This is a genomic window from Agrobacterium sp. GD03872, from assembly GCF_029840625.1.
Lineage (GTDB): Bacteria > Pseudomonadota > Alphaproteobacteria > Rhizobiales > Rhizobiaceae > Agrobacterium > Agrobacterium fabrum_A.
Window position 1 is genome coordinate 620,830 of sequence record NZ_JAOCCY010000002.1, and the last position, 103,216, is coordinate 724,045.

The 103,216-nt window shown below is 60.7% G+C and carries 92 protein-coding genes, 1 tRNA gene and 1 pseudogene (1 of these 94 cut by a window edge); 60 read left to right on the top strand and 34 right to left on the bottom strand.

All coding sequences use genetic code 11. The annotated features are described in order from the left end of the window. The 9 genes from flhA to N5D22_RS07055 all read left to right on the top strand — a co-directional run. Positions 1 to 807 carry the 3' end of a flagellar biosynthesis protein FlhA gene (flhA, locus tag N5D22_RS07015; protein WP_279654952.1) on the top strand. The gene continues 1,281 nt to the left of window position 1, outside the view, so the window shows 807 of its 2,088 coding nt (coding positions 1,282–2,088); the start codon falls outside the window, past its left edge; its stop codon occupies positions 805 to 807. Beyond that, complete coding sequence (gene fliR / locus N5D22_RS07020) at positions 804 to 1,559, top strand: flagellar biosynthetic protein FliR (RefSeq protein ID WP_279654953.1); 756 nt, start codon at positions 804 to 806, stop codon at positions 1,557 to 1,559. The genes flhA and fliR overlap by 4 nt, the downstream gene beginning before the upstream one ends. 15 nt (positions 1,560 to 1,574) lie before the next feature. Next, positions 1,575 to 1,994 carry a hypothetical protein gene (locus tag N5D22_RS07025; protein WP_279654954.1) on the top strand — a complete coding sequence of 140 codons (420 nt, stop codon included), beginning with the start codon at positions 1,575 to 1,577 and terminating at the stop codon, positions 1,992 to 1,994. 113 nt (positions 1,995 to 2,107) lie between these two features. Next, complete coding sequence (locus N5D22_RS07030) at positions 2,108 to 2,665, top strand: rod-binding protein (protein WP_279654955.1); 558 nt, start codon at positions 2,108 to 2,110, stop codon at positions 2,663 to 2,665. Between the two features lie 29 nt (positions 2,666 to 2,694). Next, on the top strand, positions 2,695 to 3,063 hold the full coding sequence (locus tag N5D22_RS07035; RefSeq protein ID WP_026363659.1) for a hypothetical protein: 369 nt from the start codon (positions 2,695 to 2,697) through the stop codon (positions 3,061 to 3,063). Continuing rightward, positions 3,063 to 3,611, top strand: a complete 549-nt coding sequence (locus tag N5D22_RS07040; RefSeq protein ID WP_279654956.1) for a flagellar basal body-associated FliL family protein — start codon at positions 3,063 to 3,065, stop codon at positions 3,609 to 3,611. The genes N5D22_RS07035 and N5D22_RS07040 overlap by 1 nt, the downstream gene beginning before the upstream one ends. A gap of 191 nt (positions 3,612 to 3,802) precedes the next feature. Beyond that, the gene (locus N5D22_RS07045) at positions 3,803 to 4,477 is read left to right on the top strand and encodes a WecB/TagA/CpsF family glycosyltransferase (RefSeq protein ID WP_279654957.1); all 675 of its coding nucleotides are present in this window, start codon (positions 3,803 to 3,805) and stop codon (positions 4,475 to 4,477) included. Positions 4,478 to 4,591: 114 nt separating this feature from the next. Further along, complete coding sequence (locus N5D22_RS07050) at positions 4,592 to 6,367, top strand: GumC family protein (RefSeq protein ID WP_279654958.1); 1,776 nt, start codon at positions 4,592 to 4,594, stop codon at positions 6,365 to 6,367. Between the two features lie 77 nt (positions 6,368 to 6,444). Continuing rightward, a complete protein-coding gene (locus N5D22_RS07055; RefSeq protein WP_279654959.1) occupies positions 6,445 to 7,344 on the top strand; it encodes a bifunctional methylenetetrahydrofolate dehydrogenase/methenyltetrahydrofolate cyclohydrolase in 900 nt (299 codons plus the stop codon). Between the two features lie 18 nt (positions 7,345 to 7,362). Here the strand turns inward: N5D22_RS07055 and N5D22_RS07060 are convergent, their stop codons facing one another. Further along, the gene (locus tag N5D22_RS07060) at positions 7,363 to 8,388 is read right to left on the bottom strand and encodes a LacI family DNA-binding transcriptional regulator (RefSeq protein WP_279654960.1); all 1,026 of its coding nucleotides are present in this window, start codon (positions 8,386 to 8,388) and stop codon (positions 7,363 to 7,365) included. A 275-nt stretch (positions 8,389 to 8,663) separates the two neighbouring features. Here N5D22_RS07060 and N5D22_RS07065 point away from each other — a divergent pair, with 275 nt between their 5' ends. From N5D22_RS07065 to N5D22_RS07100, 8 genes are all read left to right on the top strand, one after another. Further along, complete coding sequence (locus N5D22_RS07065; protein ID WP_279654961.1) at positions 8,664 to 10,025, top strand: ABC transporter substrate-binding protein; 1,362 nt, start codon at positions 8,664 to 8,666, stop codon at positions 10,023 to 10,025. A 105-nt stretch (positions 10,026 to 10,130) separates the two neighbouring features. Next, the gene (locus N5D22_RS07070; RefSeq protein ID WP_279654962.1) at positions 10,131 to 11,144 is read left to right on the top strand and encodes a sugar ABC transporter permease; all 1,014 of its coding nucleotides are present in this window, start codon (positions 10,131 to 10,133) and stop codon (positions 11,142 to 11,144) included. A gap of 1 nt (position 11,145) precedes the next feature. After that, positions 11,146 to 12,306, top strand: a complete 1,161-nt coding sequence (locus N5D22_RS07075) for a carbohydrate ABC transporter permease (protein WP_279654963.1) — start codon at positions 11,146 to 11,148, stop codon at positions 12,304 to 12,306. Positions 12,307 to 12,343: 37 nt separating this feature from the next. Continuing rightward, on the top strand, positions 12,344 to 13,999 hold the full coding sequence (locus N5D22_RS07080) for an alpha-glucosidase family protein (RefSeq protein WP_279654964.1): 1,656 nt from the start codon (positions 12,344 to 12,346) through the stop codon (positions 13,997 to 13,999). Positions 14,000 to 14,019: 20 nt separating this feature from the next. Further along, positions 14,020 to 15,108 (top strand): sn-glycerol-3-phosphate ABC transporter ATP-binding protein UgpC, encoded by a 1,089-nt coding sequence (gene ugpC / locus N5D22_RS07085; RefSeq protein WP_279654965.1) that lies wholly within the window; start codon positions 14,020 to 14,022, stop codon positions 15,106 to 15,108. Between the two features lie 240 nt (positions 15,109 to 15,348). Next, on the top strand, positions 15,349 to 15,705 hold the full coding sequence (locus N5D22_RS07090; protein WP_279654966.1) for a hypothetical protein: 357 nt from the start codon (positions 15,349 to 15,351) through the stop codon (positions 15,703 to 15,705). A 128-nt stretch (positions 15,706 to 15,833) separates the two neighbouring features. After that, positions 15,834 to 16,097, top strand: coding sequence for a type II toxin-antitoxin system ParD family antitoxin (locus N5D22_RS07095; RefSeq protein WP_279654967.1), 264 nt, complete (start codon positions 15,834 to 15,836; stop codon positions 16,095 to 16,097). Continuing rightward, positions 16,094 to 16,393: a type II toxin-antitoxin system RelE/ParE family toxin gene (locus N5D22_RS07100; protein ID WP_220319285.1), complete on the top strand. Its 300-nt coding sequence runs from the start codon at positions 16,094 to 16,096 to the stop codon at positions 16,391 to 16,393. The genes N5D22_RS07095 and N5D22_RS07100 overlap by 4 nt, the downstream gene beginning before the upstream one ends. 100 nt (positions 16,394 to 16,493) lie before the next feature. Here the strand turns inward: N5D22_RS07100 and N5D22_RS07105 are convergent, their stop codons facing one another. From N5D22_RS07105 to N5D22_RS07130, 6 genes are all read right to left on the bottom strand, one after another. After that, the gene (locus N5D22_RS07105; RefSeq protein WP_279654968.1) at positions 16,494 to 17,858 is read right to left on the bottom strand and encodes a metallophosphoesterase; all 1,365 of its coding nucleotides are present in this window, start codon (positions 17,856 to 17,858) and stop codon (positions 16,494 to 16,496) included. A gap of 219 nt (positions 17,859 to 18,077) precedes the next feature. Further along, positions 18,078 to 19,898, bottom strand: a complete 1,821-nt coding sequence (edd, locus tag N5D22_RS07110) for a phosphogluconate dehydratase (RefSeq protein ID WP_279654969.1) — start codon at positions 19,896 to 19,898, stop codon at positions 18,078 to 18,080. 125 nt (positions 19,899 to 20,023) lie between these two features. Further along, entirely contained in the window at positions 20,024 to 20,722 is a 699-nt protein-coding gene (gene pgl / locus N5D22_RS07115) for a 6-phosphogluconolactonase (protein WP_279654970.1), read from the bottom strand. Between the two features lie 10 nt (positions 20,723 to 20,732). Continuing rightward, a complete protein-coding gene (gene zwf / locus N5D22_RS07120) occupies positions 20,733 to 22,208 on the bottom strand; it encodes a glucose-6-phosphate dehydrogenase (RefSeq protein ID WP_279654971.1) in 1,476 nt (491 codons plus the stop codon). Between the two features lie 137 nt (positions 22,209 to 22,345). Further along, a complete protein-coding gene (locus tag N5D22_RS07125; protein ID WP_279654972.1) occupies positions 22,346 to 23,632 on the bottom strand; it encodes an FAD-binding oxidoreductase in 1,287 nt (428 codons plus the stop codon). Between the two features lie 12 nt (positions 23,633 to 23,644). Then, positions 23,645 to 25,081 (bottom strand): glutamine synthetase family protein, encoded by a 1,437-nt coding sequence (locus N5D22_RS07130; RefSeq protein ID WP_035260676.1) that lies wholly within the window; start codon positions 25,079 to 25,081, stop codon positions 23,645 to 23,647. A 123-nt stretch (positions 25,082 to 25,204) separates the two neighbouring features. Here N5D22_RS07130 and N5D22_RS07135 point away from each other — a divergent pair, with 123 nt between their 5' ends. The 4 genes from N5D22_RS07135 (at position 25,205) to N5D22_RS07150 (ending at position 28,270) form a co-directional block, all read left to right on the top strand. Continuing rightward, on the top strand, positions 25,205 to 26,389 hold the full coding sequence (locus N5D22_RS07135) for an NAD(P)/FAD-dependent oxidoreductase (RefSeq protein ID WP_279654973.1): 1,185 nt from the start codon (positions 25,205 to 25,207) through the stop codon (positions 26,387 to 26,389). A 155-nt stretch (positions 26,390 to 26,544) separates the two neighbouring features. Next, entirely contained in the window at positions 26,545 to 26,679 is a 135-nt protein-coding gene (locus tag N5D22_RS07140; RefSeq protein ID WP_279654974.1) for a hypothetical protein, read from the top strand. Between the two features lie 253 nt (positions 26,680 to 26,932). Then, the gene (locus tag N5D22_RS07145; RefSeq protein ID WP_279654975.1) at positions 26,933 to 27,805 is read left to right on the top strand and encodes a LysR family transcriptional regulator; all 873 of its coding nucleotides are present in this window, start codon (positions 26,933 to 26,935) and stop codon (positions 27,803 to 27,805) included. 111 nt (positions 27,806 to 27,916) lie between these two features. Further along, positions 27,917 to 28,270, top strand: coding sequence for a hypothetical protein (locus tag N5D22_RS07150; protein ID WP_279654976.1), 354 nt, complete (start codon positions 27,917 to 27,919; stop codon positions 28,268 to 28,270). Between the two features lie 75 nt (positions 28,271 to 28,345). Here the strand turns inward: N5D22_RS07150 and N5D22_RS07155 are convergent, their stop codons facing one another. Then, positions 28,346 to 28,603 (bottom strand): hypothetical protein, encoded by a 258-nt coding sequence (locus N5D22_RS07155; RefSeq protein WP_004432604.1) that lies wholly within the window; start codon positions 28,601 to 28,603, stop codon positions 28,346 to 28,348. A gap of 84 nt (positions 28,604 to 28,687) precedes the next feature. Then, positions 28,688 to 29,977 carry an isocitrate lyase gene (gene aceA / locus N5D22_RS07160; RefSeq protein WP_279654977.1) on the bottom strand — a complete coding sequence of 430 codons (1,290 nt, stop codon included), beginning with the start codon at positions 29,975 to 29,977 and terminating at the stop codon, positions 28,688 to 28,690. Positions 29,978 to 30,233: 256 nt separating this feature from the next. Here aceA and N5D22_RS07165 point away from each other — a divergent pair, with 256 nt between their 5' ends. The 5 genes from N5D22_RS07165 (at position 30,234) to N5D22_RS07185 (ending at position 35,929) form a co-directional block, all read left to right on the top strand. Continuing rightward, entirely contained in the window at positions 30,234 to 31,649 is a 1,416-nt protein-coding gene (locus N5D22_RS07165; protein ID WP_279654978.1) for a helix-turn-helix domain-containing protein, read from the top strand. Positions 31,650 to 31,801: 152 nt separating this feature from the next. Further along, positions 31,802 to 32,899, top strand: a complete 1,098-nt coding sequence (locus tag N5D22_RS07170; RefSeq protein WP_279654979.1) for a polyamine ABC transporter substrate-binding protein — start codon at positions 31,802 to 31,804, stop codon at positions 32,897 to 32,899. A 135-nt stretch (positions 32,900 to 33,034) separates the two neighbouring features. Next, positions 33,035 to 34,192, top strand: a complete 1,158-nt coding sequence (locus N5D22_RS07175) for an ABC transporter ATP-binding protein (RefSeq protein WP_279654980.1) — start codon at positions 33,035 to 33,037, stop codon at positions 34,190 to 34,192. Positions 34,193 to 34,203: 11 nt separating this feature from the next. Beyond that, positions 34,204 to 35,112: an ABC transporter permease subunit gene (locus N5D22_RS07180; RefSeq protein WP_279654981.1), complete on the top strand. Its 909-nt coding sequence runs from the start codon at positions 34,204 to 34,206 to the stop codon at positions 35,110 to 35,112. Between the two features lie 4 nt (positions 35,113 to 35,116). Next, complete coding sequence (locus tag N5D22_RS07185; protein ID WP_279654982.1) at positions 35,117 to 35,929, top strand: ABC transporter permease subunit; 813 nt, start codon at positions 35,117 to 35,119, stop codon at positions 35,927 to 35,929. Between the two features lie 310 nt (positions 35,930 to 36,239). Here N5D22_RS07185 and N5D22_RS07190 read toward each other — a convergent pair whose 3' ends face one another. Beyond that, on the bottom strand, positions 36,240 to 37,904 hold the full coding sequence (locus N5D22_RS07190) for an iron ABC transporter permease (RefSeq protein WP_279654983.1): 1,665 nt from the start codon (positions 37,902 to 37,904) through the stop codon (positions 36,240 to 36,242). 78 nt (positions 37,905 to 37,982) lie between these two features. Continuing rightward, positions 37,983 to 41,672, bottom strand: a complete 3,690-nt coding sequence (locus N5D22_RS07195) for an ATP-binding protein (RefSeq protein ID WP_279654984.1) — start codon at positions 41,670 to 41,672, stop codon at positions 37,983 to 37,985. A 317-nt stretch (positions 41,673 to 41,989) separates the two neighbouring features. Between N5D22_RS07195 and N5D22_RS07200 the strand changes: the two genes are divergently transcribed. The 3 genes from N5D22_RS07200 to N5D22_RS07210 all read left to right on the top strand — a co-directional run bounded on the left by N5D22_RS07200 (position 41,990) and on the right by N5D22_RS07210 (position 44,701). Next, a tRNA-His gene (locus N5D22_RS07200) sits at positions 41,990 to 42,066 on the top strand. 266 nt (positions 42,067 to 42,332) lie between these two features. After that, positions 42,333 to 43,964, top strand: a complete 1,632-nt coding sequence (locus tag N5D22_RS07205; RefSeq protein ID WP_279654985.1) for a Ppx/GppA phosphatase family protein — start codon at positions 42,333 to 42,335, stop codon at positions 43,962 to 43,964. Further along, positions 43,961 to 44,701: an RlmE family RNA methyltransferase gene (locus N5D22_RS07210; RefSeq protein ID WP_279654986.1), complete on the top strand. Its 741-nt coding sequence runs from the start codon at positions 43,961 to 43,963 to the stop codon at positions 44,699 to 44,701. The genes N5D22_RS07205 and N5D22_RS07210 overlap by 4 nt, the downstream gene beginning before the upstream one ends. Here N5D22_RS07210 and N5D22_RS07215 read toward each other — a convergent pair whose 3' ends face one another. Continuing rightward, positions 44,702 to 46,099, bottom strand: a complete 1,398-nt coding sequence (locus N5D22_RS07215; protein WP_279655051.1) for an MDR family MFS transporter — start codon at positions 46,097 to 46,099, stop codon at positions 44,702 to 44,704. A gap of 208 nt (positions 46,100 to 46,307) precedes the next feature. Between N5D22_RS07215 and N5D22_RS07220 the strand changes: the two genes are divergently transcribed. The 5 genes from N5D22_RS07220 (at position 46,308) to N5D22_RS07240 (ending at position 51,686) form a co-directional block, all read left to right on the top strand. Then, positions 46,308 to 47,309, top strand: a complete 1,002-nt coding sequence (locus N5D22_RS07220; RefSeq protein ID WP_279654987.1) for an MBL fold metallo-hydrolase — start codon at positions 46,308 to 46,310, stop codon at positions 47,307 to 47,309. A gap of 179 nt (positions 47,310 to 47,488) precedes the next feature. After that, positions 47,489 to 48,994 carry an IMP dehydrogenase gene (gene guaB, locus N5D22_RS07225; RefSeq protein ID WP_065654415.1) on the top strand — a complete coding sequence of 502 codons (1,506 nt, stop codon included), beginning with the start codon at positions 47,489 to 47,491 and terminating at the stop codon, positions 48,992 to 48,994. 112 nt (positions 48,995 to 49,106) lie between these two features. After that, positions 49,107 to 49,508 carry an MAPEG family protein gene (locus tag N5D22_RS07230; protein ID WP_279655052.1) on the top strand — a complete coding sequence of 134 codons (402 nt, stop codon included), beginning with the start codon at positions 49,107 to 49,109 and terminating at the stop codon, positions 49,506 to 49,508. 149 nt (positions 49,509 to 49,657) lie between these two features. Continuing rightward, a complete protein-coding gene (adhP, locus tag N5D22_RS07235) occupies positions 49,658 to 50,686 on the top strand; it encodes an alcohol dehydrogenase AdhP (protein ID WP_004432721.1) in 1,029 nt (342 codons plus the stop codon). A 124-nt stretch (positions 50,687 to 50,810) separates the two neighbouring features. After that, positions 50,811 to 51,686: a dienelactone hydrolase family protein gene (locus tag N5D22_RS07240; protein WP_279654989.1), complete on the top strand. Its 876-nt coding sequence runs from the start codon at positions 50,811 to 50,813 to the stop codon at positions 51,684 to 51,686. A 235-nt stretch (positions 51,687 to 51,921) separates the two neighbouring features. On the opposite strand, the gene moaB is transcribed toward N5D22_RS07240, so the two are convergent. The 4 genes from moaB to N5D22_RS07260 form a co-directional block, all read right to left on the bottom strand. Continuing rightward, entirely contained in the window at positions 51,922 to 52,467 is a 546-nt protein-coding gene (gene moaB, locus N5D22_RS07245) for a molybdenum cofactor biosynthesis protein B (RefSeq protein ID WP_059760674.1), read from the bottom strand. Positions 52,468 to 52,575: 108 nt separating this feature from the next. Further along, complete coding sequence (locus N5D22_RS07250; RefSeq protein WP_279654990.1) at positions 52,576 to 53,460, bottom strand: 4-(cytidine 5'-diphospho)-2-C-methyl-D-erythritol kinase; 885 nt, start codon at positions 53,458 to 53,460, stop codon at positions 52,576 to 52,578. A 6-nt stretch (positions 53,461 to 53,466) separates the two neighbouring features. Next, positions 53,467 to 55,314 (bottom strand): tetratricopeptide repeat protein, encoded by a 1,848-nt coding sequence (locus tag N5D22_RS07255; RefSeq protein WP_279654991.1) that lies wholly within the window; start codon positions 55,312 to 55,314, stop codon positions 53,467 to 53,469. 189 nt (positions 55,315 to 55,503) lie between these two features. Further along, a complete protein-coding gene (locus N5D22_RS07260; protein WP_063949834.1) occupies positions 55,504 to 56,520 on the bottom strand; it encodes a polyprenyl synthetase family protein in 1,017 nt (338 codons plus the stop codon). Positions 56,521 to 56,631: 111 nt separating this feature from the next. On the opposite strand from N5D22_RS07260, the gene N5D22_RS07265 reads away from it, so the two are divergent. From N5D22_RS07265 to glyS, 11 genes are all read left to right on the top strand, one after another. Next, positions 56,632 to 56,862 (top strand): DUF2007 domain-containing protein, encoded by a 231-nt coding sequence (locus N5D22_RS07265; protein WP_003503261.1) that lies wholly within the window; start codon positions 56,632 to 56,634, stop codon positions 56,860 to 56,862. 6 nt (positions 56,863 to 56,868) lie between these two features. Further along, on the top strand, positions 56,869 to 57,669 hold the full coding sequence (locus N5D22_RS07270; RefSeq protein WP_279654993.1) for a tRNA1(Val) (adenine(37)-N6)-methyltransferase: 801 nt from the start codon (positions 56,869 to 56,871) through the stop codon (positions 57,667 to 57,669). Between the two features lie 91 nt (positions 57,670 to 57,760). Then, positions 57,761 to 58,627, top strand: coding sequence for a S49 family peptidase (locus tag N5D22_RS07275; protein ID WP_279654994.1), 867 nt, complete (start codon positions 57,761 to 57,763; stop codon positions 58,625 to 58,627). 20 nt (positions 58,628 to 58,647) lie between these two features. Beyond that, a complete protein-coding gene (locus tag N5D22_RS07280; protein ID WP_003503256.1) occupies positions 58,648 to 58,842 on the top strand; it encodes a membrane protein in 195 nt (64 codons plus the stop codon). A 52-nt stretch (positions 58,843 to 58,894) separates the two neighbouring features. Continuing rightward, positions 58,895 to 59,125, top strand: a complete 231-nt coding sequence (locus N5D22_RS07285; protein WP_279654995.1) for an AbrB/MazE/SpoVT family DNA-binding domain-containing protein — start codon at positions 58,895 to 58,897, stop codon at positions 59,123 to 59,125. After that, positions 59,122 to 59,538, top strand: a complete 417-nt coding sequence (locus N5D22_RS07290; protein WP_279654996.1) for a PIN domain-containing protein — start codon at positions 59,122 to 59,124, stop codon at positions 59,536 to 59,538. The genes N5D22_RS07285 and N5D22_RS07290 overlap by 4 nt, the downstream gene beginning before the upstream one ends. 80 nt (positions 59,539 to 59,618) lie before the next feature. Continuing rightward, on the top strand, positions 59,619 to 60,581 hold the full coding sequence (locus N5D22_RS07295; protein WP_035218800.1) for a glycine--tRNA ligase subunit alpha: 963 nt from the start codon (positions 59,619 to 59,621) through the stop codon (positions 60,579 to 60,581). Positions 60,582 to 60,659: 78 nt separating this feature from the next. Continuing rightward, positions 60,660 to 61,211, top strand: coding sequence for a LemA family protein (locus tag N5D22_RS07300; protein WP_080852634.1), 552 nt, complete (start codon positions 60,660 to 60,662; stop codon positions 61,209 to 61,211). Between the two features lie 87 nt (positions 61,212 to 61,298). After that, entirely contained in the window at positions 61,299 to 62,576 is a 1,278-nt protein-coding gene (locus N5D22_RS07305; protein WP_279654997.1) for a 3-phosphoshikimate 1-carboxyvinyltransferase, read from the top strand. 21 nt (positions 62,577 to 62,597) lie between these two features. Further along, entirely contained in the window at positions 62,598 to 64,535 is a 1,938-nt protein-coding gene (locus N5D22_RS07310) for a DUF2207 domain-containing protein (protein WP_279654998.1), read from the top strand. 125 nt (positions 64,536 to 64,660) lie between these two features. Next, a complete protein-coding gene (glyS, locus tag N5D22_RS07315) occupies positions 64,661 to 66,814 on the top strand; it encodes a glycine--tRNA ligase subunit beta (protein ID WP_279654999.1) in 2,154 nt (717 codons plus the stop codon). A gap of 31 nt (positions 66,815 to 66,845) precedes the next feature. Here the strand turns inward: glyS and N5D22_RS07320 are convergent. Then, positions 66,846 to 67,012: pseudogene (locus N5D22_RS07320) on the bottom strand (riboflavin biosynthesis protein RibD); the annotation flags it as partial. A 43-nt stretch (positions 67,013 to 67,055) separates the two neighbouring features. Here N5D22_RS07320 and N5D22_RS07325 point away from each other — a divergent pair. After that, positions 67,056 to 67,541 carry a DUF523 domain-containing protein gene (locus tag N5D22_RS07325; protein WP_279655000.1) on the top strand — a complete coding sequence of 162 codons (486 nt, stop codon included), beginning with the start codon at positions 67,056 to 67,058 and terminating at the stop codon, positions 67,539 to 67,541. A gap of 222 nt (positions 67,542 to 67,763) precedes the next feature. On the opposite strand, the gene N5D22_RS07330 is transcribed toward N5D22_RS07325, so the two are convergent. From N5D22_RS07330 to purD, 3 genes are all read right to left on the bottom strand, one after another. After that, entirely contained in the window at positions 67,764 to 69,587 is a 1,824-nt protein-coding gene (locus tag N5D22_RS07330; RefSeq protein ID WP_279655001.1) for a methyl-accepting chemotaxis protein, read from the bottom strand. Positions 69,588 to 69,913: 326 nt separating this feature from the next. Then, entirely contained in the window at positions 69,914 to 70,423 is a 510-nt protein-coding gene (locus N5D22_RS07335) for a plant virulence effector HPE1-like domain-containing protein (RefSeq protein WP_279655002.1), read from the bottom strand. 157 nt (positions 70,424 to 70,580) lie between these two features. Beyond that, positions 70,581 to 71,852: a phosphoribosylamine--glycine ligase gene (gene purD / locus N5D22_RS07340; RefSeq protein ID WP_279655003.1), complete on the bottom strand. Its 1,272-nt coding sequence runs from the start codon at positions 71,850 to 71,852 to the stop codon at positions 70,581 to 70,583. Between the two features lie 213 nt (positions 71,853 to 72,065). On the opposite strand from purD, the gene N5D22_RS07345 reads away from it, so the two are divergent. The 3 genes from N5D22_RS07345 (at position 72,066) to N5D22_RS07355 (ending at position 76,893) form a co-directional block, all read left to right on the top strand. Next, positions 72,066 to 74,384, top strand: a complete 2,319-nt coding sequence (locus N5D22_RS07345; RefSeq protein ID WP_279655005.1) for a Tex family protein — start codon at positions 72,066 to 72,068, stop codon at positions 74,382 to 74,384. Positions 74,385 to 74,552: 168 nt separating this feature from the next. Next, complete coding sequence (locus N5D22_RS07350; RefSeq protein WP_279655006.1) at positions 74,553 to 75,809, top strand: cyclopropane-fatty-acyl-phospholipid synthase; 1,257 nt, start codon at positions 74,553 to 74,555, stop codon at positions 75,807 to 75,809. A 283-nt stretch (positions 75,810 to 76,092) separates the two neighbouring features. After that, complete coding sequence (locus N5D22_RS07355) at positions 76,093 to 76,893, top strand: MipA/OmpV family protein (RefSeq protein WP_279655007.1); 801 nt, start codon at positions 76,093 to 76,095, stop codon at positions 76,891 to 76,893. On the opposite strand, the gene N5D22_RS07360 is transcribed toward N5D22_RS07355, so the two are convergent. Then, positions 76,874 to 77,122 carry a hypothetical protein gene (locus N5D22_RS07360; RefSeq protein WP_279655008.1) on the bottom strand — a complete coding sequence of 83 codons (249 nt, stop codon included), beginning with the start codon at positions 77,120 to 77,122 and terminating at the stop codon, positions 76,874 to 76,876. The genes N5D22_RS07355 and N5D22_RS07360 overlap by 20 nt on opposite strands. A 34-nt stretch (positions 77,123 to 77,156) precedes the next feature. Between N5D22_RS07360 and ubiA the strand changes: the two genes are divergently transcribed. Then, entirely contained in the window at positions 77,157 to 78,110 is a 954-nt protein-coding gene (gene ubiA, locus N5D22_RS07365) for a 4-hydroxybenzoate octaprenyltransferase (RefSeq protein ID WP_279655009.1), read from the top strand. A gap of 75 nt (positions 78,111 to 78,185) precedes the next feature. On the opposite strand, the gene N5D22_RS07370 is transcribed toward ubiA, so the two are convergent. After that, positions 78,186 to 78,752, bottom strand: coding sequence for a DUF6101 family protein (locus tag N5D22_RS07370; protein WP_003503226.1), 567 nt, complete (start codon positions 78,750 to 78,752; stop codon positions 78,186 to 78,188). Between the two features lie 368 nt (positions 78,753 to 79,120). Between N5D22_RS07370 and N5D22_RS07375 the strand changes: the two genes are divergently transcribed. Further along, on the top strand, positions 79,121 to 81,562 hold the full coding sequence (locus N5D22_RS07375; protein ID WP_279655010.1) for a DUF1217 domain-containing protein: 2,442 nt from the start codon (positions 79,121 to 79,123) through the stop codon (positions 81,560 to 81,562). Between the two features lie 51 nt (positions 81,563 to 81,613). On the opposite strand, the gene N5D22_RS07380 is transcribed toward N5D22_RS07375, so the two are convergent. Next, on the bottom strand, positions 81,614 to 82,564 hold the full coding sequence (locus N5D22_RS07380) for a LysR substrate-binding domain-containing protein (protein WP_279655011.1): 951 nt from the start codon (positions 82,562 to 82,564) through the stop codon (positions 81,614 to 81,616). 204 nt (positions 82,565 to 82,768) lie between these two features. On the opposite strand from N5D22_RS07380, the gene N5D22_RS07385 reads away from it, so the two are divergent. Then, entirely contained in the window at positions 82,769 to 83,059 is a 291-nt protein-coding gene (locus N5D22_RS07385; protein ID WP_279655012.1) for a DUF1127 domain-containing protein, read from the top strand. 173 nt (positions 83,060 to 83,232) lie between these two features. On the opposite strand, the gene N5D22_RS07390 is transcribed toward N5D22_RS07385, so the two are convergent. The 7 genes from N5D22_RS07390 to N5D22_RS07420 all read right to left on the bottom strand — a co-directional run bounded on the left by N5D22_RS07390 (position 83,233) and on the right by N5D22_RS07420 (position 90,847). Continuing rightward, positions 83,233 to 84,606: a glutamate--cysteine ligase gene (locus N5D22_RS07390; RefSeq protein ID WP_279655013.1), complete on the bottom strand. Its 1,374-nt coding sequence runs from the start codon at positions 84,604 to 84,606 to the stop codon at positions 83,233 to 83,235. Between the two features lie 117 nt (positions 84,607 to 84,723). Further along, complete coding sequence (locus N5D22_RS07395; RefSeq protein WP_279655014.1) at positions 84,724 to 85,461, bottom strand: 16S rRNA (uracil(1498)-N(3))-methyltransferase; 738 nt, start codon at positions 85,459 to 85,461, stop codon at positions 84,724 to 84,726. A gap of 13 nt (positions 85,462 to 85,474) precedes the next feature. After that, positions 85,475 to 86,980 carry an inorganic phosphate transporter gene (locus tag N5D22_RS07400; protein ID WP_279655015.1) on the bottom strand — a complete coding sequence of 502 codons (1,506 nt, stop codon included), beginning with the start codon at positions 86,978 to 86,980 and terminating at the stop codon, positions 85,475 to 85,477. Between the two features lie 161 nt (positions 86,981 to 87,141). Further along, positions 87,142 to 87,582, bottom strand: a complete 441-nt coding sequence (locus tag N5D22_RS07405) for an NUDIX hydrolase (protein ID WP_279655016.1) — start codon at positions 87,580 to 87,582, stop codon at positions 87,142 to 87,144. 298 nt (positions 87,583 to 87,880) lie between these two features. Next, positions 87,881 to 88,627: an HAD-IIB family hydrolase gene (locus N5D22_RS07410; protein ID WP_279655017.1), complete on the bottom strand. Its 747-nt coding sequence runs from the start codon at positions 88,625 to 88,627 to the stop codon at positions 87,881 to 87,883. Further along, positions 88,624 to 89,970, bottom strand: coding sequence for a glycosyltransferase family 1 protein (locus N5D22_RS07415; RefSeq protein WP_162144093.1), 1,347 nt, complete (start codon positions 89,968 to 89,970; stop codon positions 88,624 to 88,626). Before N5D22_RS07415 ends, N5D22_RS07410 begins: the two co-directional genes overlap by 4 nt. A 103-nt stretch (positions 89,971 to 90,073) precedes the next feature. Continuing rightward, complete coding sequence (locus N5D22_RS07420) at positions 90,074 to 90,847, bottom strand: FadR/GntR family transcriptional regulator (RefSeq protein WP_279655018.1); 774 nt, start codon at positions 90,845 to 90,847, stop codon at positions 90,074 to 90,076. Between N5D22_RS07420 and N5D22_RS07425 the strand changes: the two genes are divergently transcribed. Together N5D22_RS07425 and N5D22_RS07430 are read left to right on the top strand one after the other, a co-directional pair. After that, positions 90,822 to 91,157: a hypothetical protein gene (locus tag N5D22_RS07425; protein ID WP_279655019.1), complete on the top strand. Its 336-nt coding sequence runs from the start codon at positions 90,822 to 90,824 to the stop codon at positions 91,155 to 91,157. The genes N5D22_RS07420 and N5D22_RS07425 overlap by 26 nt on opposite strands. After that, positions 91,144 to 92,418: a DUF3422 family protein gene (locus N5D22_RS07430; RefSeq protein ID WP_279655020.1), complete on the top strand. Its 1,275-nt coding sequence runs from the start codon at positions 91,144 to 91,146 to the stop codon at positions 92,416 to 92,418. Before N5D22_RS07425 ends, N5D22_RS07430 begins: the two co-directional genes overlap by 14 nt. Positions 92,419 to 92,564: 146 nt before the next feature. Here the strand turns inward: N5D22_RS07430 and N5D22_RS07435 are convergent, their stop codons facing one another. Beyond that, a complete protein-coding gene (locus N5D22_RS07435) occupies positions 92,565 to 93,464 on the bottom strand; it encodes a LysR family transcriptional regulator (protein ID WP_020812657.1) in 900 nt (299 codons plus the stop codon). A 110-nt stretch (positions 93,465 to 93,574) separates the two neighbouring features. Here N5D22_RS07435 and N5D22_RS07440 point away from each other — a divergent pair, with 110 nt between their 5' ends. The 3 genes from N5D22_RS07440 (at position 93,575) to glcF (ending at position 97,772) form a co-directional block, all read left to right on the top strand. Then, positions 93,575 to 95,008 carry an FAD-linked oxidase C-terminal domain-containing protein gene (locus N5D22_RS07440; RefSeq protein ID WP_279655021.1) on the top strand — a complete coding sequence of 478 codons (1,434 nt, stop codon included), beginning with the start codon at positions 93,575 to 93,577 and terminating at the stop codon, positions 95,006 to 95,008. Between the two features lie 244 nt (positions 95,009 to 95,252). Next, positions 95,253 to 96,467, top strand: coding sequence for a glycolate oxidase subunit GlcE (gene glcE, locus N5D22_RS07445; RefSeq protein ID WP_279655023.1), 1,215 nt, complete (start codon positions 95,253 to 95,255; stop codon positions 96,465 to 96,467). Positions 96,468 to 96,470: 3 nt separating this feature from the next. Next, complete coding sequence (gene glcF, locus N5D22_RS07450; RefSeq protein ID WP_279655024.1) at positions 96,471 to 97,772, top strand: glycolate oxidase subunit GlcF; 1,302 nt, start codon at positions 96,471 to 96,473, stop codon at positions 97,770 to 97,772. 210 nt (positions 97,773 to 97,982) lie between these two features. Here the strand turns inward: glcF and N5D22_RS07455 are convergent, their stop codons facing one another. Continuing rightward, entirely contained in the window at positions 97,983 to 98,642 is a 660-nt protein-coding gene (locus tag N5D22_RS07455) for an outer membrane beta-barrel protein (RefSeq protein ID WP_279655025.1), read from the bottom strand. A gap of 263 nt (positions 98,643 to 98,905) precedes the next feature. Next, positions 98,906 to 99,682: a L,D-transpeptidase gene (locus N5D22_RS07460; protein WP_279655026.1), complete on the bottom strand. Its 777-nt coding sequence runs from the start codon at positions 99,680 to 99,682 to the stop codon at positions 98,906 to 98,908. Positions 99,683 to 99,918: 236 nt separating this feature from the next. On the opposite strand from N5D22_RS07460, the gene N5D22_RS07465 reads away from it, so the two are divergent. Together N5D22_RS07465 and N5D22_RS07470 are read left to right on the top strand one after the other, a co-directional pair. Further along, on the top strand, positions 99,919 to 100,548 hold the full coding sequence (locus tag N5D22_RS07465) for a DNA-3-methyladenine glycosylase I (RefSeq protein WP_279655027.1): 630 nt from the start codon (positions 99,919 to 99,921) through the stop codon (positions 100,546 to 100,548). After that, positions 100,545 to 100,988, top strand: a complete 444-nt coding sequence (locus N5D22_RS07470) for a hypothetical protein (RefSeq protein ID WP_279655028.1) — start codon at positions 100,545 to 100,547, stop codon at positions 100,986 to 100,988. Before N5D22_RS07465 ends, N5D22_RS07470 begins: the two co-directional genes overlap by 4 nt. 16 nt (positions 100,989 to 101,004) lie before the next feature. Here N5D22_RS07470 and N5D22_RS07475 read toward each other — a convergent pair whose 3' ends face one another. Continuing rightward, entirely contained in the window at positions 101,005 to 102,048 is a 1,044-nt protein-coding gene (locus N5D22_RS07475) for a YeiH family protein (protein ID WP_279655029.1), read from the bottom strand. Positions 102,049 to 102,129: 81 nt separating this feature from the next. Between N5D22_RS07475 and N5D22_RS07480 the strand changes: the two genes are divergently transcribed. Next, positions 102,130 to 103,047 carry a LysR family transcriptional regulator gene (locus tag N5D22_RS07480; protein WP_279655030.1) on the top strand — a complete coding sequence of 306 codons (918 nt, stop codon included), beginning with the start codon at positions 102,130 to 102,132 and terminating at the stop codon, positions 103,045 to 103,047. Positions 103,048 to 103,216: the final 169 nt, after the last annotated feature.

Consider the following 103,216-nt stretch of genomic DNA (forward strand, 5'->3'; position numbering starts at 1 on the left):
TCCAGCAACCTGCGCGTCGGCGATGTTCTCGTCGTGACGGGGGCAGGGCGCAAGCCAAGCATCCCGGGCGATGAAATCCGCGAACCCGCTTTCGGCATGCCAGCCGTTTCGATCCTCGAAACCTTCACCGAGGATCTGAAGCGTGAGGGCTTCCATCCGATCGACAATGTTTCGGTGGTGCTGACGCATCTGAGCGAGGTCATCCGCAACAACCTGCCGCAGCTTCTGTCCTACAAGGACGTCAAGATCCTCATCGACAGGCTCGATCCTGAATACAAGAAACTGGCCGACGAGATTTGTTCGTCGCACATGTCCTATTCCGGCCTGCAGGCGGTGCTGAAACTGCTGCTCGCCGAGCGCGTATCGATCCGCAACCTGCATCTCATTCTCGAGGCGGTGGCCGAACTCGCGCCGCATGTGCGCAAGACGGAACAGATCGTCGAACATGTGCGGGTGCGCATGTCGCAGCAGCTTTGCGGCGATCTGGCCGACAATGGCGTGTTGCGCGTGCTCCGCCTTGGCAACAAGTGGGACATGGTCTTCCATCAGGCGCTCAAGCGCGACCAGAAGGGCGAAATCGTCGAATTCGACATCGATCCCCGCCATCTCGAGGAGTTTTCCGAGCAGGCGTCAAAAGTTATCCGTGAATTCATGGACCGCGGCCTGCCCTTTGTCCTTGTAACCTCGCCGGAAACGCGGTCCTATGTGCGCATGATTATCGAGCGACTCTTTGCGACCCTGCCGGTTCTCTCGCATGTGGAACTTGCCAAGGGTCTCGAGATCAAGATTCTGGGCGCCATTTCATGATAACCGACCCGCAAGGGACAATTATCGCATTGTTCCTTGCCATCTGCCGCATCGGCGCCTGTTTCATGACCATGCCGGGCTTTTCCAGCTCACGCATTTCACCGCAGATCCGCATGCTGCTCTGCGTCGCCGTGTCCATGGCGCTTCTGCCGGTCCTGTGGGACACGATCTATCCGAAGGTTTCCGGCGCCAGCCAGGCTGCGGTCGTCGGCCTCATCTTCACCGAACTCCTTATCGGCGCGATGTATGGGCTGATCGCGCGGTTCTACACGCTCGGTTTCCAGTTCACCGGCGCGCTGATCGGCGCTTCCATCGGCCTCAGTGCGCCGGGCGGTGCCGATCCCATCGAAGACGTGCAGGAAAACCAGATCGCCAACTTCATCACCTTCGGTGGCCTGCTGGTGCTGTTCATGCTGGATTTTCACCATATCGTCCTGAAAGCGCTGGTGGATTCCTATACCGCCATGCCGGTCGGAGCGCTCATCAGCGGACAGAAGATGCTGATTACGCTCACCGATACGCTCAGGGCCTCCTTCTCGATCATGCTGCGGCTGGCAAGCCCCTTCGTGATTTATGGTCTGATGTTCAACGTCGCGGTTGGCCTCATCAACAAGCTGGCGCCGCAGATTCCGGTGTTTTTCATATCGACGCCTTTCATTCTGGCAGGCGGTCTTTTCATGCTCTACCTGTCGGTCGCGGCCCTCATCCGGCAATTCGTGGATGGTTTCGGCCCGGTCTTTATCGGCTTTTGATCGGGAGAAAACGCCATGGCTTCGGACAAGCGCTCGGAAAAGCTCAAACGCCTGGTAACGGTGCAGCGGCACATGGAAAAAATGGCCGAGGTGGAACTGGCCGACACCACCCGCACCCGCACCGAAGTGGCGCAATCCATGGAAAACGTGCTGGAAGCCATGAGTTCCATGGAGCCGGTGCACCAGACATTCTCCAGGCACTATTCGGACCGCTACGGCCGTCTCGTCGTTCAGGACCGCCAGCTCGCCGGCATGCAGCAATTGCAGGAAAACAAGGTGTTGAAGGAAAAGACCAAGGCCGACAGGCTGGAGGACAGGATGCACGTCGCCCGCGATCTCGAGGATCGCGAGGCGGATGATAATGCAATCTATGATTTGTTGGAAATTACGAATGCGTCCCACACACCAGCCTCCAGCAAGGTTGGCGATCCATAGTCTATCCCATTGTTGCATCGCGGGTGTTTTGAAGACGCCTCCGGCGATGTTTCTTGATTGAGCGAACGCGCCGGTTTTGGTCCGGCACGTTCGTCAGCTCGGGAGATCGGGACGTGGCGATATCGATTATAAGCGATCTGGTGATGGATGTGGTTCGTGCGGCGGACCCCCAGGAAGTTCAGGTCGCCCAGGAAAAACTGAAGGCGAACAAGGCGGCCTTTGCCGCGACCAGCCTCGCCGATGCCGGCAAGGGTTTTGGCGCCGCCGTCGATATGCTGGATGGCGCCTCCTCGAAGGCCGGTCTTGGCGACACCAATATTCGCTCGGCCCGCACCGAAATTCCGGAAACATACCGCAAATATGAAGCCTCCGTGCTCCAGACCTTCGTCGCCAACATGCTGCCGAAAGACAGCGAGGAGGTTTACGGCAAGGGTAATGCCGGCGAAATCTGGAAGAGCATGATGGCGGAACAGTTTGCCGACACGATTTCCAGAAATGGCGGCGTCGGCATTGCCGAACAGGCATACAAGGATGCGTTGCGGAAAGCCGAAAGCAAAGGCATCACCGACGTATCGATGAATGAAAAAGACCACAATGCTGCAATTCGGATGGTGGCGGAGTTCGAGCGGCAGGTCCTCGGCGTTTCCAATGATAAAACGGACGAGGCTTGATAATGAAAAACCCTAACGAGGAGACAAGCATGGACCTTATGTCGAACGACCACCGTATCCAATCCGTTCTCGGCCGCCTTGAGATGATCATCGACAACGAGAACGACAATATCGGTAAGGACCCGCAGTTCGACTTCAAGGTCTCCAACGCCCATAAGAGCCGTTGCCTCTATGAGCTGACGATGCTGTTCCGCGATACGCCGCGTGAGGAAATCGCTGCCGGTTACATGGAGCAGGTCAAGGGCATCAAGTCCAAGCTCGCAACCAATGCCAGCCGTGTCGAGGCGCATCTGAATGCGGTTCGCGCTGTCGCGGATCTGCTCAAGAACGCGATCCAGGAGGCCGATACGGACGGCACCTATTCGCAGGAACAGTTCATGTACGGCGCAGCCTCCTGATGTTGAAGCTTCTTCTCACCGGCGTCTGGGTTTGCGCCGTCACGCTCGGCGCGGTGTATTTCTCCGTCCAGATGGCGACGGCGCCCGCGCCGGATGAGGCGGGGGCGAAAAAGGCCAATCTGCAACTGGTCAAGGGTGAAAGCATCACAATCCCTGTCATCAATGACGGCGGGGTGAACGGCTATTTCCTCAGCCGGATTTCGCTGCGTGTCGACAAGGCCAAGATGGCGAAGATCGAGCTGCCGGCAACGCAGCTGATGACCGATGAACTGTTCACGCTGCTCGCCGGCTCTTCCATGGTCAATATCGCCAATATTTCCACCTTCGATCCCGAAGCCTTCAAGCAGCGCATCCGCGAGGGGCTGAACAAGCGGCTCGATGACGAGGTGGTCGAGGACGTGCTGATCGAACAGCTCGATTACCTGTCGAAGGCCGACATTCGCGAGCAGAACGGCAATGGCACACCCCGCTCGGTCAAGCTCGTCGAGGGCGAGAAGGCCGAGAAGGCCGAGGCTGGAAAAGAAGCGGCGGCAGCGCCAGGCGGCTGACGGCGAGACCTTTGGCGGGCACGGACCTGTGTCGCCTTTCTGGTTAATCATCCCTTGCCCTGTCCGTGAGCATTCGAGAGATTGCTTTCAAGCTAAATTCAACCTGCACCTGTATAACAAATCCATCAACCACCGTCCCGCAGGCCATGCGTCGGATCGGTGGCGACGGGATTGGTTTTTGGGGGTCGGCAATGAGTTTCGCGTCAGGTCTCGCGCGGCGGGAATCGCAACGGAATATCCACGGACTGCGCGTCTGTGATCTCGATTGGAACGCGGCGCTGGAATTGGTCAGCGGCAGGGCTTCGGCCGGTGAAGGGCACACGATGCTCTCCTTTCTCACCATCGAGAAGGCAAAGCTCTCACTCAGGGATGGCGCTTACCGGCAGATTCTGGAAAGCTGCCTGCTTCTGCCGCAGGGCGAGAAGATGAAAGCGGCGGCGCGCAGAGAACATGGTGAGCCTCTGCCCGTCGTCATCGATGGCGTCGCCTTCGTCATGGCGCTTCTGACCTATATGGCCGTGCCGAAACGGATCGGTGTTGCGGGAGACGATACGGCGCAGATCGGCGACGTTCTCGCCAGGCTGCGCGCGCATGCGCCCTGGCACGACTTCGTCATGCTGAACAGGGATGCATCCGGTGTTAAGGTGGATGTTCTCCTGGCGGGAATGTTGAAGGAAAATCAGGAGACATGGCTGCATCGCACCGTCAGCCGCGAGGATGCGCGCGTCACCATCGCAGTCGGCCCGCTGTTCAAGGTGCTGTCGTTGGAAGTGGCCGGCATGCCGGAAATCTTCCGCAAGCTGCATATGAGCTGGCTTTACAGCCTTTGCGCGGAACCCTGGCATATCGCGCTCGGCAAGAGCTGAGGCGGGTCTCGCAGGCCCCGCGTTAACCATTTGTTTGCCACGATCCTTTAACCTCTCGTAAGGTTTTGACAGTTGCCCATCGCGGGCGGCACCGAGGGCGGCAGACGGCTTCAGATGGTTGATGACAATCCGGATATGATGGCGGTACGCCCTGACGGGGACGATATCGCCGCGCCCGTATCGCAGTGGCGCAGGCATTGTCTGCGGCTTCTGACGGCCGGCTGCATCGCGGCCGCCACCGTTACCGGCGCTGCCCTCCCGCTTCTCATCGTCGATTCCGGCTTTCGCGGTTATGTTTCGCAGGCCCGGATCGAGGTCACCCAGACGGCTTATGACGCCCCCGATGCAGCCCGCTTTCTGGCGATGGCGCGACGCACCCTGCTTTCCCCATCCGGGCTCGACCGGGTGACCGCCGATCTCAAGCTGAAACCCGCCGATATGGTCGGCGTCCGCAATCAGGGCGAGTTGGGCCTGCTTTTTGATCTTTTGACCGGTGCGGATGCACGTGCGCTCTCCCCGCGTGAGGCGCTGAACGGCGCCGTGGGCGAGGCGATCCGGCTGGAGCTGACCCCGGATGAAAATACGCTGATCGTGACCGGCAAGGCCGCGACGCCCGAAACCGCCATGCGTCTGACGGACTATCTGTCGATGCGGGTCATGGCGGATGGCAAGGCCGGCACCATGACACCCGCCATGCGCGAGATGGAGAGGGCGCGGACAAGGCTGGACGAGACGGAAGCGGCGCTGAACGGTTTCCAGATGCGCCACGGCGATGCCGTGATGTCGGAGGCCCAGCAGCTCGAGCAGCAATTGCGTGACGTCAACGACAGTCTGGCGCGGATCAACCAGCAGCAGCAGTCGCTTCAGGCTGACCTTACGGCGGCTTTGGCCCTGAAGCCGAACGACGTGTTTTCCAGGCCTCTCCCGGTCGGCATGGCGTTTTCGGCGCTGGAGGATGTCAGGCAGAAACAGGCGAGTGCCAGCATGGCGCTTTCCGCCGTCTCGGTGGATTACGGCCCGAAACATCCGCGCCGCATCGCCGCGCAGAACGCCGTGGATGCCGCGCAGGCACTTGCCGCTCCCGCATTGCGCCAGGTGGTCGAAGGTCTGCGGGCGGATGAAAAGCGGGTCGCCCAGGAACTCGCCGCGGCCAATAGCGAGCAAAAGACATATCTCGACCGTCTGAACAGCCTTGGTGTTGCCCCCGGTGAATTTTCCAGACTGCAAAGTGAGCTGGAAACGGCACGAAACACCTATCTGGAAGCGAGCGAACGCCGGGATCTGTCCGTCTCCGCAACGCCTGCCATCGAAACCCGCCTGACGAAAAAGGCCGCACCGGGAGAATTGTCCCGCGACCGGACGCAGGCGGCCATCTTGGCGGGCGGCGGGGCGCTGATCGGCCTGCTTGGCAGCCTCTATCTCCTCAGTTACCATCGTCACGACGGCGAAGAGGAGGGCGCACCGGCCACCGAAAACGGCGAAGACATGGCGTCCTCCGTCGTAGCGCCGGAATTTTCGGAATTCGAGCCGATCGAGCCGGCCGTGTTCGACGATCTGCCGCCTCTCGCCGCTGCGGCGAATGTTGAGCAAGAAGAAGACAGCTTCGCCGACTATTACGGCGAGGCCGCAAATGACGCTGACGATGAGGCCGACGATATGCCGCTGGACGAGCGCGTGCGGCAGGTGCTGATGGGCAATCGCACCGTGAGAACTGCGGATTCTGCTCCGTCCGGGCTTCCGCCATTGCTGGCCGAGGCCCTCGCCGGGCGCTTCGATCATGCGGAGGCCGAAGCCGAGGAACTGATGGAATTGCGACGCGAATTGGCGTTCCTGAGAGAGCGTCTCGCAGATTACGCCGACCGTCGCGAGGACTACCGCAAAACGGCCTGAAAACGCCGCATTTTCGCTTGCATTCCTGCGAAGGGGGCACCATACGGAGCCTACGTAACCCAGCAGGAGCAGGACGCATGGCAGTTGTGATTGACGGGAAGGCGAAGGCGGCTTCGGTAACGGAGGCAGTCCGCAAATCGGCGGAAGCGCTCGAGGCGGAAAAGCGCGTGAAGCCCGGCCTTGCGGTTGTCATCGTCGGAAATGATCCGGCCAGCCACGCTTACGTGAACTCCAAAAGCAAGATGGCCAAGCAATGCGGCTTCAACTCCGTCCAGCACACGCTGCCGGAGGAAACGACGCAGGCCGATCTCCTGAAGCTGGTCCGCGAATTGAACGCCGATGCCTCCATCCACGGCATTCTGGTGCAGCTGCCGCTGCCGAAACACTTCAATTCCGATGAGATCATCCAGTCGATCCTGCCCGAGAAGGATGTGGATGGCCTGAGCGTGCTGAATGCCGGCAAGCTCGCGACCGGCGATCTCGCCACCGGCCTCATTTCCTGCACGCCCGCCGGCGCCATGCTTCTGGTGCGCGGCATTCATGGCGACGACCTTTCCGGTCTGAACGCCGTGGTCATCGGCCGCTCCAACCTGTTCGGCAAGCCCATGGGCCAGCTCCTGTTGAACGCCAACGCCACGGTGACGATGGCGCATTCACGCACGAAGGATCTCGCCGCGGTCTGCAAGACGGCGGATATTCTGGTGGCGGCGGTCGGTCGCGCGGCGATGGTTAAGGGCGACTGGGTGAAATCGGGCGCGACCGTCATCGATGTCGGCATCAATCGTATTCCCGCGCCGGAAAAGGGCGAGGGCAAGTCGAAGCTGGTGGGCGATGTCGCCTTTGATGAGGCAAGCGCCGTGGCTGCCGCCATCACGCCCGTCCCCGGCGGTGTCGGCCCGATGACGATCGCCATGCTGATGGCCAATACCGTCATCGCCGCCCATCGCGCGCTGGGTCTGGTTGCGCCGAAGTTCTAAGCGGTTGGAAACGGCCAGTTACGCTTTCGGCGCCGGCCCCGTCGAAGCGCGTACCACAAGTTCCGCCTTCCAGAGTTCCTGATAGGGTTCCGTCTGGTTGAGCTTGATGCGGTTGATCAGGCGCTGACCCACGCGCACCCCTGCGGCCCTGAGCGACGAGCGGGTGGTGGTGAGCGGCACGGAAAAATTATCGGGCTTCAGCAACGGCAGCACGTCGTCATGGGCGATCAGCGAAACATCCCTGCCAGGTTTTAATCCCCGCTGGTTGAGCGAGCGGATTGCCCCGAGCGCGAGCGCGGTACTGGCGCAGAGAATGGCGGTCGGCCTTTCCGGGCGTGAAAGCAGGGCTTCCATGCCGAGATAACCTTCCTCGTCGGTCATGCTGCTGTGCCGCTTATTGTCCGGGTGTAGGGAAAGGCCATCGGCCGCCAGCGCCTTTTCCACTCCGAGACAGCGCCGGTAGGTGAAGTCATAGCCTTCCGGGCCATTCAGCAGCCCGATCCGTGTATGGCCAAGCTGGAGAAGAAGCTGCGTCGCATCACGGAAGGCGCCCTCATTGTCCACATCGAGATAGGGATAATCTTCTGCCACGCCGACGGAACGGCCATGCACGAGGAAGGGCAGGGAGAGCGATTGCATCATGGCGATGCGTGGGTCGTTCTTCTTCATATAGGCGAGATAGATGCCGTCGACGCTGCCGCTTGCCGCCAGACCCCGCAGGGCTTCGCGCTCCTTTTCCGGCTCCGTCGGCATGATGACGAGATGAAAGCCGCTGCGCGACGCTTCCTCACCGAGGCCGCTCAGGAACTCGCCGAAATGCACATCCGAGCGGTGATGCTCGCCGATCGGCATGACAAGGCCGATGGAACCGACCTTGCCGGTTGCCAGCCGCTGGGCTGCGGCATTGGGGCGATAGCCCGTCTTTTCGGCGGCTTCCATGACGCGCCGGCGGGTCTCGGCGCTCACCTCCGGATAGCCGTTGAGCGCCCTGCTGATGGTCGTCTGCGAAATGCCCAGCAGCTGCGACAGCTGTTTCAGGTTCATGTCTCTCATTTCCTCCATGCGCGCGCCTCTGGAGCATGGCAAAGCCTCTCCTCAACTCCCAAAGCGCTTTAGATTTTTATCAGCCCAGACCGGATTTCTCAATCGAAAAGGATAGCCGCCTTCTTAAATAAATACGACTATTCGTAAGGAGCTGCAACGTTTCCGCAGAAAGAGCCTCTTGACTCCATCTTGATGACAATGAGATGAATAGGCAGCCAAAGCGCTTTGATTGAGAGGGGCGCTTTGAGCCTTTTATGTGATGGGAGGTAAATCACATGCGGAAGACTCTTTTGGCGACGGCTGCCGTCATGGCGTTGCTGTCCGGTGCGGCCTTTGCCGCCGACCTGAAATTCGCACCCGGCCAAGATGCCAAATTCAACTGGAAAAGCTATGAGGACTTCAAGGCGGCCCATGCCGACCTGAAAGGCCAGACGCTGACGATTTTCGGCCCCTGGCGTGGTGAGGATGAGGCGCTGTTCCAGTCGGTGCTTGCCTATTTCGCCGATGCGACCGGCGTGAATGTCCGTTATTCCTCGTCGGAAAATTACGAGCAGCAGATCGTCATCGATACGCAGGCGGGTTCGCCGCCCAATATCGCCATCCTGCCGCAACCCGGCCTTCTGGCCGATCTCGCCGCCAAGGGCTTCCTCGTGCCGCTCGGCGATGCGACCGCGAACTGGGTCAAGGAAAATTACGGCGCGGGCCAATCCTGGGTCGATCTCGGCAGCTACAAGGGCAAGGACGGCGCCAAGGCCTATTTCGCTTTCCCCTTCAAGGCGGACGTGAAGTCGCTCGTCTGGTACGTGCCGGAGAATTTCGAGGAAGCGGGCTATGAGGTTCCGCAGTCCATGGAGGACCTGTTCAAGCTCACGGACCAGATCGTCGCCGATGGCGGTACGCCCTGGTGCATCGGCCTCGGCTCTGGCGGCGCCACCGGCTGGCCGGCCACCGACTGGGTGGAAGACCTGATGCTGCGCACGCAGCCGCTCGACGTCTACCAGAAGTGGACGACCAACGAGGTGAAGTTCACCGATCCGGCCGTGGTCGAGGCGATCAACGAGTTCGGCAAATTCGCCAAGAACGAAAAATATGTCAGCGGCGGCGTTGCGGCCGTGGCCTCCACCGACTTCCGCGACAGCCCCAAGGGCCTCTTCGACATTCCGCCGAAGTGCTACCTGCACCATCAGGCGTCGTTCATTCCGTCCTTCTTCCCTGAGGGCACCAAGGTGGGGACGGATGCGGATTTCTTCTACATGCCGACTTATGCGTCCAAGCCTGATCTCGGCAAGCCGGTTCTCGGCGCCGGCACGCTCGTCACCATCACCAAGGAAGCGCCGGCCGCCAAGGCATTCGTCGAATTCCTGCAGACCCCCATCGCCCACGAGGTATGGATGGCGCAGTCCAGCTTCCTGACGCCCTATAAGGGCGTGAATGTCGACACCTATGCCAATGAGCAGATGAAGCGCCAGGGTGAAATCCTGACGACCGCGACAAGCTTCGGTTTCGATGGTTCCGACCTGATGCCCGGCAAGATCGGTGCCGGCGCGTTCTGGACCGGCATGATCGATTTCGTCGGCGGCAAGTCCGCCGATCAGGTCGGGAGCGATATCCAGAAGGCCTGGGACGGCCTGAAGTAAAGATATCGGATCAGGCCCGGCGGTTTGCTGCCGGGCCCTTACCAACGGCGCTGCCCCGACGACCGCATAAATCAGCGCGGCGCGGAGAGGATCAAGGGAGGGAACATGGCTCAACAACTCGTTTCGGCCATCGGCGTGATGGTGGCGGGGGTCTTTGCCTGCGCTGCTTATTACTGGCTATCCGATAAAGTGCTTCAGGCGATCTTTCCGGTCCGCTCGGGAGACGTGCTGCAGGCATCCCGCAACCTCAATCGCCGCGCGGCGGTCCGGCCCTGGCTGTTCATCGGCCCGGCTTTGATCCTTCTGCTGGTCTATCTGGTCTACCCCGTCATCGCCACGCTGATCCTGTCTTTCTATGACCGGACCGGCAGCGAAGTCGTCGGTCTCGCCAATTATCGCTGGGCGTTTTTCGATGCCGGTTTCCGGCAGTCGATCTTCAACAATATTCTCTGGCTCGCCGTCGTGCCGGCCGCCTGCACCTTCTTCGGCCTCGTCATCGCCGTCATGACCGATCGCATCTGGTGGGGCAACATCGCCAAATCCATCGTCTTCATGCCGATGGCGATTTCCTTCGTCGGCGCCTCCGTCATCTGGAAGTTCATCTATGAATACCGTGCCGAAGGGCAGGTGCAGATCGGCCTCTTGAACGCCATCGTCGAGTTTTTCGGCGGCAATCCCGAGGTCTGGATTTCCATGCCCTTCTGGAACAATTTCTTCCTGATGATCATCCTCATCTGGATCCAGACCGGTTTTGCCATGGTCATCCTGTCGGCAGCGCTGCGCGGCATCCCGGAAGAGACCATCGAAGCGGCCGTCATCGATGGCGCCAATGGCTGGCAGATCTTCTGGAAGATCATGGTTCCGCAGATCTGGGGCACCATCGCCGTCGTCTGGACGACGATCACCATCCTCGTGCTCAAGGTCTTCGATATCGTGCTGACCATGACCAACGGCCAATGGAACACTATGGTTCTCGCCAATCTCATGTTCGACTGGATGTTCCGCGGTGGCGGCGACAGCGGCCGAAGTGCTGTTATCGCGCTCATCATCATGGCGGCCGTCACCCCCATCATGGTCTGGAACATCCGCCAGGCGAACCGCGAGATGGAGGGCCGCTGAGATGAATATTTTCAAACGCCTTCGCCGCGTCGGCCTGCCGCGCCTCATCGTCCATGCCAGCGTTCTGGTCGTCGTGCTGCTCTGGCTCCTGCCAACACTCGGCATTCTCGTCAGCTCGCTGCGCGACAAGGACCAGATCACGGTCTCCGGCTGGTGGACGGCCTTCTCCAGTTCCGAACAGACCTCGGCGGTGCGCCTCGCCGATGCTTCCATGCAGAAGCAGGATGGCAGCCGCTATGTCATATCAGGCAATGTTTTCGAAAACGGGCAGGGCGGCAAGGTTGCGGCCTTTGGCGTTCGCGTACAGGAGCCCACGGCGTTCAAAGCCGGCGAGGCGGCCGATATCGGTGACGGCGAAACATTGCTCGTCAATACGGACGGTACCTATGAATACAGCAAGGCCTTGAGCTTTGAAGGCTCTCGCGGCAAACGCGTCTATATCTCCGTCGCGACGCCGCCCGTCTTCACGCTCGATAATTATCGCACGGTTCTGACCTCGGAAGGCATCGGCCAGTCCTTCGTCAACTCACTCACCGTCGCCGTGCCGGCAACCGTCATCCCGATCCTCATTGCCGCCTTCGCCGCTTATGCGCTGTCATGGATGAGCTTCTCCGGCCGCAATCTGCTGATTGCCATGGTGGTGGGCCTGATCGTCGTGCCGTTGCAGATGTCGCTGATCCCGCTTCTCAGGCTCTATAATGAAATCGGCACCATCTTCGGCGTGCCGTCCAAGACCTATGCCGGCATCTGGCTGGCGCACACCGCCTTCGGCCTGCCGCTCGCCATCTATCTGCTGCGCAACTATATTTCCGGCCTGCCGAAGGAGATCATCGAAAGCGCCCGCGTCGATGGCGCGAGCGATTTCGAAATCTTCGTCAAGATCATCCTGCCGCTCTCTTTCCCGGCGCTCGCTTCCTTCGCCATCTTCCAGTTCCTGTGGACCTGGAACGACCTGCTCGTCGCCATGGTCTTCCTCGGCACGCAGAAGGACGAGCTGGTGCTGACCGGGGCCTTGAATGCGCTGCTCGGTTCGCGCGGCGGCAACTGGGAAATCCTCACCGCCTCGGCCTTCGTCACCATCGTTGTGCCGCTCTGCGTCTTCTTCGCCCTTCAACGTTATCTCGTGCGTGGCCTGCTCGCAGGCTCCGTCAAGGGAGGCTGATCATTCCATGAACGCCCATACCAGACAGGACACTTCCATGACCGCTTCGGTGACTTCCGCTTTGACGCCCAACAAGGACTGGTGGCGCGGCGCTGTTATCTATCAGATTTACCCGCGCTCCTATCAGGACTCCAATGGCGACGGCATCGGCGACCTCAAGGGCATCACCGACCGGCTGGCGCATATCGCCAATCTGGGTGCCGACGCCATCTGGATTTCGCCCTTCTTCACCTCGCCGATGAAGGATTTCGGTTACGACGTCTCGAACTATGTCGATGTCGATCCGATGTTCGGCACACTTGCCGATTTCGACGGGCTGATCGCGGAGGCCCATCGCCTCGGCATCCGTGTCATGATCGATCTCGTCATGTCGCATACCTCGGACCAGCACCCGTGGTTCGTGGAAAGCCGCGCCAGCCGCAGCAATCCGAAATCGAACTGGTATGTCTGGTCGGACAGCAAGCCGGACGGCACGCCGCCCAATAACTGGCTGTCGATCTTCGGCGGTTCCGCCTGGCAGTGGGATCCGACCCGCATGCAATATTACATGCACAACTTCCTGACCTCGCAGCCGGACCTCAACCTGCATAATCCGGAAGTTCAGGAGGAGCTGCTTGATATCACCCGCTTCTGGCTGAAGCGCGGCGTCGATGGTTTCCGCCTCGATACCATCAACTTCTATTTCCACGACCTCGAGCTGCGCGACAACCCGGCGCTGGCGCCGGAGCGCCGCAATGCCTCCACCGCCCCGGCGGTCAATCCCTATAACTTCCAGGAGCATCTCTACGACAAGAACCGCCCGGAAAATATCGCCTTCCTGAAGCGCTTCCGTGCGGTGCTGGACGAGTTCCCTGACATCGCCGCCGTCGGCGAAGTGGGCGACAGCCAGCGCGGTCTCGAAATCGTCGGCGAATATACCTCCGGCGATGACAAGATGCAGATGTGCTACGCCTTCGAATTCCTCGCACCCGACGCGCTGACCCCGCAGCGCGTTGCCGATGTGCAGGCGGATTTTGCGAGAGCCGCCCCGGAAGGCTGGGCCTGCTGGGCTTTCTCCAACCATGATGTTGTGCGCCACGTCAGCCGCTGGGGCGAGCATGTCGAGGATAAGGACGCTTTCGCCAAGGTTCTATCGGCACTGCTTATGACGCAGCGCGGCTCCGTCTGCATCTATGAGGGCGAAGAACTCGGCCTTACCGAAGCCGATATCGCCTTTGAGGATTTGCAGGATCCATACGGCATCCAGTTCTGGCCGGAATTCAAGGGCCGCGACGGTTGCCGCACGCCGATGGTGTGGGATGCCGGACATGCGCAGGCGGGCTTCTCGACGTCGGAAAAGACGTGGCTGCCCATTCCGGCCGAGCACAAGCAGCGCGCCGTCAACGCCCAGCAGGGCAACGAGGCCTCGGTGCTGGAACATTACCGCCGTTTCCTGAGCTTCCGCAAAAAGCATCCCGCTTTTGCCAAGGGCGGCATCGAATTCCAGCCGGTTGAGGGCGAAGTGCTGAGCTACACCCGCACGCTCGGCAATGAAACCGTTCTGTGCCTCTTCAATCTGTCTGCAACGCCGGCAAAGGCGACGCTGCCGGAAGGGAACTGGGAGGTTCTCGAAGGCCACGGCTTTGCAGGCGGTCTTGAAGGCAGAAGCGTAGAACTTCCGGCATGGGGCGCATTCTTCGCCCGTTACGCCTGACAGATGAGGGAGGAACACCCATGACAAGTCTCGTTCTCAAGGATATCCGCAAATCATACGGGCAGGTGAAGGTCCTGCACGGCATCGATCTGCAGATCGAACAGGGCGAATTCATCGTTTTCGTCGGCCCCTCGGGCTGCGGAAAATCGACGCTGCTCCGCATGATCGCCGGTCTGGAGGAAATCACCGGTGGCGAGATGTATATTGACGGCCAGCTCGTCAATGAAATCCCGCCCTCGCGGCGGGGTATTGCCATGGTGTTCCAGTCCTATGCGCTTTATCCGCATATGACGGTTTACGACAACATGGCCTTCGGCATGAAGATCGCGAAAGAGAACAAGCAGGAGATCGACCGCCGCGTGCGCGCCGCCGCCGAAATCCTGCAACTGACGCAATATCTGGAGCGACTGCCCAAGGCGCTCTCCGGCGGCCAGCGCCAGCGTGTCGCCATCGGCCGCGCCATCTGCCGCAATCCCAAGGTCTTCCTGTTCGATGAGCCCTTGTCCAACCTCGATGCGGCGCTGCGTGTCGCCACCCGCATCGAGATTGCCAAGCTCAACGAGCAGATGGCCGATACGACGATGATCTACGTTACCCACGACCAGGTGGAGGCGATGACGCTGGCGGACCGTATCGTCGTTCTGAATGCCGGTCGTGTGGAGCAGGTGGGTGCGCCGCTCGAACTTTACGAAAGGCCGGCCAATCTCTTCGTGGCGCGCTTTATCGGCTCGCCGGCCATGAACATCATCGCCGCCAAGATTACCGGAACCGGCGAAAAGACCTCGATCGAACTTGCCGGCGGCAAGACGCTCGCCGTTTATGTTCCCACGCCCGCAACCGAAAAGGGCAAGGCGGCAAGCTTCGGTGTGCGGCCGGAAGATCTGAGCATCGTTACCGGTGACGACTATCTTTTCGAGGGGAAGGTCTCGATCGTCGAGGCGCTGGGTGAAGTGACCCTGCTTTATCTCGAAGCGCCCAAGGGGCAGGAGCCGATCATCGTCAAGGTGCCGGGCATCGTTTCCGTCGGCAAGGGTGAAACACTGCGTTTTGCCGCGCCGCAGGAAAAGCTCCATCTTTTCGATGCGGACGGCAAGACCTATCGTAAATAATTGCCATGAACACTGAAAAACATGCCCGGAGCATCGCTGTTCCGGGCAGTTTTGCGCGGTTTATACCCCTGTGGAAAAATCGCGGAAATGTCCCGCTTCCGGTCTGTTTAAGGCTGCGCTGATATGAATTGTTAAAGACTATGGCATAGTCTCGATCCATTGATTGAGCATGGGGGTCTCGGCGTGCAGAGCGGTGCGGGTGTCATCAGGAATCATTACCTGAGCAAGGAAGAATCCTTCATGTATGACCGCGAAAGCCGGTTTCGCATGGAAGATACCATGAACGCCGCTCGCATCGAATATACCGAAAAGGCCGTGATGCACATGGCGGCGCGGCGCTGCGACGTCATCCGCATCTCCCAGACCGAAGCGGTGCTGGCGCTGCTCACCAAATATAACCTGCCGCACCAGTTCTATCTCGATATTCCCGATGCCCGCATCACCAAGATCGGCTGTGTGATGTTGCGCGTCAACGCCAACAACACCATCCACGTCCGCTTCCTGCGCATGCTGACACAGAAGGAACTGGACCGCATTTTCGTGTTCAGCACGCATCCGGCGCATAAGGACCGGAAGCTCGATATCCGGTCGTTCTGAAGTCCTCTCGACCATTGACGAAAATGGTCTGACCGGTTGTTTTAACGGTTTGCGTTGTTGTGGCCGTCACCTGTCGTTGCTAACTATTATCATCGGATGGTATAGGTGGAGGCAGAGAGGATATCGGCATGGCAAGCAGTGCAAATCTCGGCCGTCACCTTGAAAGCTATGTTTCCGATCTTGTGAAGTCGGGACGCTACAACTCGCGCAGTGAAGTACTGCGGGAGGGCGTTCGGTTGGTTGAAGAGCGTGAAAAAAGGCTGGCGGCTCTCGATTTGGCGATTGCGCGCGGTATCGCCGATGCAGATGCCGGACGGACTACACCAGTAGACGATGTTGCCTCTCAACTTAGCGCCAAATACCGGAAGATGGCGGAAGAACGTGGACTGTGATCGTTGTTCTGACCAACGAAGCCAAGGCAGACCTGGAGCGTATCGGCGATTTTATTGCTGTCGATAATCCGCGGCGGGCGGAAACATTCATCGCCGAACTGCTGGACCGCTGTCTAAGACTGGCGGAAATGCCGCAAGCCTATCCCTTGGTACCCCGTTATGAGCAAAGCGGCATTCGCCGTCGTCCCTATGAAAACTATCTTGTTTTCTATCGCGTCACCCAAACGCGTGTGGAGATTTTGCACATTCTGAATGGTGCTCAGGATTACGAATCCATTCTCTTCCCGCAGTCCTAATTCGTGCCGTACCCTCAAATCGTGGCACAATTGCGCGGCAATGAATCAGTCGTCTGTGGAACAGTGAGGAGGACTGTCACCGCCTGCGGCATATGCGACCTTAAGAAAGCCCGCCCAGAACCGTCTGCTTCAGCTTCACATCGGGCACTTCGGTAAAGGTGAGGTCGCTGCGGCCGAAATAGGATTTCTGGTTGGTGGCGGACCAGTCGTTGCAGACCAGCCTGTAGCGCTCTTTCACGTCCGGCTTTTCCGGCATGGCGTAGAGATAGTCGCCGGTGCGCGCAGCAAGCGGAATGTCGCCATCCTGGTTGCATCGCTCAAGGATTCGGACAAGCGCCTCGCCATCCACTTCCGTCACCATTAGCTTGCCGTCGAAACGCAGCGAGGCGTTGAAATCGTAGCGACGAATATCACCTTCGGGCAGGCCAGCGCCGAAGGAGGTGTGGCCGACGAAGCCGACATCCGCGCCGGTTTTTGCGGCGATGAGCTGCGCCACGTGGCGGCCCGCCTCATCGACGGTCATTGCCTTCGCCGATTTACCGACGATTGCCTTTTCTTCGGCCGTGAGGTGCTTTTCGAGCGTCTGTTCGATCAGTGTCTTGAGAGCGGGGGAGGCGGGAGCGCCACTGTCTATGGCGACAGTCTCGACGGTCGGTGCCTTGCCGGGACCGGTGATCGTCGCGACCGTCATGGAGGTGCACCATGAACCGGTATGGACATAGCGGGTAGCGCCCTGTTCATGCACGAAGTTCAGATGGTCATGGCCGCCGACCAAGAGGGTGCCATCCGGCAGGAGCGGCAGTATATCGCGGTCGGCGACAACGCCGGCATGGCTGAGAACGATGTTGATCGCGCCCGATTTGACGATACCAGGGAGATTGGCCTTGGCCCATTCCACAGGCTGCGGAATGTCGAGCATCTCGCGCGTGGCCTTCGGATAGGTGTTGATCGCATTGGTGGCGAGGCCCGCCACGATGACCCGCTGTTCGCCGACGCTGACCGCGGCACTTGCGGGCGCATAGGTTTTGCCGCTGCGCTTGTCGATGATGTTGGAAAGCACGGTGATGCCGAGCGCGTGGGCGCGGCTGACGAAATTGGCAAGGTCGCTGTCGATATCGGGCTCATGATTGCCGATATTGATGACGGTGGGGGCAAGCTTGGCGAGCGCCGTGAGGAAGGTCCATTCGATTTCGCCGGCCGAACGTGTGGCCACCGCATTGCCGAGTTCGAAAAGATCGCCATTCAGCAAGATGATGTGCGGCGTCTTGTCGGCGGCGATCCGCGTTTCGATGGCCGAGAGAAGCTGGCCGATGCGCTCATAGGCCGAATGCAGGTCGGAGATGACGATTGCACGCAGCGCCACATCCTGCGCCATGACAGGTGTCGCCGCCGCCATCAGCGGCAGCATGGCGGTGCCCGCCATGAGCTTGAGCACATCGCGGCGTTTGCTTGAGAAAATCGTCATGTCCTGGCCCCATCATCCGAAACTGCGCCGTCGTCCCACGGCTGGCTGAGAAGGCCCTAAAGGGCGATCATCACAGCCGCATGACAAGTCTGACGTTTAAGAAATGGGAAATAAAGCGGTTTCTGCGCCCGATCTTTCGGGGCAAGCAAGTGTAGTCAGGCGATGCTGCAAAGTGGGGTTGAAAGGCGAGGGCCGCATCCGGCCTTCGCCTTTCAAAAATCAATGAAACAGGACGCTGGCGCCCTGATCGGCCGGACCGGCATTGCGGCGGAAGGGGGCGAAAAGCTCGCGGCCCATGCCCCATTCATTGCCGGAAAGATCGGCCCGCGCCGGTTCGCGTTTCGCCAGTTCGGCGGCGGAAACGAGCACTTCCAGCGTTCCCGAAATGGCGTCGAGACGGATGATGTCGCCATTGCGGATGAGCGAGATCGGGCCGCAGTCGGAGGCTTCCGGCGTGACATGGATGGCGGCCGGCACCTTGCCGGAAGCGCCGGACATGCGCCCGTCGGTCACCAGCGCCACCTTGAAACCGCGATCCTGCAGCACGCCGAGCGGCGGCGTCAGGCGGTGCAGTTCCGGCATGCCATTGGCCTTAGGTCCCTGGAAGCGGACGACGGCGATGAAGTCGCGGTTGAGCTTGCCGTCCTTGAACGCGTCCTGAAGCTCCTGCTGATCATGGAACACGATTGCCGGTGCTTCGATGATGTGGCGTTCCGGCTTGACGGCGGAAATCTTGATGACCGATTTGCCGAGATTGCCGGTCAGCATCTTCAGGCCGCCGGTCGGCTGGAACGGGGTCTCGATGCTGGAAAGCACCTTCGGGTCATGGCTTTGCTCGGGGGAGGGCTGGCGTACAACCGCGCCCTTCTCATCAAGCATGGCATCCACGGTGTAAGCATCGAGGCCCTGTCCGAAGACGGTGCGCACATCGTCATGCACGAAGCCCTGTTTCAGCAGCTGCTTGATGAGGAAGCCCATGCCGCCGGCGGCGTGGAAATGGTTCACATCGGCAAGACCGTTCGGGTAAACGCGGGCGAGCAGCGGCACGATGTCGGAAAGATCGGAAATATCCTGCCAGGTGAGGATGATGCCGGCGGCGCGCGCCATGGCGATCAGATGCATGGTGTGGTTGGTGGAACCGCCCGTCGCATGCAGGCCGACAACGCCGTTGACCACGGATCGTTCATCGATCATCTCACCCGCCGGCGTGAATTCATTGCCCTGGGCGGTAATCGCCAGCGCCCGCTTCGTTGCCTCGCGCGTCAGCGCATCGCGCAGCGGCGTGCCGGGATTGATGAAGGAGGAACCGGGCATATGGAAGCCCATGATTTCCATCAGCATCTGGTTGGAATTGGCGGTGCCGTAAAAGGTGCAGGTGCCGGGACCGTGATAGGATTTCGATTCCGCTTCCAGAAGCTCGGCGCGGCCGACCTTGCCTTCGGCATAAAGCTGGCGGATGCGCGATTTCTCATCATTCGGCAGGCCGGATGTCATCGGGCCGGCGGGAACGAAGACGGCGGGCAGATGGCCGAAGGCGAGGGCTGCGATGACGAGGCCGGGCACGATCTTGTCGCAGACGCCGAGATAGACGGCGGCGTCGAACATGTTGTGCGACAGGCCGATGCCGGCCGCCATGGCGATGGCGTCGCGGGAAAACAGCGAAAGTTCCATGCCGGGCTGGCCTTGCGTCACACCATCGCACATGGCGGGAACCGCGCCTGCCACCTGGGCTATGCCGCCCGCTTCTTTTGCCGCATCGCGGATGATCGCCGGGAAAGTCTCATAGGGCTGGTGCGCCGAGAGCATGTCGTTATAGGCGGTGATGATGCCGAGATTGGGGACCCGGTCGCCGGCAAGGATGTCCTTGTCGGCGGGGGAACAGACCGCAAATCCATGCGCGAGATTGCCGCAGGAAAGCACGGAACGGTGAACGCCTTTCGAGACCTGCAGCCGCAGCCGCTCGAGATAGGTCTCGCGGTAGGGCTTGGAACGTTCGACGATGCGGGCGGTGATGGCCTGAATGCGGGAATCGGCGGACATGGGCGTTCATCCTGTTCGTTGGTCGGCAACCGGCGTTCCGGGAGGTGAACGGCCGGTTGTCGTGTTTCAGTCTTCATGTCTTCGGGGCGCTTTTCGCCGGCCGCAGGTCGCGGCGGTGGCGTGGCTTAGGGCGCCCAGTATATATCCACAGGCGTTTCTGCCCGGTTCAGCACGGCGCGGATCGGCATTTCATCCTCATCCTCGCCCGACTGCGCCTTCTCCAGCGTCGCCTTCTTGGCAGCACCTTCGATATGGAGCACCAGAAAATCGGCATCGTGCAGGCTGGAGAAGTTGAAGGTCAACCGCTCCTCTCCCGCATTCTCCGCCGCCATGGTCAGGACGCCGCGCGGTTCATCAAGGTCCAGCGCTTCGTAGAGATTGTCTCCACCGGGGAAGAACGATGCCGTGTGGCCATCCGTTCCCATGCCGAGAATGACGACATCGAACGGGTCGCAGATCGCCTCGGTCTTGACGGTCGCAAGCGTCGCCGCATCCTCCGGCGAGGCCGCCGGCTGGAACAGCGGCACGAAATAAGCCGCCTTCGCCTTGTCCTGCAAAAGGTTCTCGGCAACGAGGCGGTGGTTCGAACGGTCGCTTTCCGGCGGCACGAAACGCTCATCCACCAGCGTCACGCTGATATTGGGCCAATCGAGATCGTGCTTGGAAAGCGCCTGAAAGAACAGCTTGGGCGTCGAACCGCCGGATACGGCAATGCTTGCCGCACCGCGATCCTTGGTTGCCGCATCAAGGCGTTTGGCAACCTCCGCCGAAAGAGCGGTTGCCAGTTCGGCGGCGGTGTCGAAGACGTGGATCGTTTCGCTCATCGCCGGGCCCTCAGTCGGCATCGTGCCAGGTGCGGCCGTCACGCTCGATCAGCGCAATCGAGCCGCTCGGACCCCAGGTGCCGGCGGTATAACCCTGCACACCCTGTCCCAGATCTTCCCAGCTCTTGAGAATGGGGTCGATCCAGTCCCATGCGGCCTCGACCTCGTCGCGGCGCATGAACAGCGTCTGGTTGGAGCGGATGGTGTCCATCAACAGCCGCTCATAGGCATCGGGGCTGCGCACGTTGAAGGCTTCGGCAAAGCTCATGTCGAGCGAGACCTGACGCAGCCGCATGCCGCCCGGGCCGGGGTCCTTGATGAGCAGAGACTGCTTGACGCCCTCATCCGGCTGCAGGCGAATGACCAGCTTGTTGGCCTCGATCTTGCCGGCCGCATCGTCGAAGATCGAATGCGGGATCTGCTTGAAGGTGACGACGATTTCCGAAACGCGGGTCGCGAGGCGTTTGCCGGTGCGGATGTAGAAGGGAACACCGGCCCAGCGCCAGTTGGCGATTTCAGCCTTGATGGCGACGAAGGTCTCGGTGTTGGAAACGCCGCCTTCCAGCTCTTCCAGATAACCCTTGACCGGGCCGCCAGCGGAAGCGCCGGCGCGGTACTGGCCGCGCACGGTCAGCTTTTCGACATTGCTGGTGTCGATCGGCTTCAGCGAGCGCAGGACCTTGAGCTTTTCGTCACGCACGGCTTCGGCATTCATGGATGCCGGCGGCTCCATGGCGACAAGGCAAAGCAGCTGCAGGATATGGTTCTGCACCATGTCGCGCAGCGCGCCGGCCTTGTCGTAATAACCGGCGCGGCCTTCAAGGCCGACCGCTTCGGCAACGGTGATCTGCACGTGGTCGATATGGGCGGAGTTCCACAGCGGCTCGTAAAGCGCATTGGCGAAACGCAGCGCCATCAGGTTCTGCACCGTCTCCTTGCCGAGATAGTGGTCGATGCGGAAGATCTGCTCTTCCTTGAAGACGTGGCCGATGGTGTCGTTCAGTTCCTGTGCGGAAGCCAGATCGCGGCCGATCGGCTTTTCAACGACGATGCGGGTCGAGCGGGTGATGAGCTTGTGCTCGCGGATCTTGTCGGCAATATCGCCGAAAATACCGGGTGCTACGGCCAGATAGAAGGCGCGCACGCGCTCCTTGCCCTCGTCCAGCAGCTTCTTCAGCACATCCCAGCCATTGTTGCCCTTGGCATCGACTGGCACGTAGAAAAGCCTGTTCAGGAAGATTGCAACCTGCGCATCGTCATATTCGCCGGCCTTCAGGTGCTCCTTCAGCGCGTCCTGCGCGAATTTGCGATATTCCTCATGGGTCATGACCGAGCGCGACGCACCGATGATGCGGGTCGGCTCCGTGAACTGGCCTTCGACCTGCCGGTGATAAAGGGCCGGCAGAAGCTTGCGCTCGGCAAGATCGCCCGTGCCGCCGAAAACGACACAATCAAAAGGTTCAACAGGAATGATCTGACTGCTCATATCGATTCTCTCGATCTTCAAGGGTTGGGGGCATCAATAATCTAATCGATTTAAAAATGCCAGACTCAGTTATGTGAAATTATGAATTTTGCTTCCGCCAACTCGTCCGCCGCCGGCAACAGTCTGTAAACATTGGCCTAAAACCTGTCTCGCAACGCGTACCAGGAAAGCGCCAGGAAAAGCAGCGGCGCGCGCAGCGACGCCCCGCCGGGGAAAGACGGCACCTTCAGCTGCGCGAAGGGCGCCAGCATGTCCTTTTTGCCGAGAACGAGATCGGCATAGAGCTTGCCGCAATAATTCGACAGCATCACCCCATGGCCGGAATAACCGCCGATGGAGGTGACGCCGGGCATGACCTCGCGCACGAAAACTTTGCGCGGCAGGGTAATGCCGACGGAGCCGCCCCAGGAATGGCTGATCTCTATATCTTTCAGCGCAGGATAGATTTCCGCGATCTGCCGGCGGATGTGGCTGGAAATATCGCGCGGCGTATCCGCCGTATAGGCTTCGCGCCCGCCGAACAGCAGCCGGTTATCCGCCGTCTTGCGGAAATAGCGCACCACGAACCGCGAATCCGCCACGGCCTCCCGGTCGGGAATAATGTCGGGAAACGCATCCAGCGGCACGGTGGCGCCGATGAAGGAACGGATCGGCATGATATGGGCGGCGGTCACCGGTTCCAGATTGCCGATATAGGCATTGGTGGCGATCAGCACGCGTGGCGCGGTGATCGTGCCGAAGGGCGTTTCGATGACGGTCTTGCCGCCCGCTTGCCGGATGGACTTGGCGGGGGTCATTTCATGAATGGCGGCGCCTGCCGCTTGCGCCGCCTTCGCCAGCCCGACGAGCAGCTTCAGCGGGTGAATGTGGCCGGTGCCGGTATCGCGCGTGCCGCCGAAATAATGGGTGGAACCGACGCGTTTGCGCGCCTCGCCACGCTCCATGTAGGAAATATACGGATAGCCGTAGCGATTGTTCATCGCATCGACGCTTCGGCGATAATCGTCCTCGTAAGCCGCCTTGTGCGCCACATAGAGCTGCCCGGGAAGATATTCCATGTCGATGCCGCGATTGACGGCGAAACCGCGCACGTAATTCTTGGCGTCCTCGGCAATGTCGAACAGCAGCTTCGATTGCTCGAAGCCGATCTCTTCTTCCATCTCGTCGGGGAAGGAACGCTGGCCGGTGCCGAATTGCCCGCCATTGCGGCCGGAAGCGCCGTCACCGAAACGATGCGCTTCGACGAGGGCGACGGAGACGCCGTTTTCGGCGAGGTTGCAGGCGGCCTGAAGACCGGTATAACCGCCGCCGATGATTGCGACATCAACCTCTTTTGACCCGTCGAGGGCAGGATAGTCCGGTCGCTCGCCGACGGTTGCCTGATACCAGGAAATTCCCGGCGCAATCGGGCTTTGCCATGTCATGCTCGTGGTCCCTCACACGTTGAGAAGCAGGAACTCGCGCTCCCAGGGGCTGATGACCTGCATGAAGGTCTCGAACTCCCCGCGTTTCAGGCCGGCATAAAGGCCCACGAATTCATGGCCGAACACCCGGTCGAACTGCTCTTCGCCTTCCAGCAGCGCCACGGCTTCCAGAAGACCGCGCGGCAATTCGATGGAACCCTCATTGGCGGTATCGGCGGTAGGTTCGGTCGGCTCGATATTGTTGACGATGCCGAGCCAGCCGCAGCCGAGCGAGGCGGCAAGCGCCAGATAGGGATTGGCGTCCGAACTCGGCAGGCGGTTTTCGACGCGCCGCGCCTGCGGACCGGAAATCGGCACGCGGAAGGCGGTCGTGCGGTTGTCGTAACCCCAGGCATTGTTGACCGGGCAGGCCATGTCGGGCGTCAGGCGACGATAGGAATTCACATAGGGCGCCAGCATGACAAGGGCGTTCGGAACATAACGCTGCATGCCGCCCACGAAGGAGAAGAATTCTTTCGAAGGGCTGCCGTCGGCATTGGAGAAGATATTGCGGCCGCTGTCGATTTCCACCACCGACTGGTGGATGTGCATGGCCGAACCCGGCTGGCCCTGCATGGGCTTGGCCATGAAAGTGGCGTAAATGCCATGCTTCAGCGCCGCTTCGCGGATGGTGCGCTTGAACAGGAACACCTGGTCGGCAAGCTCGATCGGGTCGCCATGGCGCAGGTTGATCTCAAGCTGCGCCGGGCCTTCCTCATGGATCAGCGTGTCGATCTCGAGACCCTGTTTTTCGGAGAAATGGTAGATGTCGTCGATCAGCTCGTCGAACTCGTTGATGCCGGCGATGGAATAGCTCTGCCCGCCGACGATGGAGCGGCCGGACCGGCCCTTCGGCGGATGCAGCGGATAGTCCGGGTCGTCATTCATGGCGACGAGGTAGAATTCAATTTCCGGCGCAACAACCGGCTTCCAGCCCTTTTCGGTATAGAGCGAAAGCACGTTCTTCAGCACGTTGCGCGGCGTGTAGGGCACGAAATTGCCTTCGGCGTCCACTACGTCGCAGATCACCTGCGCGGTCGGGTCCGTTTCCCAGGGCACCACGGAAAGGGTGGAAAGATCGGGCACCAGCTTCAGGTCGCTGTCGCGCGGCTCGTAACGGAAATTCGCGGTCTCGTCGGGATATTCGCCTGATATCGTATGGCGGTAGAGCGCGGATGGCAAAGCAAGCGAGGTATCGCCCGTGAACTTCGCCGTCGGCATCATCTTGCCGCGCGGAACGCCGGCAAGATCGGGCGTGATGCATTCTATGTCTTCGATCCCGCGCGCCCGCAGCCATTGCGCGGCTTCGCGCCAGGAGGAAACGCCACGGGGGGAGGAGAGGTCGAGGGGAGGTGTCTTTGCCATGGTTGCCTGTTTCTTCGGGCGGAGCATGGTTTTCTTGGCGGGCATGTATCACCGGGTCTGTGTTTCGACTGACGCCATCATAACCGTAGTTTGGCAATTGGCGAGGGGGAAAGCGCCATTGACAAGCGGCGGCACTTCGAAAAGAGGAAAGGAAACGGATCGGATGGAATGATGACAGAGAAATGTGACGTGCTGATTTTGGGGGCGGGCGCCGCCGGCATGATGTGCGCCATCCGCGCCGGCCAGCGCGGCCGCTCCGTCGTCATTCTCGACCATGCGAAGGCGCCGGGCGAAAAGATCCGCATCTCCGGCGGCGGCCGCTGCAACTTCACCAATATCCATGCCGGGCCGAAGAATTATCTCTCCGCCAACCCACATTTCGCCAAATCCGCGCTCGCCCGTTATACGCCGCGTGATTTCATCGCCCTTGTCGAAAAACACCGCATCGGCTGGCATGAAAAGACGCTCGGCCAGCTCTTCTGTGACGACAGCGCCAAGGACATCATCCGCATGCTGCTTGGCGAAATGCAGGCGGTGAATGCGAAGCTGCGGCTCGAAACGTCAGTTTCGGCCGTCACCCATGATGGAGCCCGTTTTCGCGTCACGACATCAGGCGGCGTCATCGAGGCGGAAAGCCTCATTGTGGCGACGGGTGGCAAGTCGATCCCGAAAATGGGCGCGACCGGTTTCGCCTACCAGATCGCCGAACAGTTCGGCCTCAAGCTCATCGAGACTCGTCCGGGCCTCGTGCCGCTGACGCTTGATCCCGCCTCGCTGGAAAAACTGAGCCCGCTTGCCGGCGTCGCGGTTCCGTCCGAGGTTTTCCATGGCAAGACCTCGTTTGAGGAAGCGCTGCTCTTTACGCATCGCGGTTTAAGCGGCCCTTCCATCCTGCAAATCTCATCCTACTGGCGCGAGGGTGATGTGGTCCGGCTGAAGCTCGAGCCGCATCGCGATATAGCCGCGCTGCTGAAGCAGGCGAAACAGAAGAACGGCCGCCAGTCGCCCCAGACGGCTCTGTCGGAAATCCTGCCGAAACGGCTCGCCCAGCACGTTGTCGAACAATCCGGCCTCAGCGGTCATCTGGCGGATATGTCCGACAAGGCTCTGGCGAAGCTGGCGGGCGAGGTGCAGGACTGGCAGATCAAGCCCGCCGGTTCGGAAGGTTATCGCACGGCGGAAGTCACGCTCGGCGGCGTTGATACGACCGGTCTCGATTCCCGCAGCATGGCGGCGAAATCCTTACCCGGCCTCTATTTCATCGGCGAATGTGTCGATGTGACCGGCTGGCTCGGCGGTTATAATTTCCAGTGGGCATGGGCCTCCGGGCAGGCGGCCGGGGAATTCGCGTGAGGCCACGCCCGTTAATGCCTTGTTAACGGGCGCGGAGTCATCCTGACCAAATGCCAGCAAGGCCGGATCGCTCAATGATCCCGCTGCACATGATGTCCTGCTGGAGGCCCTCAACAGGGCATGGGTCGGTTGAGTTTTTCGTCAGGAACCCGCGCATGAACAGATCCGCACATCGCCGCCCTCGCGCCATTGCCATCGCCCGCGCTGATAACGACAGCAGGCAACTGGCCTTTCGCCTGAGCCTCATCGCAGCCGGCGCTCTGGCAGCCCTGATCGCCCTCGTTTATTGATCGGCGGCTCTTTGCCCTCATCCAGCTCATAAGTGCGCTGAAAAACCGCGACGGCCGAGATGCCTGCGCCATATCGGCATAAAATTTCTCTTCCTGCAGAATGGCTTCGCGCCGTGTGCGCGGCTGACGGTTTTCGATGATGGCCCGTGCTGCAAAAATCGCGTGCATGTCGCTCTCCTTCTAATGCGGAGGGCCATGATGCGCGCCGTTTTTTGATTTATCTGCGCAAGAAAATGCGCTACATTTTTCACCGATGAAAAACGTCACCTGGGATTCCTACCAGCTTTTCCTCGATGTGTCACGCAGCGGCGGCCTGACGGGTGCTGCGGCGCTGACGGGCTTGAGCCCCGCGACGGTGGGGCGGCGCATGGTCGAGCTGGAGGAGCGTATCGGCAAGGCGCTGTTCCAGCGCAGCCAGACGGGATACGCCCTGACGGCGGATGGTCGTACGCTGTTTGACCGGCTTCAGGCGATGGAGAATGCGGCAAGGGACATCGAGGGATGGCAGAAGGCGTCGTCGGCCTCTTCCGTCGTGCGCATCGCCGTCGGCACCTGGAACGCCTGGCTCATGACCGGCAACTTCTCCGCCATCTGCACCGACCGCGATGATTTCCGCATCGACCTGTTCATTGCCGAACAGAGGGCGTCTCTCACCCATCGCGAAAACGATATCGGCATTCGCGCTTTCGAGCCGCAGGAAAAGAACCTTGCCGCCATCAAAACGGGGGAGGTGGCCTATGCGCCCTACAGGCTGCGCAATGCCGCCGCTTCCGTTGCTGATCGGTGGCTGGCGGTGGCGGAGGAAAACGCTATTTCAACCTATCTGCGCTGGCCGCATGAAAATCGTAACAACGAGATCGTGGTAACGGTGAACCGGCCGACGGCGCTTCTCGATCTGGTGCTGGCCGGGGCGGGGGTCGCCGTGCTTCCCTGTTTCGTGGGTGACGCGGATGCGCGCCTCGTTCGGGAAGGTGACGAGCTGGAAACCCTTCGCCACAATCAATGGATCGTCATGAACAATGACGATCGCCACCGCCGTGATATCAGGACGGTGGCGGATCGGATGACCCGTCTGATCAAGAGCCATTCCGATTTATATGCCGGGCACAAGAGCCGCCCCGCATAGTTGCAATTACCTTTGATTGCATAATTTTTGATAAATAATTTATAGTTGCACATGGGCCTGAATAGCCATAGGTTGCCTTTGTAAATTTAACTCCTTTAGGTTGAGGTCGCCATGATAATTTCAGCGTCATATGTAAATGCGATGTCAGCAGCAGGAACACCGGAAGAGGCCGTAAAAATCTTCTATGCGGGCGTAAGCAAGGCACTTGCCTTGGTTGTGGCTGAACAGCTCTCCAAAGCCGTGGGAGCCTATGTGCCAGCGGCTTCCGATACAAAAATCGCCGGTTGGGATAAGCTCATCGGAGGCGTAGCGATGCAATTGGCTTGGGAATCTCCAACTATTCTAAATCCCATTCCCTTGACGCAAATTGCCTCCTTCGCTCCGTATGCGCCTGAATTACAGGGCAATGCAGAGGCAATGGGCGTGAATGTCAGCGTCGGTGTTTCCGTATCGGCGAGTTTCTAAGCTGGAGCACGCTAGGCGCTTTTGTTAAGTGTTTGGGGGGCCGGAACATCGATTATGATGTTCCGGTCTTTCGTTTCAGGCGGCGTCACGCCCCTGCGCGACGATGACAGGGATAAGCAGATCCCCCCAGTTGCCGCCGCCGCCATGGTGGCGGGCCGAGCGGACCAGCTCGACGGAAACGCCGGCCTCAACCGCTTTCATGACGGCCTGGTTGAGGCGGTGCAGATCGTTGGCCAGCATGCGGATGGCGGCCTGCTGATCCTGCGTCATGGCGGAGGACTGTTCCTCGGCGCGTTCCTTGACGTGGGTCTTGATGGGGTTATGGGCATTCATGGCATTTCTCCTCTCATTATTGGTTGGGGTTCTTGATCCGGTTTGCAAGCCCTTCCCGTCATCGGGAAGGGCAGTTTTTCGATTTTATTCGGCCGCCGGGCGGAACTGGTCGTGCTCGGTGGATTCCTTCATGGCGGTGGTCGAAGACGTGCCGCCCGAGATCGCCAGGGACACGGCGTCGAAATAGCCGGTGCCGACTTCGCGCTGATGCTTGGTGGCGGTGTAGCCATTGGCCTCGGCTGCGAATTCCGCTTCCTGAAGCTCGGAATAAGCAGCCATCTGCCGGTCCTTGTAACCGCGCGCCAGTTCGAACATGCCGAAATTCAGCTGGTGGAAACCGGCCAGCGTGATGAACTGGAACTTGTAACCCATCGCGCCCAGCTCGCGCTGGAACTTGGCAATCGTCGCGTCGTCGAGGTTCTTTTTCCAGTTGAACGACGGCGAGCAATTGTAGGCGAGCTTCTTGCCCGGATGCACCTTGTGCACGCCTTCCGCAAACCTGCGCGCCTGTTCCAGATCCGGCTTGGATGTTTCGCACCAGATCAGGTCGCAATAGGGCGCATAGGCTACCGCGCGGGCAATGCAGGGCTCAAGACCGTTCTTGACCTGATAGAAACCCTCGACGGTGCGGCCGGCATCGTAATCCACGAAGGGCTGGTCGCGCTCGTCGATGTCAGAGGTCAGAAGCTTGGCGGCCTCCGCATCCGTGCGGGCGATAACCAGAGTCGGCACACCCATGACATCAGCCGCAAGCCGCGCCGCCGTCAGGTTGCGAATATGCGCCGCCGTCGGGATCAGAACCTTGCCGCCGAGATGACCGCATTTCTTTTCCGATGCCAGCTGGTCTTCATAATGAACACCCGCAGCACCTGCCTCGATAAAGGCCTTCATGATTTCGAAGGCGTTGAGCGGTCCGCCGAAACCGGCCTCCGCATCGGCAACGATCGGTGCGAACCAGGTGTCGACCGAAAGGCCCTTGCCTTCCGCCGTCTCGATCTGGTCGGCGCGCTGCAGGGTACGGTTGATACGCTTGGCAAGCTCAGGCGCCGCATTGGCCGGATAAAGCGACTGGTCCGGATACATGGCCGATGCCGTGTTGGCGTCCGCCGCAACCTGCCAGCCCGAGAGATAGATCGCCTTCAGCCCGGCGCGAACCATCTGCATGGCCTGGTTGCCGGAAAGCGCGCCGAGCGCGTTGACGAAATTTTCCTCGTTGATCAGCTTCCACAGCCGGTTCGCGCCCATTTCGGCCAGCGAATGACGGATTTCGACCGAGCCGCGCAGCCGCTCCACGTCGGCGGCGGTGTAGGCGCGCTCGATGCCGTCGAAACGTCCCTGCGGTGCGCCCGGAACAAGTTTGTAAAAATCCGTCATACTTCTCTCTCCCATGATAAATGCGGTTTCCGTAACGGGCCCTCTTCAACATCATGTGGCGCCGTTTGATGTGACTACATTTACATTTTTCGAGGTTTTAGCGCCAGAACAAACATAAAAACAGTGACTTGAAAGAGGTTATCCTGTAGAGTGCGTGACAGGATGGAGCTGTAAAATTGTAAATTTTGTAAAAGCCTTTGAGCCGATGAGTTTGTAACAGGCTTGTATGAGTTGACGGGGATGGAGGGACGATACTGTGTCGGAAAACAAGATTTTTGCTGGCCCGCGCGTGCGCCGCATTCGCAACGGCCTCGCGCTGACGCAGACGGCCATGGCCGAGGCGCTGGCGATCTCGCCGTCCTACCTCAATCTCATCGAACGCAACCAGCGGCCGCTCACCGTACAGCTGCTTTTGAAGCTTGCCTCCGTCTACAAGGTCGATCTGGACGACCTGCAGGGCGAAAGCGCCGGTTCCGCCGGGCAGCTACGCGAGGTCTTCGCCGATCCGCTGCTGGTCGGTGAGGTACCGTCGCCGCAGGAACTGATCGAGGTTGCCGATGCCGCGCCCAATGCGGCAAGCGGTGTCCTCAAGCTTTACCGGGCCTATAGGGAGCAGGCGCAGCGCCTTTCCGATCTCTCCGATCTTCTGGCGCGGGAGGGGCATGAGACGGCGCTCTCCTCCACCCGTCTGCCGATTGACGAGGTGCGCCATGTCTTCGAGAACCGGCCGGCCTATTTCCATGCCATCGACGCGGCGGCGGAAGAGCTCCACAAATACCTGTCGGCGGGCGACGATCTCGCCTCCGGGCTGAGGGCATGGCTTCAGAAAAACCATGGCATCGTCGTCAGAACCCTGCCGGTTCATGCCATGCCGAATCTCAGGCGGCGTTATGACCGTCATTCCATGCGGCTGTTTTTATCCGAACGCCTGTCGCAGCCGGACCAATTGCGGGAAATGGCCATGGAGACCTGTCTTCTGGCGCTTCGCGAAGAAATCGGTTCGGAGCTTGAAGGGCTCGGTCTGAAAGGGGAGGAGGCAAGGCGCATCGCCCGCTTCGAGCTGGCGCGTTACGCCGCCCATGCGTTGATGATGCCTTATGGCGCGTTCCTTGCCGCCGCCCAGCGGGCGAAATACGATCTCGAGGTTTTGCGGTCGCGCTTCAACGTCTCTTTCGAACAGGCAGCCAACCGTCTTGTCAGCCTGCAACGGCCGTCAGCCGCGGCGATCCCGTTTTTCCTGATGGAGATCGACAATGCCGGCAACCGGTTCCGCCTCGCCGGGGCCGGCGGCTTCCCGAGGGCGCGTTTTGGCGGCCTCTGTCCGCGGCTCAATATCCATGCCGCTTTCGCCCAGCCGGGGCAGGTGCTGGTGGAGGCGGTGGAGATGCCGGATGGCGACGCTTTCCTGACCGTTTCGCGCACGCTCGAAGGCCCGCAGGCGGGGTTCGGCGAAAGGGTGCGGCGAACGGCCGTGCTTCTCGGCTGTGATCTCGCCCAGGCCGGAGACACCGTCTATGGCCCCGCCGCCTCGGGCGCCGCGCCCGTCGCCATCGGTCCTTCGTGCCGGCTGTGCGAAAGGCAGGGCTGTCTGTCGCGGGCCGAAGCGCCGCTCACACGGCCGCTCGGGCTGGATGAAATGGTCACCGGTCTCAGCGTTTTCGACTTCCAGTAGGCGTTTCCATCCGCTTTTTTATGGCCGGAACACATTTGGTTGAAAATGCTGTGCTGCACATTTCCCGCTTGCTCCCTTTTGTTTTCCTTTCTAGTCTCTCCAAAAAAAGGGGATCACGCTCCCACCGTGAGGATGCGTTAACAGGAGACATCATGAAAAACCGTTCTCTCCGCCTGACCTTGGCTCTCACCACCGCGCTCGTTGCAGCAGGCTCGGCAATGGCCCAGGAGAAGGTCGTCCACGTCTATAACTGGTCGGATTATATCGACGAATCGATCCTTGCCGATTTCACCAAGGAAACCGGCATCAAGGTCGTCTATGACGTCTTCGACAGCAACGAGCTTGTGGAAACCAAGCTTCTGGCCGGCAGCTCCGGTTATGATGTCGTGGTGCCGACCGGGCCCTTCCTCGCCCGACAGATCAATGCCGGCGTGTTCCAGAAACTCGACAAGTCCAAGTTGCCGAATCTGAAGAACATGTGGCCGGAGGTCTCCGAGCGCCTGGCGAAATACGACCCCGGCAACGAATATGCCGTGAACTACATGTGGGGCACCACCGGCATCGGTTATAACGTCGCCAAGGTGAAGGCAGCGCTCGGCGATGTTCCGGTCGACAGCTGGGATATTCTCTTCAAGCCGGAAAACGCCGAAAAGCTGAAATCCTGCGGTGTCAATATTCTCGATGCGTCGGACGAGACCTTCGCAATTGCCATGAACTATCTCGGCAAGAATCCCGACAGCAAGGAGACGGCCGATCTGGAAGCTGGCGGCGATGTCTATATGAAGATCCGCCCCTATGTGAAGACCTTCAACTCCTCCGCCTATATCGATGAACTCGCCAATGGCGACAGCTGCATCACCATCGGCTGGTCGGGCGATATCCTGCAGGCGAAGAGCCGCGCCGAGGAAGCCAAGAACGGCGTCGAGGTGAACTACGTCATCCCGAAGGAAGGCACCTATATGTGGTTCGACAACCTTGCCATCCCGGCGGATGCCAAGAATGTCGAGGAAGCGCACGCCTTCATCAATTATCTGATGCGGCCGGAAGTCATCGCCAAGGCGTCCAACTATGTTCAATACGCCAATGGCAACCTTGCTTCGCAGGCGCTGATGGACGAGTCCGTCGCCAAGAACCCGGCGGTTTACCCCGATGCCGAGACGATGAAGAAACTCTTCACCATCTCGCCCTACGGACCGAAGGAGCAGCGTGTGCTGAACCGCGTCTGGACGCAGATCAAGACCGGCAGCTAAGAGCTCCGCCCGCTGGTTGAGGAACGGCCGGCGGGCCTGTTTCTCTGATCCTTTGCCGGCAGGTCCCGTGACCTGCCGGTGTCGCCCGCCCCGAAGCATCGATCGAAAGACCAACGGGATTTGAGGGTAGGGTGAATGGCGAAAACTCTGGGGCCGGTCAAACGCAAATTTAGCCCTTGGGACAATCCCGATGCGGTGCCCTTCATCCGCTTTGAAAACGTCACCAAACGTTTTGGCGATTTTGTCGCCGTCAACAATCTGACGCTCGATATTTACGAGCGCGAGTTCTTCTCGCTGCTCGGTCCCTCCGGCTGCGGCAAGACCACGCTGATGCGCATGCTCGCCGGTTTCGAGGAACCGACGGAAGGCCGCATCCTGCTGCAGGGCAAGGATATTTCCGGCGTTCCGCCCTATAAGCGCCCCACCAACATGATGTTCCAGTCCTATGCGCTTTTCCCGCATATGTCGGTGGAAAAGAACGTTGCTTTTGGTCTGGAGCAGGACGGTCTGCCCAAGGCGGACATCGCCGCCCGCGTCGAGGAAATGCTGCGCCTCGTCAAGCTCACGGAATTTGCCAAACGCAAGCCCAGCCAGCTCTCCGGCGGCCAGCGGCAGCGCGTGGCGCTCGCCCGTTCGCTCGCCAAGCGGCCGAAGGTGCTTCTTCTCGATGAGCCGCTGGGCGCGCTCGACAAGAAACTGCGCGAGGAAACGCAGTTCGAACTGATGGACATCCAGACCAATCTCGGCCTCACCTTCCTCATCGTCACCCACGATCAGGAAGAGGCGATGACGGTGTCGGACCGCATCGCGGTCATGGACAAGGGCATCGTCGTGCAGGTGGCGACACCCGCCGAGATCTATGAGGCGCCCAACAGCCGCTACGTGGCCGACTTCATCGGCGACATCAATATTTTCGACGCGAAGGTCGTCGACAATGCCTCGGATATCGGCAAGCCCGGCCTGGTGACGCTGGATTGTGAAGGGCTGAAGGTGGCGGTGGAGCAGGAATGTGCCGCCGCAACCGGCAGTCAGGTTGCTTACGCCATCCGCCCGGAAAAGGTTCGCATCTCGCTCGACCAGCCCGCCGACAGCAGCGTCAACTCCGCCTATGGCGAAGTCTGGGACATCGGTTATCTCGGCGACTTCTCGGTCTTCATCGTCAAGCTTGCCGATGGCCGCGTCCTCCGCGCCGCGCAGGCGAATGTCTCGCGTCTCGTTGATCGCCCGATCACCTTCGGCGACATGGTGTGGCTGAACTGGAAGCCGGATTCCGGCCTCGTCCTGACGCGCTGAGGGAGGCTTCGATGGCGATCACCACTCCCGAAAACCGGCAAAGCCCCTGGCGCTGGCTGGTCGTCGCGGTTCCCTATTTCTGGCTGCTGCTGTTCTTCGCCGCGCCGTTTTTCATCATTCTCAAGATATCGCTGTCGGATACAGCGATCTCCATGCCGCCCTATACGCCGGTCTTCGAAGGATTTTCGAAGCTCGGAGCGTTCTTCTCCGAACTGGATTTCGAGAACTACCTGTTCCTGACGGAAGATCCGCTCTACATCGACGCCTATCTGTCGTCGCTGCGCATCGCCTTCATCTCCACCTTCCTGTTGCTGCTGATCGGTTATCCCATGGCGCTGGCCATGGCGCGCGCGCCGTCATCCATCCGCCCGACGCTGGTGATGCTGGTCATCCTGCCGTTCTGGACCTCGTTCCTGATCCGCGTTTACGCCTGGATCGGCATTCTGAAGCCCGAAGGCCTGCTGACGGTGCTTTTCCAGTCGATCGGTCTTCTCGGGCCGGACCAGCAGGTCAATATCTTCCGCACCGAGACGGCGATCTTCATCGGCATCGTTTATTCCTATCTGCCCTTCATGGTGCTGCCGCTTTATTCGGCGCTGGAAAAGCTCGACAATACGCTTCTGGAAGCGGCGGCCGATCTCGGTTGCCCGCCATGGAAGGCCTTCTGGAAAATCACCTTCCCGCTGTCGCTGCCGGGCGTCGTGGCCGGGTCGATGATCTGCTTCATCCCGATAACGGGCGAATTCGTCATCCCCGATCTCCTGGGCGGCGCGCAGACGCTGATGATCGGCAAGACGCTGTGGACCGAATTCTTCGGCAATCGCGACTGGCCCCTGGCATCCGCCGTCGCCGTGCTGCTTCTGCTGTTGCTGGTGGTGCCCATCGCCATCTTCCAGAACCAGCAGAAAAAGGTGGGGTGAGGCCATGAAGCGCGGAAAATTCGACATTACCGTCCTCACCCTCGGTTTTGCCTTTCTTTATATCCCGATCGTCATCCTGATTGTTTATTCCTTCAACGCCTCCAAGCTCGTCACCGTCTGGGGCGGCTTCTCGCTGCAATGGTATCGCTCCATGTGGTCGAATGAGGGGCTGATGGATGCCGCCTGGGTGACGCTGCGCGTCGGTATACTCAGCGCCACCATCGGCACCATCCTCGGCACGCTGGCGGCGCTGTCGCTCACCCGCTTTGCCCGCTTCCCGGGACGCGTGCTGTTTTCCGGCATGATCTATGCGCCGCTCGTCATGCCGGAGGTCATCACCGGCCTGTCGCTGCTGCTGCTCTTTGTGGCCGTCGGGGTGGATCGCGGCTTCTGGACGGTGGTCATCGCCCACACCACCTTCACCATGTGTTATGTGGCGATCGTCGTGCAGTCGCGTCTTTTAACCTTCGATCGCAGTCTCGAGGAAGCCGCGCTCGATCTCGGCTGCCCGCCGGTCAAGACCTTCTTCCGCATCACCCTGCCGCTGATCTTCCCGGCCGTTATTGCCGGCTGGATGCTGGCCTTCACGCTGTCGCTCGATGATCTCGTCATCGCCAGCTTCGCCACTGGTCCCGGTGCGACGACGCTGCCGATCAAGATCTATTCGCAGGTGCGCCTCGGTGTGACACCGGAAATCAACGCCATCTGCACGATCCTGATCGGACTTGTGACCATCGGCGTGATCGTCGCATCCATCGCCTCCAAGCGTACCGAGTTGCAGCGGATGCGCGACGAACACGCAGCTGCGCGACACTGATCTAAAGTCCTGTTTCGATTTCTTCGCGTTACTGTTGAAATCATGATGAAATTAGAAGCTTTTAATTTAGTTTCGGCGCTTTACGGTCTCAGAATAGGAATTTTCGTCGGTAATTGCTCGATTTTGGTTTTAACCGCTTGTTAATAGGAGTTGGCGGAAAGTAAACCCAACGCAGGGCTGTCAAATTTCTGATGGCCGGGATTGATAATTTCCATATCGCGAGGTTGTCCCCCTTTCTCTCGTTGAAAAAGCACAACTCATCCAGGCGGCCGCAGGGCCGCCTTTCTTTTTGCCGCCATCGCCATGCCTTTCAGCGGTTTTCCGGATGATCCATCGATTTCGAGACGAGCAGCACGGGAATGAGCCCGGCGAGAATGATGATGATCGCCGGTACGGCGGCATCCTGCACCCTTGATCGGGAGGCATCCTCATAAACCAGCGTGGCCAGCGTGTTGAAACCGAAAGGCCGGAGCAGGATGGTGGCCGGAAGTTCCTTCATGGATTCGATCAGAACCAGAAGAAAGGCGGTCAGCGCTGCCGGCCGCATGTTCGGCAACAATACCTTGAACAGCGTCTGCGCCCGGTTGCGTCCAAGCGTTCGTGAGGCCATGTCGATATGCGGCGAAAGCTTCTGGAAACCGGCATCCAGCGTGCCTTCCGCCATGGTCATGAAGCGCACGGCATGCGCATAGATGATGGCGAAGGCGGTGCCGGAGAGCAGCAGCCCGGTGGAAAAACCGAAATGTGCGCGGATGAAGCCGTCGACGCCATTGTCGAGGCTTGCCAGCGGAATGAGGACGCCGATGGCGAGCACCGTTCCCGGCACGCCATAGCCCATGGAGCCGAAGCGGGCGGCCACCTTCGACGTGCGCGAGCGCTCGGTGCGGATGGCATAAGAAAACACAAAAGCGGCAATCAGCGTCACGAAGGCGGCGGAAAACGAGACTTCGAGACTGTGCCCAAGTGCTTTCAGAAGTTTCGGCGCAAACAGCGCGTCAAGCCTCCTGGCGGCGTAACCGCCGAGCACGATGACTGGAATGAAAAAGCCGCTCGCAACGGGCACGAAGCAGAACAGGCCGGCGCACCAGCGCCGCCAGCCGGTGAGCGCCTTCAGCCGGTGACGCTGCGCCATGCTTGTCGCTTTCGGCGCACCGAAGCGCTGTTTTTCGCGGGCATTGCGTTCGATGACGATCAGCGCGCCGACGATGATGAGGATGACGGCGGCGATCTGCGTCGCATTGGCGAGATTGCCGCGATTGAGCCAGGTCTCGTAAATGGTGAAGGTCAGCGTCTGGACGCCGAGATATTCAACCGCGCCGATATCGTTCAGCGTCTCCATCAGGACCAGCGACAGCCCGATGGCGATGGCCGGCCGAGCCATCGGCAATTGCACGGAGAAAAACACATTCAGCGGTTTTGCGCCAAGCGTGCGGGCCGCTTCGGCCGCAAACCGCCCCTGCATGGAGAAGGCGGCGCGGGCCGAGAGATAAACATAGGGATAGAGTACCGAACTCAGAACGATGACAGCGCCGCCGAGCGACCTGATGTCCGGAAACCAGTATTCGCGGATGCTGTGATAACCGAAGGCGGCGCGCAACGCGCTTTGCACCGGGCCGGTAAAGTCGAGAAATTCGCCGAACGCATAGGCCGCCAGGTAGGACGGAATGGCGAGCGGCAGGACAAGCGCCGCGGACAATAGCCGCCGCAGCGGGAACTCGAATGTGGTGACCAGCCAGGCGCAGACAATGCCGAAAAATGCCGTCGTCGCGGCCGTCATCCCCAAGAGCAGGAAGGTGCGAAACCCGGCGCGCGGCAGGACATTGGCGAGAAGATGTTGCCATCCTTCCGTGCTGCCGGTCAGCGCCAGCCAGAAAATTGCCAGAATGGGCATGGCGGCAATGGCCGCGACGATGACCGCCGCGATGGGCAACACCGAGAAGCGTCTTGTTGCCGGAAGGGAAACCGTCATGGACATGCCAGTCTACTGTCGTGCAAAGGCCTCAACCGGCAACCATTGTGCCGGCGGCTTCCGCATTGCTACGCCCGCATGGCCTCAGTTGGCAAGAACCCGCTGCGACGGAAAGGTGATTTCCACCAGCGTGCCTTCATTCGGCGTGGAGGTGATGGAGAAATTCGCCCGGTTGGCGTCCACCATCGCCTTGGTCAGCGGCAGGCCGAGCCCGGTGCCGTCGCCGCGCACACGTTTGCCCGAGGACGCGACCTGCCGGAACGGTTTCATGGCCTGCTCCAGTTCCGCCCGGGTCATGCCGATGCCGGTATCGCGGATGCGCAGCGACACGCTGCCATTGGCCTCATAGGCGGTGGACACCACGATCTGGCCGCCGGACGGCGTGAAGCGGATGGCGTTCGACAGGATGTTCAGCACGATCTGCTTGATCGAGCGCAGGTCCGCGACGATCTGCGGCACGGATTGCGCAAGTGCGGTGCGGATGATGACACGCTGGTTGTTGGCCTGCGGCTGCACCAGCGAGACCGCCTCGGCCACCGTTTCGTTGAGCGGCACGGCGATGAAGTCCACATCCATCTGCCCGGCCTCGATCTTGGAAATATCGAGCAGATCATTGACGATATCGAGCACATGCCGGCCGGAACGACCGATATCATTGGCATATTCCACATAACGCGGATGGCCGATCGGTCCGAAACGTTCGGTCGCCATCATATCGGCAAAGCCGATGATGGCATTGAGCGGCGTGCGGATTTCGTGGCTGACGCGGGCAAGGAAATCGGTCTTGTGGGCATTGGCGGTTTCCGCCGCCCGCTTGGCGTTGCGCAGTTCCTCTTCCGTGCGCTTCCATTGGGTGATGTCGCGGATCACGGCGCAATAGCCATGCGAGGATTTAAGCCGCCCGATGGTCATGAACAGCGGCAGGAAGCCGCCGGACGCCTCACGGCCGATCACTTCGCGGCCGTCATTCAGCACGCTGGCGACGCCGTTATTGGCAAGGCCGGAAAGATAATCCAGCACGGCACGCTGGCTCTCATGGGCAAACAGCGTCACGAAAGGCTTGCCGGCGATTTCGCCATTGTCATAATTGAACAGCGCGCTGGCGGAACGGTTGAGCGAACGGATTTCGCCTTCGTCTCCCAGAAGCACCACCCCGTCGGTGGCCGTTTCCAGAATGGAATGCAGCTCCTCCACCTCGCCCTGCAACAGGGATAGACTGCCTGCTTCCGCGTTTTCGCCGTCGCCGGCCGCGATATTTTCGTTGGCGGCCGCAACAGGCGTCGGCTTTTCCTCCAGCGGCACCAGCGACAGCATCAGCGCCTTGGCTTCTTCCCAGCGGATGGATTGCAGACGTGCCTTGACCGGGATGATGTCGTTTTCAGCGCTGACGACGACCATGCCGCCTTCGTTATCAGGCATGTCCTCCAGCTCCTGCCGTTGCAGCAGCGCTTCCAGACCGCCGACCTCTTCCAGTTCGGAAAGGGAGCCATAGCCCGTCAATCGCAGGAAATCCGGATTGGCGTGGATCAGCCTGTCGCCGGCATGCACCAGAAGCGCAACCGGCATCTGATCCAGCGTCTCGGCCGTCAAGGCATTCGCGGGACGGACGGAGGGGCTGACCATGGCGGCGGCAATATCGGCCGCCGGCCGCTCGTAAGCATCCGCTTCCGATATTTCCCCGGATCCGCTTTCATCCGTCGATGCGCGAATGGCCGTCGGCTGCTCGCCACGAACGTAGTCAGCGAAGAGATCGTCTTCTTCCGCGGGTTCGGTCGTCTTTCCGTCGTGTTCCGTATCGGCGAATGTCTCTTCCTGTGCCTGTGCATCGATACCCTGCTGGATGTTCTGCACGGCCTGCTCGGCGGAAGCGATCTCCGTTTCCCGGTTTTCCTCGGAAGCCGGCTCGGTCTCCGTCTCCGCCGGCGCCAGGGCACGGCCGATTTCGCGGAAAGCGGCCTGCTCGCCTGCCGTCAGGCCCTCGCGGGAACGCGAACGGCGCTCCTCCAGATGGACGACTTTGTCGGAATAGGTTGCCTCCAGCGCAGGCGTTACAACCGGCGCTTCGAATTCCGGCGGGGTATAATCGTGGTGTTGTTCTTCTGCCTCGTCATCCTCATCGATAAAGGCCAGCAATTCGTGGCTTTCATCCTCGATGGCGGGCTGCGGCAGCGCCTCCGTCGGATAGGTCTCTTCGGTTTGCAGGAAGGTGAGGCCCGTGGCATGCGGGTCTTCGGTGGCATCGGCAAGGCGCACGATACCGAAACCGCGGAACCCGTCGAATTCGCGGGAGCGCGTATAGGTGGGCAGGGCGGCAAGATCGATCGGCACCATCAGCGATGTGCCTTCCACCGGCCAGTGGATCGTCTTGCCGGACCAGGTATCGCGCCGGCCGAGAAGCTCGCGAATCTTGCCATCGGGGTCGAGATTGAACAGGGCCGCAACATCGGCAAAGCCCATGCCTTCCACGGCAGCCGCCTTGGCGCCCACGGCCTCTGCAAATTCATGCGAGATCGAGCTGAAACGCCCTTCCGCATCGATTTTCCAGACGAAACGGGAAGCGCGCGCACCGGCATTGAAGACAAAAGGCCGCGCTTCTTCGGCGGCATCCGTCTCCGCCGCGGTCCTCTCGTCCGCTGCTGGAGCAACCTCCGCCGTCGTGGTTTCGACTATCTCATCGCCCGCGGATACGACACTCGCTGCATCGATAACCTCTTCGGCATGGTCGTCGGCGTTTGCCCGCTCGGTTGGAGCCTCTGCTTCATCCTCATCGAGTTCGAAAAGATCGGCAATGTCGTCCGTCATCGCCACATTCGCAGCCGCATCGGCGTCCTGCACGGAAAGCATCGCCGGGAGCTCCGCTTCCTCTTCCGGCGGGGGCAGAAGGCCGTTTTCATCCTGCTCGGCTGCCGCCCCGTCTTCGGGATCGGACGGCAGTTCCTGCACCTCTTCCAGATCCTCGATACCGGCAACGGCATCGAGCACGGAATCGAACGAGGCGGCTGTTGCGACAGCGGGCAGACTTTCCGCAGCCGGTGAAACGGGCTGGGCGGCGTCCGGCGTTTCCTGCGGCTTGTCTTCGGCAAAACCATTGACGGGATCGAGTGTACCGAGCGCAGTTTCGACCACGAACATCAGGTTCAGTTCGGGCGACGCCGTGATCTGGCCGGTGGCGGCGGGCAGATAGCCCTTGCCGGTTGGCACCGGTCGCTTGACGAGATGACCGGACTGGCCGGCGGCCATCCTCACCAGTGTGCGTGCGGTGTGCGGGGTGATGCCGAGCGACGAAAAACCCGGTGAGGCGGCGATAATCTCATTGTCACCGTTCAGAACCGCCATATGAATATCCGGGTCGTCGAAACCTTCGATCATGCGCCGGGCGCATTCCGCCATGCCGGGTGCGGCCTGATCGGTGAGGGCGGAAAATAGAATGGCAGGCTGGCCGGGCTCGGCCGCGATGATTTCCGCTCGCGCGGTGACGGCAAGGCTGCGGAAACCCGATGTGATGCGGATGGTGAATGGCAGGCTGTCACCGGTATTCGAAAGCCGGGCTGCGGTCGCCGCCAGCTGTCGGAAGGTCACGTCCTGCCGCTTCGGACCCTGCTCCAGAAAATCGTAAACCATCGGCGTGCCGAACAACGCCGCGCCCCGGCCATTGGCCCAGAGAACATTTTTGAGGTCGAGCGAGAACAGCGCCATGGCCTCGCCGCGCCCGAAACCTTCACGCACCCGTTCATGCACTGCGATATCGATAAAGGGATACTGGACGGCGGGCATGTCGAAACCTATTCTGGCACTACCGGACCTTGCGGGCTTCTTGGCTTCCTCATGAAGCGCAAAACGTAAACCCGCCAAGGCATCACGTTAACAGAATTTTAAATAACTTCACAGCGCGGTCCGGTCCACCATCCGCCGGATGAATCGCCAAATAGAGTTAACATCAACAGGTCTGTCGCCGCCTCTTCTCGTCAGCCCGGCCGATTGAAAAGCTCTTGCCTTTCGATGGCTTTTTTCGCAAAATTCGAAGAGGCACTTGCAAATGGGGGAAACACCTTTTATGTCACCCCCCGTGACGCCGCTTCGGCGTTTCATGTGCGGTTGTAGCTCAGTTGGTTAGAGCGCAGGTTTGTGGCACCTGAGGTCGGTGGTTCGACCCCACTCAACCGTACCATTCCCCTCTTCCAGTAAGTTCATAGGTCACAAGGACTTACCGTGAGAGGGGAGTTTCTCCCCGGCTTGATGGCTGTTTGTGCCTTGCGCAAGCCTTCTCCCCTCGCAGATTGACCTGCCGATTTCGGGAATCTTCAAAAATCATCGCCGCGACTGCCGTGATCCGCACGTCTCCGTCATGGCGCGCGGATCCATGCCATGGGCAGCGCGGCAAAAACCATTTGGCTAAAATCTCTCGCGCTGGTATTGTCCACCCAACGAAACCTTATGAAAGCCAGCAGCATAGCGTCTACGCTCGTGCGCGGCGAAATGGACAAGACAGTGATCGACCCCGGAAACGGCCCAAAGCCGTCGGAACAAGGGGCGTCGGTGGCGAACAAAGGGAAAGCGAAGCGATCCCGTCGTGGCAAGAAACACAAGCGTGACGGTCAGCCCCGTGACGCTGTTGTGCTGTCGCATGATGTTGCCGCGGATGTTCCGGCCGGTTCCTCCTACGTATCGGCTCTCGAGCCGGATGCCGAGCCGCGCAAGAGAAAGCGCCGCAGGCGCTCTCGCGGCAAAGGCGCATCCCCGCAGACGGCGCCAGCCTCCACGGTGCAGGCGCAGGCTCCAGCCATACCCGACGGCGCCACTCCATCTTCGGTGCCGCCCGGCGGCGGGCGAAAGTCGCGCAACCGCAAACGCGGGCACCGCGATCCGCGCGGGCGTGATCCGCAGGGACGCCCCCTGGTTCCCGCCCATGCGCCGAAACATATCGGCAAGCAGAACGGCCGCGCCAATGGCGCGTCACAGGAACAGCATCGCCCGCAATCGGAAATATCCGCGCGCCACGCCGGCCGCCAGCATGAGCATGGCCAGGAACCGCCGGCGGATATGTATGCGGCGCTCGATCTCGGCACCAATAATTGCCGCCTCCTGATCGCGCAGCCGACGCGGCCCGGCCAGTTCCGGGTTGTTGACGCCTTCTCGCGCATCGTCCGGCTGGGTGAGGGGCTCGTATCGAGCGGCCGCCTTTCCGATGATGCGATGGATCGCGCGGTGGAAGCGCTCAAGGTCTGCTCCACGAAACTTTCGGGCCGCCCGATACGGCGCATGCGGCTCATCGCCACCGAGGCCTGCCGCGCTGCGGTGAATGGCGAGGAATTTCTGGCGCGTGTCACGCGGGAAACGGGACTGAAGCTTGAAATCATCAGCCGCGAGACGGAAGCCCGGCTTGCCGTTTCCGGCTGCGCATCGCTCGTCGGTCGCGAGGCGCGTTCCGTCGTGCTGTTCGATATTGGCGGCGGATCGTCGGAAATCGCGGTCATCAAGGTCGGCGAAAATCGCTCGAATCGATTGGCCAACCACATCACCCACTGGACCTCTCTGCCGGTTGGCGTCGTCACGCTTTCGGAACGCCATGGCGGTCGGGATGTGACGCCGGATGTGTTTGCCGCCATGGTGCGGGAAGTCGAAGGGCTGCTCGATGCCTTCCATTGCCCGCCTCTCGCGCCGCAAACCCATCACGAAGATTTTCACCTGATCGGAACCTCTGGTACGGTGACGACGCTTGCCGGCGTCCATCTCGATCTGCCCCGTTATGACCGCCGCAAGGTGGATGGCCTGTGGCTTTCCGATGCCGAGGTGACGGCGATGCAGGACAAGCTGCTCGCATGGGATTTCGCCGGCCGCGCTGCCAATGCCTGCATCGGGCCTGACAGGGCCGATCTGGTTCTGGCCGGCTGCGCCATCCTGGAGGCCATTCGCCGCCGCTGGCCGGCGCGCCGTATGCGCGTGGCGGATCGCGGCCTGCGCGAGGGCCTGTTGACGGATATGATGGCGGATGACGGCGCATGGCGGCGCAACCGGATAAGGCGCATGCAGATGGCAAGGCAGGACAGGACGGAAGGTTTGACATGAGCAAGGCGCCGACAAGCAACAACCGCACCGGCCGCAAGATCGGCCAGAAGGTCAAGAAGACCAAGCTCAAGGCCTCGTCGCGCCGCTGGCTGGAACGTCATATCAACGACCCCTATGTGCAGCGCGCCAAGCTTGAGGGCTATCGCGCCCGCGCCGCCTTCAAGCTTTTGGAAATCAACGACAAGCACCAGATCCTGAAAGGCGCGCGCCGCATCATCGACCTTGGCGCCGCCCCCGGCAGCTGGTCGCAGATCGCCGCCAAGGTGACGGATTCGACCGAGGACGATATCCGCGTCGCGGCCATCGATTTCCTCGAAATCGATCCCATTCCCGGCGTCAAGATCCTGCAGCTCGACTTCCTCGATCCGAGCGCGCCGGAAAAACTGATGGAAGCCGTTGGCGGCACGCCCGATCTGGTGTTGTCGGATATGGCTGCGCCGACCACAGGGCACCAGAAGACCGACCACATCCGCACCATGCATCTGTGCGAAGTCGCGGCCGATTTCGCCGTTCAGGTGCTGGCGGAAGGCGGTCACTTCCTTGCCAAGACCTTCCAGGGCGGCACGGAAAAGGCATTGCTGGATATGCTGAAGAAGAACTTCAAGCAGGTCCTGCATATCAAGCCGGCGTCCTCACGCTCGGAATCGGTGGAAATGTTCCTGCTTGCCAAGCACTTCAAGGGCCGCAAGAGCGAGCCACATGACGGCGCGGAAGCCGAAGGGGCTTCCGAAGACTGATTACTCCGCCGGTTGCGAAACCTTGCCGCGGTGGCCGGAAACGGCCGCACCGGCCTGCGCGTCCATGCGGATGATCGGCACGATGGCGAACAGCGAAACGAGCGCGACGATGGTGAAGGCGATGTGGAAATCGGCAAGCTGCAGATGCGTGCCCGACATCATGCTGCTGACTTCCAGAATGGAAGCGGCGAAAGCCACGCCCAGCGCCAGGCTGATCTGCTGCAGCACCGACGCCATCGAGGTCGCCTGGCTGGCCTGGCTGTCCTCGATATCGGAATAGCTGAGCGCGTTCGATCCGGTGAAGAAGAAGGACCGCGCAAATCCCGCCGTGACAAGGAAGATCATGATCAGCGAATAGGGCGTTTCCGGCGTGAAGAAGCTGTTGGCGAGCGTGGTGCAGGCGCCGACAATGCCGGCCCCGATCAGCGTCGACCGGAACCCCGTTGCCGCAAACACCCGCTTGGCCATGAATTTCGTGGTAATCGCTCCGATTGCGCCGGCAAAGGTGATCATGCCTGACTGGAACGGATTGAGCCCGAAACCGATCTGCAGCATCAGCGGCATCAGGAAGGGAATGGCGCCTGTCGAAATGCGGAAAACGGTGCCGCCGACGGTCGCCGCCCGGAAGGTCGCGTTCTGGAAAATGCGGAGATCCAGAATGGGGGCGGGGTGACGCGCGGCGTGGCGCAGATAAAGAACACCGCAGATGAAACCGATAATCGTCGAGGCAATGCCGATGGCCGGCGGCAGGGCCGGCAGGCTGACCACCGACAGGCCGAACACGACCCCGGAAGCCGCGATGCCGGACAGAGCGAAACCCTTGCCGTCCATCGGCGGCGGGTTGGTGGTCTCGATTTCCGGCAGGAAGATCGTCGAAAGCCAGATGCCGATGACGCCGATGGGTACGTTGATCAGGAAAATCCAGTGCCAGGAAAAATAGGTGGTGATGAAGCCGCCGATCGGCGGGCCGGTGAGCGGCCCGACAAGCGCCGGTATCGTCAGCAGCGCCATGGCGGAGACGAGTTCGGTCCGTTTCGTCGTCCGCAGCAGAACGAGACGGCCGACGGGCGTCATCATCGCCCCGCCCATACCCTGCAGGAAACGCGAGAGCACGAATTCGAACACCGACGACGAGACCGCGCAGCAGATCGATCCCACCACGAAGACGCCGATGGCGAGACGGAAGATTTTCTTCGCGCCGTATTTGTCGGCCATCCAGCCGCTGATGGGAATGAAGATCGCCAGCGACACCATGTAGGCCGTCAGCGCCAGCTTGAGGGTAATCGGGCCGACATTGAGGTCTGCCGCTATGGCCGGAAGCGAAGTGGCGATGACGGTGGAGTCCATCTGCTCCATGAAGAGAGCGACTGCCAGGATGAGGGGAATGATGCGGTTCATGAGGCTGCCTGCGGCTTTCCGCTGCGACAAGGATATCGCTGTTCCTCCTACGCCTGATGGGCCGGCTTGCCAACACGTTAATTATCAATTTCTCAAGTTCCGATCAAACCTGCGTGAGGCCGGTTTCCTTGCAACTTTCTCGCTCTATTGTCCGTTGGCACAGTTCAGTTGGCGATAACGGCCAGTTGGCGTTACCGGGAGAAAGATGATGACCCAATCCTTGAGCATGAGCAGACGCGGCCTCATCGGCGCGGCCGGCGCAAGCGTCCTCGGCGCACCGCTGTTGATGACGCGCGCCGCAACAGCCCAGACGAGCCAGCCGCAAACCTCCATGGAGATCGAACACGCCATGCCGCCGGAAACCAACCGCTTCAAGCTCGGCAATTTCGAGGTGCTGGTGGTGAAGGACGGCGCGCGCGCCGCTCCCAATCCGGGCGAAACCTTCGGCACCGACCAGTCGGCTGAAACCGTCGGCAAGCTGCTGGAAGACAATTTTCTGCCGAAAGACCAATTCGTCAATTCCTTCTCGCCGGTTCTCGTCAATACCGGCACGGACCTCGTGCTGTTCGACACCGGTTTCGGCGAGGCCGGCCGTGGTGCCGGCAATGGCCGCCTGATCGAGGGCATGGCGGCCGCCGGTTATACGCCGGAAGATGTGACCGTGGTGGTGCTGACCCATATGCATGGCGACCACATTGGCGGCCTGATGGAAAAGGGCGCTCCGGCTTTTTCCAAGGCGCGCTACGTGTTCGGCCAGGCGGAATATGATTTCTGGACGGATGAGAAGCGCGTCGGCACACCGGCGGAAGGCGGCCACAAGGGCGTTCTCACGAACGTCAAGCCGCTGGCGGAAAAGGCGACCTTCATCGGCGACGGCGCCAGTGTCGTATCCGGGATCACCGGCGTGGCGGCCTTCGGTCATTCGCCGGGTCACATGATCTTCCGTGTCGAATCGGAAGGCAAACAACTCATCCTGACGGCGGATACGGCCAACCATTTCGTCCTTTCCCTGCAGAAGCCAGACTGGGAGGTGAAGTTCGACATGGACAAGGCAGCCGCCGCCGCAACCCGCAAGAGGGTCTATGACATGATCGCCACCGACCGTTTGCCTTTCCTTGGGTATCACATGCCTTTCCCGGCGGTCGGTTACGCGGAAAAGCTGGATACCGGCTATCGTTTCGTGCCGAAATCCTATCAGTTCGACATCTGATATCTGCTGCAATGCAGCAACAAAGAAAGCCCGGAAGGCAATTCCGGGTTTTTTCTATTCCCTTCCTGTCATGAACGTGTTACCAGCCCTCGCCAACTTCCAAGCAATCCTTGCAGGGCGCCGGGGTGAACTTTTCGTTCCGGAACGGCCACGCATTTTCAGTATGAAGGAATTTGGTCATGGCACGCATCATTCAAACACCCACTGGTTTGGACGCTCTCACATTTGACGATGTGTTGCTGCAACCCGGACATTCCGAAGTCATGCCGGGACAGACGAATATCGCCACCCGCATCGCCCGCGATATCGATCTCAACCTGCCGATCCTGTCTTCCGCCATGGATACGGTCACCGAAGGCCGCCTCGCCATCGCCATGGCCCAGGCCGGCGGCATTGGGGTCATCCACCGCAACCTGACCCCCATCGAACAGGCCGAAGAAGTGCGGCAGGTGAAGAAGTTCGAAAGCGGCATGGTCGTCAACCCGGTCACCATCGGCCCGGATGCGACGCTCGCTGAAGCACAGGCGCTGATGAAGGCGCACGGCATTTCCGGTATTCCGGTCGTTGAAAACGGCGGTTCCGGCGGCCACAAGAACGGCCGTCTCGTTGGCATTCTGACCAACCGCGACGTGCGCTTCGCCTCCGATCCGCAGCAGAAGATTTACGAACTGATGACCCGCGAAAACCTGGTCACGGTCAAGGAAAGCAGCGTCGATCAGCAGGAAGCGCGCCGCCTGCTGCACAAGCACCGCATCGAAAAGCTGCTGGTTGTGGATGCCAAGGGCAATTGCGTCGGCCTCATCACCGTCAAGGATATCGAGAAGTCGCAGCTCAATCCCAACGCCACCAAGGATGCGCAGGGCCGTCTTCGCGCTGCTGCCGCCATCAGCGTCGGTGCTGACGCCATCGAGCGCGCCGAGCGCCTCATCGATGCCGGCGTCGACCTTCTGGTCGTCGATACCGCGCATGGCCATTCGCAGCGCGTGCTGGATGCCGTCTCGCAGGTGAAGAAGATGTCGAACTCGGTTCGCATCATCGCCGGCAATGTCGCCACCGCCGACGGCACCAAGGCTCTGATCGATGCCGGCGCCGATGGCGTCAAGGTCGGTATCGGCCCCGGCTCCATCTGCACCACCCGCATCGTCGCGGGCGTCGGCGTTCCGCAGCTTGCGGCCATCATGTCGTCGGTCGAAGTCGCCAATGCGGCTGACATCCCCGTTATCGCCGATGGCGGCATCAAGTTCTCGGGCGATCTGGCCAAGGCGATCGCCGCCGGCGCTTCCGCCGTCATGATCGGCTCGCTGCTCGCAGGCACGGATGAAAGCCCGGGTGAGGTGTTCCTCTACCAGGGCCGTTCCTTCAAGGCCTATCGCGGCATGGGCTCCGTTGGCGCCATGGCGCGCGGTTCCGCCGACCGTTATTTCCAGGCCGAAGTGCGCGACACGCTGAAGCTCGTTCCGGAGGGTATCGAAGGTCAGGTTCCCTACAAGGGTCCGGTTTCCGGTGTTCTGCACCAGCTGGCCGGCGGCCTCAAGGCCGCCATGGGTTATGTCGGCGGCAGCAACATCAAGGAATTCCAGGAGCGCGCCACCTTCGTTCGCATCTCCAGCGCGGGCCTGCGCGAAAGCCACGCCCATGACGTGACGATCACCCGCGAAAGCCCGAACTACCCCGGCGCGGTTTGATCTTTCGAGGCAAATCCGTAAAAGGATACTGAGTATTTGGCGCTCCCCGATTCATGCCGGATCGGGGAGCGTTTTCACGATTGGAGAGGAAAGCATGTCCCCCACGACCGCAATGTTCTGGCCGATGATCGCCCATGTCTTTCTGGTCTTCTGCCTTTACGGGCTGCTGATCGTCCGGCGCAACAAATACACTTTCACGGATCGCGAATCGGCCATCAAGCTGCGCGACCGGGGCGAGGAGGCGCGCGAAAGCCATCTGGTGAACCGCAACATCGCCAACCAGTTCGAACTGCCTGTCCTGTTCCACATCGCCTGCCTGCTGCTCTACATCACCGATGCGGACAATATCGTCACCGTCGTTCTGGCATGGCTTTTCGTGCTCTCGCGTTACGCCCATTCCTATGTCCACGTCACCAGCAACCGCCTGCGTCAGCGCGGCGCATTGTTCGGCATCGGCTTTGCACTGGTCGTCTGCCTGTGGGCATGGCTCGCCATATGGTTGGCGCTGGAGTAAATCAGCACCGTGCGGTTGCCTCATAAGTGAGACAATCCCGCCTTGCAAAATGTTTCGATTTGCGATGGGTCAATTCCATGACGCGTCATCCCCGCTAATCTCTGCCTGCCGTCGAGGATTTCAGGCGAGTAGAGATTAGGGAGTATGTCATGGCTAAGACAATGAAGGCGGCGGTTGTCCGCGCATTTGGAAAACCGCTGACCATCGAGGAAGTGGCGATACCGGATCCTGGCCCCGGTGAAATTCTCATCAACTACAAGGCGACGGGCATTTGCCACACCGACCTGCACGCCGCAACGGGTGACTGGCCGGTGAAACCCAACCCGCCTTTCATCCCCGGCCACGAAGGCGTGGGTTATGTCGCCAAGATCGGCGCTGGTGTCACCGGCATCAAGGAAGGCGACCGCGCCGGCACGCCCTGGCTCTACACCGCCTGCGGATGCTGCATTCCCTGCCGCACGGGCTGGGAAACGCTGTGCCCGAGCCAGAAGAATTCCGGCTATTCCGTCAATGGCAGCTTTGCCGAATACGGCCTCGCCGATCCGAAATTCGTCGGCCGCCTGCCTGACAATCTCGATTTCGGCCCGGCCGCACCGGTGCTCTGCGCCGGCGTCACCGTTTATAAGGGCCTCAAGGAAACCGAAGTCAGGCCCGGTGAATGGGTGGTCATTTCAGGCATTGGCGGGCTTGGCCACATGGCCGTGCAATATGCCAAGGCGATGGGCATGCATGTCGTTGCCGCCGATATTTTCGACGACAAGCTGGCGCTCGCTAAGAAACTCGGAGCGGATGTCACCGTCAATGGCCGCGCGCCTGACGCGGTGGAGCAGGTGCAGAAGGCGACCGGCGGCGTCCATGGCGCGCTGGTAACGGCGGTGTCGCCCAAGGCCATGGAGCAGGCTTACGGTTTCCTGCGCTCCAAGGGCACGATGGCGCTTGTCGGCCTGCCGCCGGGCTTCATCTCCATTCCGGTGTTCGACACGGTGCTGAAGCGGATCACGGTGCGCGGCTCCATCGTCGGCACAAGGCAGGATCTGGAGGAAGCGCTGACCTTCGCCGGTGAAGGCAAGGTGGCCGCCCATTTCTCTTGGGACAAGCTCGAAAACATCAACGATATCTTCCACCGCATGGAAGAGGGCAAGATCGACGGCCGTATCGTCGTGGATCTCGCCGCCTGAAGCAAATGACAGGGCTTGTGGCGCTCACGCAAAAGTGTGGCGCCGCTTCCGCCGAGCCCGTTCCCACCGGGGCGATCTGCGTTATCCTCCCTGGCGCATCCGCGCGTTCAAGGAGGACAGGATGATGGACAAGCCGAAAATTACGCAGGCCATGATCGACGCTTACGATGAATATACCCATCTCAGCCTCGACCGCCGCAAATTCATGGAAAAGCTGACCGTGCTGGCTGGCTCCGGTGCGGCCGCAGCGGCAATTGCGCCGCTTCTTTCGGCAAACAGCGCCCGTGCGGCGGTCGTCGCGGCCGATGACGACAGGATCGTCGCCGAGGAGGTGACCTATCCCGCCGCCGGCGGCGAGATGAAGGGTTACCTCGTTACGCCGAAATCCGTTTCCGGTCCCATCGGCTCGGTCATCGTCATCCACGAAAACCGCGGTTTGAACGACCATATTCGTGACGTGGCAAGACGGGTGGCGCTTGCCGGTTTCCGGGCGCTTGCGGTCGATTTCCTCTCGCCGCAGGGCGGTACGCCCGCCGATGAGGAGAAGGCGCGGCAGATGTTCAGCGGCCTCGACATGGATGCAACGGTCGCCAATGCCGAAGCGGGCCGGGTGTGGCTCGCGGCAAGGCAGGGTGCGAACGGCAAGGTCGGTGCGGTCGGTTTCTGCTGGGGCGGCGGGCTGGTCAACCGTTTCGCCACCAAATCGGCGGGCCTGAACGCCGGCGTCGCCTATTACGGCCAGCAGGCCCCGGCGGCCGATGTGCCTGCCATCAAGGCGCCGCTGCTTTTGCACTATGCCGGTCTCGATGAGCGCATCAATGCCGGCATCGACGCCTATAAGAAGGCGCTGGAGGAAAACGGCAAGACCTTCGAAATCTTCGTTTATGACGGCGTCAACCACGCCTTCAACAATGACACATCCTCGGCGCGCTACGACAAGGCGGCCGCCGATCTCGCCTGGGGAAGAACGACCGAGTTCTTCAAGAAATATCTGGCGTGATGGGGTTTTTGGGCGGGCATTGTCTAAGAACCGGAGGCGCGTGGAGCTTACCCCCCCCCTGCCCTGCCGGGCATCTCCCCCTCAAGGGGGGAGATCGATCTGCGGCGATGTTTCGTCCATCTTGAAGCTTGAGAATGAAGCGACAAGAGGGCCTCTTGCCGATCTCCCCCCTTGAGGGGGAGATGCCCGGCAGGGCAGAGGGGGGTGAAGCCCCACGCACCTCTGGTCCGCTGATCTAAACGCCCCCAGCCCCACGCTTCAAATGCTCGTCGAGCCTCGGCATGATCTCCACGAAATTGCAGGGCAGGTGGCGATAATCGAGCTGAGCCTTGAGAATCCCATCCCACGCATCCTTGCACGCGCCGGGAGAACCGGGCAGCACGAAGATGAAGGTCGCATTCGCCACGCCGCCGGTCGCCCGTGACTGGATGGTGGCGGTGCCGATCTTGTCATAGGAGATGCGGTGGAAGAGGGCGGAAAACCCGTCCATGCGCTTTTCGAACAGCGGCTCCAGCGCTTCGGGCGTCACATCGCGGCCGGTAAAACCGGTGCCCCCGGTGGTAATGACCACATCAACGCCTTCAGAGAGCGTCCAGTCGCGCACCGTGCCGGCAATCGCTGCCTTGTCATCAGGCACGATGGCGCGGGCCGCGAGCCTGTGGCCCGCTTCCTCCAGCCTTGCAACGAGCGTATCGCCGGATTTGTCGTTCTCCAGCGTGCGGCTGTCCGAAACGGTCAAAACCGCAATGCCAAGGGGAATGAAGGGTCTTTCGCCTGCCATGGCCTTATCCTCGAATGCCGGGAGCATCGGACCGAAAAGTGTATTGCGGTTTTCGGAAAATCCGATGCTCAAACAAAACTGGGAGCGGCGGGCCCGCCGCTCTAATCCTCAAATGGTCCGCGTCGCCTGAAAATACCAGCCGGGGCGCTTCTGCCGAAGCGATGTTTCCGCTTCCCTGGCCGCTTCAAGGGAATGAAAAATCCCGAAACAGGTTGCCCCCGAGCCCGACATGCGCAAAAGCGCAGCACCTTCCTGCGACAGCAACCCGATGATTTCCCCGATTTCCGGCAGCAGCGCCTGGGCCGGTGGTTGCAGATCGTTACGGCTTTGCGCGAGAAAATCCATCCAGCCGATTGTTGCAGAGGCGGGCAGGGGCGGATTGGTCTTGCTCTGCAATCGCCGAAAAATCTCCGGCGTCGAGACGGCCTTCAGCGGATTGGCCAGAACCATGGGCAGTTCCGGCAGATCGGTGAGCGGTTCGATGTCCTCGCCGATGCCGCGCGCGATCAGTGATCGGCTTTCAAGGCACATCGGCACATCCGCCCCGAGCATCAGCGCCATGGATGCAAGCGCATCCGGCGCGATCCCGGCACGCCAGTGCCGCAAAAGTCCCCGCAGCGTCGCCGCCGCATCCGCCGAGCCGCCGCCGATACCGGAAGCCACCGGCAGGTTCTTTTCAAGATGAATGGCGACCGGGGGTGCAGGTTGCCCCGTCGATGCGAGCGCATCGCGCAACAGGTTTCTGGCGCGGGTGACGAGGTTATCGCCGCCATCGCCCGCGCGCAAAAGATCGCCGAAAGGGCCTGAGATGGAGAAACTGTCGGCATCGGCGTCGCGAATACGGATCGTGTCGCCGGCTTCGGTGAACGCCACCAGCGTTTCGAGTAGATGATAGCCATCCGCTCGCTGGCCGGTCACATGCAGCGCCAGATTGATCTTGGCCGGGGCCGCCTCGATGGTCTCGGTGGCCCCGGAAACCTCATGTCCGCGCATGCGGCGTCAGGATTTCTTGTCCGGAGTGGCGGCCGGCGCCGGTGCCGGAGGAGCAGGCGGCTGTGGCGCGACGTCCTTCTTGGCGGTATTTTCGGCATCCTTTTCCACCGCTGGCAGGCCGTTGGCGATCTTTTCCTTCACCTTGGCCTTGTCCACGTCGTCGCTGTCGCCGATCAGGGCGCGGTTCCATTGATAGATCGCCTCGATCTTGCGGCCGACCCGCCAGTAGGCGTCGCCCAGATGGTCGTTGATGGTCGGATCGCCGGCCTTGAGTTCGATCGCCCGTTCCAGTTCGGTCACGGCTTCATCGAAATCGCCGAGGCGATAATGCGCCCAGCCGAGCGAATCGACGATATAACCGTCATTCGGCCGAAGCTCGACGGCGCGGCTGATCATCTTCATGCCTTCATCGAGATTGATGCCCTTGTCCACCCAGGAATAACCCAGATAGTTCAGAACCTGCGGCTGTTCCGGGTTGAGCTCCAGCGCCCGCTTGAAATTCGGTTCGGCCTTGTCCCATTCCTTTAGCCGCTCATAGGCGATGCCACGCTGGAAGAAGACCGACCAGTCGGATTTCTGCGGCACGGAGCCGATCACCTCTATGGCCTTGTCGTAGTTCTCGGCCATTGCCCTGTAGTCCTTGGCGTCCGAAAGCACGCTGCCATAGGCGAGATAGGAACGAATGTCCTTCGAATCGGATTCCAGCAGGGATTTGAGATGCGCGCGCGCTTCCTCCACCTTGCCGGTCTGTGCGAGCGTCAGTCCGAGCTGCAGCTCGGAGATGCGATACATCGGCGAATCCTTCGGCACCTCGCGGTAAAAGGCAATGGCGCGGTCAGGCTGTTTCAGGGCTTCGGAAAGGCCACCGAGAAGGATGAGCGTATCCGGGCTCTTCGGATCGAGCGCGTGTGAGGTCTGGAGGTAAAGCGTGACGATCTCTTCGGCGCCTTCGCGGTTCAGCGCGCCGGCGATGGAGAACATGACGCCGGCAGCACCCTCCACGGCATTGGTGATCTGCTGTTCCGGCTTTTCACCCTTTTCGATGGACTGGCGAAGCGCCTTCAACGGCGCGTAATTCGGCGCGAAAGTGTCGCCGACCGCAATCGCGTCCAGCGCTTTCTGCCTGTTGCCGGCGGAGGCTTCCAGCCGGGCAAGCGCCATCACCGCGCGCATATAGGTATCGGAAGCGGTCGCCCCGCCTTCGCGATCCGTCACCGCCTCGTTCAGGCTCTTGCGGGCGGCCTCGTTATTGCCGGAAACAAGGGCGATGGCCGCCGCATTGTATTTCTGGAAGATCGAAATCCAGCCCGGGCCCTTCATATTGTTGACCATCGCCAGCGCTTCCTTCGGCTTGCCGGAACCGGCGCGCGCCCAGGCGGTCAAAAGCGTGTTGACCATGCGGTCGAGGTCGTTCGGACCGGTATATTTCAGGATCTTCTCGGCCTTGGCGAAGTCCTTGTCCTTGATGGCGTCGAGACCGCGCACGATGGTCGTGACGCGTTCCACCGAGGTATCGTCCTTCATCGAATCGGCGATCTTGGCGCCGGCCTCGAAATTGCCGCTCAGAAGTTCGGCGATCATCAGCCGCTGGCGGATTTCCGTATTGGCCGGATCGAATTCCAGCGCCTTCTTGTAAAGCGAAATCGCGGTGGGATAATCCTGATCGACATCGGCGTTGCGCCCTGCGAGGAAAGCGCCGGAGAAGGTGTTCACCTTGCCGGGATCGAACGTGACGGCCTTGTCTTCCGGTGTCGCCTTCGTCTCCGCAAAGCCGGGGCTTGCACCCGCGCCGATTGCGAGAGCAGCGGCAAGGGCCGCGCTGCAGAGAAGACGGAGTGCTGGTTTACGCCGCATGAGGGAACCTTTGCCTTTGTGCAGAAGCACGGAAAAATCAGTTTCCATTGTTGGTCACGATAGAATGGCTTTTTTGAAGCAGCCCCGCAAGAAATTATGGCTCCGGCCACAATCACACCTTGCGGAGAAGCTGGCCCTAAACATTGGGCGGATGGCCTTTTCCTTCCGCCTTTCGCCCGGCCTGTGACGTCAGTTCAGACGCTCGATGCAGAAGTCGATCACTTCCAGCAGCGCATTTTTCCACGGGCTCTGCGGCAGCGGTGCGAGCGCGTCGCGGGCAATCGTGCCGTAATGCGTGGCGCGGCCGATCGTATCGCCAAGACCGTTGTACTTGGTGATGAGGCCCAGCGCCTTTTCGAGGTTCTCGTCGCTGCTTTCGCCCTTTTCGATGGCGTTGCGCCAGAAGGCGCGCTCATCTTGCGTGCCGCGGCGATAGGACAGGATGACCGGCAGGGTGATCTTGCCTTCGCGGAAATCGTCGCCGGTATTCTTGCCGAGATCGGCGGACTTTCCACCGTAATCAAGCACATCGTCGACCAGCTGGAAGGCAAGGCCGAGATTCATGCCGTAGGATTTCAGCGCGCTGCGGGTCGCCTTGTCGGTCTTCGCAACGATCGGGCCGACTTCCGCCGCCGCTGCAAAAAGTGCGGCCGTCTTGGCGCGAATCACCTGCAGATAATCGTCTTCCGTCGTTTCCATGTTCTTGGCGACCGAAAGCTGCAACACCTCGCCTTCGGCGATTACCGAAGCGGCGGTGGACAGCACGTCGAGCGCATCGAGAGAGCCGACATCCACCATCATGCGGAAGGCCTGGCCGAGCAGGAAGTCACCGACGAGAACGCTCGCCTGATTGCCCCAGATGGTGCGGGCGGTGGATTTGCCGCGGCGCAGATCGCTCTCATCCACCACATCGTCATGCAGCAGCGTCGCCGTGTGCATGAATTCGACACTGGTGGCGAGCTTGATGTGGTTGTCGCCCTCGTAACCGAACATCGAGGCCGAGGCGAGCGTCAGCATCGGCCGCAGACGCTTGCCGCCGGAGGAGATGAGGTGGTTGGCTACCTCGGGTATCATCTGGACATCCGAACCGGCCTTGGAAAGGATAAGCTGGTTCACCCGTTCCATGTCGGGGCGGGTCAGGTCGACAAGCGGCTTGACGGATGCGAGTTTGTTTTTGCTTTCTTCAAGCGGTATGACGACGCCCAAGGGACAGGACTCCAGTTCGAATTTGCATTCGACAATAAAAACTGACGCCTTGCGCGGCAAGGGGCGAATTGCCGCTAGCCATTCAAAAAGATGGGAATTTAAGGTCTATCCATGCGTGAACTGATCCGTACCAACGATGCCGTGCTGCTCTCCTTCGCCGAAAGCCTGATGAAGGATGCCGGCATCCATTGCCTCATTGCCGATCAGGCGATGAGCATTCTGGAAGGATCGCTTGGTCTTTTACCGCGCCGTTTTCTGGTTGAAGAGGATCGCGCCGATCAGGCCCGCCGCATCCTGATCGATGCCGGGCTCGGCGACGAGCTGCGCAACGAAGAGGCTTGATCGGCGGTGGGCGGCGGCACTTCCGAAACGATCGACGCCTTTCACCGGGGCCGGTTTCACGTCATCCAGCCGAAGGGCAGGGGGCATCGGGCGGGAATGGACGCCATGCTTCTGGCCTCGCTGGTGGCGGATGAGCGCGCCTGCCGGATAGCCGATCTCGGCGCGGGTGCGGGAGCTGCCGGCATGGCGGTTGCGGCGCGGCTGGAGAATGCCGAGGTGACGCTGTACGAACGCTCGCCGGAAATGGCGCAATTTGCCCGCCGCAGCCTCGAACTGCCTGATAATGCTGCCTTTGCCGCGCGGGTGGATGTGCGCGAGGCCGATGTGACCCTGCGGGCGAAAGCACGCGCCGAAGCGGGGTTGCCCGATGGTTATTTCCATCACGTCATCATGAACCCGCCCTATAACGATGCGGGCGACCGCCGCACGCCGGATGCCCTGAAGGCCGAAGCGCACGCCATGACCGATGGCCTGTTCGAAGACTGGATCAGGACCGCGGGCGCGATCATGGTGCCGGGCGGGCAGCTTTCCCTGATTTCAAGGCCGCAATCGGTGGCGGAGATCATCGCCGCCTGCGGCAGCCGTTTCGGCGGGCTCGAGATCACCCTCATCCACCCGCGGCCCGGCGAGGACGCCGTGCGCATGCTCGTCACCGCCGTCAAGGGTTCGCGGGCGCGGCTGTCCTTCCGCGCGCCGCTCATCATGCATGAGACCGGCAGCCATGCCTTCACCCCCTTCGTGGATGACCTGAACAATGGCCGCGCCGCCTATTCGCGTAATGTAAGGGCAATCCGGCCCATGCCATAAATATCGCCGTTCCGCCGGTCGCAAACCATTGTGTTTTGCGGGGCGATACATACATCCGTGACGAATGGATAAATGCTGTGAGGATTGAGTAGTGGGTTTTCTGAAGTATCTGGTGCCGAAACGCTTTCGTAAAAAAGAGCTCGTCATCCCCGTGGTGCGCATGCATGGTGCGATCATGGCCGGCGGCAACCAGTTCCGTCCCGCCCTCAATCTCGCCTCCTATGCGCCGCTTCTGGAAAAGGCCTTCGCCGTCAAGGATGCTCCGGCTGTCGCCATTTCGCTCAACTCGCCCGGCGGTTCGCCCGTGCAGGCGCGGATGATCTATAATCGCATCCGCCAGCTCGCCGAGGAAAAGGAAAAGAAAGTCTTGATCTTCGTGGAGGATGTTGCAGCCTCCGGCGGCTACATGATCGCGCTTGCCGGCGACGAGATCATCGCCGACCCCACCTCCATCGTCGGCTCCATCGGCGTCGTTTCCGGCGGTTTCGGTTTTCCGGAAATGCTGAAGAAGATCGGCGTGGAGCGCCGTGTCTATACGGCCGGCGAGAACAAGGTCATCCTCGATCCCTTCCAGCCGGAAAAGGAGGGCGATATCGATTATCTGAAGTCACTTCAGGTCGAAATCCACAATGTTTTCATTGATATGGTCAGGATGCGCCGCGGCTCGAAACTGAAGGGCGACGAGGCGATTTTCTCCGGCCTGTTCTGGACCGGCATGCGCGGTCTCGATCTTGGCCTGATCGACGGGCTGGGCGACATGAGGGAGGTTCTACGCCGCCGTTATGGCGAAAAGGTCAAGCTCCAACTCGTCAGCGGCGGGCGCACTCTGTTCGGCAAAAAGGTGCCGGGCGTCAATGCGTCGCTGGACGTGAATGCCGAAAGGCTGGCCGCCGGCGCCGTCTCGGGGCTTGCGGAGATTGCCGAAGAAAAGGCATTGTGGTCGCGTTTCGGTCTATGATGTCGCGGGAATAAAGCCTTATGGCGCAGCTCATTACAATTATTCTTCTGGTGGTGGGATCCGTCATCCTCTACCGCCGCTTCGTCCGGGATGCGGAAAAGCTCTCGGCGAAATCGAAACAGCGCGAGAAGGAACGCGAAACCGGCGCCATCGGCACGCTGATCAAGGACCCGGAAACCGGCGAATACCGCGTGAAGCGCGAGGATGAGACGTAATTTTCCTGTAACGCGGAATTTGCTATAGTCGCTTTCGAGTAAGGAGGCTGTCATGCGTGTCACGAAATGGGGCGATAGTCTTGCGGTCCGCATTCCGGCGGATGTCGCGGAAGCCTTGCACATCAAGGAAGGCGACGAGGTGGATGTTTCTGTGCCGACACAGGAACTGTCTGCTTCTATTTCGCAGGAGGAGCGCGAAAAAATACTGACGTATATTCGCGCTCAGCGTTGGCAGCTTCCACCCGGCTGGAAATTCGACCGCGAAGAGGCAAATGAGCGTTGAGCCATTTGCCCTTTCTCGATACGAATATCTTCATCTATGCCTTTCTGGATGATGAACGGTCATCCAGGGCCCAGGAGATCGTTTCGAAACCTTATGTGACGAGCGTTCAGGCATTCAATGAATTTGCCAGCGTAGTCCGGCGGAAGTGGCCTCAAAAATGGGTTGAAATCCGTAGGTCGCTGGATGGTCTCCGTCGAATGGCGGTGACAGTCGTTGAACTCGATGTGCAGTTAAATGCGAGCGCTATCGATCTTGTCGATAAATATAACTTCGCTTTCTATGACGCGTTGATGGTGGCAGCAGCCCTAGAGGCTGAAAGCGCCGTCTTCCTCTCTGAAGACATGCATGACGGTCTTACCGTCGAAGGGCGAATGAAGATCGCCAACCCGTTCACTGCCCGTCTCCACGCATAAAACCTTGACCCTCACGCCATGCCGTGGCACGTGTCCGCATCCGAAGTAAGTCAGTGCTTACTTGTCCTCCTAACGCCGCGATGACTGCAATGACCGATATTCCCGACCATATGAACCCGAAGCGTTCCTTCCAGGCGCTGATCCTGACGCTGCACAATTACTGGGCCGACAAGGGCTGCGCGGTGCTGCAGCCCTACGATATGGAAGTGGGCGCGGGCACGTTTCATCCGGCGACGACGCTGCGTGCGCTTGGTCCCAAGCCATGGAAGGCCGCTTATGTACAGCCGTCGCGCCGCCCGTCCGATGGCCGTTACGGCGAAAACCCCAACCGCTTGCAGCATTATTACCAATATCAGGTCATTCTGAAGCCCAACCCTTCCAACCTGCAGGAACTCTATCTCGGTTCGCTAAAGGCGATCGGCCTCGATCCCTTGCTGCACGATGTGCGCTTCGTCGAAGACGATTGGGAAAGCCCGACGCTCGGCGCTTGGGGTCTCGGCTGGGAATGCTGGTGCGACGGCATGGAAGTGTCGCAGTTCACCTATTTCCAGCAGGTCTGCGGCATTGAATGCTCGCCGGTCGCGGGCGAGTTGACCTATGGTCTGGAGCGTCTCGCCATGTATGTTCAGGGCGTCGACAATGTCTACGACCTGAACTTCAATGGCCGCGAAGGCGAAGAGAAGATTTCCTATGGCGACGTCTTCCTGCAGGCCGAGCAGGAATATTCTCGCCATAATTTCGAATTTGCCGATACGGCCATGCTGCATCGCCATTTCATCGACGCCGAAAAGGAATGCCAGGCGCTTCTCGCCGCCGGTGCACCCGGCGATAACGACAATCAGCGCCTGCACAAATGCGTGTTTCCGGCCTATGACCAGTGCATCAAGGCCAGCCATGTCTTCAACCTTCTGGATGCACGCGGCGTAATTTCGGTCACGGAACGCCAGAGCTATATCCTGCGCGTGCGCACGCTGGCGAAAGCCTGCGGCGAAGCCTTCCTGCTGACGGATGCGGGCGGGCTGAACTGGAACAGGGCCGCCTGAACGTTTATGTAAGGCGGGGCAACAGTCTAACGTGCGGAGGCCACTACGGTGTCCGCGCCTCTTGAGGAGGGGTCGGGAATGTTCATCACGCTGGCTATTATCGCGGCAATCGCGCTTTATGTCGTCTTCATCTATAACGGCCTCGTCAAGGCGCGGCAGATGAAGGAAGAGGCGTGGTCGGGCATCGACGTGCAGCTGAAGCGCCGCGCCGATCTCATTCCCAACCTCATCGAGACAGTGAAGGGTTACGCGGCGCATGAAAAGAGCACCTTCGAGGAGGTGATCAACCTGCGTAACCGGGCGCAGGCCGTGCCGGCCGGCGATGTCGAAGGTCGCGCCCAGGCGGAAGGGCTGCTGTCGCAGGCGCTCGGTAAACTCTTTGCACTTGCCGAAGCCTATCCCGATCTCAAGGCCAATACGAACTTTCTGGAATTGCAGCGTTCGCTGGAAACCATCGAAGGCGAAATCCAGATGTCGCGCCGTTATTACAATGGCGCCGCCCGCGATCTCAACGTCAAGGTGGAAAGCTTCCCCTCCAATCTGGTCGCCGGCCAGTTCGGCTTTGCCAAGGCGCCGTATTTCGAGATCGACAATCCGGCCGACCGCGCCGTGCCGACAGTGAAATTCTAAGCGCACTGTTCCCCCGGTGGCTTAAGACCTCCCGTTCAAATTCCGATAATCCGGCTCTTCGCCGCATTCTTTGACAAGACGACAATCATGATCGAACTGACCATCACCCCGCCCGACCACCCGCTTTCCGGCAAGGTCGAGCCGCCCGGCTCCAAGTCCATCACCAACCGTGCGCTTCTCCTGGCTGGTCTTGCCAGGGGCAAAAGCCGGTTGACCGGCGCATTGAAAAGCGACGACACGCTTTATATGGCCGAAGCCCTGCGCGAGATGGGTGTCAAGGTCACCGAGCCTGATGCCACCACCTTCGTGGTGGAAGGCACAGGTGTATTGCAGCAGCCGGAAAAGCCGCTTTTCCTCGGCAATGCCGGCACTGCCACGCGCTTCCTCACCGCTGCCGCAGCACTTGTGGATGGCGCCGTCATCATCGATGGCGACGAGCACATGCGCAAACGCCCGATCATGCCGCTGGTGGAGGCCCTGCGCTCCCTCGGCGTCGAGGCGGAAGCGCCGACCGGCTGCCCGCCCGTCACCGTCTGCGGCAAGGGTACAGGGTTCCCGAAGGGCAGCGTCACCATCGACGCCAATCTTTCCAGCCAATATGTGTCGGCACTTCTGATGGCGGCCGCCTGCGGCGACAAGCCTGTCGATATCATCCTCAAGGGCGAGGAAATCGGCGCCAAGGGCTATATCGATCTCACCACATCGGCCATGGAAGCTTTTGGCGCGAAGGTGGAGCGGGTGAGCAACGCCATCTGGCGCGTGCATCCGACGGGTTACACGGCGACCGATTTCCACATCGAGCCGGATGCCTCCGCCGCCACCTATCTCTGGGGTGCGGAACTGCTGACCGGCGGCGCGATCGATATCGGCACGCCGGCCGATAAATTCACCCAGCCGGATGCCAAGGCCTATGAGGTCATGGCGAAGTTTCCGCATTTGCCCGCCGAAATCGACGGTTCGCAGATGCAGGACGCCATTCCGACCATCGCGGTTCTCGCCGCCTTCAACGAAACGCCGGTGCGTTTCGTCGGCATCGCCAATCTGCGCGTCAAGGAATGCGACCGTATCCGCGCCGTCTCGCTCGGCCTCAACGAAATCCGTAACGGTCTGGCGCATGAGGAAGGCGACGACCTGATCGTGCATTCCGACCCGGCTCTTGCGGGCCAGACGGTCAAGGCCTCCATCGACACTTTTGCCGACCACCGCATCGCCATGAGCTTTGCGCTGGCGGCGCTGAAGATCGGTGGCATTGCCATCCAGAATCCGGCCTGCGTCGGCAAGACCTATCCCGGTTACTGGAGGGCGCTCGCCTCGCTGGGTGTCGACTATACCGAAAAGGAAAGCGCTGCCGAGCCGCAGCACTGAGCCATTGAGGAGGGACCGCCCGTGAAGACCATCGCCGCAAGACTTCTCGCGCTGTTCGTCTTCGTGAGCGCGGCCTTCCCGGCCTTCGCGGAGGAATTCATCCGCTCCTACCATTCCGTCGTCGAGGTGGCAGCGGATGGCAAGCTGACGGTAACGGAAACCATCACCGCCCGCGCCGAAGGACAGAACATCAAGCGCGGCATCTTTCGCGATTTCCCGCTTTATGCGCTGGATGCGAATAACCGCCGCACGAAGGTGGATTTCAACGTCGTTTCGGTGGAGCGCGATGGCGCGCCGGAAAATTGGCGCACCGAAACCATCGATGGCGGCATCCGCATCTATACCGGCAGCGCCGAGCGTTTTCTGCCGACCGGCGAGCATATCTTCCAGATCACCTACACCACCGCCCGGCAGATCCGCTATTTCAGCGATTATGACGAGCTGACCTGGAATGTCACCGGCAATGGCTGGCAATTCCCCATGGGCGAGATTTCCGCCACCATCACCCTGCCGCAGGGCGTCAGGGCCACCGATACGGCCGTCTTCACCGGTCCGCTTGGCGCGAAGGGCAAGGATGCGCGCATTCTGAACGAAGGCAACGAGGTGTTCTTCGCCTCCACCCGCCCGTTTACGGTTGGCGAGGGCATGACGGTCGCCGTCAAGCTGCCCAAGGGTGCGATTGCCGCGCCTGACACCTCGCAGGAGGCGGGCTGGTGGCTGCGGGATAATCTCGCCATCCTGCTTTCGGGCGGCGGGCTTTTCGCCGTGCTGCTCTATTACCTGCGGGCGTGGTTCGCCGTCGGCCGCGATCCGGCGAAGGGCGTGGTCGTGCCGCGCTGGGATGCGCCGGAGGGGCTTTCTCCGGCTCTGGTCAATTACGTCGATAATCGCGGTTTTTCGGGCGCTGGCTGGACGGCGCTCTCTGCCTCGGCCCTTGATCTTGCGGTGAAGGGTTATGTCGTTCTGGAAGACCTGAAGAACGCCATCGTCATTCGCCGCACGGAAAAGGTAACCGCCGCCGATCTGCCGACCGGCCAGAAGACGCTGCTGTCCTCCATCGGCAGTCCGGGCGAGACGCTGACCATCGACAAGGCCCATGGAGCGGAGGTGGAAAAGGTCGGAAAACAGTTCCGCGCGGCGATAGAGAAAGAACATCGCGGCAAATATTACCGCAGCAATGCCGGTTACATCGTCTTCGGCATCCTCCTCAGCATCGCCCTCATCGTTGCAACGCTGGTGTTTGGCGATCTGGATGAAAGCGCCATTGCCGCCGTGCTGGTCTTCGGCTTTTTCGCCTTCTTCTTCAGCATCCTGTCGATCGGCATCGGCCGCCAGTTTTCGCGCGGCGCACCGCTGCGCAAACGCATCGGCGGCATCGTCATGCTGGCCTTTGCCGGTTTCGTGGCTTTTTCGGCCATTGGCGGCATCGCCACACAAATCCTGCTGGATGTGACGCATGACACCAAGTCGCTGGCACTGGCCGCCATCGGCGGCATCGTGTTGACCAACGCGCTGTTCCTGTTTCTGATGGGCGCGCCGACGCCGCTCGGCCGCAAGCTGATGGATGGCATTGAAGGCCTCCGAACCTATCTGACGCTGGCGGAAAAAGACCGGATGAACATGGCCGGCGCGCCCGCCATGTCGCCGCAACATTTTGAAACGCTGCTGCCCTATGCCGTGGCGCTCGGCGTCGAAAAACCGTGGAGCCGCACCTTCGAGGCATGGCTTGCCACAGCCGCCGCCGGTGCCGCTGCTGCAAGTTATGCGCCCGGCTGGTACGCGGGCAGCAATTACGGCAGTTTTGGCGACAGGATCGGCGGCTTTTCCACCTCCATGGCCAATACCATCGCCTCCACCATTCCCCAGCCCGTTAGCTCGTCCGGCTCCAGCTTTTCGGGCGGTGGCGGCGGCGGTTTTTCCGGCTCCGGCGGCGGCGGCGGTGGTGGTGGCGGCTGGTAACGCTCGCCGGCGGTAATTTAACCGAATGCCTTGGTGACTTTTGCCGCGTTGCTTGCTAAGCCGACCTGTCGTTTTTCACGGCATACATCGTCCGACAAAAGATACAAAGATAAAGTCCTTATCCCATGCCCGATCTTCTGCTTGAACTCCGCTCCGAGGAAATCCCTGCCCGCATGCAGCGCAAGGCGGCGGGCGATCTGAAGAAACTCGTCACCGATGCCTTGGTGGAGAGAGGGCTGACCTATGAGGGTGCGCGCGAATATTGGACGCCGCGCCGCCTGACGCTGGATATTCGCGGCCTCAACGCCCGCTCCGCCGATGTGCGCGAGGAAAAGAAGGGCCCGCGCACCGATGCCAATGAAAAGGCCATCGAGGGCTTTCTGCGCGGCGCCGGCCTCAACGACATCTCGGAAGCGCAGGTCGTTTCCGATCCGAAGAAGGGCGATTTCTACATCGCCATCATCAATAAGCCCGGCCGCCCGGCGGAAGAGATCATCGCGGAAGTGATGCCCGGCATCATCCGTTCTTTCCCCTGGCCGAAATCCATGCGCTCCGGTCCGGCCTCCATGCCGAAGGGATCGAGCTATGCCGGCATCGAAGGCAAGGGTTCGGAAAGTCTGCGCTGGGTGCGGCCGCTGCAATCCATCGTCTGCCTGTTCGGCCCCGAACATGACGAGACGCAGGTCATTCCTTTCGTTATTGATGGCATCGTCGCCGGCAACGTCACCTATGGCCATCGTTTCCATGCGCCGGGCCCGATCACCGTGCGCCGTTTCGAGGATTATGTCTCGAGCCTCGAAAAGGCGAAGGTCATTCTCGATGCCGAGCGCCGCAAGGATATCATCCTGCACGACGCCAAGGATCTGGCTTTCGCCAACGGTCTCGAACTGGTGGAAGATGAAGGCCTGCTGGAAGAAGTCTCCGGCCTCGTCGAATGGCCGCAGGTGCTGATGGGCACCTTCGAGGAAGATTACCTGCAGATCCCGGCGGAAATCATCCGGCTGACCATCAAGACCAACCAGAAATGTTTCGTCACCCGCAATCAGGGTGCGGAAGAAGGTCTTTCCAACCGCTTCATCCTGATCTCGAACATCGAGGCGAGCGACGGCGGCAAGGAAATCATCCATGGTAATGGCAAGGTCGTGCGCGCCCGCCTGTCGGATGCCCGCCATTTCTGGAACCGCGACCAGGGCGATCTGCCCGATCTCGAAACGCTGAAAGATTCGGCTGCGAAATTCGGCCTCGATCTCAAGAAGCCGCTCGACCAGCGGATGGCGAAGCTCGATGCGCTGAACGTTACCTTCCATGCCAAGCTCGGTACGCAAGGCGAGCGCGTGGCCCGTATTCGCGAACTGGCGAAGGCGCTGGCCCCGGTTGTCGGCGCCGATGCCGATCTGGTGGACCGCGCCGTGGTACTGGCCAAGGCTGATTTGCGTACCGAAGCCGTCGGTGAATTCCCTGAGCTTCAGGGCCTGATGGGCCGTAAATATGCGACGCTGCAGGGCGAGAATGAAAGCGTCGCGGCGGCAATCGAAGATCACTATAAGCCGCAGGGTCCGTCCGACCGCCTGCCGGCCGACAAGGTCGCGATCACGGTCGCTCTGGCCGACAAGCTCGATACACTCGTTGGTTTCTGGGCCATCGACGAGAAGCCGACCGGTTCGAAGGACCCCTTCGCGCTGCGCCGTGCGGCGCTGGGCGTGGTGCGCATTCTGCTTGAGAAAAACGTGCGGCTTCCGCTGCTGAGCGTTGCGAAGGACCCGGACCTTCTCTCCTTCTTCCACGATCGCCTGAAAGTCTACCTCCGCGACCTCGGCGCGCGTTACGATCTGATCGACGCCGTCCTGACGCCGGAATCCGACGATCTGCTGATGATCGCCCGCCGTGTCGAGGCGCTCACCGCCTTCATCACCGGCGAGGATGGCCGCAACCTTCTGGCAGGCGCCAAGCGTGCAACCCAGCTTCTGGCCGCCGAGGAAAAGAAGGGCACCGTGGTGGCCGATGGCGTCTCGGAAGAGCTGTTGAAGCTCGATGCCGAAAAGGCGCTTTATGCGGCGATCAAGACCGCCTCTGCCGACGCTGCGAAGGCTGTTGCGGGTGAGGATTTCCGCTCCGCCATGCAGGCGCTTTCGGCGCTTCGCGCACCCGTCGATAAATTCTTCGAGGATGTGCTCGTCAATGACGAGGATGCGGCCATCCGTGCCAACCGTCTGGCGCTGCTGAAGGCCATTCGCGAAGCCACCGGAACGGTTGCCGATTTCTCGAAGATTACGGGGTGAGGGGTTTCGGGGTAGCCAGGTATGTCAGCGTGCTTGGTTCACCCCCCTCTGCCCTGCCGGGCATCTCCCCCTCAAGGGGGGAGATCGAATCGCGGCAGCCTCTCGATCACCTCTAATGTCGCGATTTTTGCGGGGAGCCTTCCTCTTGCCGATCTCCCCCCTTGAGGGGGAGATGCCCGGCAGGGCAGAGGGGGGTATTTTCGGCTTCCACGCTTGCCGGGATCGTTTTAGATTGATCGACATGACCCCCAAAATCCTCATCAGCGCCTGCCTCCTCGGCCAACCGGTCCGTTATGACGGCAGAGGCAAACCCTTCTCCCACTCGGCGATAGACCGCTGGCGGCAGGAGGGCAGACTAGTCACGATCTGTCCGGAAATGGCGGGCGGCATGCCCGTGCCACGCCCGCCGGCGGAAATCGAGAGGGGTGCCTCCGGTGTCGATGTGCTGGAGGGCCGCGCCCGCGTGCTGGAGGTCACCGGTGGCGATGTCACGGCGCAATTTATTGCCGGTGCGGAAAGGGCGCTGGCCTTCGCCAGGGCCAATGCCTGCACATATGCGCTTCTGATCGACGGCAGCCCGTCCTGTGGGTCGGTTGCAATCTATGACGGTTCGTTTTCTGGCGTCAAACACGCGGGCAATGGGGTGACGGCGGCGTTGCTCGAAAAAGCCGGTATTGCCGTGTTTTCACCTGCCGATATCGATCGTCTCGATGCGCTGACCCGCTGAAATGAGGCGCTGCAAATACGGCATCGCCTGCTTCCCGAGGTGGTAAATACTCCCTGCTGTCATCCTCGCCCTTGAGGCGAGGATCCACAATGCAAGCTGGCCATGGGTCCTCGGGTCGAGCCCGAGGACGACGCCGAATATGTAGGGAACGTTTTGGAGAGCACATAAAAATGCCGGGTCTGTGCCCGGCATTTTTGTTTCAATCGCAGAGACCGTTCGTGGTCACCCCGCCATACGCATCTGCTCCGCCATACCATGAAGCTGGTGGCCGGAAGAGACGCGGAAGCCGCGGATGAGGTTCAGCAGTTCCTCGGTGTCGACGGCCAGCGCTTCCGCCGAAGCCGTGGTTTCTTCCGCCATCGCCGCATTGTGCTGGGTGGCGACATCGAGCTGGTTGAGCGACGACGAGATCGAGCGTAGCGTCGTATCCTGTTCGGCCGCCGAATGGGCGATCTTGCTGACGATCTCGTTGGCGGATTTGATCTGGTCCGAGATGCGTTTCAGCGCATCGCCGGCCTCGCCGACAAGGCGCACGCCGTTTTCCACCTGGGCGGAGGAGCGGGCGATCTGGTCCTTGATCTCCTTGGCGGCGGCGGCGGATTTCTGCGCCAGTTCGCGCACTTCCTGCGCCACCACGGCAAAGCCCTTGCCGGCCTCACCCGCACGCGCCGCTTCCACACCGGCATTCAGCGCCAGAAGGTTGGTCTGGAAGGCGATGTCGTCGATCACGCCGATGATGTTGGAAATCTGGTCGGAAGACTGTTCGATACCGCTCATCGCGGTGATCGCTTCTTCCACCACCCGGTCGCTGCGCATCGCTTCGGAGCTGACGGTGGTGACGCGCTTGGCGGCGTCGGCGGCCCCTTCGGCTGTCTGGCGCACCGCAACCGTCAATTCATCGAGAGCGGCCGAGGTTTCTTCCAGATTGGCAGCCTGCCGTTCGGTGCGCTGCGAAAGCTCGTTGGAGGCCTTGCGGATTTCTTCCTTGGAGCCGCCAATGTCGATGCTCTTGGAGTTCACCTTGGCCATGGCGGCGTCGAGATGGATCAGGGCCTCGTTGAAATTGTCGCGCAACGCCGCGTAGCGGTTGCCGAGATCGCCGCAACGTACGGTCAGATCGCCGTCCGCCAGCTTCTCCAGCGCCTCGCCGATGGTGGTGACGACACGCGCCTGCAATTCCGCCTCGTCGCGTTGCATGTCGAGATTGTTCTGGCGCTCCGCATTGAGCTGTCGCTGCTGTTCTTCCTCACGGCGCTGCATGGCATGGCGCTCGCGCACCTTGTCCTGAAGCGAGGCGGTGGCCTTCGCCATCATGCCCACTTCGTTCGTCAGGCCGGTATGGGGAATGGCGAGCGAGACGTTTTCATTGGCCACTTCACCGAGCGCACGGTGAATGTCGCCGAGCGGCTTCGAAATGCCACGGATAACGTAAAAGGCGGCGGCAAGCGCCAGTACGAAGATGGCGGCACCGATGGACAGCGCCTTCATCACCTCGCCGCGCACCTGCGCGTTCAGATCGTCGATATAAACGCCGGTCACGACCACCACCTGCCATGGTTCGAAGGCAAGCGCATAGGAGCTCTTGGCGTAGTCATTGCCTTCCATGCCGGGCTTCGGACCGTAAAAATCCGTCTGTCCGCCGCCATTGCGACCAAGCCGCACCAGCTCGTCGCGATAGGCGAAACCCTTGCTGTCCGGCTTGCCCTTGAAGCTTTCTCCGACGCGCTTGGCATCGGGATGGAACTTCATCGTCACGTCGTAATCGTAACCGAACAGATAGCCGTCCGGCGTGAAGCGCATGGCGCTGACGGTGGCGTAAGCCTGTTTCATGGCCTCGTCGCGCGAAAGCGTTCCGGCCTTTTCCTTGTCGTGGAAGGATTGCAGGATGGAGATCGCCGATTGCACCTGCGTCCGCAGCATGCCGTAGCGTTCCTCATAGATAGCATCGGTGGCGGATTTCAGCTGGTAAAACGTCGCCACGGCGAAGGCGGCCATCAGGGCCACCACGAGAACGATCAACTGACGGGAAATGGAAAGGTTCTTCATGGGCGCTCACAAGCGTTTGGGATCGCGCGCCTGAAAACGCCGCGCGGTACCGATGTTTCGGAGAAGGGAGAGGCGCATGATGCGCGATAAAAGGGCCAAAAAGCGCGTGTCCGCGCCGTGGCCTCATCCTGTGCTGCATCGCACTATAGACGCACTTAGCGGCTAAAAATTTGAATAAATATTTAATTAGCGAAAGCTTTATCAGGCCCGACAGGCAGAATAAGCGGGGATGAAAGCAATATTCCCCGCATAGTTGCGGCGCCATTTCGGGAATGCAGCGATGACGCGATTATTTGACCTTCGTCATGAAATGCGTCATCGGCCGGTCAATTGCCGCGCAATTTGAAATCCGGGAACTGGGGGGCGCCGATCACCGAGGCGCTGGCCGGTTCGGCTGCGTTTTCGGTGGAGATTTCCTTGACGGCTGCCGTGGTCGTCGTCACGTCGATGCCGGCCGGTGTCGAAACCGTCTCGGCGGGATGTGCCACGGGTTCTGCGTCGTCATAGGTCGCGATGGCGGTGCTGGAGGTTTCCGCCATCCATGCCGGATTGGTGCTGACGAAGGTGACGGGCGCACCGCCAAGCCAGGCTTCTGTGCGCAGCAGGGTGCGCTTGCCGTCGACTTCGCGCATTTCCGTGTGCTGCGTGCCCGGCTCAATGGAGGGAACGGCATAACCCTGCGCCACGGCTTTGCCCTTCATGGGCTTGCAGCCCGCGCAATCGCGACGAATGAAGCTGCCATTGGCCACATGCACGCCGTTTATATATTCGATGGAAGACGCCATCGCCGACCCACCGGTCAGCGCGATAACAGCTGTCAGAAAAAGACGACGCATCGAAAAACCCCCGAAATGACGGCGCGGCCTCGCGATTAAGGTACGAAGCGCCATGCAATATTACGGGAAGTATTACCGGTCTTTCGTTTCCATCGGGTCAGCAAACTTGGTAAAAATTGAACCAAATAGTCGCTCCCGACCCCTTCTGCTTTAAGGATCAGGCCTTCTCGCGCGCAACGGCCTGCCAGCCGATATCGCGGCGGCAGAAGCCGTTTTCCCACTCCACCTTGTCGGCCAGCGCATAGGCGCGTGCCTGCGCTTCCGTGACGGTCTTTCCAAGGGCGGTGACGTTCAGCACGCGTCCGCCCGTCGCCACTAGCCCGCCGTCCTTCAGCGCGGTTCCGGCATGGAACACCTTCGCCTCTTCGCTCGCCTCGGGAATATGGGCGATCGGCGTGTTCTTGTCGTAAGCGCCGGGATAACCCTTCGAAGCGAGAACGACGGTCAGCGCCGCGTCGTCGCGCCATTCCGCCTCCACCTTGTCCAGCGTGCCGGTGGCGGTCGCGTAGAGGATCGGCAGCAGATCGCTTTTGAGGCGCATCATCAGCACCTGGCATTCGGGATCGCCGAAACGGACGTTATATTCGATGAGTTCCGGGCCCTTGGCGGTAATCATCAGGCCTGCGAAGAACACGCCGGAGAAGGGGTTGCCATCCTTGGCCATGCCCGAGATCGTCGGCTCGATGATCTCCTTCATGGCGCGCTCCACCATGGCCGGTGTCATCACGGGGGCGGGGGAATAGGCACCCATGCCGCCGGTATTCGGGCCGGTATCGCCATCGCCGACACGCTTGTGATCCTGCGCGGTGGCGAGCGCCAGCGCGGTCTTGCCATCCGAAAGGCAGAAGAAGCTCGCTTCCTCGCCATCGAGGAAGGCCTCCACCACCACTTCGGCTCCGGCCGCGCCGAAAGCGCCGTCGAAACAGTCGTCGATGGCGCCAAGCGCTTCCGCTTCCGTCATGGCCACGGTCACGCCCTTGCCGGCGGCAAGCCCGTCCGCCTTGATGACGATCGGCGCGCCCTGTTGACGAACATAGTCCTTGGCCGGCTCGGCGGTCTTGAAACGCTGGTAAGCGCCGGTCGGAATATCGTAGCGCGCGCAGAGATCCTTGGTGAAGCCCTTGGAGCCCTCAAGCTGGGCGGCTGCCTTCGAGGGTCCGAAGGTGGCAATGCCGGCGGCGCGCAGGTCATCCGCCAGACCCGCAACCAGCGGCGCTTCCGGGCCGACCACGACGAAGTCGATTGCCTTTTCCTTCGCAAAGGCGATGACGGCCGCATGGTCTTCCACATCAAGCGCTACCAGCGTCGCATGGTCGGCAATGCCGGGATTGCCGGGGGCGGCATAAAGCTCATCGAGCAGGGGAGACTGGGCGATTTTCCACGCCAGCGCATGTTCGCGTCCGCCGGAACCGATCAACAGAACTTTCATGGTCAATACCCCTGCAAATTCGCCAGTAACCTTGTGGGACGGGCGTTAAGGGCAGGGGGGCGAAAGGTCAAGGAGAAAGCGCCGCAAATGCCCGTCTTTCCCTTGAACGCTGCCTTTCCTGTGGAATCGTTGCCGCCTCTTGTTGTCACGCCACAATCAGACATTATGTTCGCCGCTCCAGATGTGACTTCAGAGAACCCCCAAGAGTCCCCTATGACCGCAGACAATGCCCGCCTCGCCTCGCTCATCGCCTCCGAAATCAACGCCCGCCCCGATCAGGTAAAGGCGGCGGTGGCGCTGCTGGACGAGGGCGCGACCGTTCCCTTCATCGCCCGTTACCGCAAGGAAGTGACGGGAGGGCTGGACGACACCCAGCTTCGCACGCTTTCGGAACGTCTCGTCTATCTGCGCGAACTCAATGCGCGCCGCGGCTCCATCGTGGAGTCCATCACCGGTCAGGGCAAGATGACCGATGAGCTGATGGTCAAGATCATGCAGGCGGGCACCAAGGCGGAGCTGGAAGACCTCTATCTGCCCTATAAGCCGAAGCGCCGCACCCGTGCCGAAATCGCCCGCGAACGCGGTCTCGGCCCGCTGGCAGAAGCCATCTGGGAGAACCGCGCCGCCGATCCGGCGAAACTGGCGGAAGCTTATGTTCAAGGCGAGGTGGCCGATGTGAAGGCGGCACTCGAGGGCGCGCGCGACATCGCGGCGGAAACCATGACGGAAAATGCCGATCTGCTCGGTCGCCTGCGTGATTACATGCGCCAGAACGCCACCTTCCGCGCCAAGGTGGTGGACGGCAAGCAGGCGTCGGGTGAGAAATTCTCCGACTATTTCGATCATTTCGAGCGCTGGGCGACGGTGCCGGGCCACCGGGCGCTGGCCATGCTGCGCGGCTGGAACGAAGAAATTCTGACATTGACCATAGATGTCGATGCGGACGATCCCTCATCGGTCAAGCCCGCACAGCGCACCATCGCCGCCGCTTTCGATATCCGCAATGCCGGCCCCGCCGACCAATGGCTGATGGAAGTGGCTGGCTGGACCTGGCGGGTGAAGCTTTCCATGTCGCTCTCGCTCGATCTGATGCGCGAATTGCGCGAGCGCGCCGAAGAAGAGGCGATCCATGTTTTCGCCCGCAATCTCAAGGATTTGCTGCTGGCCGCACCGGCCGGTTCCCGCGCCACCATGGGTCTCGATCCGGGCATCCGCACCGGCGTCAAAGTGGCTGTGGTGGATGGCACCGGCAAATTGCTTGATACCACGACGGTTTATCCCTTCCCGCCGAAGAACGATGTGCGCGGCACGCAGGCGGAACTTGCCGTCCTCATCCGCAAGCACAATGTCGAGCTGATCGCCATCGGCAATGGCACCGGCAGCCGCGAGACGGAAAAGCTGGTCGCCGATCTTCTGGCACAGATGCCGGCTTCGGGCGCAAAGCCCACCAAGGTCATCGTCTCGGAGGCGGGCGCTTCGGTCTATTCCGCTTCGGAACGGGCAGCCGCCGAATTCCCCAATCTCGATGTTTCGCTGCGCGGCGCCGTCTCCATCGCCCGCCGCCTTCAGGATCCGCTGGCTGAACTGGTGAAGATCGAGCCGAAATCCATCGGCGTCGGTCAGTATCAGCATGATGTCGATCAGGGCCGTCTCAGCCGTTCGCTCGATGCTGTCGTGGAAGATGCGGTTAATGCCGTCGGCGTCGATCTCAATACCGCCTCTTCACCGCTTCTGGCGCGGGTGTCCGGCCTTGGCAGCTCGATTGCCGATGCCATCGTCGCCCATCGCGACCAGACCGGCCCCTTCGCCAGCCGTAAGGAATTGCTGAAGGTGCCGCGCCTCGGCCAGCGCACCTTCGAGCAATGCGCCGGCTTCCTGCGCATTCCGAACGGCAAGGAGCCGCTGGATGCTTCCTCGGTTCACCCGGAAGCCTATGGCGTGGCGAAAAAGATCGTCGCCGCCTGCGGTCGCGATCTGCGCTCGCTGATGGGCGACAGCGCCGCGTTGAAGGCGCTCGATCCGAAGAAGTTCATCGACGAGCAATTCGGCCTGCCGACCGTGAAAGACATCATCGCCGAACTGGAAAAGCCCGGCCGCGACCCGCGCCCGAGCTTCAAGACCGCGACATTCGCCGAGGGTGTGGACGAGATCACTGATCTGAAACCGGGCATGCTTTTGGAAGGCACCGTCACCAACGTCGCCGCCTTCGGCGCTTTCGTGGATATCGGCGTGCATCAGGATGGGCTGGTGCATGTCTCGCAACTCGCCGACCGTTTCGTGAAGGACCCGCATGAGGTCGTCAAGGCGGGCGATGTCGTCAAGGTGCGTGTCGTGGAAGTGGATGTGAAGCGCAAGCGCATCGGCCTTACCATGCGCAAGGATGGCGGCGAGGCAGCGCCGCAGCCGATGCGCGAGAAGGGCAATGCCAGCGCCATGCGGCACGCGACATCCAAGCCGAAAGAGCGCAACGAAGGGTCGCAAACCGGCGGTGCGCTTGCCGCCGCCCTGGCTGAAGCCATGAAGCGACGCTGACCTAGGGTTGAAACGACTTTTTACCAAAAAGCCTCGCCGGAAACCCCGGCGGGGCTTTTTGCTTGATGAAATCGTTCAATTTTTTTGAAATAAGACTATCTTGCAACTTGTGCCGAAAGGAATACGGTCAGCGAAATTGATAAGTGAGACTTAGCAATTGGGGGTGCCATGGCGTCGTCTCTGCATGTTCTGCTCGAAAAGATAATCAAGACCGGTGATCTCACCGTAACCGGCCCGGGTGGAAGCCATACCTACGGTAACGGTACAGGCAAAAGGGTGGTTCTGAATTTCACCGACGAAGCTGCGATGCAGGAGATCGCCGCCGATCCTGCGTTGAAGCTTGCCGAAATGTATATGGAAGGCCGGGCGAAAGTTGCGGAAGGCGATATTTACGATTTCCTTGCGCTGGTCAAAGGCAATACGCTGAGCGAGGCGCTGTCCTTCGGCATGATCTGGCGCGGCATGGCGCGCATCATCGCCGCCCGCATCAAGATGCATCTGCCGGTCAACCACAACAAGAGCAACGTCGCCCATCATTACGATCTGAGCGCCAAGCTGTTCGATCTCTTCCTCGATGAGGACTGGCAATATTCCTGCGCCTATTTCAATCCGCCCGGTATCAGCCTCTACGAGGCGCAGGTTGCGAAAAAACGGCACATTGCCGCCAAGCTGATGACCGAGCCGGGCCAGAGCGTGCTGGAAATCGGCTCCGGCTGGGGCGGCATGGCGATGTATATTGCCGAAAGCGCCGGTGCTGACGTAACCGGCATCACGCTCAGCGAAGAACAGCTGCGCGTTTCCCGCGACCGCGCCGCCAAACGCGGCCTTGCGGCAAATGTCCGTTTCGAATTGCAGGACTACCGCTACCTGCCGGCCTCGAAAAAATATGATCGCATCGTCTCCGTCGGCATGTTCGAACATGTCGGGCCGACCCATTATCGCGATTATTTCGACAAGGTGGCGGAGGTGCTGGACGACAGGGGCGTGATGGTGCTGCATTCCATCGGCCAGCCCTATCCGGCGCTGGCGACCAATCCCTTCATCGAAAAATATATTTTCCCCGGCGGTTATATTCCCTCGCTTGCCGAGGTACTGCCGGCGATCGAGAAATCGCGGCTGCTGGTGAAGGATATCGAGATACTGCCGATGCATTACGCCCACACGCTTCGCCACTGGCGGGAACGTTTCGTGGCGCGCAAGGCCGAAGCGGTGGCGCTTTATGACGAGCGTTTCTTCCGCATGTGGGAGTTCTATCTGGCGGGGTCGGAAATGGCCTTTACCCACGAAAACTTCCATATTTTCCAGATCCAGCTCGCCAAGGACCGCGATTCCGTGCCGCATAGTCGCGACTACATTGCGCAGAACGAGGCGAAATTGCTGGAATTCGAGAAGACGCGCGCACCGCTGGAGAAGGTGACGTTCTGACGACGGCGTAGGTGACGGGTGACCGAATTGTGGAGATTGTTGACAAACATCTCCGCAATCTCGGCGTCATGCTCGGGCTTGTCCCGAGGATCTATCCACGTTGCTTAAAGTCCGTCGGTTGCAGATGCTCGGGACAGGCCCGAGCATGACGGCGGTGAGGTTTGAGGCCTTGTCGTCACCCTCCGGAGGAGGCGCGTTTCTTCCCACCCTGGTTAATGGAATGGAAAGACAATCCCTCTAATTCTACGGGCACCTGTCTGTATTGCGTTTCTGGGGTTCTTTCATGTTCAAGCCATCAGCGGCCGCCGCCGCCTGTGTCCTGTCGCTTTTTACCGTCGGCAATGCCCATGCCGAAGGCTGGTTTTCCGGCGACTGGTATCTGAAGCTCGGTGGCGCCGGTTTCACTGCGCCGAAATATCAGGGTGACAACAAGAATGAATTCGGCTTTTCGCCCATCATTTCGGTCGGCCGTCAGGGGCAGGGCGCGCGTTTCACCTCGCGCAACGACAGTGCCTCGATTTCGCTTCTGGACAATGGCCCGATCAGCATGGGTCTCGCAGGCAAGCTGGTATCCCCGCGCGACGAGGGCGACTCGTCCGATCTGAAAGGCATGACCCGCATCAAGCGCGGCGGCGAGCTCGGCGGCTTCGCCGAGGCCTATCCGACCGACTGGCTGCGCGTTCGCGGCGAAGTCCGTCAGGGCATCCGCAGCCATAGCGGCGTGGTCGGCGATGTCGCCGTCGATGCCTTCACCGACATCGCCCCCGGTATCCAGATTTCCGCCGGTCCGCGCGCGACCTGGGTAAGCAGCAAGTACAATGAGCGTTATTACGGTGTGAGCGCGGCCCAGACGGCCGCCGGCGCGCCATCGCCCTATAGCCCGGGCGGCGGCCTGCATTCGGCTGGCATCGGCGCCGCCATCACCTGGAAAGTCACCGAAAATGCCGAAGTCGGTTCGTTTGCGGAATATCGCCGCCTGACGGGCGACGCCGCCGACAGCTCGCTGGTGCGTGAGCGCGGTTCGAAGAACCAGTTCATCATCGGTGTTCAGGCAAGCTACAAGTTCAATTTCTCGCTGCCCTGAGGTAGATGAACTCGCTGTTTGGAGATTGAAAACCCGCAGCAGAACGCTGCGGGTTTTTTCTATCCAAATATTCGGTGTCATCCTCGGGCTTGACCCGAGGATTTATTGATTTCAACGGGTTGCGGATCCTCGGGTCAAGCCCGAGGATGACAGTGGAGAGGTAAGGCGCTTGCCGGTCGCCCGAGGACAAATCGCCAAATGCCGCGCATCTTTGTACTTTGAAATCCATTCCGATTTTCCCGCCGATGCTGTAGAACCATCCCATGGTTCACCACAGCGATTTGTCAGACCGCGTTTCGGACGCGCCATCCAACAACTGGGTCTATCGGATTTTGCCGAGGCCCCTCTGGCCCTATGCGCAGCTGGCCCGGTGGGATCGCCCCATCGGCTGGCAATTGCTGATGTGGCCATGTTTCTGGTCCGCAGCCCTTGCGGCAAATGCCGCGGTGGTGAGCGGTGGCTTTTCCTGGGGAACGCTGATCTGGCATCTGGCGCTGTTCTTCATCGGCTCGGTGGCGATGCGCGGTGCGGGCTGCACCTATAATGATCTGGCCGACCACAAGATCGACATGGCCGTGGCGCGCACCCGTTCGCGACCGCTGCCTTCCGGCCGCGTGAGCCGGTCGCAGGCCAAGCTCTTCATCGTCCTGCAGGCGATTGCGGGGCTTGTCGTGCTCCTGCAGTTCAACGGTTTCGCAATCGTGACAGGCATATTCTCGCTGATCTTCGTGGCGATCTATCCCTTCGCCAAGCGTTTTACCAACTGGCCGCAATTTTTCCTCGGCCTCGCCTTTTCCTGGGGGGCGCTGATGGGCTGGGCCGGGCAGTTCGGATCGATCGCCTGGCCGGCTGTCCTGCTTTATGTCGGCTCCATCGCCTGGACGATCGGTTATGATACAATCTACGCCCATCAGGACAAGGAAGACGACACCGCGGTGGGCATCGGTTCGACGGCCCTGCTGTTTGGCGAGAACACACATCGCTGGCTGGTTTTCCTTTATGGCACAGCCCTTGCCATGATGTTCCTGTCGTTCTGGACGGCGGGTGTTAACGTCATTGCCTATAGCGGCCTTGCCGCCGCGGCCCTCATGCTGTTCCGGCAGGTCTGGGTGCTCGATATCGACGATGTCGATCAGTGCCTCGTGCTGTTCAAATCCAACAACCGCGTCGGCGTGCTGATTTTCGCGGGCCTCATCCTGCCGCTCCTGCTGGCGTAAGCCGCTAAAACACGACATGAAAAAGCCCGGCCGCGTCATCCGCGCCGGGCTTTTTCATTTGTCTTGCTGAGCTTGTCAGCTGCGGGCGATGATTTCCTTGCCCTCGATCTTCATGCTCATGCCCAGCGAACCGGTGGAGCGGCGAACGAGGAAGCGCGGGCGACGCTCTGCGAAATAGGAATGGCGGCGGCGCGGACGGGTGTTCTGGGTGCGCACCTTGCCGAGATGTTCTTCCAGCGGCCGGGCGACGCCATCGGCTTCCACCATCAGCATGGGAATACGATAGGCCTCGGACCAGCTGCGCCAGTCGGCGGCGATATCGCAGAGATCGTGGGCAACGAGAAGCGGAACGCAGAGATCCGGATCGTCGTGGTGCAGTTCCAGGGTCACAGTCACCTGTCCGTCGCCATGGTCGATGGCGCGGGCGGCGACACCCTTGAAAGCGCGGGCAGGCAGGGCGAAGGACAGAGGCAGGCCGGAAGAGGACAGAACCTTTCTCAGAACGGCGCCCCGTTCATCGAGAGTGACGGCGACGTCGGTCGCGCCATTGCCTTTTCCATAGGTGACCTGTTGAGGAAAACGTGCCGGGTCGAGTCTGAGAGTGGCGACGGCCCAGTCGGGCTTCAGAACGGTCTTGGTCATGTTTATTCTACCCTTGTTTTACCTGAGAGCCGGTTTCCGGTCTTCTCATCGGGACTTTTCGTCCTCTGATATCGGGGAGAATATCTGCCGCATGTTCGAGACTGCTTAAAAATCGCGGTTAAGAAAACTTTGCATTCCCAAATGGTTAGCAAAACACACTGTGGCATGGTTTCGCTTCCGTAAAGCAGATCGAGACAATGCGGTTTTTATGCCGGCCGAAATTGTGCTCTTTCAAGCTACGGGCAAGGCGCGTCATGCATAGTCATGCCAAGGCTTGCCGTGCGTCCGGATGGGCGCGCGATGGGGTGGATCTAAAACCGGAGCTTTTGGTGTCCCAAGGGATACGCGGCGCTCCAGGGGGCATTCGGATGGTATCGACTTATCTCAGCTACGACCTCATCAACCGCGATATGAAGGCAAGCCTGTCGCGTGTGTCGCAGCAGGGGCTCATCGAGCGGCAGACGGCATATTACAAGGAAAACATCGGCAATGTGAAAAGCGTCGATGAGTTCCTCGACAATTACCAGCTCTATTCCTATGCCATGGATGCCTTCGGTCTCGGCGAGATGACCTATGCCAAGGCCTTCATGAAAAAGGTGCTGGACAGCGACCTGAACGACCAGAACAGCTTCGCCAACAAGCTGACCGACGAGCGTTATCGCGAGTTCGCCGCCGCCTTCAACTTTACCTCGTCAACGAAAACCGTGCAGACGGAAGCCCAGCTCGACAAGATAATCGGCCTCTATGACACGTCGATCACCGACTTGAATGATAGCCTTGCGGAAGAGACGCGCTATTACAAGGCGATCATCGGCACGGTGACCAATGTCGACCAGCTTCTGCGCAACGACCGCGCCCGCGCCTATATTTTCCAGGTCTTCGGTGTTGATGAGAAGACCTACTCCTATGCCCATATCAAGGGATTGATGACGAGTGACATCAACGATCCCGATAGTAGCTACATCAACCAGAAATACGGCGCGGCCTATAATGACGCGGTCGAAAAACTGACGATGAAGGGTAACATCGAACTGCATGCGCAGGTCACCGCCCGGATTACGGCCATCGATACCGAACTGGCGGGCACGGGTCTGACAAACGAGGAGCGCACGAAGCTCGAGGCGGAAAAGGTGACGCGCCAGGACCAGCTGACCCAGCTCGAGGCCGTGCTGCCGCCGAAGGATGAGTGGGAAGCGAAGCTCGCCGCGATCAAGGCGGAACAGATGACGCTATCGAACACCGTCACGCAATATAACAAGATGGCGCAGATCGCGAACGCCTTCGAGTTCAAGAATGACGGCACGGTAACTGCCGGCGGGGCACAGACGGCGGACAATCTGAAAGCCTTTACGGACTCCTATATTGGCAGCGCACCGCGTGTGACGCCGACCGTCGCGACGCTGAACCGCGATTACTTCGAATCGAAGATTGGTTCGGTCACGACAGTAGAGGAACTGATGTCTGATGCGCGGCTTCTCAATTACATCAGAACGGCCTTCGATCTGAACGACCTGACCATCGTGCCTGCAACGATCAAGAACATTCTCACCAGCGATCTCAGCGATCCGAACAATTATATCGCCACCATGGGCAAGAACGACAAGCGTTATCTCGCCCTGAAAAACGCATTCAATTTTCTGCCCGATGGCACGCTTGCGGCCGGCACGACGCCGCAGACGGCGACACAGACCGCAACGACCACCAGTGGTTACATGACCCACTACAATGATGCGGACGAGGCAGCTGACGCAAAGGCGCTCTCGCTGTTCAAGAGCAGCATTGGCAATGTCACAAGCGTCAATGATTTCCTCGGAACCAATGCCGTTTATACCTATGCGCTGAAGGCTGTCGGGCTAGATCCCGCCAAGGTGAACATCTCCGATATCCAGAGGGTGCTGACCAGCGACCTCCAGGACAAGAAGAGCTACGTTTATACGCTGAAGGACGATCGGTATGTGAAGCTTGCCGAACTCTTCAACTTCACGAAGGACGGCTCGGTCGGTTCACCCATTCTGGCGCAGTCGGAAATTGAACTGCAAACCATGTCGGCCGACTACATCAAGAAGAAATCGGCTTTCGGTACCGACAAGGACAAGGAGGCCGCCACGACCGAGGCAAAATACTTCTCGGGCGAAATGCAGAAGATCAAGACGCTCAGCGAGTTTCTGGCCAATGATCGCCTGACGAAATTCGCGATGGAATCGCTCGGCATCGATCCGGAAAGCGTGACGAAGGAACAGCTGGAAAAGATCTTCACCTCGAAACTCGATGACAAGGACAGCTACGTCAATAAGGAGATGGATCCGGTCTTCCGCCGCCTCGTCACCGCCTTCAACTTCAATACCGACGGTACACTTCTTCACGAGGACCGCAGCCTGATCCAGACGCGGCGCGGCCTTTACGAGACGCTCGACAATTATCTCACCCAGACGCTGGAAACGCAGGCGGGCGAAGAAAATGCCGGCGTGCGCCTTGCACTTTATTTCCAGCGCATGGCGGCCGGAACGACGTCCTATTACTCAATCCTCGCCGATACCGCGATCCAGAGCTTCATCAACACCACTTTCGGGATTCCGGACGAACTCGCCAATGCCGATGTCGATACGCAGGTGACGATGATGGAGAAGTACTTCGATATTCAGGATTTTCAGGATCCGGACAAGGTCAAGAAGCTGATCGCCCGCTTCACCATCATGTATGACAGCCAGCAGAACACCACCGATCCGATCATGATGCTGTTCAACGGCAGCGGTTCAGCCGGTATCAGCGGCGATACGCTGCTGGCGGTCGCGACGCTGCGGGCGCGGTAAACGGGCGAAGGGAAGGCCGGACCTGTCAGACCCCCGGCATGTCCCCATCACTCACCATCCCGGCAGCATATGCCCGGCGCGCAGGCGCGGCATTTTCGGGTAGGTCTTCACATCGCTGTCCATCTCGTCGACAACGCTCATCGGCGAGATATTGTCGAGGCAGGCGGTGATGTGGTCGGTGATGGCGTTTACCAGCGAGGGTGAAAGGCCCGGCCGTTTCATCAGGCCGATCTGCACCGGCGGCAGCGGCGGAAAACCATCGGCAGCGGTCAGAACCTTCATGCCGGTGCGCAGCGCCGATTCCGGCAGCACCGAGACGGCCATTCCCGCCAGCACGGCGGCGGCGACCACGGTGGAAGACCAGCTTGTGAACAGAACCTGATAATCCCGCCCATCGGCATCGAGCGCCGAACAGGCAAGCTGGCGCCAGTGGCAGTCGCGCCGCCCGACGGCGAGCGGCACGGGAGCATCGTCCTTGAGCGGATGGTTGGCGGAGGCGACCCAGCAGAGCGGTTCGGTGCGCACCACATCCGAGGAGCGCGCGCGCGGATTATGGGTGACGAGCGCAATATCCAGCTCGCCGCGCGCCATTTTTTCGGCAAGGCTGACCGAAGGTTCGCAGACGATATAAAGCTCGACATTGGGATGGGTCTTGGCGAAGCGCCCGATGATTTCAGGCATGTAGCGGTCGGCATAGTCATCGGGCGTACCGATGCGCAGCGTGCCCTCCAGCCGGTTGTCGTCGAAGGCGGCGATCGCCTCATTGTTGAGGCGGATGATACGGCGGGCGTAGTTCATCAGCTTCTCGCCCTCCGTCGTCAGGCGGTTGCCGCGCCCGTCCTTGGCGAAAAGCTGTTTGCCGATGCGTTCTTCCAGCCGCCGCATCTGCATGGATACGGCGGATTGCGTCTTGAAAACGCGGTCTGCGGCCTTGGTGAAGCTGCCCGTATCGACGATGGCGATGAAGGTGTGCAGCTGGTCTATGTCGAGAGGTGCGGACATGGATGGTCATCCATCAGAATGATTGATGTCTTACATTAGAAACATTCGTTGGACTGATCAATAGTCTTGCGGCATTTTGGTACTCAGCAAATCAATCTAAACCCCCGGGCCGACGCGACGTCAGGCCCTCAGCCCAAGGCAGCTTCTCGCGCGTGGTGCGCCGGGAGCGGTGCCGCATCGTGCCGTTACGAAAGGATTAGTGTCATGCGCACGGCAGAACGGAGAATGGAACTGGAACTCGCAACCCGGCAGAACGATACGTTCCGTCAGGCCGCTATTCTCTTGGCTTTCCGCGTCAAAACGTTCGTGCAGCGCATCTATAATCGTATCGTGGCCAATGGTCTCACGCAGCTCGATGACCGCCTTCTGGCCGATATCGGACTGGCGCGGTCGGATGTGAGGGATGCCCTCAATACCGGCCTGCTCGAGGATCCGACGGCTCATTTGACCCGCGCTGCGCGCAAGCGGGCAGTAACCCGGTTCAAGACCCTTTGAAATTCCCATTTCCGGCAGACCTCCAGCTGTCGGAAATGTTTCCCAGCCGCAAGGTTTTCCCCGCAGGGTGATTTGCCAATAGCCCTGCCTTTGCCCGGTGTCAGGCCCCTCGGCCGCGCCGGGCTTTTTTATGGCCCGGCTTCAGCTCATCGGCGCAGTTCGGCGGCAAGGCCTCAATATTGATATTCCTCGAACACCGGCAGCACGGAACCGCCCCAGCGGCCGTTATAGAGTGCGAGCAGGTCTTCGGCGAGCGTGGTCTTCTTGGCCAGAACCTCGTCCAGCGATGACAGGAACACGGTCTCATCCTGGCCTTCGCCGTTCAGGCGCTTGCGGTTTTTCAGGCCGGTGCGGGAAATGCCGAGCACCTCGCGGGCGATACCGAGAAGCGGCCTGCCGGCGATCTCGGCGGAGAGACCCTTGGCCGGCACGGCGTCGCGAAGGGCGATGACCTCATCGAAGCTCCAGTCGGCAGTCAGCGCATCGGCAGCGGTCAGCGCCTCGTCATCATAGAGAAGGCCGACCCAGAAAGCCGGCAGGGCGCAGATGCGCCGCCACGGGCCGCCATCCGCGCCGCGCATTTCCAGGAAGCGCTTCAGGCGCACATCCGGGAACAGCGTGGAGAGATGGTTCGTCCAGTCACCCATCGTCGGCTGCCAGTCGGCGATTTCGCCCTTCAGCGCACCGTTCATGAATTGCCGGAAGGTGACATGGGTGCAATCGTGATATTTGCCGTCGCGCACGATGAAATACATCGGCACGTCGAGCGCCCATTCGACGTAGTCCTTGAAGCCGAAGTCTTCCTTGAAAGTGAAGGGCAGGACGCCCGAGCGGCGATTGTCCGTATCGCGCCAGATATCGCCACGCCAGGAGAGCAACCCGTTCGGCTTGCCTTCGGTGAAGGGTGACGAGGCGAACAGCGCCGTCGCCAGCGATTGCAGCTTCATGGAAACGCGCATCTTCCGGCGCATATCCGCTTCGGAGGAGAAGTCGAGGTTCACCTGAATGGTGCAGGTGCGGTACATCATGTCGAGACCTTTGGTCCCGACCTTCGGCATATAACGCGTCATGATCGCGTAGCGTGATTTCGGCATGCGCGGCGTCTCGTCATAGCTCCACAGCGGGCTGCCGCCGATGCCGAGGAAACGGATGCCCATCGGCTCGGCCACCTCGCGCAGCGTCGCCAGATGCTGATTGGATTCCTTGCAGGTCTGGTGCAGGTTTTCGAGCGGCGCGCCTGATAGTTCGAACTGGCCGCCCGGCTCGATGGAAATGGCGCCCATGCCATGCTGCTCGCCAAGCCCGATGATGTTTTCGCCGTCCATGATCGGCTCCCAGCCGAGCTTTTCCTGCATGCCCTTCAAAAGCGCGGAAATGCTGGCTTCGCCGAAATAGGGAACCGGCCGGTTGTCTTCCCGGAAGAAGGCAAATTTTTCATGTTCGGTACCGATGCGGAAATCGGCTTCAACCTTGCAACCGCCCGCCAGATAATCGGTAAGCTCCGTGACGGAGGAGAGGGGTGTCTGGTCGGTCGTGTCGCGTGCCATGGCTTACCTTGTATGACGTCTCTGTTACGGCGAGGCATATGATTGGCAGATAGGGCCGGATCGCATCCGGTGGCAAATGAATTTCTTTTAAAGATGCATGAAGCGCAATGGTCCCGTTCAGTTCCAGTCGCCGATCGCCGCCTGAATGACCGCGAGTGCTGCGACGGCCGCCGTATCGGCCCTCAGGATACGCGGCCCGAGCGGAATGGGCGTGACGAAGGCAAGGCTGCGCAGCAACTCCCTTTCGTCTTCGGAAAACCCGCCTTCCGGCCCGACCAGCAGGGCGATCTTGCGCTCCTTGACGGATTGCAGGATGGGCAGCGGATTCTGGCCCGCATCGCCCTCGTCGCAATAGATGATGCGGCGGTCGCCGGGCCAGGTTTCCAGCATGTCCTGCAGTTTCACCGGTTCGGCCACCTCGGGAAGAGACAGTATGCCGCACTGCTCGGCGGCCTCGATGGCATTGGCGCGCAGTTTTTCGGTGTTGTGGATCTTGCCCTGGACATGCTGCGTCATCACCGGCTGCAGCAGGCCGGCGCCCATTTCCACCGCCTTCTGCACCAGATAATCCATCCGCCCGACTTTCAGCGGCGCGAAAAGATAATGCAGATCCGGCGCTTCCGGCTGGGGTCTTGTCTGCTCAAGGGGAATAAGCACGATCTTCTTGCGGCTCGGGAAGGAGAGCCTCGCCTTCCATTCGCCATCGCGTCCGTTGAACAGCAGTATTTCCGCGCCGTCGGTCATCCGCAGCACATTGGCGAGATAGTTGAACTGTTCGGTCGTCGTTTCCTGCGCAACGCCGCCTGCGAGGTCGGCGTCAATAAACAGGCGTTGCATCCGGAAATTAGCGCGCATGGGATTTTCAGTTTCACAGGAAAAGGAAAGACAAGAGCCAATAGAGCAGCGCCGCAAGCGTTGCGCTGGCTGGAACGGTGACCAGCCAGGCGGCGATGATCGTCATGAAGTGGGAGCGGCGGACAAGATAACGGCGGCGTATCTCGGAAGGATTGTCGACATATCTTTCGGACCGGCGGGGTCTGCCGTCACCGGCCTGAACAAGCTCCTGCCGCCGGCGTGACGCCTGTGTGTACCATTCGCGGAAGAAACCGACGCCGAAGACAGCGCCGATCGCCGTATGGGTGGTGCTGACCGGCAGGCCGAAGCGCGAGGCCACGAGAACGGTGAGCGCCGTGGCCACGGAAACGCAGAAGGCGCGCATCGGATTGAGCTTGGTGATCTGCTCACCGACGAGACGGATGAGGCGCGGGCCATAAAGGAGAATTCCGCAGGACAGCCCGAAAGCGCCGACAAGCATCACCCATAGCGGCGCGCGGGCGGAGGTGCCCACCGCCTCGTCATGCAGGGCCCGCACGATGGCCACGACTGGCCCGATGGCGTTCGAAACGTCATTCGCCCCATGGGCGAAGGACATCAGGCCGGCGGCGAGGACCAGCGGCCACTGGAACAGGATTCGAAGCGACTGGTTGCGGTTCTCCAGCCCTTCCGATTGTTTGCGAATGATCGGCACGCAGAGCCGCCAGGCGACAAGGCCGGTCACAAGCCCTGTGACACTGGCATGGCCGAGCGACACATGCATGAGCTGCTGCAGTCCGACCCAGATGAGATAGGCCATGAAAACGCCGGCCATCAGGCCGATAAGCACCGGCACCCACAGCCGCGCAGCTTCGATCTTGTCCTCGCGGTAGATGATGAATTCCTTGATGAAGGCAAGGATGGCGATGGCGAAGGCGGCGCTGATGAAGGGCGCCAGCACCCAGGCGAAGGCGATGCTGCCGAGCGACAGCCAGTCGACCGCCTTCGCCCCATAGGCGGCCATTCCGGCGCCGGCGACCCCGCCGACCACCGTATGGGTGGTGGAGATCGGCGCCTTCGTCCAGGTCGAGATGTTGACGAGCAGGCCGGCGGCAAGAAGCGCCGACAGCATTGCCCATGAAAACGCGGTCCGGTCGGGAATGGTCTCGATGTTGATGATGCCGCTGGAAATGGTCTCGACGACATTGCCGCCGGTAATCAGCGCGCCGGCAATTTCGCTGATTGCGGCGACGACGAGGGCGACGGCCAGCGGCATGGCCTTGGCGCCGACGGCGGGGCCGACATTGTTCGTGACGTCGTTCGCGCCGATATTGATGGCCATATAGGCGCCGATGGCGACGGCGGCGATGATGATGGCAGAGCCCGCCGTGCCGGTAACGAAGATATCGGCGAAGATGGCGGCCAGAACAACGAAGATGAAGCCCGCGCCAAGGCCGGCAAGCTGCTGCGTGACATGCAGCGTCGCCTCTTCGACACGGGTGAACTTGTCGAGATCCTTGTCGAGCGTCGGCTTCATGTTCGATGGCGGCTTCGTTGCCATTCACACCTCGTTTGCCAGCATTCCCTTTCGTCCGGCAGCGTCGCAGGTTGAAGGCAATTTACAGAAAGACTGTTACATCCCGCACGTCTCTCCAAAGAAAAAGACGATAAGAGCCATGTTGGAGAACCAAACCCCACATTGCCACTTTTCGGGCGGTTGCGCTATTTCGAATGCGCCATCCGCTTGTCGAAAGCGAGCATGAGCGCTTTCAGCTCCGGCTCGTTGACCCGTCTTCCGGCTTCCTGCGGGCTGACCCACTCCAGCCGCCTCGATTCCTTTTCGGGAAAGCTGTCCTGCATTTCCGAAACCTCGAGCAGATGCACCTGAACCTTGCATGGCACATTGATGCCGCTGTTCAGCTTTTTCTCGTATTCATAATAACCGAAGGGAGCCTTCTCCACCGTGCCTTTGACGCCGGCTTCCTCATAGGCTTCCTGTTCGGCCACCGCATGGGCCTTCTTGTTGGCCATCGGCCAGCCCTTGGGAATGACCCACCGGCCCGTATCCCGGCTGGTCAGCAGCAATACTTCCGGCTCCGGATTTTTTTTGGACAATCGATAGCACAGCGCCGCATATTGCTGTCGCGGCGGTCTGCGCAACATCAAGCCAACATCTGTCGCCAATCGATTCAAAATCTTCAATCCGTATAGGTCCTTCTTTGCCGGGTAGTGATAATTGCTAATATAGATATGCTTTATGCTCCGCCAATCCCCCTTCACCCATAACCCACTACTGTCTTCACGCCGGTGAAGCCTTTGGGCAAAAGGGATGTGGTAAATTCGCGAACAGAACTTCGGCCGGGTGGTTCCCCGGCCGGACAGCCGATGCGGTAATACTCTATTTACCTGCTTTCAAGCCATTCGGAATGCAAGACCGCTATGAATTATAGCCGGGGCTGCTTCAGCCTGGGTTTACGCCCCAGTGCCGGAGGCCTTCGATCACCCCATCCGCTTCCCTCGCCGCAGCGTGAAAAAAGCGCATGTCCCGATGCGCCAGCGACATCAGCTCCGGCAAGGCATTGCCCACGATCACGCCGCGAATATTCTTTAATTCGAACATCGCCCGATCATTACCAGTATCGCCCGCGACCGCCGATTCGTCGAGGCCGATGTGCAGTTGTCCACATAACCATGCAAGTGCCGCGCCCTTGTCGGCCGCTTTCGGCAATATGTCGAGGTCTCGACCGCTGGAATAGACGATGCGGGCGTCAATATCGGCCGCCGCAAGCGCCGCTTCGATCTTCCGAAGCGCCGCGTCATCGGCGCCATGCAGGAACCAGCTCGATTTGAGGCCGTGCTGATAGCGCTCCTCCTGCATCGTCACACCGGGAACGCCGGCCATCACGTCGGCGATCTTCTGCGGGTCGAAACCGGTGCCAAGGGAACTCGCATAGGCGCGTTCCAGTTCGCCGCGCTCTTTTGCGTGCAGCATGGTGCCGACCCCGCCGATGATGTAGTCGGGTCGCGGCAGCGGCGCCTCTTCGAGAAGCGCAAGCTGGTCGTCGATCAGCCTGCCGCTGTTGAAAACGAGGAGGGGACGCTGTGCGTCCGGCAGGGATTGCCAGAAATCGCGGAACCGGCGCGTGGCGTCGTTATCGCCGACGACGGTTCCGTCGAGATCGGTGGAAAAAAGACGAAGCGGTCTCAATCGCCGTCGTTCCATGGTTCGGCCCAGTCGGCTTCTTCCAGAACCGGCATCATCGTCCTGCCTTCCACAAGGGCGAGAAGCTGCTGGGCAATGCCGGTCCAGGTGAACAGGCTGCGCGCCTTGTGTGCGCCCATGCGCGAAAGCCGCCCGTAAAGCCGCTCATGCTTGAACGGCTTCATCATGGTGATGCCGAGGTCTTCCTTGTCGAAAGGATCGGCAAACAGCGCATGGCGACCATAGCTGATGGCCCGGAACAGCCCGCCATGGGTGGTGACGACGGTGGGCGTGCCGCTCGCCATCGCCTCGATCGCGGTCATGCCGAAGGGTTCATAGCGGCTTGAGAGCACGAAGAGATCGGCGGCGCGATAGATGTCCGGCAGGTCCTCATCCGTGACGTAACCGGAAAAGGCCACCTTGTCTTCGAGACCGAGCGCTTTCACCCGCTCCTTCAGCTGGTTGAGGATCGTGGTTTCCTGCTCGTCCATATTCTCGCCGCCGACCGCCAGATGCAGCCGGGCTTCCGGTTCGCGCTCGGCAAGAACGGAGAAGCCGTCGATCAGCAGGTCATAACCCTTGTTGGTCGCAAGGCGTCCGAGCGCCAGCACCGTCTTGCCCTCGAAGCCGAAACGCTGCCGGATCATCTGCCGCGTCGCATCGGAAACCGGGAAGAAGCGGTTGTCGTCATAACCCGGCGGGATCATGTGGATATGCTTGCGCTTCAGACCGTAATCCTCGATCAGAACGTCGAGCTGCACCGGCGTCGTGGCGATCACCATGTCGCAACTGCGGTAGATGATCAGCTCGTGCTGGATACGTTCCCTGAAGTTGAATTCCAGTTCGAACGTATCGGCCTTTTCCGGATAATCGGTCTCCATCTGGCGCTTTTTCCAGATGCCGAGCGAATGCGGCGTGTGCAGATGCGGGATCTTCAGCGCTTCGGACAGCCGCTGCCCGGCGACGCCCGCATCCCAATAATGGCTGTTGATGAAAGAATAATTCAGGTCGTTTTTCTTGATGAAACGCAACGCATTTTCGCACCATTCCATCAGGTGGCGGTGCAGATATTCCTTGGGAATGAAATCGCGCCCGCCGCAGGGAATGCGCACCACGCGGACGCGCTCATCGACCTCATCGAATTCCGGCTGGTCTTCGAAACGGCGGGTGTAAAGATCGACAGTATAACCGAGCTGGCCGAGTTTGCGTGCAAGCTCAAGCACATAAACCACCTGTCCACCGGTGTCCGCAGCACCCAGCGGCGGGTGCGCGGCGACATAGCCATGCGTCGATATGAGAGCTATCCGCGGATAGCGTTCAGTTTCGCTCGTGGTCGTCATGGGTCCCATCTTGGTAAATTTTTCCAATTAACCCGATAAAAAGACCAAAGAGCACAAAAGGTTCCATCAAAACCTGAATAAAAGAGATGCCGCATTTCGCCTGAAGGCGTTTTCAGGGGCTTCGCTGTTGCTGCCTCAGGCGCGAAATCCGGTCCCATTCCCGCGCTTGATGCGCCTTGGATGTCGTCTCCACGATGAAGTCGATATGGGCCTCCGCCGCCGCCCTTGCCCCTGCCGGGTCGCCGGCGGCAATCGCATCATGAATGGCGATATGCTGTCTCAGCACCTCGTCATGGGCGCCGGTAACGGTGAAGATGAGGTGGCGATTGTAGAAGATATCGTCGCTCAGAAGCCGGTAGCAGGAGCGTAACGTGTGCATCAGCACGATATTATGCGCCGCCTCGCCAATGGCGTTGTGAAACTCCACATCGCCCGCAAGCTCTTCTTCGAAATGGCCCGCCTCATGCGCTTCCCGCATTCTGTCCACGATGGCGGCGAGGTTGCGCCTGTCCGGTTCCGTCGCCCGCTGTGCGGCAAGTTCGGCGGTCATGCCTTCGATATAACGGCGATATTCGAGGAAATCGCGTGTCGCCCGGCTGTGGCGGGTGATCAGCGCGCTCAAGGGATCGGAAAACACCGGGCCGACAATATCGGCAACATAGGTGCCGCCGCCATGCCGGCTGGTAAGAAGGCCACGGGTCTCAAGCTCCTTCAGCGCTTCCCGCAAGATAGGCCGCGAGACATCGAGGCGTTGCGCCAGTTCGCGCTCGCCGGGCAGCCTGTCGCCATCCCGCAATATGCCGTCGAGGATCAGTTCCTCGAAACGCAAGACCACCTCCTGCGATGTGCGGCTGTGCTCGATGCGCGCAAAAAGGGTTTCGTCCATCGCCGAAGTCTCCGTCGAAATCCCGCCGCGTATTTCGATTTGGGGGCAAATTATCAGCGAAGCATCGTACTGGTCAAATATTCTATCCAGTTCCACGCCTTGTCAGCGCCATGCCTGCGGCAACACGGCATCTGCCTTTTCGAATTGGCTTTTGTTAAAGCAGCAGCAGGACAGGGTGACGGTGACGGATTTTTCCGCCAGGTGGATCAAAACAATGACAGGGGGCTTCGTTTGCGGTGTTTTCATCGCGATCGATGTTTTAGAAATCCGGGATAAGAAGCGGGGACGAAATCGCAATGGCCAAGGGTAGATTTGCTTTCGCAAGCGCGCCGGAACGGTCGCTGGCTCTGGGCGAGGTGCATGCGCGGCCGACGGTGCTGCTCGCGCCGTCGCGCATCATCGTCCAGCTCGCCTTCATGATGGATGGCGGCTCTGCCGTGCATCACTCGGTCATTGCCGAAATGTCGCGCAGCCGCGGCGTTGCGCCGCCGGAGCGCGATGCCCGCCACCACGCCATGCCCTGGGGGCAGGGGACCTTGCGCTGGGAGCGGCATACCGAATTCTCGACCTGGTTCTGGGATGGTCCTGCGCCGGAAAAATTCGGCGGCGAGATTGCCGGCGATCCCTTTGGCGACGGCTTTTCGCCGCCCGGTTCGCTGATATCAGGCGTGCGGCTGGAAATCCGCCCGGAAAACGGCGTGGTATCTCAGGCGGAGACGATCTTCGAGCCGACCAGCCTCTGTCACAGCGACGTGCGCGACGGGCAGGCGGCGATCCTCACCGATTTCCGGCAGGATCGCGACGGGCTGACGCAGATCCTGGTGATCGACCGGGGCTTGAGCGATTACAGCCGCGGCGCGCTGGTGCAGCGGTTGCTCGATATCGAAACCTATCGCACCCTTGCCATGCTCGGCCTGCCAATGGCGCAGACGCTCTCGCCGGAAATCCGCCGCATCGAGGACGGCCTGACCGGCATCACCCAGCGCATGAAAAACGGCGCGCGCGACGAGGCGGACGCGCTGCTGGCGGAAATGACCCGGCTTGCGGCGGAACTGGAGGCCAATGCCGCGCTCAGCCTCTATCGTTTCGGCGCCAGCCGCGCCTATGACGGCATCGTGCGCGAACGTATCCGGGCGCTTGCGGAAACCCCGGTGCAGGGCCACGAGACCATGGGCAGCTTTCTGGAACGGCGCATGGCGCCCGCCATGCGCACCTGTCAGTCGGTGGAGGAGCGGCAGGCCAACCTGTCGCGCAAGCTCTATCGCGCCACGGCGCTCGTCCGAAGCTGGATCGACGTGGAGCTGGAGCGGCAGAATACGGTGTTGCTCAACACCATGAACAAACGCGCCGCCATGCAGCTTCGCCTGCAACAAACGGTGGAGGGTCTCTCGGTCGCCGCCATTTCCTATTATGTTGTGGGCCTCATCGGTTATCTCACCAAGGCGATCAGCCATGATGTGTTGCCGCTCGACCCTGCCGTGGTCACCGGCATCTCCGTTCCCTTCGCGGTTCTCGGCGTCTGGTGGGTGGTGCGCCGCATCCGCCGCTCCCATGCCGAGGGCGGGCACTGACGGATAACCCAGTTTCCCTCATTCCTGTGCTTGTCACAGGAATCCAGGCGGCGCGCGTCTGCGCGGCGGAGAGAGTCTTTTCAGCCCAAAGACCTGGGCTGGCTGGATCCCTGTGACGAGCACAGGGATGAGGGAGTGGACCCGTTTCAGCCCTGCTCCCAATAGGGCGAAGGCCCATAAAGCCCGGCGAGATAGTCAATGAACAGCCGCACCTTCGCAGGTAGGAACTGCCGGCTCGGATAAACCGCCGAGAGCGTGACGTTTCGCGATCCCTCATAACCCGGCAGAACCTGTACCAGCTTGCCGCTGCGCAATTCATGGCCGATATCCCAGGTGGAGCGCAGCGCAATGCCGAGCCCCGATATCACCGCCTCGCGGATCACCTCGCTGGAATTGGTGATAAGCATCCCTTCCGGGCGAATGCTCATCGCGCCGCCCGGTCCTTCCAGCCGCCAGACATCGTTATTATGGGCCGGCAGGCAGCGGTGCTTTTTCAGATCCTCGATTGTCGCGGGCATACCATGGGCCGCAACGTATTCCGCCGAAGCGCAGAGTACGCGGCGCACTGGGGCAAGCCTGCGGGCCACGAGGCTGGAGGAATTGAGATCGGCGATACGGATGGCCAGATCGTAACCACCCTCGATGATGTCGATGAATTCGTCGCTCAGCACCAGATTGACCGAAAGATCAGGATGCCGCTCCATGAAACCCTTCAGATGCGGCGCGATATGCATGCGCCCGAAGGAGGTCGGCGCGGAAACCTTCAGCGTGCCGTTGACCGTATTGGCGCGGCCGGACACGAAATCCTCGGCCTCCTCCAGCCCTTCCAGCACGGCAAGCACCCGCTCGTAAAAACCCTGTCCCGCTTCGGTCAGCGAGATTTGCCGTGTGGTGCGCTGGAAAAGCCGCGCTCCGAGCTTTTCTTCCAGCCGCTTGATGCGTTTGGAAATGACGGCGGGCGAATAACCAAGCTCCCTTGCGGCCAGCGACATGCTGCCGGAGGCGGCAACGCTTGCGAAGACTTCCAGATCGCCCAAATTCGTCATAGTTGCCCTCGATTGTTTCCAGAAAGGAAAAAATCCATAACATTTGATTGCGCCGTTTCAAAGTGGTAAAGAAAGAATACCAGTTGGTGAAATGGCATGGAGGAGGGGCGGTGACGCAGCCGATCAAGTTTCTGGAGCCGCGCGCGAAGGTCGTCGCAGGCCGCGACCGCATCATAGCTGATCTCAAGGATATTCTGCCGGCGGACTGTCTTGTGCACGAACCGCGCGAACTTGTGCCTTTCGAAACCGACGCCTTCGTTTCCTATCGCCGCCTGCCGCTGGCCGTGGCGTTGCCAAAGACGACGGAGGAAGTGGCGGCGGTGATGAAATATTGTCACCGTTACGGCATTCCCGTCGTGCCGCGCGGGGCCGGCACCTCGCTCTCCGGCGGCGCGATTCCGCAGGAAGATGCAGTCGTGATCGGCCTTTCCAAGATGGCCTCGATCCTCGAACTGGATTTTTACAATCGTACGGCGCGGGTACAGGCGGGCGTCACCAATCTTTCCATTTCCGATGCGGCCGGCGCGGAAGGTTTCTTTTATGCGCCGGACCCCAGCTCGCAGCTTGCCTGCACCATCGGCGGCAATATCGGCATGAATTCCGGCGGCGCGCATTGCCTGAAATACGGCGTCACCACCAATAATCTGCTCGGTGTGAAAATGGTGCTGGTGGATGGCACAGTGCTGGAGCTGGGCGGCAAGTACCTCGATGCCGCCGGCTACGATCTGCTCGCCCTCGTCTGCGGTTCGGAAGGCCAGCTCGGTATCGTGACGGAAGCGACGGTGCGGCTGATCGCCAGGCCGGAAGGCGCGCGACCGGTGCTGTTCGGCTTCGAGACGTCGGAGGAAGCCGGCTCCTGCGTGGCCGATATTATCGGCGCGGGCATCATCCCGGTCGCCATCGAATTCATGGACAAGCCGGCCATCGAAATTTGCGAGGCTTTCGCCAAGGCGGGCTATCCGCTGAATGTTGGCGCGCTGCTGATCGTCGAGGTCGAAGGCTCCGAGGCGGAAATGGACGCCATGCTGGCCGACATCGTGGCGATTGCCCGAAAACATGGCGTGAAGACGGTGAAGGAATGTCAGTCGGCCATGGAGGCGGCGGCGATCTGGAAAGGCCGCAAATCCGCCTTCGGCGCAACCGGCCGCATCGCGGATTACATCTGCATGGATGGCACCGTGCCGCTCTCCCAGCTTTCCTATGTGCTGAAAAAGACGAGCGAAATCACCGACCGCCTCGGCCTTCGCGTCGCCAATGTCTTCCATGCCGGCGATGGCAACATGCACCCGCTTATCCTGTTCAACGCCAACGATCCCGACGATGCGGCCCGCGCGGAAGAGGCAGGCAATGAAATATTGAAGCTCTGCGTCGATGCCGGCGGCTGTTTGACCGGCGAGCACGGTGTCGGCATCGAAAAACGGGATTTGATGCGCCACCAGTATGGCGAGGCCGATCTTGCCCAGCAGATGGCGGTGCGCGCGGCTTTCGATGAGGGTTGGCTGATGAACCCTTCCAAGGTGTTTCCGCTGGAGGGGAGGGGATGATGGGTGTGAATTTTGTGATCTCTGTGGATGTGGCTTACCCCCCTCTGCCCTGCCGGGCATCTCCCCCTCAAGGGGGGAGATCGGCAAGGGGAGAACACCCCGCCCATGGAACGAGCGAGTGCGGCATATCGATCTCCCCCCTTGAGGGGGAGATGCCCGGCAGGGCAGAGGGGGGTATCTCTTGCTCCGAGTGTAATATTTCTTGCGCAAACGTCGCTATCCCATGCCCGGAGCTTGCCGCCCCATGCTGACCCCCTATGCAGAAACCCAGGTCGCCGACATCATCCACGACCACGCCGCGCGTAAAAGCCCGCTGAAAATCATCGGCGGCAACACCCGCTCCGGTTTCGGCAATGCTGTCGCAGCAGATGAAGCACTCTCTTCGCGTGCGATGAACGGCATCGTCTCCTACCTGCCCGCCGAAATGGTCATGACCGTCAAGGCCGGAACCCCGCTCGCCACCGTCGAAGCCGCCCTTGCAGAAAACCGCCAGATGATGGCCTTCGAGCCTATGGATCACCGCCCGATCATGGGCACCGAAGGTGAGCCGACCATTGGCGGCGTCTTCGCCGCCAATGTTTCCGGCCCCCGCCGTTATGTGGCGGGTGCGGCCCGGGACAGCCTGCTCGGTATCCGTTTCGTCAATGGCAGCGGTGAGGTCATCAAGGCCGGCGGCCGGGTGATGAAGAATGTCACCGGGCTCGATCTGTCGAAGTTCCTGGCCGGGTCTTTCGGCACGCTCGGTTTCCTCACCGAAGTCACCTTCCGCGTGCTGCCGAAACCGCCCGCGGAAAAAACCGTGGTCGTTTCCGGTCTCGATGATGAAGCCGCGACACGCATCATGGCGGCGGCTATGGCGATGAGTGTCGAGGTTTCGGGCGCGGCGCATCTGCCGGAAAGCGTTCGTTCCCGTTTCATCGATGGCGGATTGCCGGATGGCCCGGCGACTATCCTGCGGCTGGAAGGGCTTTCCGCCTCGGTGGAGGCGCGCACGGCCAAACTCCTTTCCGTCATGGACCGGGTCGGGCCGTGGGCGCTGCTGGAGGGTGAGGAGAGCGGGCTTTTGTGGCGTCAGCTGCGCGATGTCGCGCCCTATGCCGGACAGGCGGCGAAACCCTTGTGGAAAGTATCGGTCGCGCCTTCTGTGGGTCATCAGCTTGTCGCGGCGCTGCGCATGGAAGCGGGCATCGACGCCTTTTACGACTGGCAGGGCGGCCTCGTCTGGATGCAGATGGAGGCCAACCCCGAGGCGGATTTGCTGCGCGGCGCGATCCGGGCGCTCGGCGGCGGCCATGCAACTTTGGTGAGGGCGAGCGATGCGGTGCGCGCCACGGTTGCTGCCTTCGAACCGCGCCCGGCGGCGGAAGCGCTGCTTTCAGCGCGCATCAGGGAGAAGCTCGATCCGGCGGGCATCTTCAATCCCGGCAAGATGGCCGTCACGATGGAAAGGGCCGTCTGAGCCATGCAAACATCCTTCACGCCCGAACAGCTGGCCGATCCGCATGTGGCGGAATCCGAAAAAATCCTGCGCAAATGTGTGCATTGCGGTTTCTGCACCGCCACCTGTCCCACCTATGTCACGCTCGGCAACGAGCTGGACAGCCCGCGCGGCCGCATCTATCTCATCAAGGACATGCTGGAAAACAGCCGCCCGGCCGACCGCGAGGTCGTCACCCATATCGACCGCTGTCTTTCCTGTCTTGCCTGCACCACCACCTGTCCCTCGGGCGTGGATTACATGCATCTGGTCGATCATGCCCGCGCCCATATCGAACAGACATACAAGCGCCCCTTCATGGATAGGCTGATCCGCAATCTTCTGGTTGCCGTCCTGCCCCATCCCTCCCGTTTCCGGTTGGCCCTGCATCTGGCCCGGCTGGCGCGGCCTTTCTCCGGCCTGCTTGCCAGGGTTCCGGCGCTGACGCCGCTGCAATCCATGCTCGCTCTCGCCCCCGCCGCCGTGCCTGCGGCCTCCGCGTCAACCCGTCCGGGAGAGCGGCCGGCCGAGGGCGAAAAGCGTGGACGCGTTGCGATCCTCACCGGCTGCGCCCAGCCGGTGCTCGATCCCGGCATCAACGAGGCGACGTTGCGCCTGCTGGCGCGGCTCGGCATTGAGGTCGTGGTGCCGAAGGGGGAGGGCTGCTGCGGTTCGCTGGTGCATCATATGGGGCGCGAGGAAGAGGCGCTCGCTTCGGCAAGGCACAATGTCGATGTCTGGACGCGCGAGATGGAGAGTGGCGGTCTCGATGCCATCATCATCACCGCTTCCGGCTGCGGCACCACCATCAAGGATTACGGCCACATGCTGCGGCTCGATCCGGCCTATGCCGAAAAAGCCGCGCGGGTCTCGGCGCTCGCAAAGGACATCACTGAATATCTCGCCACCCTCGATCTGCCGCAAGGGCAAAGCCAGGGTCTGACGGTCGCCTATCATTCCGCCTGCTCCATGCAGCATGGCCAGAAGATCACGCTTGCGCCGAAACAGCTGCTGAAGGCGGCGGGTTTTACCGTGCGCGATCCGGCGGAAGGGCATCTCTGCTGCGGTTCGGCCGGAACCTACAACATCCTGCAGCCGGAAATTTCCGCCAAGCTCAAGGCGCGCAAGGTGAAGAACATCGAGGCCACGCGGGCGGATGTCATCGCCACCGGTAATATCGGCTGCATCACGCAGATCGGAACCGGCACGGATATGCCGATCCTGCACACGGTGGAGCTGCTGGACTGGGCCTATGGCGGGCCGAAGCCGGCGAGGCTTTCGGTTTAGAGCGCCGTGTGCCGATAAGGCAGCGATCCGGCAGGCCATAACGTGTGCCGCAAAGATTGGGTCGTGAGGGCTTTCTTTGTCTCCTCCTCATCCCTGTGCTTGTCACAGGGATCCAGCCAGCCCAAGTCCTTGGGCTGAAAGGACTCTCCTCGCCGCGCAGACGCACGTCGGCCGGATTCCTGTGACAAGCACAGGAATGAGGGAAGAGAGCTAGAACTTATACGCCACGCCGAAATTCACCGCATTGGTGATGATATCGGTCTTCAACGAGCCGCCATTGTCGATATCGACATCGACGAAGGAATAGGTGCCCTTATATTCCACGAAGGTCGACCAGTTGTCGGTGATGCGGTAGCTGAGGCCGGCCTGCGCCTGCAGGGTTGCGCCGCCGAACTGGTATTCGAAGGTTCTGCCCGAGGGGCGGTAAACTTCCACATGCGGCACGTTGATGCCGACGCCGGCGCCCACATAAGGGGTGATCGGCAGGGATTCCAGCGGAAAGCGGTAGAGTGCGTTGAGCGTCAGCAGGTTCAGGCCGTCGGTGAATTCGAAATGCGACCAGCCGGAGCGGGCGAGCGTCTCGTCGTCGGCATAGACCTTGTCATGGGTGAAATCGAGCGAGATGCCGAAATTCCTGAGCTGGCCCTCGTCGAACCAGTAGGTGCCGCGCACGCCCCAATAGGGCGGATTGGAAAACGACTTGCCTTCCCATCCGGCCCGGAAATCCGGCCCGTCGGAAACCGTCACATCGCTGTGCGGCGCGCTTTGCCAGCCGCCATAACCGGAAATTTCGAATTCGCCCGCGATTGCGGCAGAGAAGGAAACGCCGCTGAGGAGCAGGGCGCAAACAAATAAAGTATGGCGCGGCATGAAGTGAATCCAGATTGATATCAGTAATTCACCAAACCGTTTTTTGATAACATTTGAATGACAGAAACGAAAAACGGGCGGTCAGTTGACCACCCGTTTTAAGGCCGTTCCGTCATCCCCCTGAGAGAGGTCCGGCGCCTGGCGTCCCCCGCCAAGTTTCATTCAATGCAAGTGAGGCGGATTGTACCGCCGAAAGGCGGCAATTCAAGCGGATACGCCGCCATGCCGGCCTGGAAGCGGCCGGAATGGCGCAACCGTTGCCATCATATCACTATGACCTTGGTTCCGACGTTTACGCGCTCGTAGAGATCGGTGACATCCTCGTTGCGCATGCGGATGCAGCCTGAGGAATTGTTGCTGCCGATAGTCCATGGCTGGTTGGTGCCGTGGATGCGATAGAGCGTCGAGCCGAGATACATGGCACGGGCGCCCATCGGGTTGGCCGGGCCGCCTTCCATGAAGGCCGGCAGGTAGTGTCCCTTGGCCGCCTCGCGGGTGATCATTTCCTTCGGCGGGGTCCAGCTCGGCCATTCCGCCTTGCGGGTCACCTTGTGGGTTCCAGCCCATTCGAAGCCGGGCTTGCCGACGCCGACGCCATAACGCCGGGCCTTGCCATCGGCGAGCACGAGATAGAGGAAACGGTTCGGCGTATCGATGACGATGGTGCCGGGCTTTTCATTGGTCGGGTAGGTGACGATCTGCGGCAGGAATTGCGGCGCGATCTGGGTGCGCACCGGCGCATTGGGGCGGACGGCGGCATTCTGCACCCGTGCCGGGCGCTGCGATGTGACGCCGGAGCTGGGGCGCTGCGGCATGGCGGCCTGGCGCTGCTGGAAGAACGGCTGGCGTGCGGCCGGGGCGCGCGGATAGACAACGGGGCGCACATTGCCGCGGCCGCCGAGCTGGGTAACCCAGGGAGCGGAAAGATCCGGGCTGACGACGACGGGCGGGCGCTCGCGATAACGCTCGCTGGCCATGGCGGCCGGGGCGGCGAGGGTGGAAACGAGGCTCAGCGCCATAAAAACGGACTTCATCGTCATCGGGTGGACTCTCTCTGCGGGATGTCGCAACAATGGAAATGGCGGGATTGTTCACCCGCTTTGCCGGACACGTTCGCACCTCGACGCCAGCGAATCGTAAATAGCTGTTCATTAAAAAGCGCTTGATTAGGGAAAGCTGGATTTAAGGTTAGCGCCCGGTTTTGAAACGTGGTGAATGAGTGGTAAGCGCCGCTTGGGCCGGTTGGGGGGCGAGAGCGGAAAAGGGTTTTTACGGAATGAATGAAGCGGGACTTGAAACGGGCGCGGATGGCCTTGTGCGGTGTTTCTGGCAGCAGGGGCTTGCGGATTACAGCCGTTACCACGACGAGGAATGGGGTTATCCCGTCACCGACGATCGCCGGCTTTTCGAGAAGATCTGTCTTGAAGGCTTTCAGTCCGGGCTTTCCTGGCTGACGGTTTTGCGCAAGCGCGAGGCTTTCCGTCTCGCCTTTGCCAATTTCGAGTTCGAAAAAGTGGCGGAATTCGGCGAAGCCGATATAGAGCGCTGCCTCGGTGACAAGGGTATCATCCGCCATCGCGGCAAGATCGTCTCGACCATCAACAATGCCGGCCGCGCCGTGGCGTTGCGGGATGAATTCGGTTCGCTCGCCCGTTATTTCTGGGGTTTCGAACCCGCCGCCGCAGAAAGGCCGCAAAGGCTGGACTATGCGACGTTAAGGGCCAACCCCACCAGCGCCGCCTCCATCCGGCTTTCCAGGGATTTGAAGAAGCGGGGCTGGACTTTCGTCGGCCCGACGACCGTCTATGCATTCATGCAGGCCATGGGTATGGTCAATGACCATATCGAAGGCTGTCATTGCCGCCAGCCGATAGAGGCCCTGCGGCGGGAGTTTATACGTCCATGAAGGCAACCTCCCTTCTTCTGGCTCTCACCATGGCCGTGGCCGCCGTGCCGCATCCATCCTTCGCGGAGGCCCGCAATGTCGATGGCATCTGGCTTGATGACGGTGAACGGCTGAAGGAAGTGGCCCTGCCGCCGGCCGGGCCGCTGAAACTGGATGGATGGACCCGGCGCGGGCGCGGCGATGTCTATCGCCTGAAGGTGAAGGCGGGGCAGACGGTGAAAGTCGAACTCGCCGCCTCCAGCGAGTTTGTCCTGATGGCGATCTTCGATTTTTCAACGCCGGATGAGGACGCGATCTTCTTCAGCGATTCCCAGGGCAAGGTTGCGACACTGACGCCGAAGGCGGATACGGAATGGCTGATCCGCCCGACGCTGATCCTGGGATCACCGCGCCGCGGTCTCGGCGCACATTACACGCTGACGGTCAGCACCGGGGCATAACGGTTTCCCCAGGGACTCAGGCCGTCTGAGTCAGCACGATCAGGCCAAAACTGAGAACGCCCAGCAGCACCAGCGACAGGCTGGCGGCGACGATGACCTTGCCGCCGGCATGGCGAAGGCTGCGAATATCGACCGAGAGACCCAGCGCCGCCATCGACATGATGGTGAGGATGTTGGAGAGCGATGCGACGGGGCCCAGCACGACTTCGGGAATGAGGCCGAAGGACCGGGCCATGATCATCAACACGAAGCCGACGATGAACCACGGAACCATCTGCTGCAATCTCAGGCGGCCCTTGTCGGAGCGGCCATGGATGACGGAGAGGGTGGCGATGACAGGTCCCAGCATCAGCACGCGGATGAGCTTGACGATGGTGCCGGTCTGCACGGCAATCGCGCCGAGCGGGGCGGTGGCGGCCAGAACCTGCGGCACGGCATAGACCGTCAGGCCGGCGAAGATGCCATATTGGGTCGCATCGAGGCCGAGGAGCTGCGGCAGGAACGGCATCAACAGCACGGCGGCGACGCCGAGAACCGCGGTGAAGGCAATCGAGGCGGCGACATCTTCCGGCTTGGCGCCAATGGCGGGTGCTGCGGCGGCAATGGCGGAATTACCGCAGATGGAGTTGCCGCAGGCGATCAGCGTCGCGAGCTTGGGCGGCAGGCCCAGCATTCGCCCGGCGGCATAGCTGACGATCAGCGACAGCGCGACGATCAGCGCAATGCCGCCGATCAGCAAGCCGCCTGCGCCCTTGAGAATGGAGAGGCTGAGCGATGCGCCGAGAAGCGCCACGGCGATTTCGAGCAGCGTCTTGGCGCTGAACTTGATGCCGGCTGAAGCGACAGCCGGCAGCGACACAAGCGAACGCAAAAGCGTTCCGATCAGAATGGCAAGCACAAGATCGCCAAGCCAGGCGTGGCCGGCGAGCCGCACCTGAAAGCGCTCCGCCAGAATGGCGGCGCAGCTGACCGCCGCGCAGAGGAGAATGCCCGGCAGAAGCGGGGTGAGCCAGCGAAGCGAAAACTGAAAGGGATGGGTAAGGGTGCGATGTTGTGCCATGGCCAGACAATGCCGCAGCCGCCTGTTTTATTCTATCAAATAATATGGCATATATTATTCGATAAAATCGAATGAAAAGCCATGACTTTTGAACAGCTCCGCATCTTCATCGCCGTTGCCGAACGTGAGCACCTGACGAGGGCCGCCGAAGCCATCGGTTTGACTGCGTCGGCCGTCAGCTCAGCGATCAAGAATCTCGAGGCCTTTTATAATGTCGAGCTGTTCCATCGCGTCGGCCGCAACATTGAACTGACAGAAAGCGGCCGGGCGTTTCTGGGCGAAGCCAAGGCGACGCTGGCGCGTGTGCGCAATGCGGAATTGATTCTCTCTGAAATGGGCGGGTTGACGCGCGGCGAAATCACCGTCTGCGCCAGCCAGACCATTGCGAGCTACTGGCTGCCGCCGATCCTGATGCAGTTCAAGAAGCTCTATCCCGGCGTCAGCGTCCGGCTCGATATCGGCAATACCAAGACGGTGACGCAGGCGGTGCTCGACGGTCTGGCGGAGGTCGGTTTCATCGAAGGCAGGATCGATGAGCCGGCCTTGATGGTGCAACCCGTCGTCTCCGACAAGCTGCTGGTCGTCACCGGTTCGGCCCACCCCTTCGCCGATGGCCGTTATCTCACCGCGCTCGACATGCTCTATGGCACCTCATGGGTGCTGCGCGAACAGGGTTCCGGCACCCGCTCCGCCTTCGAGGCGGCGGTGCGGCAGATGGGCGTGGACCCCGGCGAGCTTTCCGTCATGCTCGAACTGCCGTCCAACGAGGCGGTAGTGATGGCGGCGCGCTCCGGCGGCGCGGCCACGGCCGTCTCCGCTTCGGTGGCATCCCTGTTCCTGCGGCAGGGATTGCTCGTGCGCGCCGGTATCGATCTGCCCGCCCGCAACTTCGCTTTGTTGCGTCACAAGGAACGCCATACCAGCCGGGCGGCCATGGAACTGGAGCGCCTCAGCCGGGCGGCGTCAGAGGATTACAAGGCCGGTCTTGCGGGGCTTTAGGGCGAGCGGAGCATGGCGCGACTGGCGGCTGGTGAGCGTGCCCGAACAATTCCCCGTCTGACGTCGTCTCATCCTCACGCAATACCGTCACGGATAAAGCGGGGCGCTGCCGCTTGTTTCTTCTCCCCGAGGGGGGGGAGAAGGTCGCGGCGGCGGGATGAGCGACTGT

Coding starts and splice junctions, on each gene's coding strand:
- purD (WP_279655003.1), bottom strand. CDS start 71,852: ATGAAAGTTCTGTTGATCGGTTCCGGCGGACGCGAACATGCGCTGGCG.
- N5D22_RS07150 (WP_279654976.1), top strand. CDS start 27,917: ATGATAATTTCAGCGTCATATGTAAATGCGATGTCAGCAGCAGGAACA.
- N5D22_RS07335 (WP_279655002.1), bottom strand. CDS start 70,423: ATGCGTCGTCTTTTTCTGACAGCTGTTATCGCGCTGACCGGTGGGTCG.
- N5D22_RS07380 (WP_279655011.1), bottom strand. CDS start 82,564: ATGTCCGCACCTCTCGACATAGACCAGCTGCACACCTTCATCGCCATC.
- pgl (WP_279654970.1), bottom strand. CDS start 20,722: ATGAGCGAAACGATCCACGTCTTCGACACCGCCGCCGAACTGGCAACC.
- N5D22_RS07065 (WP_279654961.1), top strand. CDS start 8,664: ATGCGGAAGACTCTTTTGGCGACGGCTGCCGTCATGGCGTTGCTGTCC.
- N5D22_RS07240 (WP_279654989.1), top strand. CDS start 50,811: ATGGACAAGCCGAAAATTACGCAGGCCATGATCGACGCTTACGATGAA.
- N5D22_RS07125 (WP_279654972.1), bottom strand. CDS start 23,632: ATGACATGGCAAAGCCCGATTGCGCCGGGAATTTCCTGGTATCAGGCA.
- N5D22_RS07475 (WP_279655029.1), bottom strand. CDS start 102,048: ATGGCACAACATCGCACCCTTACCCATCCCTTTCAGTTTTCGCTTCGC.
- N5D22_RS07455 (WP_279655025.1), bottom strand. CDS start 98,642: ATGCCGCGCCATACTTTATTTGTTTGCGCCCTGCTCCTCAGCGGCGTT.
- N5D22_RS07420 (WP_279655018.1), bottom strand. CDS start 90,847: ATGGACGAAACCCTTTTTGCGCGCATCGAGCACAGCCGCACATCGCAG.
- N5D22_RS07405 (WP_279655016.1), bottom strand. CDS start 87,582: ATGTTGCGCAGACCGCCGCGACAGCAATATGCGGCGCTGTGCTATCGA.
- adhP (WP_004432721.1), top strand. CDS start 49,658: ATGGCTAAGACAATGAAGGCGGCGGTTGTCCGCGCATTTGGAAAACCG.
- N5D22_RS07060 (WP_279654960.1), bottom strand. CDS start 8,388: ATGAACCTGAAACAGCTGTCGCAGCTGCTGGGCATTTCGCAGACGACC.
- N5D22_RS07425 (WP_279655019.1), top strand. CDS start 90,822: ATGCGCGCAAAAAGGGTTTCGTCCATCGCCGAAGTCTCCGTCGAAATC.
- N5D22_RS07220 (WP_279654987.1), top strand. CDS start 46,308: ATGACCCAATCCTTGAGCATGAGCAGACGCGGCCTCATCGGCGCGGCC.
- N5D22_RS07080 (WP_279654964.1), top strand. CDS start 12,344: ATGACCGCTTCGGTGACTTCCGCTTTGACGCCCAACAAGGACTGGTGG.
- aceA (WP_279654977.1), bottom strand. CDS start 29,977: ATGACGGATTTTTACAAACTTGTTCCGGGCGCACCGCAGGGACGTTTC.
- N5D22_RS07050 (WP_279654958.1), top strand. CDS start 4,592: ATGGTTGATGACAATCCGGATATGATGGCGGTACGCCCTGACGGGGAC.
- N5D22_RS07370 (WP_003503226.1), bottom strand. CDS start 78,752: ATGACCAAGACCGTTCTGAAGCCCGACTGGGCCGTCGCCACTCTCAGA.
- glcF (WP_279655024.1), top strand. CDS start 96,471: ATGCAAACATCCTTCACGCCCGAACAGCTGGCCGATCCGCATGTGGCG.
- N5D22_RS07195 (WP_279654984.1), bottom strand. CDS start 41,672: ATGCCCGCCGTCCAGTATCCCTTTATCGATATCGCAGTGCATGAACGG.
- N5D22_RS07325 (WP_279655000.1), top strand. CDS start 67,056: ATGACCCCCAAAATCCTCATCAGCGCCTGCCTCCTCGGCCAACCGGTC.
- N5D22_RS07360 (WP_279655008.1), bottom strand. CDS start 77,122: ATGGATTTCAAAGTACAAAGATGCGCGGCATTTGGCGATTTGTCCTCG.
- N5D22_RS07470 (WP_279655028.1), top strand. CDS start 100,545: ATGAAGGCAACCTCCCTTCTTCTGGCTCTCACCATGGCCGTGGCCGCC.
- N5D22_RS07145 (WP_279654975.1), top strand. CDS start 26,933: ATGAAAAACGTCACCTGGGATTCCTACCAGCTTTTCCTCGATGTGTCA.
- N5D22_RS07465 (WP_279655027.1), top strand. CDS start 99,919: ATGAATGAAGCGGGACTTGAAACGGGCGCGGATGGCCTTGTGCGGTGT.
- N5D22_RS07255 (WP_279654991.1), bottom strand. CDS start 55,314: ATGCGGCGTAAACCAGCACTCCGTCTTCTCTGCAGCGCGGCCCTTGCC.
- N5D22_RS07265 (WP_003503261.1), top strand. CDS start 56,632: ATGCGTGAACTGATCCGTACCAACGATGCCGTGCTGCTCTCCTTCGCC.
- N5D22_RS07480 (WP_279655030.1), top strand. CDS start 102,130: ATGACTTTTGAACAGCTCCGCATCTTCATCGCCGTTGCCGAACGTGAG.
- N5D22_RS07230 (WP_279655052.1), top strand. CDS start 49,107: ATGTTCTGGCCGATGATCGCCCATGTCTTTCTGGTCTTCTGCCTTTAC.
- zwf (WP_279654971.1), bottom strand. CDS start 22,208: ATGAGCAGTCAGATCATTCCTGTTGAACCTTTTGATTGTGTCGTTTTC.
- N5D22_RS07300 (WP_080852634.1), top strand. CDS start 60,660: ATGTTCATCACGCTGGCTATTATCGCGGCAATCGCGCTTTATGTCGTC.
- N5D22_RS07250 (WP_279654990.1), bottom strand. CDS start 53,460: ATGCGCGGACATGAGGTTTCCGGGGCCACCGAGACCATCGAGGCGGCC.
- N5D22_RS07055 (WP_279654959.1), top strand. CDS start 6,445: ATGGCAGTTGTGATTGACGGGAAGGCGAAGGCGGCTTCGGTAACGGAG.
- N5D22_RS07390 (WP_279655013.1), bottom strand. CDS start 84,606: ATGGCACGCGACACGACCGACCAGACACCCCTCTCCTCCGTCACGGAG.
- N5D22_RS07305 (WP_279654997.1), top strand. CDS start 61,299: ATGATCGAACTGACCATCACCCCGCCCGACCACCCGCTTTCCGGCAAG.
- glcE (WP_279655023.1), top strand. CDS start 95,253: ATGCTGACCCCCTATGCAGAAACCCAGGTCGCCGACATCATCCACGAC.
- N5D22_RS07140 (WP_279654974.1), top strand. CDS start 26,545: ATGAACAGATCCGCACATCGCCGCCCTCGCGCCATTGCCATCGCCCGC.
- N5D22_RS07330 (WP_279655001.1), bottom strand. CDS start 69,587: ATGAAGAACCTTTCCATTTCCCGTCAGTTGATCGTTCTCGTGGTGGCC.
- N5D22_RS07105 (WP_279654968.1), bottom strand. CDS start 17,858: ATGACGATTTTCTCAAGCAAACGCCGCGATGTGCTCAAGCTCATGGCG.
- N5D22_RS07350 (WP_279655006.1), top strand. CDS start 74,553: ATGGCGTCGTCTCTGCATGTTCTGCTCGAAAAGATAATCAAGACCGGT.
- N5D22_RS07345 (WP_279655005.1), top strand. CDS start 72,066: ATGACCGCAGACAATGCCCGCCTCGCCTCGCTCATCGCCTCCGAAATC.
- edd (WP_279654969.1), bottom strand. CDS start 19,898: ATGTCCGCCGATTCCCGCATTCAGGCCATCACCGCCCGCATCGTCGAA.
- N5D22_RS07040 (WP_279654956.1), top strand. CDS start 3,063: ATGTTGAAGCTTCTTCTCACCGGCGTCTGGGTTTGCGCCGTCACGCTC.
- N5D22_RS07155 (WP_004432604.1), bottom strand. CDS start 28,603: ATGAATGCCCATAACCCCATCAAGACCCACGTCAAGGAACGCGCCGAG.
- N5D22_RS07205 (WP_279654985.1), top strand. CDS start 42,333: ATGAAAGCCAGCAGCATAGCGTCTACGCTCGTGCGCGGCGAAATGGAC.
- N5D22_RS07170 (WP_279654979.1), top strand. CDS start 31,802: ATGAAAAACCGTTCTCTCCGCCTGACCTTGGCTCTCACCACCGCGCTC.
- N5D22_RS07035 (WP_026363659.1), top strand. CDS start 2,695: ATGGACCTTATGTCGAACGACCACCGTATCCAATCCGTTCTCGGCCGC.
- N5D22_RS07460 (WP_279655026.1), bottom strand. CDS start 99,682: ATGACGATGAAGTCCGTTTTTATGGCGCTGAGCCTCGTTTCCACCCTC.
- glyS (WP_279654999.1), top strand. CDS start 64,661: ATGCCCGATCTTCTGCTTGAACTCCGCTCCGAGGAAATCCCTGCCCGC.
- N5D22_RS07395 (WP_279655014.1), bottom strand. CDS start 85,461: ATGCGCGCTAATTTCCGGATGCAACGCCTGTTTATTGACGCCGACCTC.
- N5D22_RS07215 (WP_279655051.1), bottom strand. CDS start 46,099: ATGAACCGCATCATTCCCCTCATCCTGGCAGTCGCTCTCTTCATGGAG.
- N5D22_RS07175 (WP_279654980.1), top strand. CDS start 33,035: ATGGCGAAAACTCTGGGGCCGGTCAAACGCAAATTTAGCCCTTGGGAC.
- N5D22_RS07070 (WP_279654962.1), top strand. CDS start 10,131: ATGGCTCAACAACTCGTTTCGGCCATCGGCGTGATGGTGGCGGGGGTC.
- N5D22_RS07095 (WP_279654967.1), top strand. CDS start 15,834: ATGGCAAGCAGTGCAAATCTCGGCCGTCACCTTGAAAGCTATGTTTCC.
- N5D22_RS07090 (WP_279654966.1), top strand. CDS start 15,349: ATGTATGACCGCGAAAGCCGGTTTCGCATGGAAGATACCATGAACGCC.
- N5D22_RS07385 (WP_279655012.1), top strand. CDS start 82,769: ATGCGCACGGCAGAACGGAGAATGGAACTGGAACTCGCAACCCGGCAG.
- N5D22_RS07415 (WP_162144093.1), bottom strand. CDS start 89,970: ATGGGACCCATGACGACCACGAGCGAAACTGAACGCTATCCGCGGATA.
- ugpC (WP_279654965.1), top strand. CDS start 14,020: ATGACAAGTCTCGTTCTCAAGGATATCCGCAAATCATACGGGCAGGTG.
- fliR (WP_279654953.1), top strand. CDS start 804: ATGATAACCGACCCGCAAGGGACAATTATCGCATTGTTCCTTGCCATC.
- N5D22_RS07280 (WP_003503256.1), top strand. CDS start 58,648: ATGGCGCAGCTCATTACAATTATTCTTCTGGTGGTGGGATCCGTCATC.
- N5D22_RS07210 (WP_279654986.1), top strand. CDS start 43,961: ATGAGCAAGGCGCCGACAAGCAACAACCGCACCGGCCGCAAGATCGGC.
- N5D22_RS07435 (WP_020812657.1), bottom strand. CDS start 93,464: ATGACGAATTTGGGCGATCTGGAAGTCTTCGCAAGCGTTGCCGCCTCC.
- N5D22_RS07135 (WP_279654973.1), top strand. CDS start 25,205: ATGATGACAGAGAAATGTGACGTGCTGATTTTGGGGGCGGGCGCCGCC.
- N5D22_RS07375 (WP_279655010.1), top strand. CDS start 79,121: ATGGTATCGACTTATCTCAGCTACGACCTCATCAACCGCGATATGAAG.
- N5D22_RS07295 (WP_035218800.1), top strand. CDS start 59,619: ATGACTGCAATGACCGATATTCCCGACCATATGAACCCGAAGCGTTCC.
- N5D22_RS07075 (WP_279654963.1), top strand. CDS start 11,146: ATGAATATTTTCAAACGCCTTCGCCGCGTCGGCCTGCCGCGCCTCATC.
- N5D22_RS07400 (WP_279655015.1), bottom strand. CDS start 86,980: ATGGCAACGAAGCCGCCATCGAACATGAAGCCGACGCTCGACAAGGAT.
- moaB (WP_059760674.1), bottom strand. CDS start 52,467: ATGGCAGGCGAAAGACCCTTCATTCCCCTTGGCATTGCGGTTTTGACC.
- N5D22_RS07130 (WP_035260676.1), bottom strand. CDS start 25,081: ATGCCCGCCAAGAAAACCATGCTCCGCCCGAAGAAACAGGCAACCATG.
- guaB (WP_065654415.1), top strand. CDS start 47,489: ATGGCACGCATCATTCAAACACCCACTGGTTTGGACGCTCTCACATTT.
- ubiA (WP_279655009.1), top strand. CDS start 77,157: ATGGTTCACCACAGCGATTTGTCAGACCGCGTTTCGGACGCGCCATCC.
- N5D22_RS07190 (WP_279654983.1), bottom strand. CDS start 37,904: ATGTCCATGACGGTTTCCCTTCCGGCAACAAGACGCTTCTCGGTGTTG.
- N5D22_RS07355 (WP_279655007.1), top strand. CDS start 76,093: ATGTTCAAGCCATCAGCGGCCGCCGCCGCCTGTGTCCTGTCGCTTTTT.
- N5D22_RS07185 (WP_279654982.1), top strand. CDS start 35,117: ATGAAGCGCGGAAAATTCGACATTACCGTCCTCACCCTCGGTTTTGCC.
- N5D22_RS07045 (WP_279654957.1), top strand. CDS start 3,803: ATGAGTTTCGCGTCAGGTCTCGCGCGGCGGGAATCGCAACGGAATATC.
- N5D22_RS07180 (WP_279654981.1), top strand. CDS start 34,204: ATGGCGATCACCACTCCCGAAAACCGGCAAAGCCCCTGGCGCTGGCTG.
- N5D22_RS07430 (WP_279655020.1), top strand. CDS start 91,144: ATGGCCAAGGGTAGATTTGCTTTCGCAAGCGCGCCGGAACGGTCGCTG.
- N5D22_RS07025 (WP_279654954.1), top strand. CDS start 1,575: ATGGCTTCGGACAAGCGCTCGGAAAAGCTCAAACGCCTGGTAACGGTG.
- N5D22_RS07285 (WP_279654995.1), top strand. CDS start 58,895: ATGCGTGTCACGAAATGGGGCGATAGTCTTGCGGTCCGCATTCCGGCG.